The sequence below is a fragment of the Bombella intestini genome (assembly GCF_002003665.1).
Taxonomy (GTDB): Bacteria; Pseudomonadota; Alphaproteobacteria; order Acetobacterales; family Acetobacteraceae; genus Bombella; species Bombella intestini.
On the sequence record NZ_JATM01000002.1, the window covers coordinates 1 to 115343 of the forward strand.

Here is a 115343-nt window from a genome sequence, read left to right on the forward strand (position 1 = left end):
GAAGCATCAGAGTATTTAGCTTAGAGTTGCTTATGGTAGGTTAACTCTCCACCTTGATCGAAGCGGAAAGTTGCCGTGGTTTCCCTACCGATTTGCCTATGGTAGGTTGGAAAAGCCCCCTGAAGGGCTGACACCATGGCCGTGGTTTCCCTACCGATTTGCCTATGGTAGGTTCTCTCTCTGCATGATGGCGTGCAACTCTTTGCCGTGGTTTCCCTACCGATTTGCCTATGGTAGGTTGTCAGGCGATGATAGGCGCAATAGACTATAGCCGTGGTTTCCCTACCGATTTGCCTATGGTAGGTTAGCTCTTGCGTAACAGATTGATGTTGCATGATTTTTCATTGTTTTTACGATCGAAAATCATAGCAACACCATCTGTTTCGTGCCTATTCCTTCGGTTTTTTTTGCAAGGCCGAGCATAATCTCCATCCTTCCATACTGTTTGTCCGTTACTTGCAAAGCTCGGACGCTTCCTTCTTTAGGGAGGGCGGTCCGAACCCGGCGTAAATGTTTATCGAGACTGTCTTGTCCCCGTCCGACACGAACATAGACGGAATATTGTAGCATGATGAATCCATCATCACGTAGGAAATTACGAAACTGCGCTGCCTGCCGCCTTTGAATTTTGGTGCGGACGGGGAGGTCGAAAAAGATTATTAGCCACAAGAATCGGGTCTCCTCTGCTTTCATGAGCTACCCCCAGTGATGCAGACAGGCAGGCGCAGTAAGGCAGCACTGTTATGTTCAAGGGCTTTAACCAGGTTAGAGGCAACAATTTCAGTCGCCGCAAGAATGGTCATGGTTTCTTGGCCTATCAGAACAGATTGTGACAGGATGCCAACCATGAACTGGCGGTCCTCAAGACTGGCTGAAGCAGCGGCTGGCTCCGGATGGTATTGGGCTACCATCTGGTCCACGAAGGGGCGGAAAGGTTCTATGAGATCATCAACAAGATTGAAGGCGTTGGTGCGAGATGCATGATGCACTCCTAGTGAAGGGATAAGTCCTGCAGCAACGCAGGCACGTGCCAAGGCTGCACGAAGGATGGCATAGCCATAATTTAAAAGGCCATTGCGCTTATCAGCTTCGTTGGCGCGAGTGAAGTTGAGAAAAAGCCGGGACCAGTAAAAGCGGGCGGCTTGTGCCTCGATGTTAGCCTTATCGCCTGAGGTCACGAGGTCTATCATGTTTTGCAACCTTTTGGCCTCACCATGCCTTTGCATGTTCAGAACAGCCGCTTGATTGTTGATCTTCGCAGTGACGAGCAGCTGCCAAAGTCGTTTACGGAGTGGCAAAGAAGCGGATATCTGAAACTGTATGATGTCTGCTTGTGCATAGTGCTGGTGGAAGGGGAGGAGAAGCCCGGCTGGGTGGTGTCTGGCATCCGGTACGATCAAGACGATGCCCTGCACGGCAAGAGTGGAAAGCAGGGCACCAGAAAGAGTGATCTGTGGCGTGTCGAGTACGCAGCAGGCTATGTCCTCTAATGGCAGGGTGATGGTGTCATCATCCTGCATAATAAGCATTTGTCCGTCTTTTAGCTTCAATCGTGCTGGTCGGGAGATGTGCACGCAACGCCATGCCATGTCCGTGTCTCCTGTTTAACGGGTGACAATTCGCCGAAGCGATTAACGGAAAATTTTTGGATATGCTCCTGGGTTTTTATACCGATGCCTTGTTGTAATGGTGCAGCACCGGTCGAATCGGCCAGAGCAATGGAAGCTGTGGATCGGTTACAGCCGCAGAAATAGCCTTCTTTGACCGTTCCCTTGTTAAAAAGACGTACATAACTGCGGGGATAGAGACTAAATTGGAACAGAGCTTCTTCCCCCATGATAGGCCAGTCTTCCTCAGATTTGTTTTTGACGATAGCTTTATTAGGGGGAGTTGGCCATTGGGAACGATTCATGATCTGGTGGGGATATATGGGGATCATGTACCATTCTGGCTTCCCCTTTTTCCCGATGACTTTGAAGATATCAACCCGTGTCATGACACCTCTGTTCGCCATGCCTCCCCGGACGGGAACAGCTGGTTTAGTTGTGGTAGCAAGGCGTACTTTGCGTATTTCATGGCCTGCTGCGCTCTGGTGGCACGGGGTTCTTGGTGGTCTGTCCTCTGGTTTCCCCGCTTCAATCCACTGGCGGAGGGAGGCGATAAGACCGGCATTGCGGTCTGGATCTTTGATTTTGGCAAGATCAGCTAAAGTTAAAGCGTTAACGGCTTTGCGTTCATAGATGACCGGGCCTGTTTCTTCTTCCCGGACCTGTTGGATCGTGGCGTCGTGGCCTTTACCACGGGCCCGCTGGCGTTCGGGACGGGCGACGAAAATGGTCTCGTATTTTTCTTTTAACTGATCCCGGAATCCGTCCCATGGTGGGGCAACATCCCGCATGGGGCGGGATAGGCCTTTCTGCTCACATTCCTGAAAAGACTTCGTGAGTTTCTGGATTTCCGCTTCGCTGACAGCAGCCACAATGGCGGCATCCAGTGCATGATGACGGTTATCATGGAGGCGTTCCCCACCGATCTTTTTGAGGGATTCAACACCCCAAGCATGACGGAGAGCAGCTGTTAGAGCCCCAGGACGGGTGAACACCCGCCTTGTTCCCCCTTTTTCGCCGCGCTGTCCGGCGGGATATAACAGGCGTGCCGCCTCGACCATCAGGCGGGCCGCATAGCGTGTATCATTGAGATTGCGGCTACGGAACCGTTCCTCTATCTCTTTGCTGCCCTTAAGAAGGAAATTGCGCTTTTTCAGGCCCTTTGTGTTTTTACGGCTTGCCACATCGGCGACAAATTTGTCCCACTGCTCCTTCTGGGCCGTGGTTCCCTGGCCATGAATCCATTCATAGGGTGTCTTGTTTTTCTTGGCCTGATTTTCTTTTGCGAGGCAAAGCCCTTTATTGCTGTAACTGTCATCCCCAAAACGAGACCAAGGCAGGATATGATCAATTTGAATCCGATTATCCTGTGCCATGAGCATGTCCGGTGCAATGGACTTGCCCGAATAACAACAGCGACCTCCTTGTTCTTTCCAGAGGCGGTACCGTAGGAGGATATCTGAAGAAACCTCCTTCAGATTTAATAGTTCACAGGCTTCCTCACGCTCTCTGGCACGTTGTTTAGTCGTAGTTTTGAGATTACGTTCAATTTCCTTACGCTTTTCAAGGCTGTTACCTACATCACGAGCAAGTTCAATACAGATAGCTCCCGGCAGACCCCAGCGGTTTCGCATGGCCCAGAGCTGTTTCATCCCTTCACTTAAGGCTTTTCTGGCGATGGGGTTGGCAATACTGTCCCGGACCTCAGCCATGAGAGCGTTAAATCTGGCTTTGGTATCAATTGTTGCACGACCACTGAATCGGGATGCAGTGTGATCATATCCCGCCTTTTGGCAGGCTTTGTCGTACGTTAGACCCTGCTGAAGGTAGGGGATGAGAGCCCGTACTGCTTTGTCGGAGAGGGAGGAGGCCCCTTTGAATTTTGCAAATGGATTTTTGTCACTTTTTAAAGCATGGCAGATGAGTTTGTGGGCCTCTTCAGGAAGGCCAATGTCGCCCAGTTTCTTTATGATGGTGTCCGTCAGTTCATGGAAACTGATGATCCATGCAGCGTTATCAAGCCATTCAGGATGTGGCAGTAACTGCCGCCATAACGATTCTCCCAGTACGGAACGGAACGTTGCCGTGCCTGCAAATGTCTCTCCCGTCCGGCTTGTGATGTCTTGTTTTTCTTGCTCTGGTGGTATGGTGGTGAAGTGTTGATCACCCCGTAAACCGATGAGCTTACGGATGGCGGCGGCTGTCAGTTTGCGTGTTTTACCTGCGTGCTCGTAGGCAAGGCGTAGCTCTTCTTCTGTCAGAGGGCGTTCTTCTGGGCCATCGGTAACACGGAGATTGATAAGGCGGCAGAGAAGACGAAACCGCTCGAAGGACGGTGAGAATCGGGATGAACGTTTTTCTTTCGGCTCGAAAGGGCAGGGGGCTACCAGTACGCCGCTATCCTGCATGGGGTTCTGCCAAAAGGCGATGCGGGTAAAAGCTTCCTCAATTTCGGTACTGGCAACGGGGTTGCCTAGCGCACGTTGCCTATTGAAGAGGATTTTTGCCTCATTGATGAGGTCATCCCGGCTTATTGTGCGGTCAAAGAGACCATCCCGGTTGCGCCGCCGCTGTACATAAGCGGAATCACGGGCGAACATTTCGCCGACTGTGCGATATTGGGCTGATAGCTCTTTGGTTTTTGCAAGTGCGGCCAACATTTTACTGTCGTCAGGCGAAGTATTACTTCCGATGCGTTTCGCAGAGGATTTAAAGCCTCGATGTTTGGCAATATGAGCCAAGGCTACGGCAAATTCTTCGGGAGTTAGTTGACGATCAAGACCCTGTCCCCTCATTTCCCATGGGTCAATGGTAGGTTGGCGGAGAGCATCTGGTCGGTCATTATCAATCAGGCTATGCTGAGCAAAGAGACGGCGTATCTCAGTCATCCGGCTGCGGCGACGGCGGATGACACGGCGGAGAAGGCGGCTGGAGCGTCTGATCTGGTTTGTGGGAGTTCGTTCTTTGCTGGTCTCGGGGGCATCAAAGCACCAGCTTCCGAGGGCTTCTATGTGTCCTGTTGTATTTGAGTGCCTGAGTACGGCCCAGCCACATGAGCTTATTCCAACGTCAAGACCGAATAGGAGGGATTCGGAGATAGGTGTCATAAAATGTTTTCCTTCATATCTATTGACATTATTTAAGTATTATTTTTAGTATTGATTCTAGGCAAATTGGTTGGGAAACCACGGTAACATGGTTTTCCATGCGAAGGATTACCTCCCCCTCGTTTACGAGGGGGAGGGATTCCCTTATTACCTATATTTACCAATATATTATGATTATGTTGTGTCTCGCTATTGCCTAGCGGGGGCGATATATGATGGCCCCTCGGCGTTCTTGTAGGTAATGATCAAGGGGCGTGTCCACGACATAGCGATGTTCGGGAAGGGAAGAGGCATTACGGAAAAGCAGGGTTTTTCCATGCCAAATTGCTAGCCCGATATGGAAGACATCCAACCCTGCCAATGGGCTATAAATACCGATAACATCACCCGTTTTTACAATTTTGCGAACGCCACCGGCTTGTAAATCATCAAGAAATGGTCGTGTTGGCAGGTAGGTGATGAGGCGTTTCTTCAGTGGAATACCCGGCACATAACGGTCTTGGGTCTTTTCATGCCCGTTATCTGGATTGTTGGAAGAAGAGAGTTTCAGGTTCAGTGTTTTCTCAACCCGCTGTGCATACGAAAATTTCGGGCTCAGATCACGACAGAGAACGGGTGAGCCATGTAACCAGTCACTCAGAAAATGTCGTCGTTCTGTAAAGCTGACATGATGATGGCTGTATCGTGTGGCAATTAGTGCGTGTATGAACTGCTCCACATTAAAGCTTTGGCTAGCGGCTAGAATGATTTCCACGAAGGTCATGCAATTTACACCCCGCCATGAAAGAATAAGCTCTTCGGCTGTACTCGCTGAGCCAATAAGTGGCTGCGCCAGATAGGGCGTGCCCTTCATGGATTGTGAGATCAGCATGATGCGCTCTTGTCGTGATTTATGAGGAGCTATGCTGACAAGTTGGGTAATCTGCTGACGTGTAGTGTCTGAGAGCGTATCAAGAGCAGGTGCATCAGATGGCGGGGGTGCAGCTGGTGCGTGCTCATGACCGTGGGACAGAGGCTGTTGTTTCGTCCGTACATGATGATGTCCATCTCCTCTTGCTAGAGATGGATCGGAAAAAGCGAGACCTCCCAAACCGAGGCCGGTAAGGAAGGTCCGCCGTTTCATCATACTGTTGTCGTTGTACCCGTCAGACAAGATAGCGTGCGCTTTGCTCTGCCATCATGAAATGAATACCAATATCATTGCCGTCTTGAAGTTCCCGATAAATATGCTGCACCGGGCTGTTGCCTTCATGGAATGTCTCTTTCACATGACTGACAAGAACACGCAGCCCGCGGATATGGTGACGCCCGCCGCAGATATGTCCTAGGTCCCGCAGAGTTTGTAGCAGGTCTTTTGGGCGAAGCTGTCCACAGAGGGCGTTTTCTGGCTGTGCATCCGGATAGGTTACACCCATGATGATGGTGTGTAGCTTTTTCTCTCGCAACAGTGGTGCAATGGCTTTCCAAAGTTTCTGGAGATTCTGTGGTCCATCTGGTTGATCTGCCTGTGTATCACCCAGATAGAGAATAGCCCGGCCATGATGCTGAATGAGGAAGGCTGTAGAAGTCGTGCTGGCATGGCTGAGAGGCCAAGCCGTGACTTCCAGCCCGCTGCCCTCAATGTTCTGGCCTTCCCCCGCTACCATGTCTTTATAGCTGTATTTTTCGATGCGGGGTTCTGGTCCTTTATCCCCCATAGCACCCCAGATACGGCCATTGAAAAGATGTTCAGTCAGAAGGGTGTTTGTTTCTGGCAAGGCATAAATGGGTTTGGGTGTATCTTCGGGAGAGGAGAGAACCAGCCCGGCTACGTGGTCGAGATGGGCATGGCTGATGAGATAAGCCCGAACAGTTTGTTTAAGAACATGGCCTGCTCGGCTAAGTGCGGAATCCGGCATGATGGGAATATCATCTAGAACGCCTCGGGCCTCGGCACGCTTTAGCCCATGCCCCAGAGTTCCGGCGTCACAGATAACAGCCTCATTTGTGCCTAGGGGACGGACCAGATAGGAGGAAAGATTACCATCAGCTACACCGCTCCGTACGCCAAGGGCTACGATCTCGAAAACCGGGTGGCTGTCTGCGAAGGTAACGGGTGTTTCTCTGGTTCTGCCCCGTGTTGTCTTCAGCCGGTCACGGAGTGTTTTCAGGTGATGTAGGGGCATGGTCTTTTCCTCCCTGTCATAAGGTGGTGATGGAGTGCCCGGCCATGAATATGGTTGAGCCGCTAGGGGGACATCCGGTAATGGATGAAAATCATGTCTGGTTGTATCCCAGTAATGATGAAACCCCTCAAGGATACTCCTGCCTCGCCCGTGGGGGAAGGGGGAGGAAAGAGAGATGATATGCGGTTTTTTCATCCGACCATGCTGAGAGCAGGCCTTCTTGCGGCCTTGCTCGGTACTGTAGCGTTAAGCCATCCAGCAGCGGCTGAAGCAACAATGCCAGCCCAGTGTGATAATGCGCAGTTCGTGAAGGATCAGACAGGGTACGCCCAGCAGTTTGCCCATACGCAGGTGCCTTACGGCCAGCATCTGGACTTGCCGGAACATATCTGCGGGAATGTGGTGAAAGTCTATCGAGCCCGCCGGAGCCGGAGCGGTATGCATGGCTATTTTCTGATGTCCGTTGCCGGGGGCCAGCCCATTCGTGTGGTCTCCAACCTTGATGAGATGAAAGCACCATCATGGCCGTGGGTGAAGGTTGGGGATCAGGTCGAGGTGCAGGGGCGGTATTATTATGACGGTCCTAGCCGACAGGGGCTAGATTGGACCCATCACGGCACAAGCCGCCGTTGGCCGTGGGCTGGGTATGTTAGCGTCAATGGCCAGCGTTACGAATAAGATGGCTGTGCCCCGGCATTAAGCCGGGGCCAGTGTTCCAGCCTTTTTGCGCCCCTTTTTGGGAGAGGGGGCGTTTGTGAGGGCAGAGATGGTGAAGGTCAGTTGTCCATCACGTGCACCGATTTTGACTGTCCCGCCTTCCATCAGCTTGCCGAAGAGAATTTCTTCAGCCAGTGGTTTCTTGATGTGATTTTCAATCAGGCGTCCTAGTGGGCGGGCACCGTTGGATTTGTCATAGCCTCGTTCCGCCAACCACGCCTTAGCGGAGGCTGTGAGATGCAGGGAGACGTTCTTAGCTGCCAGTATGGTGGTGAGTTGGGTTAGGAATTTTTCCACAACATGGGCAACGACTGCTGGTGTTAGCGGGGCAAAGGGAATGATGGCATCCAGCCGGTTGCGGAACTCTGGTGAGAAGAGTCGTTTGATCGCTTCTTCATCATCGCCGGACCGTGCTGAACGGGCGAAGCCAATGGCCTCCTTGGAGAGGTCACTGGCCCCGGCATTGCTGGTCATGATGAGAATGACATTGCGGAAATCTACCGTTTTGCCGGTATTGTCCGTCAGCTTGCCGTGGTCCATGACCTGAAGCAGGATGTTGAAGAGGTCTGGATGGGCTTTCTCAATTTCATCCAGTAGTAGGACGGCATGGGGTGTCTGGTCTATGGCACTGGTCAGCAGGCCACCTTGCTCAAACCCTACATAGCCTGGTGGTGTACCGATCAGCCGGGAGATGGAATGAGCTTCCATATATTCCGACATGTCAAAACGTATCAGCTTGATGCCTAGTGACTGGGCCAGCTGTCGGGCTGCTTCTGTCTTGCCAACCCCTGTAGGGCCGGAGAAGAGATAGCTACCGATAGTTTTTTCCACATCCCGCAGTCCAGCCCGAGACAGCATGACAGCTGAAGAGAGCGCATCCAATGCTGCATCCTGACCGAAAACAGCCTTGCGAAGGTCTGTCGGCAGATGACGTATGGAGGTTCGGTCATCCGTGGAGAGATGGCGGGGCGGGATATGGGCAATGCGGGATATTGTGGCCTCGATGTCCCGAGTGCCGACTGTGCGCCGCTTGCGACTATTGGGCAGAAGGCGGCAGGCTGCTCCGGCTTCGTCAATGACATCAATGGCCTTATCAGGGAGCTTGCGGTCGTGAATGTAACGGACGGAAAGCTCCACAGCACTGCGAATAGCCGGGTCGGTGAAGCGGATATTGTGGTGTTCCTCGTAACGCTCCTTCAGGCCTCGCAAAATACGGATCGCATCGGCTTGTGATGGCTCAGTGACATCAATCTTCTGGAAACGCCGGGTTAGGGCGTGATCCTTTTCAAAATGTCGCCGGTACTCCTGATACGTGGTGGAGCCAATGCAATGTAGCTTCCCAGCAGCGAGAGCGGGCTTGAGAAGATTGGAGGCGTCCATGGACCCATTGGTTGTGGCTCCTGCACCGATGAGCATGTGTATTTCATCAATAAAGAGCAGGCTGCCGGGATTCTGCTCTAGCTCGTTCATGATGGCCTTAAGCCGTTCTTCAAAATCGCCACGGTAGCGTGTTCCAGCCAGCAGGGCACCAAGGTCCAGACTGTAGAGCTGGGCATCGGCGAGTACGGCGGGGACCTTGCCCTTCACGATTCTTTGGGCCAGCCCTTCTGCAATGGCCGTCTTGCCTACACCGGGGTCGCCAACCAACAGGGGGTTATTCTTGGTCCGGCGGCATAGGATTTGGACGACACGTTCCACTTCCTTCTCTCGGCCGATGAGCGGGTCGATTTTGTCATGACGAGCTCGCTCGTTGAGGTTCGTGCAGTAGGTCTGTAGGGCGTCTTTTGTATCAGTCTCGGCGGTTTCGCTGGTGTCACTGCCTTCTTTGCGGGTGGTTCTGGCTTTGCGGCTAGTGGAATCTGCCTGATGTGGGCTGGTGGCTACGTCATCATGCTGCATGGCATGAATGGCGTTCAGCCGTGTGAGACCTCGCTGATGGAGGAAGAAAACAGCGTGACTTTCCTTCTCGGCGAACATGGAGATTAGAACATGCGCCCCGGTCATGATGGCCTGCCCGGCACTTTGGATGTGAACAGCCGCCCGTTGGATCACCCTTTGGAAGGCTGCCGTTGGCTGGGGGGCGTCATCAAGTTCCGGGCGGATGATGGCCTGCTGCTCATGAGAAAGGAAATGGTCGACATCTTGCCGGAGCAGCTCAAGGTCGGTTCGGCAGGCTGCAAAAACCGCCATAGCGTCCCGGTCATCGCACAGGGCGAAGAGGAGATGTTCTAGCGTAATGAATTCATGATGATTCTGACCTGCCAGAATGAGCGCACGCTGAAGCGTCTGTTCAAGTGTGGAAGACAACATAGGCGCTCCTTGTGCCATGAAGGAATGTCAGAATGATGAAATGGCAGTATAGAAATCTGTCAATTCATATTAAGTGGCGATGGCTTTAGGCTTTCTCAAGGGTGCACTGAAGGGGGTGTTGGTTCTTCTGGGCAAAGTCCATCACCTGGCCTACCTTGGTTTCGGCAATCTCGTAGGTAAAGACCCCGCACACGCCGCTGCCCCGGTTATGGACCTCCAGCATAATGGCTTGTGCATCGGCCGGGGATTTATCAAAAAACTGTTCCAGCACGAAGACCACGAAATCCATGGGGGTGTAATCATCGTTGAGGAGAACAACCCTGTACATGGAGGGATAGGCGAACTCTGTCTTTTGGGAGGTCAGAGTATCTTCCCGTGCAGCATGGGGAGGGAGGGCGATATCGGTATCGTCCATAATGGAGGCCATGGGGCGCTCATGTGCCATGGCATATGGCCTACGCTGCATAGGGAAATTCTCCTGATTTATTTGCAGACACGACCCTCAGTCTAGCAGGAAAATGTAGAAATCATATGGCGATGATATTGCGTGGTGGTTTCAATTAAAGTGTAGTTTGGGGTGGATATGGCGTTTTTCTGCTGGTTATGCCTCGTTTTGTCAGCCTAATTCGTAACAGTTTTGTGATGGAAATCTTTCCTCCTCCTAAATAGGAGGGGGCGATCTTAGATGTAGAAGATGGAAAATTCTGGACAGGGCCGGGGACAGAAGATTAAGGTCATACGCTTTCTGATTTTTTGTGGATTCCTGCCAACCTGAGGATATTTCCATCTGATGCGCCCGTTTTTTAGTCGTGCCCTGTTTTCGTGTGTGGTCGTTTTGGCTGCCTTCTCCGGTACGGCACGGGCGCAGTTTGCTGGTCATGTCTCGTCTCTAGTCATTGATGCCCGGACAGGCACCGTACTGTCCGAATCGGATGCCGACCTTCAGCGTTATCCTGCCTCCCTCACGAAGATGATGACGCTGTATATGACGTTCCAAGCGTTGGAACGTGGCAGCCTCACTCTTCAGGATAGTATGCCGGTCTCCATTCATGCTTCCACACAGGCACCGTCCAAACTGGGGCTGCGTCCGGGGACGCATTTGGGGGTGGAACAAGCCATTCTGGCCCTTGTAACCAAGTCCGCCAACGATGCCGCTTGCGTGCTGGGTGAGTATTTGGGTGGTGGGGATGAGACCCGTTTTGCTGCACTGATGACCGAGCAGGCACGGCGGCTTGGCATGGCGCACACGACATTCCGCAATGCTTCTGGTCTACCGGACCCTGATCAGGTCACCACAGCCCGGGATCTTTCTGTATTGGCGAGAGCGCTGATGCGGGACTTTCCACAATATTATCATTATTTCGGTGTGCGGGAGTTCCCGTTCCGCCGTCATATGATCCCCAATCATGATCCGCTCCTCGGGGTGTATCAGGGGGCTGATGGTTTCAAGACTGGTTATACCGATCTAGCAGGCCATAATCTCGTTAGCTCGGCCCAGCAGGGGCAGGTGCGGCTTATCGGTGTCGTGCTGGGGGCTTCGAGTAATGAGAGCCGGAATCAGACGATGATCTCTCTGCTGGATGGAGGCTTTTCTGCCTCAGGGCAGGACCCGCTCCCGTTGATCAAGAGGTCGGGCCGTTATTATGCTATGGCCCGTCATGGTGGGAGTGGGCTGCATCGGTCGCATCTGCGCCGGGGGATTATGCTGGTCTCTTACCGCTCACGTGGTGCGCCACGTGGATTGCATCATTCTTGGGCATCACGCCGGGGGCATCACCGCTCTTGATGGCATGACCCAAGGCCCTTCCGTGCATGATGCAGGAAGGGCCTTTTTTGTTTGGCCGTTATTCCCGGTACAGGATGGGCCTGATATCCCGTCTGTGTCGGCGGGGTCTTGCGCTGGAACAGGGCAGGGCGCATTCTGCAGGCAGTTCTGGCATTATGGCCGAGCCGATAGCATTATTATAGACAAGAACAGGGATTACGGTACTTCATGTCTTCTCGAGACGGGCGCAGCATCCAGCATTATACAGCGGACGATTTTAAACATCTTAAGGCAGCCGGGCAGCTTGCTGCTGCCACTCTGGATATGATCACCGAGCATGTCCGCCCCGGCATTACAACGGGCGAGCTGGATAGGATCGTCCATGAATACACATTGGAGCATGGTGCGACACCGGCACCTCTCAACTATCATGGTTTTCCGAAATCCTGCTGTATTTCCCTCAATCATGTTGTCTGCCACGGTATTCCCGGTGACCGCCGCCTGCAGGAAGGTGACATCCTTAACATTGATGTCACGTCCATTCTGAATGGTTGGTACGGCGATACATCTCGTATGTATGTGGTGGGCAAAGCCCCCCGCAAAGCCGAGAAGTTGATCGACCTGACCTACCAGGCCCTCATGTTAGGGATCGAGCAGGTCCGCCCCGGTGCTACGCTGGGCGATATTGGTCATGCCATTCAGAGTTTTGCCGAGAAGAATCGCCTTGGTGTGGTGCGGGACTTCTGCGGGCATGGTATCGGCCGCAACTTCCATGAGGCACCGAGTGTTCTACACTATGGCCGCCCCGGGCAGGGTACTGTGCTGAAGGCAGGCATGGTTTTCACCATCGAGCCAATGCTTAATCTTGGTCGCCCGGATGTGAAGGTGCTGGCCGATGATTGGACCGCCGTAACACGGGATCGCTCCCTGTCTGCTCAGTTCGAGCATCAATTGGGTGTGACGGAAGACGGGTACGAAATCTTCACCTTGTCCCCCCGTGGTTATACGAAGCCTCCTTACTCTCTCTGAAACCAGTCTGCGGAAAGGAAAGGCGCCCATGATGGCACTGCGTAAACTGACTGTTCGGCTAGCGCTGGGGGGGATGCTGCTTGGTAGCGTTTCCCTCTCTCATGCTGAACCATTAAGTGCAGCGCATGACCCTCTGGCCTTCGGGCCGGATACAACCCGCCCCGGCACGCTGGTAAAGGGGGAGAGGGGCATGGTCGTCTCCGCCCAGCATCTGGCTTCCGAGGCTGGTGCCCGTATCCTGCGGGAAGGGGGTAATGCGGCCGATGCTGCCGTAGCTGTGGGTTATGCCTTGGCCGTGGTTTATCCAGCGGCGGGGAATCTTGGTGGTGGTGGGTTTATGACCCTAAGGCCACCACATGGGCCGGCCGTGTTCATAGACTTCCGGGAGCATGCTCCTCTGCGGTCCCTACCCACGATGTATCTGGATGAAACCGGCCATGTAAAACCGGGCCTTTCCACAGTGGGTTGGAAAGCTGTGGCTGTACCGGGGACGGTCGCCGGGCTGGAAGCTGTCCGCAAACGCTGGGGGCGGTTAAGTCGGGCGAAGGATATGGCCCCGGCCATTGCCTTGGCCCGGGATGGTTTCGTGCTGGAAGAGGGTGATGTAGAGCTGCTGCATACATCAACCAGTTATTTTCAGCAGGATGAGTATGCCCGTGGCATCTTCCTGCGGCCTGATGGCAGTGAGCTTACGATAGGGGATCGGCTAGTTCAGCCTGGTTTGGCCCAGTCGTTGGAGCTGATCGCTAAAAATGGTGAGGATGCTTTCTATCGTGGTCCTATCAGCGCAGAAATCCTTCGTGCTGCCCGTCTGGGGGGTGGCTTCCTAACAGAAGCGGATTTCCATACCTATAGGCCCCGGTTCATGAAGCCGATCACCTGCCAATATCGTGGTTATCAGGTGGAAACGGCCCCGCCGCCGAGTGGCGGTGGTGTGGCTGTGTGTGAGGTCCTCAATATCCTGTCTGGCTATGATATGGGCCGCCTTGGCCTGCATAGTGCGTCGGCTGTCCAGCTGGAGCTGGAGGCGATGCGTCATGCTTATTCTGACAGGCGGGACCTAGGAGATCCGGCCTTTGTGGTTAATCCGGTCTCTTGTTTGCTCAATCCAGCCTATGCGGCGCAGATACGGGCTGCACTGCCTAGCAACAGGGCTGTGTCCTCCGATGAGTTACAGGTTGGCCGCCCTGCTCCCGGCATGGTGCAACCAGCTGCTAAACCGGCCATGGAGAAGCATGAAACGACCCATTTCTCCACGATTGATTCTCGTGGCATGGCAGTTTCCACAACTTACACGCTGAATGGCTGGTTTGGTGCGGGTGTCATGGGGGGGCGAACCGGTATCTGGATGAATGATGAGATGGATGATTTTTCCGTCAAGCCGGGGGAGCCGAACATGTTCGGTATTGTCGGTTCTGTGGCGAATGCCATTGCACCGGGTAAGACACCGCTTTCTTCCATGACGCCAACCATCATTAGCCGGGATGGGCGGGTCGTGATGGTCACGGGTAGCCCCGGAGGCTCCCGCATTCCCACTATTGTGCTGTCCAGCTTGCTCGGTGTGGTGGATTATGGGCTTGATCTGGCACAGGCTGTCGATCTGCCTCGCTTGCATGAACAGTGGAAGCCCGATGATGTGGAGATGGAAACAGGGGCCTTGAGTCCAGATGTACAGAAGACGTTGGAGCAAGAGGGCTACCACTTCGTTGCTCATCGTCCTTGGGGTATTACAGAAGCCATTCTGGTGGGCGGTCCCCGGCTGGATAGCAAGGCAGCCCGCTCGAAAACGATAGGGCCGTTCTATGGTGTGGCAGACCCACGCCATCCCGGTGGGGGAGCGGTTGCCCCCTGAGAAGGGGTATATGGGGCCTTGGTGAAAGTAATCCTTGCCTGCCCCCCCTGTTCCTGTGCTAGAAGCCCGCTTGGGAGATCGGCCCTGGGCGGTTGACTTGCAAACCCGGTCAGGCCCGGAAGGGAGCAGCCGTAGTAAGATCGTATCGGGTCGGGTGTCCGGTCTCTCTCCTCTGATTGCCATGCAGGCCTCTGGACGCAGGGAGCAGCAAAGCAGGCCACCGGGCCTCCGGGGCGTCCTTTCCAGACAATGAAAGCTGTGGGAGGCACGTTGCAGCCGTGAGTGAAGAAGATATTCCCCTCCCTCCTGAAGGCGGTGCTGGTTTTTTCTCTGACGAACCCCCGGCAGAGGCGGAGCCTTCAAAGAGTGGAACACCTTACTGCGTCCTTGCTCGGAAATATCGTCCTCGGACATTCGATGATCTGATCGGGCAAGAAGGGTTGGTCCGGATCCTTCGCCGTGCCTTTGCTGTGGGGCGTGTGGCTCATGCCTTCATGCTGACGGGTGTGCGGGGTGTAGGAAAGACCACCACAGCCCGTATTATTGCCCGAGCCCTGAATTGTACTGGGGTCGATGGCAAAGGTGGCCCAACAGCCGACCCATGTGGCGTCTGCCCTAACTGTACGGCGATTCTGGCAGACCGTCACCCGGACGTGCTGGAGATGGATGCCGCCTCCCGTACTGGTGTGGATGACGTTAGGGAGATTATCGAGGCATCCCGTTTCCGGCCTATGCAGGCCCGCATGAAAGTCTTCGTGATTGACGAAGTGCACATGCTGTCCCGTAATGCCTTCAACGCATTGCTGAAAACTCTGGAAGAGCCACCCGCACAGGTTACTTTTATCTTCGCCACGACTGAATTGCGGAAGGTCCCTGTCACGGTACTGTCTCGCTGTCAGCGTTTTGACCTACGGCGTGTGCCGCAAACTATGCTGGCCGAGCATTTTGCCCGTATCGCCCGTAAAGAAGGGGTCGAGCTGGAAGAGGGGGCACTGGCTCTCATCGCTCGGGCGGCGGATGGGTCCGTGCGTGATGGACTGTCTCTGCTGGATCAAGCCATTGCACAAGGTGCTGCCGACACAGCCAGCGTGGCGGACATGCTGGGGCTGGCGGATCGTGGCATGGTGTTCGACCTGTTGGAGGCGGCCCTTCATGGGCAGGTCGCCGCCGTATTGAAGATAGCCGGACAGGCCTATGCTCGTGGTGCAGACTTGGGCGAGCTGTTGATGGACCTGATGGACGTGCTTCATCTCCTCTCCCGCATTAAGGCCTTGCCTGAGTTGCGGGACGGGATGGAACTGCCAGAAATGGAGCGTGTCCGTGGCGGGGCGATTGTAGACCATGTCGGTGTTACGGTTTTGGGGCGGGCATGGCAGCTGCTTCTGAAAGGGGTGGCCGAGGTAGAAATGGCCCCGGACAGGCGTCAGGCTGCTGAGATGGTGCTGATCCGTCTCTGCCATGCCAGTATGTTGCCGACGCCAGATAAGCTGATTCGCCAACTTCAGGAGGCCCCGTCTGGCGGGGATACCCCCTCCACTGGGGGCGGCTCAGCCCTTAGAGGTCCGTCTTTACAGGCACCTATAGCAGGAGGCTCAGAAAGGACGGCCTCTGTGTCGTCCCGGACTGTATCAGCTCCTTCCAGCGTCACTGGTGCGGGGGCTGGGACATCAGCTTCGGCGTCCCTACAGGGAAGCGGGCCGGTCAGGCAAGGAAGCACGGTTCTGAAATCGCAGCCGGAGCCGGTTCAGGAAACACCGCCGCCGCCTAGCCCTCTTCGTCTGGCTACGGAGAATGGGACGCCTGTTGCGCAGAAGTCTGATGAGCAGAATGATACGATCCCGCCTATGCCTCGTAGCTGGCGGGAGCTAGTTGCCCTTGTACGGCAGCAGAAAGCAGCCCGCCTGCATGGGACCTTGCGGCATCTGGGGCATCTCGTGGAGTTTGCTCCACCGAGGCTTGTACTGCGGATTGCCGAGGCGGATGAGGAGCAGAAGCGGCAGACCTTCCGGTCTCTTACAGATCTGCTGGATGGGCTGTATCCCGGTTACTGGCAGGTTATTCCATCTGATGAGCAGGGAGAGCCAACGCTGGATGAGCAGGGAAAGGAGGTTGTTGCCTTACATAAGGACAAGGCAAAGCAGCATCCTCTTGTTCAGGCTATCATGCGGCATTTCCCGAAGGCGCAGATTGGTGAGGTAAGGGATCATACACTGGATGATTACGGCCTCCCGCCGGAAACCGTTGTTCCACTGGGCGAGGATGTTCCCTCTTATTTGGAATTTGCCCCGTTGGATGCTGATTATCCTGATGAGGATGATTTTTACTGACCCTCAGAGGCTGGCCACGGCCCTAGTTTAGCCCTGTAACCAAGGAGTGACATAATGAAGAATCTTGCCGGTATGATGAAGCAGGCCACACAGATGCAGGCCCGCATGAAAGAGGCTCAGGCTGCGCTGGAATCCATGAAGGTTGATGGCGAAGCTGGCAACGGGCTTGTACGGCTGACACTGACGGGCAAGGGCGTGCTGACCGGTATCACCATTGATCCTAAGTTGGCTGATCCAGAGGATATGGAAACTTTGCAGGATTTGATTCTGGCTGCCTTTGCGGATGCCCGCAAAAAGACAGAAGCGATTAGTAAGGAAGAGATGAAGAAAGTCACTGGTGGCCTACAGCTGCCGCCGGGCATGGATATGCCTTTCTGAAGAGGACAAGGAAATAGGGGTCTGACGTGCGCATAAGTCCTGAAATTGAAGCTCTGATGTCTCGTCTGGCCCGCCTGCCTGGTCTTGGTCCTCGTTCGGCCCGCCGGGCAGCTCTGGCTCTGTTGCAGGCCCCGGAAACACGCCTTCAACCCCTGATAAACGCCATGCAGGAGGCGGCAAGGGCGATCCATACCTGCCCGCAGTGCGGCAATCTGGATAGCTGCACACCTTGTTCCCTTTGTGCAGACCCCCAGCGTGATTCCTCTGTCATCTGTGTGGTGGAGAGTGTGGGGGATCTTTGGGCGTTGGAGCGGGCCGGCATGCACCGTGGGCGGTATCAAGTGTTAGGTGGTGTCCTATCCGCTCTTTCTGGTTGCGGACCGGATGATCTCAATCTGACGGGTCTTATGGAGCGTATTCAGGCCGGTGGAGTAGAGGAAGTTATTCTTGCTCTTGGTGCTACGGTGGAGGGTGCGACCACGGCCCATTGGCTACAAGAAAAATTAGCCCCATATGAGGTAGCAGTAAGCCGTCTGGGGCATGGTGTCCCGATGGGGGGTGCGCTGGATGTGCTGGATGAAGGCACATTGGCTGCGGCTCTGTCGTCCAGAAAGGTTCTGTAAGCATGGTTGGTCTGTCGCCTCATATGCCCCGTGTTGCGCTGGTGACAGGCGGGGCACGTCGCCTTGGTCGTGCCATGGTGGAGATGTTAGCCCATGAAGGGTTTGCTGTTGCCATCCATTGCCGCCGTAGCCGTGATGAAGCTGATGCTTTGCTGCAGCACATTGGGGGGCGTGGTTGTGTCGTGCAGGCTGACCTTGCTGAGGAAACGGCTCTGTTGCCTATGCTGGCCGAGGTTGAGGCGCAGCTGGGGCCGGTCGGTGTCCTCATTAATAACGCATCTGTTTTCGAGCGGGACGAGCTGGGTGGCGTGACCCGCCAAAGCTGGGATGCGCATATGGAGCCGAACCTTCGGGCACCGTTCGTTCTCTCTCAGGCTGTGGCCAAATCGCTGCCAGAAGGTGCTGAGGGGCTGATTATCAATATGTTGGATCAGCGTGTCTGGAATCTAACCCCCCATTTCGTCAGCTATACTGTCTCCCGTTCCGCTTTATGGAGCCTGACTCGTAGCATGGCGTTGGGGATGGCTCCGCATATTAGGGTTAATGCTATCGGGCCGGGGCCGGTCCTGCCCGCAGAGGGGCAGTCTCTGGAGCATTTCGAGAGTATGTGCCGGAGTACGCCTCTTCAACGGGGAGCTTCTCCGGATGAGATTGCTGCTATTGCCCGTATGTTCCTGATGCTGCCCTCTATTACGGGCCAGATGCTGGCGCCTGATGGTGGTCAGCATTTGAACTGGTCGCCTGCGGCTTCCTGACATCAAGGGCGGCAGTCGTATAACGTTCAATCAGATAGGCAAAACCCTGTTCATCTGTCCTTCGGCGGAGGATGGCCCGATTTTCTAGGTCAATGCCGGGGGGAAGATTAGTGAAATGGCTACCTAACCTCTGGCGGATAAAGTTCTTTTCTCCAATGGCCTTGCCGAATGGTATGTGTGTGTTGGCCAATAGGTGGCGAGCCTGTGGTGTTAGGCGCTCGGGTAGGTACAGGTTCCATGCCTCCGATCGTACCTGCGATCCGCATAGGAGCTGAACGTGCCGGATTTCCAGCTGTGTCGTAGGAGGTACCTGTAAGGTCTGCCGGGCATCTCGTTGCAGAACAGGTGATGCGTGCCTGTCGAGCAATCTGGCCGTGATGAGCTGGGAGCAATGCTGCTGCAAAGCGGCAGTGGCACTGTCTCGCTGCTCCAGCTCATGAGCAAGGGCTGCCGGTGTGGAGGGGCGAGGCGTGATGCCGTGAGGGTTAGCCTGCCCGCTGTGGGCCTGCGCTGTTGTGCTGGCCAGTAAAAGGCCCGTCATACAGAAAAGCCGCATCCGGGTGGGGATGCGGCTCCTGCGAGGGGAGGAGCCCTGCCGAAAGCGGGGCCACTCCCTGCAAAGGGGGATGCCCTTATGAATCGTCCCGGTCATCTTTGTCGGTCGAGACTTCGATGTCCTGACTGATATCGTCATCATCATCCAGATCATTGTCATCGGAGATGACATCATCGTCATCACCGGTATCAATGTCCATATCGTCCTCATGCTCTTCCTGAGCGAGATTCTTATCTTTCTCGTCAGCGAGCTCGTCCTCTTTCTTCAGACGGGACAGATTGGTTGGCTGGGTTGTCCCACATTTTGGGCAGACAGCCGGTACGCGGTTGAGATCATAGAAGCGTGCATTACAGTCAACGCATGTCCGTTTCAGACCGAGTTCTGGTTTTGCCATAATGTTGGAGCCCATATTGCCACAGAATAGAAGTGTCTGGGCCATGCCACTGAAATGCCCCGCTGTCAAATATTTCTCTGTGTGGTGGCAGTGGGGGGAAGCCCCTCTTCGTGGCTCGTTCCTATCGGCAGAATTGCGACATGAAGGGGACAGACTTTTCCAGATGGATGGGGTAGTCTGGCCTAATTGTATGATCTTACCCTTGATGATGTGAAGCAGGATTATGACAGCACAGCGTCCCTTGACCGTCTCTTCCGCCCCGACTGGGCTGACCGGGCGGGTCCGTGTTCCCGGAGATAAATCTATAAGCCATCGTGCGTTGATGTTTGCTGCCCTTGCAGAGGGGCGGACACATATTTCCGGTCTGCTAGAAGGTGAGGATGTTCTGCGTACGGCAGAGGCTATGCGAGCCCTCGGTGCCAAGGTTGTGCAGAAGGATGGCCGCTGGATTGTGGATGGCTGCGGTGTAAATGGGCTGCAAGAGCCTGCCGATGTGTTGGATATGGGTAATTCTGGCACGGCAGCCCGTCTGCTGAGTGGTGTTCTGGCGACTCATCCTTTTATGAGCATTATGACGGGGGATGCTTCTCTGCGTGGTCGTCCGATGGGGCGGGTCAGTGTACCGTTGAGCGAGACAGGGGCACGATTCGTTACGCGTGCAGGACATAAGTTGCCGATGGCCGTAGAGGGCACGGGTAAGGGCAAGCCGCTGCATTACCGTCTCCCGGTGGCGTCAGCACAGGTTAAGTCTGCCATTCTTTTGGCTGGCCTGAATTGTGAAGGCGAAACGGTAGTAGAAGAACCTGCCCCAACCCGTGATCATACTGAAAATATGCTGCGTCATTTCGGTACAGAGGTGAAGGTTGAGGAGCTGCCCGAGGCTGGGCGTCGCATCACGTTGAAAGGGCCGGCCCGCCTTGTGGCGCAGGATGTGCTGGTACCGGGGGACCCATCATCAGCGGCTTTCCCAGTCGTGGCAGCTCTGCTCGTGCCGGGTTCGGAGATTGTTGTAGAGGCCGTGGGACAGAATCCACTGCGGACGGGTCTTTTCAAGACATTGAAGGAAATGGGGGCTTCTCTCGAGCTGCGTGATGAGCGCACCGAAGGTGGCGAGGTTATCGGAGACTTGCATGTCCGTGCGGGACGGCTGAAGGCTGTGGATGTGCCTGCTGTGCGTGTGCCTTCCATGATTGATGAATATCCGGTTTTGGCCGTTGCTTGTGCTTTTGCAGAAGGAACATCTCGCCTGCGTGGTCTTGCCGAGTTGCGGGTAAAGGAGAGTGACCGTCTGGCCTCTACCGTGGCTTTGCTGGAGGCTAATGGTGCTAAAGTGCATGTCGAAGGAGATGATTTGATTATTGAAGGGCAGAAGAGCTTGCCCGGTGGCGGGAAGGTCCAAACCCATATGGATCACCGTCTGGCCATGAGTGCTACCGTGCTAGGGCTTGCGGCTGAACAGCCGGTCCATATTGACGATACAGCGTTTATCGAGACCAGCTTCCCCGGATTCGTGTCGCTGATGAACACACTTGGAGCGGGGCTGAAGCCATGAGCAAGCGGAGCGCAAAATATCCAGTTATCGCTATTGATGGCCCTGCTGCTGCAGGGAAGGGTACGTTAGCTCGTCAGTTGGCGGAGGTGCTGGAGCTTCCCTATCTGGACACGGGGCTTCTTTATCGGGCTGTTGCCCGTCGGGTACTGGACCGGGGGGGAGACCCAGCTCATGACGGGCCAGAACAAGCCCGCCAGCTTGTGCCAGAAGATATGCGCCGGAATGATTTGCGGGAGCCGGAGGTAGATCAAGCGGCTTCCATTGTGGCCCGTCATCCGGAGGTCCGGGCGGCCTTGTTGGAGCGGCAGCGTCATTTCGGGCGTGCCCGTGGGGCCGTAGTAGATGGTCGTGACATTGGCACAGTTGTGTTCCCGGATGCGCCGGCTAAGTTCTTCATCACGGCCTCACCGGAGGTTCGGGCGCAGCGGCGGTATGAGCAGCGTCATGGGCAGCCATGCACAGACCCAACCAGGTTGGCTGAGGAGGTCGCCGCCATCAATACACGGGATGAACAGGACGCTGCCCGCGCCGCTGCGCCGCTGCGGCCTGCCGAAGATGCCGTGATGGTCGTCACGGACGATCTCGATGCGGCTGGTGTGCTGGAGCATGTCTGCCAAATTCTACAGGAAAAGGGCATCATCCGGCGCTGATTTTCATATCTTCGCTGTTGACAGTTCCCCCTTTATGCGTGTTGGTGAGGGAAGCGTGATGTCGTACAGCCCACGGCATTACGAATTCTCTACCATAGGGTAGGGAATATATGATTTATGATGACTTCCGCTTCGGGCTGTGGGGCTGGGAGGAGACGGCACTTTTTGTTGATCCACCCTAGAGGTTGTGGGTTTAAAAAGTGGCGCATGGCTGGGTGTCGGGCCTATAGGCTGCGGCACTCTGGAATGCTGGAAATACATGGCTTCTGCCACTCAGAATACACCGGAACACGGTAAAGAAGATTTTGCTGCTCTGCTGGATGAAACACTGGGCAGCGACAGTGCGTTTGACGGTACCGTTGTCCGCGGTCGTGTCATCCGCCTGACGGACGATCACGCTATTGTCGATGTTGGCCTGAAGAGCGAGGGCCGCGTGGCTCTGCGTGAGTTCGGTCCTGCTGGCACAACCCCGGATGTGAAGCCGGGTGATGTGTTTGAACTGTTCATCGAGCGTTACGAGGACCGTGACGGTTCCATCGTGCTGTCTCGTGAGAAGGCCCGTCGTGAAGAGGCATGGACCGCTCTGGAGAGCGCCTTTGCACATAACCAGCGTGTCAACGGCACGATCTATGGTCGTGTGAAGGGTGGCTTCACGGTTGATCTGGGTGGCGCTATGGCCTTCCTGCCGGGCAGCCAGGTTGATATCCGCCCCGTGCGTGATGTCGGGCCGCTGATGGGTCAGCCGCAGCCGTTCCAGATCCTGAAGATGGACCGTGCCCGTGGCAACATCGTTGTGTCCCGTCGTGCCGTTCTGGAAGAGACCCGTGCTGAGCAGCGTTCTGAGCTGATCCAGGGCCTGAAGGAAGGTATGATCCTCGACGGCGTCGTCAAGAACATCACCGACTACGGTGCGTTCGTTGACCTCGGCGGCGTTGATGGCCTGCTGCATGTCACCGATATCGCTTGGAAGCGCATCAACCATCCGTCTGAAGCTCTTCAGATCGGCCAGCCTGTCCGCGTGCAGGTGATCCGCTTCAACTCCGATACACAGCGTATCTCTCTGGGCATGAAGCAGCTTGAGGCTGATCCGTGGGAGAACGTGGCCGTTAAGTATCCGGTCAATGCTCGCTTCACGGGCCGCGTGACCAACATTACGGATTACGGTGCATTCGTTGAGCTGGAGCCGGGCGTTGAAGGTCTGGTCCATGTTTCCGAAATGTCCTGGACGAAGAAGAACGTCCATCCGGGCAAGATCGTGGCTACTTCTCAGGAAGTTGAAGTCATGGTTCTGGATGTGGACAGCGCAAAGCGTCGTATTTCTCTGGGTCTGAAGCAGGTTCAGCGCAATCCGTGGGAGCAGTTCGCTGAAGAGCACAAGGTTGGCTCTGTCATCGAAGGCGAGATCCGCAACATCACCGAGTTCGGTCTGTTCATCGGTCTGTCCGCTGACATCGACGGCATGGTTCACATGTCTGACCTGTCTTGGGATGAGTCCGGCGAAGAAGTCATGAAGCGCTACGAGAAGGGTCAGGTTGTTCAGGCCAAGGTTCTCGACGTGGATGCCGAGAAAGAGCGTATCTCTCTGGGTATCAAGCAGCTTCAGGAAGACCCGGCTGCCGATGTGCTGGACCGCATCAACAAGGGTGATGTTGTCACCTGCGTTGTGACGGCTGTTCAGAGCAACGGGATTGAGGTCAAGGTTGATGACGTTCTGACAGGCTTCATCCGCCGTGGTGAGCTGGCCCGTGACAAGAGCGAGCAGCGTCCGGAACGCTTCGCTGTTGGCGAGAAGGTCGATGCCAAGGTTGTCGGTCTGGATCGTTCCTCCCGTAAGCTGTCCCTGACGATTCGTGGCCGTGAGGTCGAGGAAGACAAGCAGGCGATCAGCGAGTACGGTTCTTCCGACTCTGGTGCTTCTCTTGGTGATATTCTGGGTGCGGCTATTCGTCGTCGCACTTCTGAAGATTGAGAGGTGCAGCCTAGATTATGGGGAAAATTTTAATATTTTCTTGATGATTTAGGGTGGTAAAAGGGCGGCCAATGGGTCGCCCTTTTATCGTTTTGTAAGGGCGACCTTAACATTTTGTTGGGGTTGTGTACTGAATGGGTTCGTTTTTTGTAAGTAAGTTGTTATCATGGCCCGTCTGCGCAGTCGGCTGCAAGATGGGTTCTCTCTAAAAGATTTAGGGCTAGCAATGGCGATCATTTACAACACAAATTATACCCATAACCCGAATGCCTACCTGACATTGGCAATACAGCGTGCAGCGGAAGAGCTGTTCGGGAAAGAGAACATCCTTGTTGCTGATAATCTGAGTTTGGCAAGTGCTGCGGCTTCCGGTCAGCACGACACGCTGCTGTGCATTGATGGGCAGCGCATTAATCAGGCTTTGATCCGCCGTGTACGGCCTGCTTTTAAGACCGTGATTCTCTGGACGTTTGAAGACCCCTTCATGCAGGAGGTAAACGCCCAGCTCGCCCCGCTGTTCGACTATATTTTCACTAATGATCCTGCTTCTGTACCGGTTTACCAAGGTAAGGGGCATTATCTGCCACTAGCCGCAAGCCCGAGTCTGCATGAACGGCCTGTGCTGAATGCTGCAGATTGTGAGTATGATCTGTTCTTTGCTGGCACGATGTGGCCTAACCGTGTGCGTACCCTGCGGCGTGTGCTGGCTAGCTTCCCCGATGTGCGGCTGAAGCTTGTCTGCCCGGGGAATGAGTATCTGCCACCTCTGCCGGATGATATTGCTGCACTGGCCCTTCAGAGGCCTGTCAGCCATGAAGCCTTTATTGATTTTGCAAATGTCAGTGCCGTGACGCTGACAATGTTCCGAGACTATGCCAGCCATGGCGATGTCAGCCAGGCCACAGCACCGGGCCCACGCTATTTTGAGCTCGGTTTGGCGGGAACAGCACAGGTTGTTGAAGTCGCTCCGGGTATGGATGTCGAACACTTTAAGAGTGTGGAAGGCGTCCATCTGGCCTATGATGACGATGAAGTCGTGGAGCATATTGCCCGCTTGCTTAATGACCGCAAGCTGCGGCAGGATTCTGCCCGTGCGGCGCAGAAGTCGGTCATCGGGCGGCATCTTTATGCCCATCGTTTGCAGGTCATTCGTAAGATTACGCAGGCGGAGTTCAAACGTCATGCGCCGGCCAATGTGGTGCCAACCCCACGGCGTGACCGCCTGCGGGTGCTGATGTGCACTCACTCCACCATTCATGAGCAGGTCTGGGGTGGGGTCGAGGTTTATCAGCGGGAGCTTTGCTCCTTCCTTGGCCGGGATGTGGAGTTCTTCTTCTGGCTGCGGCGGGGGACAAGCTGCCGTCTTCTCTCCGCCAACGGGCACGAGTTGGAGCGTTTTGACGTTGCCGAACGTAGCTGGGATGATGTTGTCTGCGATGCGCAGGAAGAAACGGTATTCTCCAGTGTGCTGGGCCAGTACAATATCGACATTGTCCACTTCCAGCACCTTGGGCATCATGCCCTGTCACTGCCACTCATTGCCAAGGCAGGCGGGGTGGGCGTCCTATTCTCGGCACATGATTTCTGGCTGGTATCGTCCCGTTATAACCTGTTGAATCAGGAAATGCGTCATGTGGAAGATCAGTTCAAATCTGTTCTAGCCATGGATATCATGCTGAAGCAGGCCGAAGGGGTTGAGTATGGCGGGGAACAGACACGCCGTGCCTTCATCGACCGGATGCTGCATCATGTTGATGCCATTATGTTTGGTACCACTCATTCTCGGGACTTCATGCACCAGATCTACCCTGTCCTAGATAGGAAGATCAGTCTGGTTAACGGGATCCCAAGCCCTGATGTAACGGTGCCGGTCATCCCCAATACGTATGCGCCTCTCGGGGAACGTCCGCTGGGTGTAGCCATTGTTGGCAATTTTGCCCGGACCAAGGGAGCAGATACCATTCTCTCCCTCATCGAGGCGGCCCATCCGGATCACTTCCATTTCCATATTTTGGGTTATGTCCATCCAGACTATCAGCCAGTGCTAAACAACCTGAATCGTGCGAATGTGACGGTTCATGGGCGGTATGACATTGGGAATACGGATGTCATGAAACAGGCCGATGTGGCTCTGTTCTTGTCCATATGGCCCGAGACCTATTGCATCTCCCTGTCTGAGGCATGGCAGTATGGGCTTGTGCCCATCGTCACGGAAATCGGCGCACTGGATGACCGGGTGACGGATAGCGTCAACGGCTTCAAGGTGCCAGTTGGTCGGCCGGATGTCGTGTTGGAACGGCTGGAGCTTCTGCGTTCCTCCGAAGATATTCGTCAGAAGATGATGAAGGCCATTACACCTGACCTCTGGACGCATGAAGGTGAATACGCTGCTGGGCTGTTCAAGCTGTATCAGAGCTTGGCACCGAAGCGTCTGCTTGGCGTGTCCGATCTTATGTTGGATGCTGGACAGCTTGGTATTCTGCCCATAGCGTCTTGGAAGAATCAGGCTCCGCCTCGGCATATTTTCGATCCGCCGCTGGTGCGGGACTTGGCTATCAGCCTGCCGACACATATCAACGACTGGTTCGCCATTCAGGGTGCTAATTGCTACTTGGATGACATCTGCCACCATGTTCTTGTCGAGGGTGCAGAGAAGACATTCAGACCGGCTGATGAGTTCCATCTTCGTGGTTGGTTGTTCCTCCCCAGCATCACGACAGCGGGACAGCTGCATGTTGTGCTGATCAGCGAGGATGAGCAGAATCCGTTGATCTTCTTGAAGAGCGAGCGGGAAAGCCGAGGGGATATTTGTGAGCTGTTTGGTGCCGATGTGCCGCGGCGTTCGGGCTTCTCGGTCAAGGCGGCTCTGCGTGGTAAATGGTGTGAAGGGTGGTACCGGATCGGTATCGTCAACTCCATCAACGGCCGTGGGGCGTTCCAGCTTCTTTCCTATGGTCTGGAGGTTGAAGGTAGCAAGGTCAGGAGCATCCGGTCGTTCAAACCGAGTAATGATACGATCCTGAGCGACTTCTACCGGGTTGTGAATAATGACAACGTGTTGCGTGGTGTGCCGTTGACTCGCTTCCCGCGGGGTCGCCTGTTTGCTCAGGAGCATGGAACGCAGTTTTACTTCTTCGATCGTCTGGAATTGCTGACAGCCGATGAGGGTAAAGATCAGGGTATCTCACCAGAAGATGTAGGTGGCGTTGCTGTTCGAGGCTGGAGCTTCATGGCGGGGCAGGGCCGCTCCGGTACGGTTTATGCTGCCCTCGTTGGGGCAGAGACGGATGAGATCGTCTTGTTTGCCATGTCCCGCTTCGCACGGGATGACGTGCGGACAGCCCATAATGATGCGCCGCTTTGCTCTGGGTTTGAGGGGATGTTGAGACCATGGAAGGGGCGGGTCCGCCCAATGTCTGGTGTCTGGCATCTGGCCTTGGTGAACATCGTTGGGGAGTTGTTCGGCACGGTTGTGACGGATGTCTGCATGGAGATGGAAGGCGGACGCTGTCGGACGCTGTATCGTGAAATGCCAACAGACGAACAGCAGGAGCGTATCCGGCGGTTGGTGCTAGATTTGTCTCACCGTCAATCTAGGCAATGAGTTCCGTCATGACGGAGATGAAAACTGGTTCATCGGGGGATGTATCCCCCCGGTGGCTGGCGTTTCAACCAGAATGGTACTTACTGCGCTATCCTGATGCGCAGGAGCTGATGTTTCAGCATGGTTATGATGATCCGCAGCGTTTTTACGAAGATATAGGCTGCCATAGGGGGCATTCGCCCAACCGGTATTTCGATGAAATCTGGTACAGGCAGGCCTACCCGGAGGTCCGGCGTGGCCTGCTGGAAAAACGCTGGAAGTCCGGCTTCGAGCATTATTGTGCGGAAGGGTATCACCGTCTGTCACCGCACTGGCTGTTTGATGAGGTGGCTTACCGCCGCCGGTATATGGAGCTAACAGACCGGTATTTAGCAGAACGTGGCTTCCGCAATGGGTATGATCATTATCTCTCCTATGGCGAGATGCATGGTTTCCGGGCGGGGCCTTTTGTTGATGTCGTCCTGCTTCAGAAAATGGCAGAGCGCTACGAGGAATGGTTTGGCTCGGAGGGGCTACTAGCCTCGTGGTTGGCTCTGCCTTCTCACATTGTGGATGCTGAACCGATCTCGTGGTACTTTGATGCTTCGTGGTATCTGAAGACGTATCCGCAGGTGCAGGAGGCTATTGATGCCGGCGAGTACGGCAACGCACTGCATCATTATCTGACCAACCCGACACCGGATGCGTTCAGTCCGTCCGCTTGGTTTGATGAAGCCTATTACCGTAGGACATCACCGGATATTCTGCCCTCCGTAGGGGCTAATGGATTGCGGAATGGGTATGAACATTTCGTCCTCTTCGGTGCGCATGAGGGGCGTTCCCCCGCAGAAGGGATTGATCTCGTCTCTTACAAGAGGCATCCGCTTGTTTGGTCGGATTGTGAGGGAGGGGTGTATGATAGTCCCTTCGCTCGTCTGGTAGCGGAAAAGAATGGTCAGGCCGTGCCAGTGGAGCATGAAGAGTCACTGCCTGATGAGGAACAGACACGCCAGCTTTTTCGGGATGATGCGGCCCTGTATCTTCCCGCTCTGGCACGTCGGAAGCTGGACTTCCGTGTGCGTGGCATGGCGGAGGTCAGCGTCATTATGGTCGTGCATGATCAGATCGACCTGACCCTTCAGGCTCTGGCATCTCTGCGGGCTGGGTATGATGGGGCGATCCAGCTGATCCTTGTGGATTCAGGCTCCCGTGATGAGACATCCGGGCTGGAGCAGCTTGTCGAGGGAGCGATCATCCTTCGGCACAAGGTGAATATCGGTTATCTGCTGGGCTGTAACGAGGCATTGGCCCATGTTACGGCGCCGGTCGTCCTCTATCTAAATAACGATGTACGGCTTTACCCTGATGCTCTGCATCATGCTTTGAAGCGTCTGTATCGCCTTGATACAACCGGTGCGGTAGCTGCCCGGTTGGTACGGACTAATCTGTACCTTCAGGAGGCAGGGTCCATCATCTGGCGGGACGGGGCAACTTACGGGTACCGGCGGCAGGATGACCCCAATATTCCGGAGGCTAGTTTCAGCAGGGAGGTCGATTACGGATCGGCGGCTTTCCTGTTGGTTAGGACGGGGCTTCTACGGCGGCTGGGCGGGTATGATACTCGATACTGGCCTGCCTATTTCGAGGATACGGACCTGTGCGTCCGGCTTCAGAAGATTGGGGCACGGATCGTTTATGAACCCCTAGCCATGGTCGAGCACTTAGAGTTTGGCAGTTCTGGGCAGAGTGGGTCTCATCAGCTGATTCAGCGGCACTGGAAGGTCTTTGCCCAGCAGCATCAGGAGTTTCTCCGGCAGCAGCAGCCTCAGCATATCCGTAATGCTCTGCTGGGGCGTGAGCGACGCCGACCAGAGCGCCAGCGTGTCCTACTGATTGAGGACCGGATTCCCTTGCGGGGTCTGGGGTCTGGTTATGTGCGGTCCAATGATATTGTCCGTGCGCTTGTAGCGCTGGATTATCATGTGACGGTCTTCCCCGTTATGCGGGAACAGACGCCGCCCTTCCTGCTTTATCGGGACTTCCCGGAGGAAGTGGAGCTGGTTTTCAATCAGGATATGTCCACCCTGCCGGCATTTTTGGAGGAACGGGCCGGATACTATGACCTGCTCTGGGTGGGGCGGACTCATAACATGGCCCGTCTCTTGCCTTTGTTGAATGAGGCAAGTCGCTTCCTGCCGCATTGCGGGTCTGTTCTGGATACGGAGGTCGTGGCGGCCCCAAGAACCCTTCTTCAGCAGCGTGTGACAGGTCTTATGGCCGATGGTAGCCCGGCACCAGAACTGACAGCGCAGGAGTGGGCGGCGGAGCAGGATAAATTGCTGGCGGAGGAGTTGCGCTGCGCCCATTACTGCCAGCAGATCGTGGCCGTGACCGAGCATGATGCCGATCTGATTCGTCAGGCAGGCTATCCTAATGTGATGGTCCTGGGGCATGGCATGGCGGTTAGACCAACCCCCCGGCCTTATGGGGAGCGGCGAGACATTCTTTTCTTGGGAGCTTTCCATAGTGAGGCATCTCCCAATTATGATAGTATGAAATGGTTTGTTGAGGAGGTATTACCCCTCATCAAGGCTCTACCGGAGGGTGTGTGCCTGCACATTGCGGGCTATGTTCACCCAGCGGTGGATATGACCCCGCTTGGGCAGCATGATCGTGTCGAGATTCTGGGGCCGGTGGATGATTTGGATGCCCTATTTGACCGGTACCGGGTGTTTGTGGCACCGACACGTTTTGCTGGTGGGTTGCCATTTAAGGTCCATGAGGCTGCTGCTCGGGGGCTGCCCATGGTCGTAACAGACCTGCTCCGGGAGGAGGTAGGCTGGCAGGCTGGGGAAAGCCTGTTGAGCGCATCCGGAGCCGATCCGGCAGGTTTTGCCGCAGCTGTGGAGCAGCTGTATGGCGATGAAACACTCTGGCAGAGTATCCGCCAGTCTGCTCTGGAGGCTGTGAAGCGGGATACCGACCTAGAGGATTTCAGACACAAATTGAAACAGATTGTGGATGCCTCCCTGAACTGACATAGGGCAAGGCGTTGTGGGGGGAGTGACAGATGAGCGCAGGTGAAGGGCAGACCGCCGTGAAGAACAATCGGAAAAAAAACAAAGTGAGCAGAAAAGAACAGAAGGTTCTACTTTGCAGTGGTGGCCGTTACGAGAGCCATGCCAATGCTCAGGTGCGCGCAACCATCGTGGAGGGGTTGGAAAACTGCTTTGGCAAAGGGAATGTGATTTCCGTCCATGTGACGGCAGCCGCCTCTGCCATTCAGACGTTGCGCCCGGCCCTTGTTTTTGCCTCAGGGTCCTATTTGCCAGAGAGTACCTATTTTGGTGAGGTATCACGGGCTGCGAAGAAAGTCGGTGCTGTGACGACCTTCTGGGCCACGGAAGACCCTTATGAGCAGGATGCGCATTACCAGATCGCCAACGATTTTGATGTGATCTTCTCCTGCGATCGCTGGGGGCATAATTTCTACCAGCGGGATCGGGTGTTTCATCTGCCGCTGGGTGCCTGCCCGAAGCAGCATTATGTGCCGATCGACCAGCAGGTAGAAAAAACCATTGATGTGCTCTTCTGCGGTGTGGCTTTCAGTTCCCGTAAGGAAGTTGTACGCAACCTTATGCCTGTGCTTCAGCAGCTTAATATCCGTATCATCGGGCCGGGCTGGGGCGAGATGGGTGTGGGTTTCTCCGATGCTCGGATTGAAAAGCAGCAGCTCATCGAACTGTATAGTCGCTCACGCATTGTGCTGAATTTGGGGCGGTCTCTGCATTTTGAAAATAAACGCTTCATGATCTCCCCTTCCACACCGGGGCCACGTACATTTGAGGCTGCTGCGGCTGGGGCGTTTCAGGTCTTCCATGAAGAAACTCACGAATTACGGCGCTACTATAGTGCGGATGAGATTCCGATCTTCTCCAACCGTGATGATTTTGAGCAGATCGTGAATCGTTATCTCCGGGATGATGATTTGCGTTTTGAGATGGCCAAAAAGGCGCAGGAACGGACCATGCGGGAACATCTGTACGGCAACCGTATTGCACAGGCTGTAGACTATCTGATGGAAGAAAAGCTGCTCTGATAGAGCCGTTGTGATGGATGGAAAAAAGGGCACCCTTTTTAGGGTGCCCTTTTTGTTTCAGGGTTTTTATTCCCTGCCATAGCGGCACGGCAGGGAATAAAGTTCATTTTGCAGGTGCAGGGCCCATGATGATGCGGGCCATGTCCGCCGGGCGTATCCATTGGGCAAAGGCCTTCTGCACGTCTGTAGCCGTCATGTCATAGACAGCCTTGGCGGCTCTGTCTGGGTTATCCAAAGGTAGGTCTAGGTCAATGAGGGAGAGCCAGAGTTCTGCAAGGGAATCAAAGCTGGCCCGGCTCATCGGGAAACTGCGGAGCAAGGTGGCTTTGGCGAGGTCTAGCGTCTCGGCAGAAACAGGCTTTGTTCTCAGCCGGTTTAGGTCTTTTATAGCAAGGGCCTGCGCAGCGGGCACCTTGGCGGGGTCTGCTCCGAAAGTAATGGAGAAACTGCTGCGTGTGCGGCTGTAATTCAGGCTGCTGCCAACCCCATAGACATACCCGGTGCGGACACGGAGGTCCTGCATTAGAAGGGAGGAGAAGCCGTCTCCCAGAATGGTATTACCCACTGCCAGAGCGTGACGGTCTGGGTTGGTAATGGTTAGGTTTAGTGTTTCCGTAAGGGTCACTTTGTCCTGAGAGCGTCCTGGGTCGGCAATGACAGCCTTACTAGCCCGGCTGGGCGGAATTGGTGCAAGATCAACCTGTGGCGTAGGGCCTGTGGCCTGCCAGCCCCCGAAGGCGGCTGTGATCTTCTGCGTGGCTTCCTCCGGTGTGATATCGCCTATAATGACGATGGTCGTCAGGTCCGGCCGGTAGGTATTCCGGTAATAGGCATTCACATCGTTGAGTGTAAGGGCACGGATGCTCTCTGGTGTTGCCTCACGTAGGGTAGGGTCCTTCGCCGGGACAAGAGCTTTTTTGATGGCTCGGCCAAAATGATAGGCTGGAGACTGGAGCGTGCCTTTCTGGCTGCGAGCTTCTTGCTCCCGTGTGATGGCGAAGGCGCTAGAGGGGAATGCTGGGTGCAGCTCATGTTCTGCCAGAAGGGATAGGCCGGTACCGAAGGACTCCGTTAGGGTGCTGAGGCTGAAGCTGCTGCCGGCTTCCTCTTCAGCGGAAATGTCATCAAGAGCGCGGGCTAGAGCCAGTCGGTCATGCTGGGTGCTGCCGTAGAGGAAGAGCCGGTCCGTCAGAGAGGCAACGCCTTCCTTCCCCAAGGGCTGTTCCAGCGCAGGGTTCTGGCGGATAGTGCCATATAGTTCGATTGTGTGGCTTACATGTTCGGGCTGGACGATAAGCCGCAGGCCATTGGGAAGTGTTGTTGCATAAGGCTGGGGCGAGGCTGCTGGTAGGGTCAGGCGGGCAAGGGCCTGTTCTGCCCAATCTGGCAGAGTGACATGCTCTTTGGGTGGGTTGGTGAAGGATTCTGCCCCGCCAAAGCCTTTATCAGCCAGTGGCTTGCCCGAGTTGCTAGGCGTTAGTGTTGCGCTGATGGCGTGGCTGGGGTCTAGCCATTCCCGTGCCAGAGCATCGACATCCGCTTTGGTGACCTTTTGGAAGGCGTGGATTATGTCACGAGGGTTGTTCAGATGCTGGATGGCGACAGCCTGAGACCAGCTTTCTGCCTGCCCGCTGATGCTGTTGGCATTGAACTCCAGTGCAGCAATTTCCCTGCGCCGGGCGGCCTCAATGAGGTCTGCCGGGAGGCCGGTGGAACGGTAATGCTCCAGAATGGCTGCCATATTGACCCGGACAGGGGTTGGATTGCCGCCCTGTGGGAACACGGCATAGGCTGTGGCAATACCGCCCTGCGCCTCTGGCGCATACATGAAGCCAGTTTCCAGTGCCTTGCCTTGTGGTACGAGGGCAAATAGATCAGCCCGCTGGCTGGCGAGTACATCCGCCAGAAGGGTTGCAGCCGCATAGCGGGGATCACGCTGGCCGGGCATTTGCCATGCCAGTGTGACCAACCCAGCCGGGAGGTCTGTTGGCAGGGAGAGTTCCCGATGGACAACGGGTTTAGGGGTGACATCTGGGCGAGTTGGAAGAGGCCGAGAGGGCAGGGCACCGAAGGCGGCTTCAACCTTCTTCAGTGTTTCGGTCGGGTCTACATCCCCGGTGATGACCAGCACGGCATTATTAGGGGCATACCAGCTTTCATAGAACTGACGGAGCTGGTCGACTGTCGTGGCATCGAAGGAGGGACGACTACCCAGAGCATCAGCTTCGTAAGGTGTATCCTTGTAGAGCAGCCCCCGCACCTGCGAGAGATAACGGTAGATCGGGCTGGAAAGGTCTCGGGAGACTTCCTGCTCGATGGCACCGCGCTCATGAGCCCATTCGTCCTTGCTGAGGGTCAGACCTTCCATTCGGCCTGCTTCAATACGTAGAAGAATGTCGAGATCACTGGCTGGAGCTGTGAAGTAATATTGTGTGACGTCCGCCGTGGTATCGGCATTGTCGTTATTACCCAGCCGTGCGCTGAGTGTAGCTAGCTGGTCCCGGCTGAGAGTTTTGGAACCATTGAACATCATATGTTCAAGAGCATGGGCCGTGCCGGGGAAGCCCTTGGGCGCATCGACAGACCCGACCTCGTAATTCATCATCGTCTGCACGACCGGGGCCAAATGATTCTGGACGATGATGACACGCAGGCCGTTTTTCAATGTGGCCCGGGTGACGCCTTCCTCATCGGATGTGCTGAGTATGGCAGATGGGGCGGGGGCCGCAGGGCTGGGCGTAGCAGCAGGCTGGGGAGCCGTGTCAGCCAGAGCGGGCAGAGCCGTGAGGCTAGTGGTCAGAAGAGTGACCGCAAGCAGGGCTGGACGGAACAGTGAAGCGGGTAAAGCCATGAGGGCTGCGCATCCTTTCAGCAGAGGAAGGTGTCTGTCGTCTGTTTTCAGTATGCCGGTGACATATCGTCAAGGGGGCGTGTTCTGTTATAGTCCCGGTCAGGGCAGATTGTGCCAAGTGGGCATGATACCAGAGAAAAGGAGACAGGATGAAGGAGGGGTTTCTTCAGGCACTGGATGATTTCATTCTGGACAGGCTGTTCCAGCCCATTGCAGACCGTATGCCTGAACCCATATCGGCTTGGAGTATTGGCATCAATTTTGAGCTTGGTTCCGTCATCCTACAGGTTGCCTGCCTTTTTGCACCATTGTTGATTTATGGAGCCTCCATCAGCGAGAGTGTGCAGTCCGTTCTGGTGCTTCTGTGCAGTATTGTGCTGTTCATTGGGTTCCAGCGGTTCCGCCCTTTGGTGCAGTCCAATACGCTTAACCCTCTGCGCCCATTGATGCGTAGTTTGCGGCTGATTTGTCTGGCTTTTCTTATCTACGAAACCATATCCGTTTTTATATCTCCTTCCTCTCCCACCACATGGCTTTGGAGCCGTCTGGGCCTGCTTTCGCAGCTAGCTTTTGTAACGGGGTTATATTTCATGGCTTGCCAGCCTCGCCCACCAAGAGAAGAGCGCAGGGCTGAGAAACGTCTTGCTGAACTGAGGGGAGTTGCGACTGATGGTATTTGATCGGTTGAAAGTGGTGTCTATGTGTGGGCTGGTATTGGCGGTGGCCTGCTCTGGTGGAGAAAAGGCACAGGCAGAGGAGAGTGCTGCCAGTCAGCCCCAGCAGGCTACGCACGCCCAGCCTGTATCCCCTCGCCAGAAGGCTGCTTCGACACATAAAACAGGTAATCATCTTCTGATTCCCCTTCCGGCTGATGAGATCGTAGGGCGGCAGGATGTTGATTACACATGTAGTCTGGACGAGAAAAAGGCGGGAGATGATGTCCGGTCCCTGCGGACCTCCCTACCTGCGGGTCGCTTTACGGTCACCTATCTGAGTGCGGATATTATGGCTCTGGCCGTCCTGCCCGTGGATGGACGGGTGATGGTCTTTGCTAATGTCGTAGCGGGTGATGGGGCTAAATATGTAGGCGATCGCTACAGCTGGTGGGCTAAGGGTGATGAGGTCACGTTCGCTCGGGAGGACAAAGAAGGCGTGTCCTTTGCCTGCCATGTTGTGCCTACTGCTGGGGCACCTGCGGCTCATTGAACTAACAGATTGAATGGTTAGGGATGATACAGAAAAGGGCTCCCCAGTGAGGGAGCCCTTTTCATGTGGGGGAGACTGTTCTAAATCGCCCCCCGGAACCCGGCTTCATTTGGATGGATCGTGCTAGGTAACGAAGCCGGGTTCCATCTCTTTCAGCCTTCAGCCACGCAGGATTTCAGCAGCCTTGACCATGTTGGTGATGGCCGGGCGGACTTCTTTCCAGTTACGGGTCTTCAGGCCGCAATCCGGGTTCACCCACAGCTGGCGGCGAGGCACCTTCTTCTCAGCGGCACGCAGCAGCTCGACCATCTCCTCGACAGACGGGACGCGGGGGGAGTGAATGTCATACACGCCCGGGCCGATCTCGGCAGGGTATTTGTGGTCGGTGAAGGCTTCCAGCAGTTCCATTTTGGAGCGTGCTGTCTCGATAGAGATCACGTCAGCATCCATGTCGGCGATGGCCTGGATGATGTCGTTGAACTCAGAGTAGCACATATGGGTGTGGATCTGCGTCTTGTCCTGCACACCGCTGGCCGTGACACGGAAGCTTTCCACAGCCCAATCCAGATAATGCTGCCAGTCCTTGCGGCGCAGGGGGAGGCCCTCACGCAGGGCGGCTTCGTCAATCTGGATGACGGGGCAGCCAGCTTTTTCCAGGTCCTGCACTTCGTCACGGATGGCGAAGGCGATCTGACGGCATGTCTCGGAACGTGGCTGATCGTCACGGACGAAGGACCAGTTCAGGATTGTGACCGGGCCTGTCAGCATGCCCTTGACCGGCTTTTGGGAGCAGGACTGTGCATACTGCCACCAGTCGAGCGTCATGGCTGCCGGGCGGGAGACATCACCAAAGATGATGGGCGGGCGGACATAGCGGGAGCCGTAGGACTGCACCCAAGCATGTTTGGTGAAGACGAAGCCTGAAAGCTTCTCACCAAAATATTGCACCATGTCGTTACGCTCGAACTCACCATGCACGAGTACGTCCAGACCAACTTCTTCCTGCCATTTGATGGCGGATTCCGTTTCCTTCTGCAGGAAGGCCACGTAATCTTGCGTGGAAAGTTCCTTCTTGGCGTGGCGGGCACGAGCCTGACGCACTTCCTTCGTCTGCGGGAAGGAGCCGATGGTTGTGGTAGGGAAGAGCGGCAGCTTCAGGGCCTCTTCCTGCGCCTTCTGGCGGATAGGGAAAGCAGACTGACGCTGTGTCAGCTTGGCGTCCTTCTGGGCGGCACGCTTCTTCACATCCTGATTATGAATGCGTGTGGAGGTGCGGCGGCTCTCGGCAGCAGCATCGGAGGCTTCCAGAACGGCCTTCACGCTCTCATGCCCTTCATTGAGGGCCTTGGCGATGGTGGCGAGTTCGGCAATCTTCTGCACGGCAAAGGCCAGCCAGTTCTTTACCTCGGCATCCAGCTGCGTTTCACGCTCCAGATCAATCGGTGTGTGCAGCAGGGAGCAGGATGGAGCTACGATGATGTCACGCTTGGCAGCCACCGGAGCGATGTGCTTCAGAATCTTGGAAAGATCAGCCTTCCAGATGTTCCGGCCATCAATCACACCGAGGGAGAGCAGCAGGTCCGGGCGGGCCTTGGCGACAACGTCTTCTAGCTGCTGCGGTGCACGGACCAGATCAACATGCAGACCATGGACTGGCAGGGAGAGTGCTGTATCCAGATTGTCGCCCAGACCACCAAAATAGGTTGTCAGAAGCAGCTTGATGTCTGGAACGGCACTTGTGAGGCCCTGATAAGCAAAGGCAAAAGCCTTGCGGGCAGCATCATCAAGGTCCAGCACCAATGTCGGCTCATCAATCTGGACCCATTCAGCACCAGCCTGACGCAGCTCACGCAGTACCTCGGTATAGACGGCGAGCAGCCCCGGCAGCAGGTCCAGCTTATTGAAAGCTGAGCCATGCGCCTTGCCCAGCAGCAGGAAGCTTACCGGCCCCAGCAGGACAGGGCGTGTCTCAATACCCTGAGCCTTGGCTTCCTTATACTCATCAATGATCTTGGTGGAGGAGAGGCTGAAGCTCTGGCCTTCTTTGAATTCCGGCACGAGGTAATGATAGTTCGTGTCGAACCATTTTGTCATTTCCGCAGCGGGAACATCGGTGGCTTCATGGTGATGGCAGGAACAGTTTGCATGGCCCTCAGCGACTTCACCACCGGCAACCTGACGACCGCGAGCGATGGCAAAATAAGTGGTGAGGTCCACTTTACCGCCCTTATGGCCATAGATCTCCGGCACAGCACCGACTAGGGCACTGGTATCCAGCACATGGTCATAGAGTGAGAAATCGTTGGAGGGGATGATGTCCGCTCCCTGCTCCTTCTGGCGGGTCCAGTTCTCCTTACGGAGGCTGGCGGCAGTCTGAAGCAATTCGGCTTCGCTGCTGTTACCGGCCCAGAAACTTTCCAGAGCCTTTTTTAGTTCGCGGCGGCCACCGATACGGGGAAAGCCCAATGTTGCGACGCGTACGGTCATGACATGCCTCCTGGCGTTTGGTGGGGGCCGGTCCATTTGCCTTCCACCACCCTGCGGAGAAAAGCCGCTGGGGGGAGAAAGGCAAACGGGCGGGCGGTCTATGCCCCACCGATAGGATCAAGACTGCCTCGGGAGAGGCAGCCGGAGAAGCGTCCTGCTCACCTTTCATGAAAGATGAAAAAGCGAACCGGGATGCGTTGTGAGAACCAGAAGTGGCAGGGCTTTTTAAAAGTGTCAACATATATTGCATATATAATGAAGTCATTATATATAGTTTGCATGGATCGTGCTCTTATAATCTTTCAGGCTCTTGCTGAGCCTACACGTTTGAGAATTTTGCGCTTACTGCGTGAAATGGAGTTGTCAGTTGGCGAGTTGGCCCAGGTTTTGGGCCAGAGCCAGCCGCGGGTCTCCCGGCATGTAAAAGTGCTGGCCGAGGCTGAATTGGTGGAACGGCGCAAGGAAGGAAGTTGGGTTTTTCTCGCCCTTGGGGATGAGAATGATCTGGAACCTATCTTTGCGGCGCTGGACCATTGGCGGCGTTATCACGAAGAGGATGATGATGAGATGGGCCGGGCGGACCGGCAGCGTCTTCAGGCCGTGCGGAATGTTCGCATGGGTGAGGCCGAGGATTGGTTTGAGGTCCATGCAGCGGAGTGGGATGCGATTCGCTCCCTGCATGTTTCGGAGCAGTCTGTCGAATCGGCCATCATAAAACTGGTGGGCGATGGGCCGCTTGGGCGTGTTGTGGATATCGGGACAGGAACAGGGCGTATGCTCGAGCTTCTGGCCCCGCAGTGTGAAAGTGCCATCGGGTTTGACCGTAGCCCCTCTATGCTGAGGTTGGCCCGGGTCAAACTGGAAGAGAATCGGACGGCAGATGGTGAAGAGATCAAGCTGAGGCAGGGGAATTTTTATGCTCTGCCGCTGGCTGCTGGCTCGGCTGATCTAACCATTCTGCATCAGGCGTTGCGTTATGCGCAGCACCCGGCCGCCGTTATTGCCGAGTCGGCTCGGATTCTTAGCCCTGGCGGGCGTCTTCTGGTGGTGGACTTCGCCCTGCACGACCGTGAGGAACTCCGCACACGGGATGCCCACATGTATCTCGGCTTTAGTGATGAACGCATGCAGCAATGGTTTGAGGCGGCAGGGTTGGAAGCAGACCCCCCTGTCTCTCTCGATGGAGAATTGACGGTAAAGCTCTGGATGGGCCGCTTGCCGTTGGATCAGCAATCAAGGGTTACATAGAACCGTATGTAAAAGGAACTGGCATCATGCCTGAGGTCTCATTTGAATTTTTCCCGGCGAAGACGGACGAAAAAGCCGCTTCTCTCCTGCGGGTTGCTCAGCGGCTTACAGCCTACGAGCCTCGCTTCATGTCCGTCACCTATGGGGCTGGCGGTTCTTCCCGGGACCGCACTCTTGAGACCTTGCGGCAGATGTCAGGGAAGGTAGCCACACCATTGGCGGGGCATCTCACCTGTGTGAATGCCTCCCGTGGGGATGTTGATGATGTGGCCAGAGCGTATTGGGATATTGGGGTAAAGCATATTGTGGCTTTGCGGGGCGATCCGCCAGCCGTGAAGGGTGCTTCTCCTGTTCCCTACGCTCCACATCCGGAAGGGTATCACTATGCGGCGAATCTCGTGGCGGGTCTGAAGAAAATAGCCCCGTTTGAGATTTCCGTAGCAGCTTATCCCGAAACTCACCCAGAAGCAGAATCGGCTAGCTCTGATATCGATCATCTGAAAGAGAAATTCGATGCTGGGGCGGATCGGGCTATCACTCAGTTCTTTTTCGACCCGGAAAAATTTCTGCGTTTTCGGGACCGGGCGGTGAAAGCGGGAATTACCAAACCAATCGTACCGGGTATCCTACCGATTGGTCGGGCATCACAGGCATGGCGTTTCGCAAAAATGTGTGGTGCTTCTGTCCCGGATGAGCTGAAAGCCCTTTTTGAGGGAGTAGATGATCTGCCTCCGATCCGCTCTCGCCTGAGTACCGTGGTGGCAGACCGCATCTGTCAGCGTCTGAAGGCAGAAGGGGTGGAGCATTTCCATTTCTATACGTTGAACCAGAGTGCGCCGACCTCAACGCTCTGCACGCTTCTGGGGCGGCAGCGGTCTCATGCGCTGGTGGAGAAGCATGCAGCTTGAAGGGACCATGAGGCCCCGTACGCCTCCCTCTTATGGAGGGGGCGTACAATAAAAATAGAAGAGAGGATAAAAAAAGACCCCGGCTCCTTCTACAGGGCCGGGGTCTTTTTATGTGTTCTTCCGCCGTCTTCAGGACAGGATAGCGTAGAAACTCACTTACTGTCCCGCTGCTTGTTGGGGGCCAGAATCATGATCATCTGGCGATTCTCAAGCCGGGGCATCTGTTCAGCCTTGGCGATATCATCCACCGATTCACGGATACGATGCATCATTTTAGCGCCGAGGTCCTGATGGGCCACTTCACGCCCTTTAAAGCGCAGTGACACCTTGACCTTGTCGCCTTCCTCCAGGAAGGAGCGCACAGCCTTGGCCTTGGTCTGGAAGTCGTGTTCCCCAGTACCGGGACGAACCTTCACTTCCTTGATCTCGATGACCTTCTGCTTCTTACGGGCTTCGTTACGCTTTTTCTGCTGTTCGTATTTGAACTTGCCGTAATCGAGGATCTTCGCAACCGGAGGCTCCGCCGTTGGGCTGATTTCCAGAAGGTCCATCCCTTCAGAAAAAGCGCGGGAAAGGGCCTCACGCGTCGGCATGATGCCGATCATCTCACCTTCGGCGTCAATAACACGTACCTGCGGCACCCGGATCTCTTCATTGACACGCGGCCCATCGCGGTTCGGGGCGGCGTGAAACGGCGGTCTAGCTATGGTCATCTCCTGTTGATACTACGGGCCCGTCACAACGGCAGAAGCAACGGGACTCAAACTACCTGTTCAGATTCATACCCCCCGCACCGGTATGGTGCAAGGGGGCAGAGGCAGTGGTGATTAGGCCGTTTTTGTGGAGGCTGCCCGCAGGATATCCGGCGGTGTGGCTTCTGCGGCCAGTGCGGCGATAATCTCATCGGTAGCGATGACGTTCTGCGCCTGTTCACCGAGGCGGCGGACGCTCACTGTACCTTCTTCAGCTTCACGGCGGCCGACCACAAGCATGACCGGCACACGGGCTAGGCTATGCTCACGCACTTTGGCGTTGATCTTTTCGTTGCGGATGTCCGCCTCGGCGTGGAGACCAGCCTTACGCAGACGTTCGGTAACCTCCAGCGCATAGTCGGCGGCATCAGTCACGATGCTGGCTACCACGACCTGCGTTGGGGCCAGCCAGAGCGGGAACTTGCCTGCATACTGTTCGATCAAGATACCAAGGAATCGTTCGAAACTGCCAAGGATGGCACGATGCAGCATGACAGGGCGGTGGCGGGCACTGTCCTCGCCAATGTAGGAGGCATCCAGCCGCTCTGGCAGAACATAGTCCACTTGGAGCGTACCGCACTGCCAGTCACGCCCGATGGCATCGGTAAGGACGAACTCCAGCTTCGGACCATAGAAGGCCCCTTCACCGGGATTCAGCTCATAGTCCACACCGACCATCTCGCAGGCCCGTTTGAGGGCACCTTCGGCCCGGTCCCACACCTCGTCAGACCCGGCACGGGTTTCGGGGCGGTCGGAGAATTTCACACGGAAGCTCTCGAAGCCAAAATCCTTGTAGACCTCGCCCAGCATGGTGACGAAACGGGCCGTTTCCTCGGCGATCTGGTCATCCGTGCAGAAGATGTGGGCGTCATCCTGCGTGAAGCCACGCACTCGCATGATGCCATGCAGGGAGCCAGACGGTTCATACCGGTGGCAGGCACCGAATTCTGCCATACGCAGGGGCAGCTCACGATAGGAGCGCAGGCCATGACGGAAAATCTGCACATGGCAGGGGCAGTTCATCGGTTTGAGGGCGAGGGTCTTGTCCTCATCCTCCACTGTGGCGATGAACATATGCTCCCGGTACTTATCCCAGTGGCCAGAGGCTTCCCAGAGGGTCCGGTCCACGAGCTGCGGGGTGCGGACTTCCTGATAGTCGTTCCGGTTCTGGGCACGGCGCATGTAATCCTGCACGGCCGTGTAGAGACGCCAGCCTTTCTGGTGCCAGAAAATCTGCCCGACTGCCTCCTCCTGAATATGGAACAGGTCCATATCCCGGCCAATGCGGCGATGATCCCGTTTCTCGGCCTCTTCTAGCCGCAGAAGATAGGCTTTCAGCTCTTTTTTGTCCCGCCATGCTGTGCCGTAGATGCGGGTCAGCATGGGGTTGCGGTGGTCACCACGCCAGTAGGCCCCGGCCACCCGCATTAGCTTGAAGGCATTACCTACATCCGCTGTGCTGCGGAGATGCGGCCCACGGCAGAGGTCCAGCCATTCACCCTGACGGTAGATGGAGATATCTTCACTTTCTGGCAGGTCTCGGATCAGCTCAGCCTTGAACTTTTCCCCACGCTTCTCAAAGAAAGCGATGGCCTCGTCACGGTCCCAGACCTCACGGGTGAAGGCATCACCCCGTGCGATGATCTCGGCCATTTTAGCTTCAATGGCTTCGAAGTCCGCCGGTGTGAAAGGTTTATCCCGGAAGAAGTCGTAATAGAAACCGTCTTTGATGCTCGGGCCAATGGTGACCTGTGTACCCGGCCAGAGTTCCTGCACGGCTTCGGCCATGACATGGGCGGCATCGTGGCGGATCATCTCCAGCACATCATCATCTTTGCGTGTGATGAATCGGACGGTGCTGTCCTCACTGATTGTGAAGCCGAGATCCACGGCTTTTCCATCCACTTCCATGGCCATGGCGGCACGAGCAAGTCCCGGCCCGATGGCCTCGGCGATGGTTGTCCCGGTCACTGCCCCATCGAAGGTGCGAATGCTTCCATCGGGCAGGGTAATGGCGGGCATGGAGGAACTCCTTGGTCATTGAGCAGAAAGGATGCTGCCCTCCCATGGGAGGACAGGGCAGCAGATAGAGATGGGGGCAAAAATGGCCTTTTATGGCTCTGTCCTGCAAGCCCTAATGTGAAGACAGAGGGGGAAGAGTGGTTTTTTTGTTAGTTCTACCCAGTTTTCCCTATGAAATTAGGGGCGTATGTTTCGTTAGTTAGTCTTTGTTGTGAAGACTTATGCGAGCCTGCATGAGCGGGTGCCCCCAGGTCTCCAGCAGTTTTATGACACGCTCCGGTGGTAGGGCGGACAGGTCAGGGCAGTCTAGCACTCGGTTTCGTCTCGGTGTGATGCTAAGAGGGGCACAGCGTCCCGGGTCGCTAGCGGCGGAAAAGAGCGTTAGAGTGGGGCAGTCCATTGCAGCGGCTATGTGGAGTGGCCCGGTATCGTTACCGATGCAGAATGTAGCTCGATGAAGCAGGCCTGCCAGAGCAGGCAGACTTGTCCGGCCTGTTAGGTCCAGAGTCTGCGGGGTTTGTGCATGGATAATCTCTGCCAGTGGACGGTCCATGGCACTGCCAATGATGACGGGTTGATACCCCCATGCTGTGATGGTCTGGGCGAGTGTTGCAAAATAGGAGGCAGGCCAGCGTTTGGCCGGTCGATGTGGGGCAGCACCGGGCACTAGCACGATATAGGGTGAGGGCAGCCGTGGCCCTCGGTCTTTTAGGAACTCGGGAACAGTGCGGGGTTGTAAAGGCACACCGGCAGCCCGAAGCTGGTCGGCCTGCCGTATAAGCGTGTGCATCTGGCGGGCCTGCGGATTGCTGTGAGGCAGGCTAGCCCGGCGGTTCTGGCCAGACCATGCAGTGTCCGGACGTATAAGGTGGAAATAGCGGGCTGTCCGGCCAGAGTTTTGCAGGTCGAACACCATATCCATCTCTCGTAGGAGGCGGCGGATTTTTAACCAGTGGCGTAGATTGGTGATGGGGGGGCGGTCATCCGTGGCGATGGCATCAAACCACGGGCAGCATGATGCCAGCTCGTGATAGGGACTGGCCGTCAGGAGGGTGATATGGGCGTGGGGGAAAGCGTGGCGAATGGAGGCGAAGGCCTCAAACGCCTGAAAGAGGTCTCCCAACGCCCCATGACGGATAATGAGTATCTTATGCGGCATGAGGCTTGGGGCGAACCGTACTAGAAGTATCAGTCCTCTTTAGGGGGCTGCCCTGTGGAGGAGGCGTTGGAGACAACGACCATGGCCGGCTTGAGCAGGCGGTCCTTCAGCATCCATGTCGGCGACCATGCCTGAACGACGTGATTCGGCGGGAGATGATCGACTTCCTGTTCCTGCATGGCCTGATGTAGGTTGGCATCAAACGGCTTATGCGTTGGGTCCAGCCGGGTGATGCCGTGGCGTTCCAGAATGGAGAGGAAGGAGCGTTCTGTTCCTTCAAAGCCCTTGCGCATTTCGGTAATCAGGGCGTCTTCGCCTTCCTTATAGTGTGGCAGGGCAGATAGGCCACGGCGGAGATTATCGGCAGCTTCAACGACATCACGGGCAAATTTCTGAACAGCGTAATGGCGAGTATCTTCGAGTTCCCGCTTGTGGCGTGCCCGGAGATTTTGGTTGTCTGCCTCGGACCGCTTCCAGCGATCTTCCATTTCGCTCAGTTTTTCTTCAAGGGCAGCGATACGCTCCTCGGCACCGCCCGCTGTGGCCTGTTCGTCTTCGGCGTGGCCCTCGTGATGTTCAGCCTGAGACGCTGCATCATGCGGCTGGGCTGTGTGCTGTGTGGCGTCAGTCTGTGGTGTTTCGGTATGCGAAGTCTGCTCTGTCATATCGTGACCCTGTTCTCATCTTCATGGGTTACTTCTTGTTCCTCCCCGACTCACTATATCCCTTCGGGTTTTCATGGTCGTGGCGGTATGGGGAAGCCCCCTTCGTGCCTATAGGAGATAGTGCTGTATGCTGCAAAAGCAAGAGGGAGGGGGACGCTAGGGAGAATGTGACTTCGATACCAGTTTCAAGCGTAAAAAATCATATTTACATAATGTGCTAGCGGAATTACCGAAAAACAATGTATAATGTTGTCAGAATAGTGGCATATGTTGGCAGTATTCTTCCTGTTAATATTTGTCGTAGATAATCTTAACTTTGTGTTGAGATTTTTTATTGCTTGTTACGTTGCCAAGGCACAGGAGTTTGCATGAAGAAGCCCCCTTTCCCTTCCGTGGTTCCGTCTCACACGGAAGAGAAACATGGTTCAAAAACGCAGCAGGTTCCGGTTATTGCTCTTGTAGATGACGATCGGAACATCCTGACTTCTGTTCAGATGACACTAGAGGCTGAGGGTTTCACGGTTCATGTCTACACGGATGGGGAGAGTGCCTTGCAGGGCATTTTGTCTCGTTCGACCTCTCTGGCAGTGCTGGATGTTAAGATGCCCCGCATGGATGGGATGGAGCTGTTGCGGCGGCTGCGTATGCGTTCGAGCAGCCTGCCGGTCATTTTCCTAACCTCCAAAGATGAGGAGATGGACCAGCTCATGGGGCTGCGTCTGGGAGCGGATGATTATATCACTAAGCCGTTCTCTGTTCGTCTTCTAGTGGAACGGATTCGGGCCCTGCTACGGCGGCATGAGGTCAGTCAGGCGGAGATCACAGGGGAAGCAGGAGCCAGTAGCAGTATCCTTGTTCGTGGTGCGTTAGCTTTGGATGAGGCCCGGCATCAGTGCCTTTGGAATGGGCAGGAAGTGGCATTAACGGTTACCGAATTTCTGCTCGTTAAGGCATTGGTAGTACGTCCGGGGCTAGTGAAATCCCGTGATCAGCTCATTGATGCTGCCTATGGGGATAGCATTTATGTGGATGATCGTACGATCGATAGTCACATTAAGCGGGTTCGTAAGAAGTTTCGCCGGGTGGATGAGTGTTTCAACCATATCGAGACTCTTTATGGAGTCGGATACCGGTACCGGGAGTGAGGTGATTATATGGCCTGCTCTGTAAATGCACTTCTCTCCCACCTCGGTGAGGCACTGGCATGGTAGCTGGTGGCGAAGAGCTGATTGGTACTCTGCGGCGCATATGGCTTCGCTTTCGGGCAGTGAGGTTCGGGCAGTGGGTATCACCGCTGACAAACCGCCTGATGCTGGTCAATTTCCTGCCTCTGCTCTTTATGGGGGGGATGTTGCTCTCCATCAATGCGCTGCGGAATACCCTGCTGAATGACAGTGTAGAGGCTTTGCGGGAGCAGGCACGTATCTATGCTTCTGTTCTTCAGCAGGCTCAGCGGATTGGGGAGGATGGTAGCGAGGTCAGTCTTGATAAAGACAAGGTGCATTTCTTTCTGGATAACATGATCCGCTTCAGCCGTAATGCGCAGGTCAGGCTTTATGCGCCTAATGGGTCTGTTTTGACGGAAAGCAGCCAAGGCGATCGCGCAATCAGTGGGGCCCGCTGGCAGCCTAATGTTAGTCTGGCTGATCGTGTTTACGACTGGGTGTTGTCGTTGATTCCCCTCAGTACCCGGGAGGGGGAGGTCCCGCTAGATAACTCCACAACATCGCAGAATTTCGGACAGGACACAGATGAGGATGTTCATCTTAGCGCACAGGAGGAATTACCCCCTTACATCCGGATGACCGCTCAGCACGAGTTGGTCATGACGGTTGTAGAACCTGTCATCGTGCAGGGGGAGACTGTCGGTGTTCTTCAGCTTACCCGGTATAATACAGATATCGACCGGGCTATTATGGAAGTACGCTGGCTCATCGTCATCGTACTATTGTTGAGTATGGGGGCCGCCGTGCTGCTCTCATGGTATTTTGCCCTGACGTTGGCCCGCCCTTTACGTTGCCTTGTCGCCCGGTCGAGGGAGATGCGGGAGCCGGGAAAGGGGCGGGTGGATGGTCTGCCTTATACACTGCTCAGCAGGCGTGATGAAATTGGCGAACTTGCCCGAGCACTGCGTGAAAGTGCTTTGGCCCTGTGGGCCAGAATGGATGATGTGGAGCGTTTTGCAGCAGAGGTCAGCCATGAACTAAAAAACCCGCTTTCTTCCATCCGTTCCGCTCTGGATACTTTGCCTCGCATTGCAGATGCACAGGCACGCGATAGGCTGCTTAGTATTCTGGGGGGGGATGTTCAGCGGTTGGAGCGGCTGATTACCGATATTTCTTTTGCTAGCCGGGTGGAGGGGGAACTCCAGCGGGGTGCACGGGTGGCGGTGGATGTCATCGAACTTCTGGGGCTGTTCGTGGAAGTGAATCGTGCCACAAGTAAGCCGAATTCTGTTCGGCTGATGCTCGCTGTACCTGAAGGGGAAGAAGCTCTTCATGTTTTGGTCGGGCGGGATGGACTTGTTCAGGTTCTGCATAATCTCATCGGCAATGCGAAGTCTTTCTCGCCACCTAATGGTGTCGTTCGGCTTGTTGTCCGGGTTATGAAGGGGCCGCCCAGATTGGCGGAAGATGGCACGATCATCCCCGGTGGCCCGACTGTCGAGATTGCGGTGGAGGATGAAGGCCCCGGTATCCCGCCAGCGAAACTGGATAGCATCTTCGACCGCTTCTATTCAGAACGACCCGCTGGGGAGAATTTCGGCCAACATTCTGGTCTGGGGTTAGCCATAAGTCGGCAGATCATCTTGGCATTTGATGGGACTATTCATGCTGAGAACCGGGAGGAAATGGACCCGTTGACGAAGCAGAGCCGTGTCTGTGGCGCCCGTTTTGTCATACGTCTTCCTCGCTTCATGTCTGTTGGTGTTGCTCCCTCTCCATAGGGTGGGCTGTATGGGGCAGGCGGATGGACGGCCTGTTTCTTATAGGTCGGAGACTGTGTTATGCTGGCGGCATCATGGCAGTTCCGCCAGTGTGGTGCAGGGAAACAGGGCATGGGCATGAGGACACAGGGCCGGTCTTCAGGAAGTATTGTGCTGGTGACGGGGCTTTCCGGTGCTGGGAAAGCTTCCATCCTGCGTATGTTGGAAGACCTTGACCATGAGGTTGTAGATAATCCACCGCTTGATCTGTTCGAGGCCCTTGTTACCCGTTCTGGCCCTCGTCTGGCCATTGGGGTGGATGTGCGCAGCCGTGGCTTTGAGGCCCATCGGATTGTGGATTTTCTGATGCAGGCTCGTCGGGAGCCAGACTGCGTAACTCAGCTGATTTTTGCTACGGCTGATTATGATATCCTGCTGCGCCGGTTCACGGCGACAAGGCGGCGGCATCCTCTGGCTGGGGAGGGTGGCCTCCGCCCTGCGTTGGAGCAGGAAGCGGGATTGCTGGAGCCACTACGGGCTGTTGCTGATTTTGTGATTGATACAAGCGACCTGCCCCTGCCTGCCTTGCGTCAAATGATTGAGGCTCGCTTCAGTGCCGGGGTGGGGACCATGTTGTCCGTGGCTCTGATGTCTTTTGCCTATCCGGCGGGCCTGCCACGGGAGGCGGATATCGTGTTGGATGCCCGTTTCCTCCAGAACCCTCATTATGATGAAGGTCTACGCCCCCACACGGGGTTGGATGCCGATGTGGCGGATTATGTGAAGGCGGATCCGTTCTTTCAGTCCTTTTATGATCATGTGCTGGGGTTGGTGCGGACTGTGCTGCCTCGTTTTGCACAGGAAGGAAAGAAATACGTCACTATTGCCGTCGGGTGCAGCGGGGGGCGGCATCGTTCCGTTACGGTTGTAGAGGCCTTGGCGCAGGATATTGTTGCAGATCCGATGATTGGTGAGTTGCGTGCCCCGGTGATGGTTTTGCATCGGGAGCTTGCTCGCAATGGGCTGGCCGCATGTCGCTGGGCTGCCCCCCCGCCGGGGGATAGAACATGAAAGCAGGGGGCGCAGCAGCAGGAAGCACCAAAGAGGTTGGGGGGGCAGAGTTCAGTGTAGAGGTGGCGACCCGGTTGGAGGAGGTTGCCCACTGGTGCCAGCATCACGGGCAGAGGCTGACGCCCGTTCGCCGTTTGGTGCTGGGGTTGGTTCTGTCCGAAACAAAACCGCTGGGTGCTTATGATATTCTCTCCCTACTGCGTGTCTATCAGCCACGGGCTGTGCCACCTACGGTTTATCGGGCTTTAGATTTCCTGCTGGAACAGGGGCTGATCCATCGGATTGAGCGGCTTAGTGCCTTTGTGGGTTGCCGCCATCGGTTGGATTGTGAAGACTGTTGCACATCCCACAAGGCGTGGGGCGTCCATCGGGCTCAGTTTCTCATCTGCCGTGGTTGTGGTCAGGTGCAGGAGCTGGAGCAGGATGTGGTGGCGGCTGTCTTGTTGCAGTCTGCCCGGGGGCAAGGGTTTCGTGCCGAGGCCGCAACGGTGGAGATTGAGGGAGTCTGCGCCCGTTGTGCTGAGGTGTCGCCGGTAAGGGAAAGTTAGGAATAGAGCTGTTTTTCAGGCCAGAAAGGGCCTACTGATTTTTGGAAAAATGACTAAAAATCAGTATGTTACCTTACCTCTCATAACTGTGATCTGGCAGGAAAATGTAGCTCATAGGTTAAACTGTTTTTTATGATATGGATGATTCCATTCGGGGAGTCTTCCCTCCACTAAAAAGGTCCGATGTTATGAACAGGACAGCTGAATCTCCACAGCATGTTGTTGATCCCGCTGCCAGACGGAGAGTGCTTTTCATCTGCATTCTTGCCTCTCTGGCGGGGCTGATGTGCGGTATGGATATTGGTGTCATCTCCGGTGTGCTGCGTCCGTTTGGTATGGAGTTCCATGCTTCTACGGTTGCTCTGGAGTGGATTGTCGGGGGTATGTTGGTCGGTGCCACGATTGGCGCCCTGACGGGTGGCCAGCTTACCCAGCGTCTGGGGCGCAAGTACACGCTGACGACAGCAGCAGCTTTTTTCTCTATCGGTGCTTTTGGCTGTGCGGCGTCGCAGTCCATCGCCATGATGATCATCTGCCGTGTGCTGGTGGGCATGGGCATGGGGCTTTCCGACTTCTCCACCCCGCTTTATCTCTCCGAGGTCGCGAGGAAGGAGCAGCGTGGTGCTATGGTCTCGCTGTATCAGCTGCTCAAGACGATCGGTATCTTTCTGGCATTCTTCTCCAATAGCTGGTTTGCATCCTCTGGTGCATGGCGTTCCATGCTGATGGTGGAAGCTGTGCCAGCTATCGTGTTTCTGGTGATCTTCCTCTTCCTGCCGCAAAGCCCACGTTGGCTGATGATCAAGGGACGTAAGGAAGAAGCCCTGCAGACGATGACCCGTCTTCGTGATGCACCAGCTCAGGCCCATAAGGAGCTTCAGGCTATTGGTGAGCAGCTGCAGACCAAAGAAGAGGGTTGGAAACTGCTGCGGACCAACAGCAATTACCGCCGCTCTCTTGGGCTTGGTATGCTGCTTCAGATCATGCAGCAGTTCGCTGGCATCAACATCATCATGTACTATGCCCCCCGTATTTTGGAGACAGCCCATTTCAGTCTCGAGGCACAGATGTGGTGCACGGCTCTGATCGGTCTGGTGAATGTGCTGATGACATTCGTTGCTGTTGGTTATTCGGACCGTTGGGGGCGTAAGCCTATCCTGTATGCTGGGTATGTCAGCATGGCAGCAAGTATGGCCATTCTGGCCTTCCTGCTGTGGTACGGTACGACAAGCCTGTCGCTCCAGCTTTTGGCACTGGGCATGATCATCATCTTCGTAGGTGGGTTCGCTATGTCCGCTGGGCCGCTTATGTGGGTGATTTGCTCGGAGATTCAGCCCGCTGCAGGCCGCAGCCTTGGTATCTCCATTTCCACGGGTACCAACATGCTAAGTAACCTGCTGATCGGCACAACGTTCCTTAGTGTTCTGGAGCTGGTCGGTGGCCCAAATACTTTCTGGTTGTTCGCTGGATTCAACGCCATTGGTGTCGTGTTACTTTACCTCTTTGTTCCAGAAACCAAGGATGTTTCTTTGGAAACCATTGAGGAACGCCTCATGAGTGGTGTAAAGCTGCGTGATCTTGGTCGTTGATTAAAGATTAGCTCTGTTCATTTGTTGCCGGGCAGGGAGGACGGTTCGTCTTTTCTGCCCGGTTTCGTATGGGGGTGATCTGTTACAGAGAGGGTATACTCTTTGCATGGTAGATGAAGTTGATTCCCATTCCGTCTCATCCGGAACGGGTGATGATGATGGGTCATTTTTCGACCCTACGAAATTCAAGATTCTTGTCATCGGTATCGTAGCTGCGCTGGGCGGGTTGATGTCCGGTATTGATATCGGTGTGGTTTCCGGCGCGCTGGACCTGTTCTCACGGGAGTTCCATCCATCCACGATTGCCCTTTCATGGGTTGTTAGTGCCATGATGGCGGGGGCTGCTCTGGGTTCTGTTAGTGCGAGTAAACTTGCCCAAAAAGTGGGTCGGAAACGTGCACTTATTTGTGGGGCAGGCGTATTCGTGGTGGGGGCCCTTGGTTGCTCACTGAGCTGGTCTATTCCCTCCATGATCTCGTTTCGTGTGGTGATGGGCTATGCCGTAGGATTGTCCGCTTTTACGGCCCCGCTCTATCTTTCCGAGATTGCTAGCGAGGAATCCCGTGGGGCTATGATCTCCACATATCAGCTGATGCTGACGATCGGGATTTTCGTAGCCTTTTTGGCGGATACCTATTTTTCCTACCGTGGCAGTTGGCGGGGCATGTTCGGTTTTGCGGCGTGTCCGGCAGCACTGTTCTTCATCGGGGTGTTGTTTCTGCCTTACAGCCCGCATTGGCTGGTCATGAAAGGGCGGCATAAGGAGGCCCGCAGGATTCTTATGGACCTGCGTAATGACCCGCTGGAAGCCGCTAAAGAGATTCAGGCCATTCGCCAACAGCTGGAGACTAAACAGGAAGGTTGGTCCCTGCTGAGGCGGAATAGCAATTTCCGTCGCTCTGTGCTTCTGGGGGTTGCTCTTCAGGCCATGCAGCAGCTGGCGGGCATTAATATCGTCATGTTCTATGCGCCCAAGATTCTTCAGGCAGCGCATTTTGATTCACACGCACAGATGTGGTGCACGGCCATTATTGGTCTGGTGAATATGCTCGCCACATTCGTGGCAATTGGTCTGGTGGATCGCTGGGGGCGTAAGCCTATCCTTTACGTTGGGTTCTCTGTCATGGCTCTGGCGATGGGGGTATTGGCTGGCCTGCTGCATGAGGGAATGGCTGAACAGGCCTCCCAGATGATCGCCGTGTTCGTGCTGATGATTTTCTGTGCGGGGCACGCCATGTCAGCCGGGCCGCTTATGTGGGTGCTGTGTGCGGAGATTCAGCCTATTCAGGGGCGTGACTTTGGCATGTCTGTTTCCACATTGACGAACTGGCTGGCCAATATGGGCGTGAGCGTCAGCTTTCTGCCGCTGATGGAGGCTTTTGGTGCTTCTGGTACATTCTGGCTGCTGGCTGTGCTGAACTTCATCTTTATTGGCATGACCTATCTGTATGTGCCGGAGACAAAGGGCATGTCCCTCGCAAAGATTGAGGAACGTCTGATGAGCGGTGTGAAGCTACGCAAGCTGGGACGCTGAAACACTATCAGGCTGGAAGGCACAAAAAAGGCTCACCATCTAAATGGTGAGCCTTTTTTATTGCAGAGAATACAGTCCGTAAAAGGATTGCAGCCTTACAGAATGAATGGCGCCAGAGCACCCAGATAGCTACGCAGCTCTTTATATTGAAGCGTTTCCAGATGGAGTGCCAGAAAAGGAAGCAGCCATACTGTAGCTTCCCGGTCGATGGCTGTTAGGGTGGAGACATTCCCTAGTGTGAAAGAAGATGGCGTTAGAGCCATTTCCAGCATGTTCAGGGCAGGTATATTCAGCCACGAGCCTCCGGAGGGTGTGGTTTCCTGCGGGATGCTGAGGAAGCATTCCCAAAGGCCAGCCTTTAACCTGTCAGGTGTCAGCGGTTCCTTAGGGGGGGAGCATAGAAAATGCCCCTGCCCGCCCCGCTGCCTTAGTGCAATGGCAGATTGCTCGACAACGGGCAGGATATCATAGCGAGGCAAGCCGGTGAGGCGGCCATCACGGAGGATGAAAAAGTCTTGAATCCGATCTGATCCATCCAGACCAAAGAGAAAGGCCGCTTCCCGATGCTTTAAGCTCTGGAGAAGGAAGAGCTGGAAATCATGGCTCTGTTGGTCAGCCTGCCCCGTGTCGTGGAGTATACCCCCGCTGACACCGAGATGGCGGGCATCTTTGGGATGCAGAGAGAAGATGCGGAAGCTGGTTGGCTTCTGGCGGGATGGGGGAGGTGTTAGGCCAGAGATAGGCGGGTGTTGGCGGCGGATTCCCTCCAGCGCAGTCATAGCCCCTGTCATGACGATGGGTTTTACCCAACGTAGGACATCAGCCGTTTTCTCTCGGGGGGAGGGGTCTTCAATCTCATTCCACTGGGTAAGCTGGTGGTCACCCAATGAGAGTTGGAGATCCTTCCGGATGAGGGCACGTTTAACGAACTGTTCTAGGCTGCGGCGTTGAAAATGCATCAGGTAAGCAACAGACCAATCCGGTGCTTCCTCCGTGATGCCGGGTGTAGGCGACCATGTGATAGGCGCACCAGATGCGGTGACGTAGCGGCCTTTTTTCAGCTCGAAATAATGGACATTGACCCACTTACCCTTGTCCCAGCACGCAGGGCGGATGAAACTTTTAACATGCCGGTTTATGGGTTCCTCAGCCGTGCTGTGGCGGCTGAAGCTATGAGAAGGGGGCAGGCTGGGGGTCGAGATGAGATCATTATGGCCGTAAACCTGCCAGTGCAACGCTACGGCGCCGGCATCATCAGGCAATGAGCCGAGGAACTCCGGTAGGCTGGCATGATTATCCAGCCTTATATATTCGTCCGTATCCAGGAAACCGACCCAGTCAAAATGCTGCCCGCTCATGGCGGTAAGGGCATCCAGATAGACTTGTTTCTGGCGGTCCACAAAGCCTTGATTGGTTAGGTCGAGGCTGTGCTCACGAATATGGAAGAGCCGTATATCCCAATGCACGCTGGCGGCGGCGATGAGGTCTCGCGTGCCATCATCAGAATCATCATCAAAGAGAATGAAACTGTCCACACCAAGGAGGGCATGCCAAGCCAACCAGTACAGGATGTCATGTTCTTCGTTTTTTACAATGCCGACCAGAGCCGTTTTCATGGTGCAATATGGGTCCTGCGTTACAGTGGTTCAGCGTTGAAGAGCGGTAAGGCTGCGAATGCCAGAACGGCTCATTTCGTGCAGCAGTTCCTGTTTTAGCCGTGTTAGCACGGCGGGGCCTTCGTAGATGAAGGCCGTGTAGATCTGCACGAGGTTTGCCCCCATCTTCAGGCGCTCGAGAATATCCCGTCCGGTTTCGATGCCACCGGAGGACACAAGGCAGAGGCGGCCTTTGTTCAGCTCGCTTACAAGCTGGAGTACATGGCGTGCTCGGTCTGCCAGAGGCGCACCGGAGAGACCGCCAGTTTCGTCACGGTGTGGGTCTTTCAGGGATGTCGGACGGGCAAGAGTGGTGTTGGTGAGAATGAGACCATCGGCCCCGCCGTCAATTACCGCCTGAAGAATAGGAGCATAGGCCTCATCCTCAAGGTCAGGAGCTAGCTTTACCAGCAGCGGGGGACGGTCTGGATGGGCGGTCTGGATGGCCTCTAGCAGGCGGGCCAGCATATCAGCCGCCTGAAGGTCCCGCAGTCCGGGCGTATTGGGGGAGGAGAGATTGATGGTCAGATAATCGGCGTAAGATTTTGTCCGTCCCACGAGAGCGGGATAGTCTACCAGCGGGTCAGCACCTGTTTTGTTGATGCCTAGATTGATACCGAGCGGCGCATCGGTGGGGCCTACCTGGCCGTGCCTGTTTGGCCGGAAGAGCGGTGCTAGATTCTGACAAAACTTATCAATCCCGCAGCTGTTGAAGCCCATGCGGTTGATGATGGCTCTGTCTTCGACCAGTCGGAATAGGCGGGGGCGGGGATTGCCCGGCTGAGGCCGGGGCGTAACCGTTCCAGTCTCCACAAATCCGAAACCAAGTTTGGTCAGGCCTCGCACAGCACGGGCGTTCTTGTCGAATCCTGCTGCCAGACCGATTGGATTAGGGAAGGAAAGCCCCAGTGCTTCTGTTCGGAGGGCCGAATGATCGGGCTTGCCACGACCAGCGAGCCCATGGGCAATGCTATGAATAGCAAGCTCATGTGCAGTTTCAGGGTTGAGGCGGCGTAGAAGCCATGTGGCTGTTTTTCCGATATCAAGCATTCACTCTTCCCTCACTGACGGTTAGAAAACCTTTCAGAACGCATGACCGGTCTTGTCAAGGGATTTCCTGTCAGCCGTCCTGCATGGTCTAGGCCATATCGGGCAGATTATGGGCCAGTCCACACCCATATCATGCATGGTTAGCAGGGGCGGCAAAAGACACTAATCAGGAAATAGCAGACTTAGGTCTATGCTGGCATTACGGAATGCCAAAGATGCGTTAATTACATGGTCAGCACCCATGAGGAGGACAGGATATCATGAGCTGGGACGAACTGTATCTGGAAACCTGCTGCCGCTCGGCCCTGCACAGGCTGGTACTGAGCGGTGAGACAGGCCGCCCGGTCGGTCCGCCGCCGGAGGGGCGTATGCCCGACTTCCGAGCTCCCTTGAAGGACAGGTCTTGCCTGTTGCGGTTGGCGGGCATGGGGCTGGCTCGGCAGCGGGAGGATGGACGCTTTGAGGTCACCCCGGCTGGTGTGCAACGCCATGACCGGGAGATTCTTTCTATGAGGCGGGCCCGCCGCCGATGGAGGTAACGGGAGTGTTGTTTGCGCTTTGCCGGGGGGAACGGTAAAATCCCGCTCCGATTTACTCCATAAAAACCTGACAGGTATCCGATACCCATGCCAATGCCGATTCCTCTGCCGCCGATCACTCTGGGGCCGGGCTGCGTGATTGATGACCCCGTCATCCTCGCACCTATGTCCGGTGTTACGGATCTGCCGTTCCGCCGACTGACCAGAGAACTGGGGGCAGGGCTTGTCGTGTCGGAGATGATTGCCTCATGGGCGATAGTACGGGAGAATGAGAGAACCCTGAGCATGGCCCGCAGTGCGGGGGCTGGTGGCGTTAATGCCGTTCAATTGGCCGGGTGTGATCCGCAGGCTATGGGTGAGGCAGCAAAGATTGCCGTGGCTGGTGGAGCAGATGTTGTCGACATCAATTTTGGCTGTCCGGTCAAAAAGGTGGCCATTGGCCAGATGGCTGGATCATCCCTCATGAGGGATGAGCTGCTGGCCGCCCGCCTGTTAGAGGCCACCGTTAAGGCTGTGGATGTGCCTGTCACTTTGAAAATGCGGATGGGTTGGGACCATGAACATCTCAATGCCCCCACCTTGGCCCGTATTGCCGAGGATGTGGGTATCCGCCTGATTACGGTTCACGGGCGCACTCGCCAGATGTTCTATAACGGTCATGCAGATTGGAAGTTTGTCCGTAAGGTCAAGGATGCCGTAAAGCTGCCAGTGATTGTTAATGGTGATATTGTCAGCATGGCTACGGCCCGTCAGGCATTAGCAGAGTCAGGGGCAGATGGTGTGATGGTAGGGCGTGGCTGTTACGGGCGGCCTTGGTTCCCAGCCCAGTTGGTCCAGTCCCTGCGGAGTGGTGTGGATGTGCCAGACCCCGATCTCGCCACGGAAAAAGAGATCGTTCTGAAGCATTACCACATGATGATGGATTATTTCGGCGAGCGGCCCGGCCTGCGTCTCGCCCGTAAACATGTCTCTTGGTATTCCGCCGGGCTTCCGGGTTCTGCCGCCTTCCGGGCGGAGGTGAACCGGTTGGATAGTGCTCCGGCTGTCATCACGTTGCTAGAGCGGTTTTATGATGAAGCTATTGCTGCGGGTATCGTGCGTGACCGAGAAGGTGCCCTGGCCCGGCACGCAGCGTGATGGGCGAGCAAACGGCCCGTGAGGTCCGGGCGATGCGGCCTTTATTTCTGTATGGTGCCAGCTCGCAGGAGCGGTTGGATGTAGCGCAGCGGATTCACGCTCATAGTCCATGCTCAGAAGGGGCTTTTGTTGTTGCAGGGCTGACAGCCGTACCCCGAGCTTTGCGGGAAGAGCGGCTATTTGGCACGGCGGGTAATGGGTGGCTGGAGCAGGCCCGTGGTGGCACGTTGCTGCTGGATGAGCTGGATTGCCTATGCCCGGAACTGCAAAAGCGTTTTGCTGCCTTCTTGGCGCATAGGCCACAGGTCAAGCGGGAGGAAGCCGTGCGTATCGTGGTGGCCAGCCGCCATGATCAGGCCACGCTGCTGCGGCATGGCGGGCTGGAGGATGGTCTGAAACACTGGCTGGCCTCTCTCCCCGTGGCGCAATGTCTCGGGCCGGACCGCCTGCGGGCTGTGCGGGCTCTCTCCAGTGATCGGAACGGAGGTCTGGCAGCGATGTTCGAACCTGTCATGCGCAGTTATGTGCGGGCTGGTCTGGAAGCGGGTGGCTGCAATCTGCATGGTAGCGTGGTGGGGGCGGTGGAAAGGCCGCTTATCACTATGGCACTGCATCATACGGGCGGGAATCAGCTTCGGGCAGCTTCCCTTCTGGGGTTGAACCGCAATACGCTGCGTAAACGCATCAAGGAACTTCACATTATCGTTCCCCGCTCCGGATCACGGTCCGGGGAGCGTTGAGAAGGGAAGAGATCGTGACGATCAGACGTCTTGCCGGCAAGATACGGGCCTCCATCGGGCGGTTGACCAGCCCCGATGGTGTGGTGGTGCTGACAGTCATAGCATTGGTCCTTACCTTTGTGACGTTTATCGTTCTTGCGGGAGGGGTCTCTCTGGCCCGGGTGCCGAGGGCGCAGGCTCTTCTTTTTCTGCTGGATTTCATCACGCTTTTGCTTATTGCGGCTGCCGGGGTGCGGCAGATTGGCCGTATGCTCGCCGAGCGGCGCATGGGGCAGGCAGGGGCGCGGCTGCATAGTCAGCTTGTTATGCTCTTTGGTGTGGTGGCTGTAGCCCCAGCACTGATGGTAGGGGCGTTGTCCGCCCTGTTTTTCCATTATGGTGTGGAAATCTGGTTTTCAAACCGGGTCAATACGGCTTTGAGCGAGGCCCGTTCTGTAGCGGCGGGGTATCTGCGGGAGCATAACGAGAATACGAGAACGGAAGCCTTCGCCTTGGCGAATACGCTTCTGACGGTTCAGAATGATGAGATGTTCGCTCATGGAACGGACTTGTTCCATGACCAGCCCCGCCTTCAGGCTCTTTTGGAAGATGAGGTGACGGAACGAGGGTTGAATGATGCGATCATCTTTAATCCGATCACCTACAAGATTATCGCTACGGGGGGGTTGATGGCCATCCGGGCGGGCGACCCGGAAAAAGAACTCCCCCCTCGTTCCGTTGCTGCTATGGCTCGTACGGGTGAGGTCGTGCTGTTGGACCAGCCAGAGGCCCAGCTTGTGAGGGGTGTGGTCTCGTTAGGGGGTAATTCGGGCCTGATGCTGGTCATAACCCGGCCGGTGGACCCAGATATTCTTCATCACATGACACGAACAAACACGTTGGTGCAGGACTACCAGCGTATGCTCAACAACCGTGGCAAGACCCAGCTAACACTTGTCGTTATTCTGGCTTTGATGGGCTTATTAGTGCTGGCGGTGGGGATGCTCAGCGGTTTGTCCCAGGCCAATAGGATTACCCGCCCGCTTAGCCTGTTGATCTGGGCGGCACGCCGTATTTCTACAGGGGACCTGACAGCCCGGGTCCCGGTGGAGGGTCGGGGTAGCCGGGAGGATGAGCTGGTGACTCTGTCCCGCGCCTTCAACCTAATGGCCAGCCAGCTTGCCAGCCAACGCTCGGAGCTGATGTTAGCTTATGATCAGATTGATGAACGCCGCCGCTTTACGGAGACCGTTCTAGCAGGTGTTTCGGCTGGTGTGATCGGGCTAGATCATGACCAGAATCTCGAGCTTCCCAATCGGGCCGCTTCCTTCATTCTTCAGCGGGACCTAGAGGCCGCTAAGGGCCGCCCGCTCGTGGAATGTGTGCCGGAATTTGCTGAGTTGCTTCAGGCTGTTCGGGATTATCCCGGTCGAGAGCATTGTGCTGAAATTCAGATTGATACCGACAGTGCCCGTGCTCCGGGCGGGCCGGGCGGTGGTGGCGGTGCTGGGGCTGGGCGTACTTTGTCTGTATGTGCCGTGTCGGACCAGAACGGACATGAGGACACGGCGGGTTATGTTGTCACGTTTGATGACATTACCCTGTTGCAGGTTGCCCAGCGTAAGGCCGCATGGGCGGATGTGGCCCGCCGTATTGCCCATGAGATTAAGAATCCGCTGACGCCTATTCAGTTGGCTGCGGAGCGGCTACGGCGGCGCTTCCACAAGGAAATTGTGAGTGATCCAGAAATTTACGACCAGCTTATTAGTACGATCGTTCGGCAGGTGGGCGATATTGGGCGTATGGTGGATGAGTTTTCATCTTTTGCCCGTATGCCACGGCCGGAAATGGCCGAGTATGATCTTGTTCGCCTATGCCGGGATGCCATGTTCCTCCAGCAAAACGCCCATCCAGAGATATCTTATCGGTTGGACGTTCCCGCTGGCGGGCCGGTTATGGTGCGGTGCGATCATCGCCTCATTGGTCAGTCCCTTATCAATCTGCTACAGAATGCAGCGGATGCCATCCTGATGACAGAACGGCGTATCGGAGAGGGGCGGTCAATATTGGGTTGGATTGTCCTTAGCTTGACGCTTGAGGATGGAGCGGCAATCATTGGCGTTGCTGATAATGGTGCTGGTCTACCTGCTGGGGAGCATCAACGTCTGACCGAGCCTTATGTTACCCACAAGGAGAAGGGGACGGGGCTTGGGCTGGCTATCGTACATCGGGCGATGGAGGCTCATAAGGGGCGTCTGCATCTGCGGTCCCTGACGGAGGAGGAGCGTCAGGTGCTTGCCGGTACTGGTGAGGTGGGAACAGCTGGTACCCTGGTGGCACTGAGTTTCCCGTTGGCGGAGAAGGAGCTTGCAGCAGAGGGCGCGAGCGGAGCATGAAGGTATCCCATGGAGCATGAAATTCTGATCGTTGATGACGAGCCGGATATCCGTCTCCTGCTGGCCGGGATTCTGGAAGATGATGGTTACGTCACCTGTGGTGCTGCGGACGCAGATGCGGCCATACGGGCGTTTCGTGAGAATCGGCCTTCGTTGGTGATATTGGATATCTGGCTTCAGAATTCCCGTCTTGATGGCATGGCTCTTCTAAGCCTGTTCCGGGAGGAGCGGCCTGATATCCCCATCATCATGATCTCCGGTCATGGAACGATCGAGACAGCCGTCTCCAGCCTGCATCAAGGGGCTTATGATTTTTTGGAGAAGCCCTTCCAGTCGGATCGTCTTCTGGTCATTGTCCGGCGTGCGTTAGAGGCCGCCCGATTGCGTAAAGAGAATGCCGAGCTGCGTTTGCGGGCTGGTGAGCAGAATACGCTCATGGGCAGCAGTGCCTTGGTGAATGCGTTGCGAGGGCAGATTAGCCGGGTGGCACCCACTAATTCCCGTGTGCTGATCAGCGGGCCAGCAGGTGTGGGCAAGGAAGTGGTAGCCCGGTTGATCCATGCTGAATCTAAAAGGGCGGAAGGCCCGTTTGTGGTGCTGAACTGCGCCGCTTTGGCCCCGGAACATCTGGAAGAGGAACTCTTCGGTGTTGAGGGGAGTGGTGACCGTCCGGGGCGTCCGGGTCTTCTGGAGCGTGCCCATAAGGGAACTTTGCTGCTGGATGAAGTGGCGGATATGCCGCTGGAGACGCAGGGCAAGATTGTGCGGGCCTTGCAGGTCAATACGTTCGAGCGTCTCGGGGGCAGCCATAGCGTGAAGGTGGATGTCCGGGTACTGGCTACTACCAGCCGGGACCTTCAGGCTGAAATCGCTCATCGTCGCTTCCGGGAGGACCTGTATTATCGGCTGGCCGTTGTGCCATTGCAGGTTCCGGCCCTTTCGGAGCGGCCGGAGGATATTCCGGTCATGGCACAGCATTTTCTGGAAAGTTGCGCTCGCTCTTCCGGGTTACCGCTTCGGACGCTTGCCGTGGATGCGCTGGCGTGTCTTCAAACCTATGAATGGCCGGGTAATATCCGTGAGTTGAGAAACCTGATGGAGCGGATGCTTATTCTGGCCCCTAGTGGGGATGGTGAGGCGCAAAATGTCATCCGGGCGGACATGCTACCGGAGGTCGTGCGGGAGGGTGCCCCCTCTATGACCTGTTTGACAGCGGATGCTGACGTGATGAGCTTGCCTTTGCGGGAAGCACGAGACCAGTTCGAGACACAATATTTACAGGTCCAGCTGATGCGGTTTGGTGGTAATATCAGCCGGACAGCCAATTTTGTTTGCATGGAGCGGAGCGCCCTGCATCGTAAGCTCAAGCAGCTTGGCGTAACACAGGAAGACCGGTCTGCCGCATCATCGGAACGTGACGGGCAGGATGGGAAATGATGAAGGAATCCATGTCAGAACAGACAAAAGGTGACGTGCAAGAGCAGTTTCTGGCTCATGTGCAGCAGCGGGAAGAGCCGGTAACGGTGTTTCTGGTCAATGGCGTTAAGTTGCAGGGGGTCATTACACGGTTTGATAACCAGAGCGTGTTGCTCCGCCGAGATGGGCATGTGCAGCTTGTCTACAAACATGCGGTGAGTACCATCATGCCTGTGGCGGCTCTTTCAGACCTGCCCTGATCCTATCCCCGCTGAGGGGTTCTCTTGTCCTCGGCACGGCTGCCTCCCATATGAAGCAGGCCTGCATGAAGGCAGATACAGGATTTTGAAGACAGGATATTCCGGATTTGAGACGTCAGCCCCAGGAAACCGCCCGTAAACCCACGCTCGCCGCCGTTGTTCTTCCCGCTGGGAAACAAGATTTTCTGGAAGGCCGTGCAGCAGAAGCCCGGCTGGAGGAAGCAGTAGGGCTGGCAGCATCCATCGGGTTGGAGATTGTCCATACAGCCATCTATCCCCTGCGGGCAAAGCGGCCTGCTACGTTGCTAGGGGTAGGGCAGCTGGAAGAGCTGACAGAGATCGTCAAGGCGGAATCCGTTGGTGTGGTGGTGGTGGACGCCCGCCTTTCGCCCGCTCAGCAGCGCAATCTGGAAAAAGAGATGGGCTGCAAGGTGGTGGATCGTACCGGCCTGATTTTGGATATTTTCGGAGCAAGAGCCGCCACACGGGAGGGTGTGCTTCAGGTCGAGTTGGCGCATCTGGAATATCAGCGGTCCCGCCTTGTCCGACTCTGGACGCACCTTGAGCGTCAGCGTGGTGGCTTTGGCTTCCTCGGTGGGCCAGGTGAAACGCAGATTGAAGCGGATAGACGGATGCTGGATGAGCGTCTCGTCAAGTTACGCAAGGAGCTGGAGCAGGTCCGCCGGACCCGTGGCCTGCATCGTCATGCTCGCCGTAAGGTGCCGTTTCCGGTTGTGGCTTTGGTTGGTTATACCAATGCGGGGAAATCCACTCTGTTTAACCGCATTACCGGGGCGGGTGTCCACGCACAGGACCAGCTTTTTGCCACGCTGGACCCTACGATGCGGAACTTGACCCTGCCTTCTGGCCGCCGGGTGATTCTTTCCGATACGGTGGGCTTTATTAGTGACCTACCCACCGAATTGATTGCTGCCTTCCGGGCAACGCTGGAAGAAGTGGCCGAGGCGGACATCATCTTGCATGTGCGTGATGCGGCCCATCCAGATAGCGCTTCCCAGCGGGAAGATGTGCTGTCTGTTCTGCGTGACATGACAGCGGATGACATGCTGGATGAAGCATGGCCGGAACGGACGATTGAAGTTCTGAACAAGGCGGACCTTCTGGGGGGAACAGATGCCGTGCCCCGGCGTGAGGGGAGTGTGGCTGTCTCCGCCCTGACAGGGGAGGGCCTGCCGGACCTCATGGAGGCTATAGATGCCTTTATGACACGGTCCATGAAGCATTTTGCGGTAAGTCTTTCCGTTACGGATGGTGCCGCATTGGCTTGGCTGTATGAACATGGTGAGGTGATGGAACGGCTGGATGATGAGGAGATGCTGCATCTTCAGGTTCGTCTGTTCCCAGCAGATCAGCAGCGTTTCATGCGGCAGTTTCCAGCTCTCCCCCTCACGCCACAGCTGGCCGACTGATAAGCCATTTTCTCATAAAGAAAGGCCTCCGGGACAGTTGTGCCGGAGGCCTTTTTCATGTCGAACCGTTAAGGCGTTTCAGATAGTAAAGGCCTCTTCATCGGATTGTTCTGTCAGGATGCCATGCTGGGCGTGGTCTAGCCCGCAGACTGTGACCTCCTTGCCGTGTTTGCGGAATTTGCTGACGATCTTTTCTAGGGTCTGTACGGCTGTAATGTCCCAGAACCGGGCATGGGAGAGGTCCAGCGTTACACGGTGGGCGTGGGTCGTGTAGGTCATGGCCTCGGCCATAAGGTCTGCCGAGGCGAAGAAAATCTGCCCCTGTATGTGATAGGTCAGTATGTCATGCTCCTCTGTGGAGCGGACCTGCACCAGCCGGGCTGTATGCCATGCAAAGAACAGGCCAGAGAGCAGCACACCGACCAGTACGCCCGCTGCCAGATTGTGAGTAAGGACAACCACGCCGACAGTAACGAGCATGACAAGGCTGGTTAGTTTTGGGTGATGGAACAGGTCTTTCAAGCTGCCCCATGCAAAGGTGCTGATGGAGACCATGATCATGATGGCGACAAGAGCGGCAACAGGCACACGGGCAACCCACGGATGCAGCACGACCATCAACAGTAGGAGAAAGGCCCCGGCTGTAAAGGTGGAGAGCCGCCCCCGCCCGCCATAACGCAGATTGCCGACCGTCTGGCCAATCATGCCGCATCCGGCAATTCCACCAAACAAACCCACAAAGATGTTGGAAATGCCCAGACCGGTACATTCTCTTTGTGGTGAACCGTGTGTGTCTGTCAGCTCATCAACTACACTTGCCGTCATTAGGGATTCCAGAAGCCCGACAGCCGCCACCGCTAGCGCATAGGGGAAGGTGATGGCGAGTGTTTCTGCATTCAGGGGGAGCTGAGGCAGAGTGAATTGAGGCAGACCAGTCGGCAGCGGCCCGAGGTCAGCAATGGTGCGGACTGGCATTGGGTGAATGGCCGTGATGGCCGTTAACACGATGATGCAGATGAGCGGCGAAGGAATAGCCTTGGAGAGCCGGGGCAGAAGATAGATGATGACCAGCCCAATGATGATGAGCAGATGCGTCTGCCAGCTCACCCCTAGCATCTGTGGTACCTGTGCGGAGAAGATGAGGATGGCCAGCGCATTGACAAAGCCAGTACGGACCTCGCTGGAGACAAACCGCATGAGGGAATGAAGGCGCATCAGGCCGAAGAGGACTTGTAGCCCCCCCGCCATCAGCGTTGCTAGAAGCATATACTGCACGCCATGAGTATGGACGAGCGGTGCTAGCACAAGGGCGACTGATCCGGCAGCACCGGAGATCATTCCCGGTCTGCCACCAAAAATGGCGATGGAAACGGAAATAACGAAGGACGCAAAGAGCGAAACAGCAGGGGACACACCAGCAATATAAGAGAAGGCGATGACCTCGGGGATGAGGGCAAACGTCCCTACCATGCCTGCTAGAATCTCTTTGACCGGTCGCTGGGTCCATTGTTGGATGTAGGAATCAGTGGCCATAAATGCGGCGGGTCCTTTCTCTCTGTTACGGATGAGGATGCAAGGTCAGCCCTGCTGGAAGTGCTACCGTACTGTCAGGCCCGGTATGGCCGATGATGTTGTGACTATAGGCTCCACGAGAAAAGCTGTGAAGCATTGTGGCTGCAAAGTACGGAAAGCCTCGTGCGTTCTGTGGGGCGATGAGAGGGGTAGAGAGTCTATTTTTTAAAAAAAATATGACAAAAATGCTTTTGAGGGCTGGACGAGGCAAGCAGGATTTAATAGATGTCATGTCGCTGTGTGGCGGATGTAGCTCAGTTGGTAGAGCGCCGGTTTGTGGTACCGGTGGTCGCGGGTTCGAATCCCGTCATTCGCCCCAGCCCTCCCCTTAAAAAATTGAGTGACTAACGCAGCTTCTTCTGCAGTGCGTTTATTGGTCTTGTGTTGTGACGCCGATCACATGCAGCCGGTCAAATCGTGCTGTGTCGTTGCTGTCGCTGGAGATGCGGGCTAGCTCCTCAAGGGAAAGCGGGCCGGTTTTAAAGGTAATGGTCCGGCGTTCAGGTGCTAGTAGGAAGTCCAGCACGGGGGCTAGAATAGGTTTCTGAAGGGCCAGCGTATTAAAGCGGGGCGTGACCATATAGCCTTGTTCAGCCATCATGGAGCCTTTTGGAGCATCCAGAACAGGTTTTGCTGCCTCTGGTTTATCAGCCGGTTTACTGGAATCGGACGGAGTATCAGGCTGGTGAATCAGGATGCCGTAATAGGCGAAGATGTCGAGCCCTTGCACGGTCAGCTCCGTTCCCAGACATTGCCCTGCCTGAAGAAAACGGGACACGCTGTTATCGCCCAGATGGAGCGGGTTGATGTCGGGTAGATTGAACTCCACAGTCATCAGGCTGGGGCTGTCTTTGCCGAAGAGGGTGCGGAGCTGAAGAGTCTCCTGCCATTCGCTCATTTTCTTCTGAGAGGTAGAAACGATGTGATAATCCGTTGGCAGGCTGATGGGAGCGGCCTGTAGCGAGGGAGGTGGTGAAAGACGGGTGGTTAGCCCCCGCAGCTCTCCTTCCGTGCGGAGGTCGTTATTTTCTCCTGCCCGTCTTTCCCCTGCCAGATGGTTCAGAATGAGGATGCGGCGTAGATCATGCTGGTTGAACAGAAGGGACAGGCCGTCAATTTCCAGCTTACCCGGCTTTTCCCATAGGGTGGCGGCGGGGTCTTGCCAGAAGGCTTCCGATGGGTTGCCAGAGTGCTGGAAAGGCCGTTTTAGCCATTGGATATAGCCTTCCCGGGCTTCCAGATGCTGAAGTGCTAGATTCATCTCCATGGGAGCATCTATTTGGAAAGGCGCCCCAGTATTGTTGGGGAGGAGAATCTGCCGCAATACAGGGGGAACGATGCTTTCCTTGCCACCTGGTAGGTAAACGGACATGGAAAGACCGTCCATAAGCGTATGAACACGCAGCCCCTGCCCATAACCTTCCACAACAAGACTCTCAGCCGAGAGGGTCCGTATCGTGAAAGGTCGTGATGATGTCACGTTCTCTACAGCCGGTGTCGCTGAAGAGGGATTATCCATCTGCGTGACATGAAGGTGAGTGAGCTGCATATGCTCAAAGCGCAGTGCCGTAACGTCTTCTGGTTCAAAAGACATAATGGCCGCTAGGGAGCGCATACTGTCCGCTTCGCCGCGTCCTTCATGAAGCGTTTCAGCAGATGAGGGGATGTGGAGGTGATGGAAAGAGGCCTCTGTGGCCGTAATCTTGTGGGTATGGTCAGTATAGCTTGGAGAATCCAACAGCAGGCTGGCTAGTCTCAACGTTCCGCTGGAAAGTAGCTTGGGGTAGCCAAAACGAACCCTCCGGGCGTGGAAATCTGTATCTTTATAATGGAAGGAAACATCATACAGCGTTACCCCGCCCAGTAAGAAGGCAGGTCGTACTTTCGTATAATGGAAGTTCGCCTCGGCGGGCAGAGCCGCTCTAAAGCGGTCCAAAGCGTGGGAGAGACGGATTCCTGCCTCGCGGTAGATACCCAGCCCACCCAGAATCAGGATGAGAAAGGCCAAACAGAGGGGAAGCCGTAACCGTTGCATGTTGAACATACCTCACTTGGGCCGTCTTATATGAACCGGCACAATACCCTTTGGCAGGGGCATGAGCAAATGGGGGAGAGGGCTATCTGGAGCAGAAGAGGGGCTAAAAGGCATATTATTTTACGGTATTAAATTACCACATGTAGAAAATGGCTGTTTTCTGCCATCTCTGGCGACATGTTCTAAAATAAAAGGCTTGACCTTTTCCGTCACTCTCGCAATAAGGCCCACATCCTGAATCTGTTTCCGGCTTTCAGGGTGTCTGTCTTGATTATAAGGGTGGGCACTGGTCGGGGGCAGTCCTTTTCCTGATGCCGCAACTGTTGTGGCATCTCAAACTGGAAATGATACGTCATGAAGACCACACTTTCGCTGAAACCCGCGGAGGTGACGAGAAACTGGATCCTGATCGATGCCGAAGGGCTGGTTCTGGGCCGTCTCGCCACCATCATTGCCAACCGTCTGCGCGGCAAGCATAAGCCGCAGTACACACCGCATGTTGATTGCGGTGATGCGGTTGTTGTCATCAACGCTGAGAAGATCGCCCTGACAGGCAACAAGGTCGGTCAGAAGCTCTTCCATTACCACACCGGCCATCCGGGTGGGATCAAAGAGCGCACCATCACGCAGCGTCTTGAGGGCAAGAACCCCGGTCAGGTCGTGGAGAAGGCTGTTGAGCGTATGATCACTCGTGGTCCGCTGCAGCGCGCTCAGATGAAGCACCTGTACGTCTACGCTGGTACGGAGCACCCGCATGAGGGGCAGAAGCCCGTCAAGCTGGATGTTGCTTCCCTGAACCGCAAGAATACCCTGAAACGTCAGTAAGGCCTGCCATTATGTCAGAAACTCAAGAGCGCCCCGCCGCCGAGCTTACCGGCACTTTGCAGGACCTGGCCAATGCGGCTCCTGCTGTTGCTAATGCAGCTCCTGTTTACGAAGCCAAGCGTGATGCGCAGGGCCGTTCCTATGCAACGGGCCGCCGTAAGGACGCTGTGGCTCGTGTATGGATCAAGCCGGGTAAGGGTGAGATCACCGTTAACGGCCGCCCTGTCACGAACTACTTCGCACGCCCTGTGCTGCGTATGCTGATCACACAGCCCTTCTTGCTGACAGATCGCTACAACCAGTTTGACGTGTATTGCACGGTCACTGGTGGTGGTCTTTCCGGTCAGGCTGGTGCGGTCCGTCACGGTATCTCCCGTGCCCTGACTCACTACGAGCCGGAGCTGCGTGGCGTGCTGAAGATGGCCGGCTTCCTGACACGTGATAGCCGTGTTGTTGAGCGTAAGAAGTACGGTAAGGCTAAGGCTCGCCGTTCCTTCCAGTTCTCCAAACGCTGATCTTTTCAGCCTTACGGAAAACTGGCCAACGCCAGGGAAAACCCCCACCTTTACGGGTGGGGGTTTTTTCTTGTCTTCGATTTTGAGCCTATTGGGTACGTGTGAAATAAAGTTTCAAAAATATCTTATTGAGAGATATAGTATTGCACATAATGCCCCCTTGACGACACACCCTATAATCTCTGAAATGTAACCCCTTGGAACTGATCGGGAAGGCAGAAAGTATCATGGTAGAGTTCAAAATCGAACGGACAACCACGCCAACATCCGCAGAGCAACGGCAGGCCTTGATGGCGGATCCGAAATTCGGGCGGGTCTTTACGGACCATATGGCTGTTATTCGCTATACGGATGAAAAAGGCTGGCATGATGCCAAAATTATTCCCCGTCAGCCTTTGCAGATCGATCCGGCTTCTACCGTGCTGCATTATGGTCAGGAGATTTTTGAGGGGTTGAAGGCCTATCGTGGCAAGGGTGGGGCTATCACCTTGTTCCGCCCGGAGGCTAACGCAGCTCGCTTTGCGGCCTCTGCCCGCCGCCTTTCTATGGCAGAACTGCCAGAAGAGCTTTTTCTTGGTGCTATCAAGGAGTTGCTGAAGGTGGATCATGATTGGGTCCCGTCTAACCCGGAGCAGAGCCTGTATCTGCGCCCCTTCACAATCTCCAATGAGGTCTTCTTGGGTGTGAAGCGGGCCAATGAATATTTATTCATTGTGCTGGCAAGCCCTGTTGGTGGTTATTTCAGTGGGAATGGCAGCATCCCGGTTTGGGTGTCCGAGACCTATACTCGTGCAGCACCCGGCGGAACGGGTGAGGCCAAATGTGGCGGCAATTATGCAGCCAGCCTGCTGCCCCAGCAGGAAGCTGCTGATCATGGTTGTAGTCAGGTGCTGTTTCTTGATGCAAAAGAACGCCGCTTCATTGATGAAATGGGCGGTATGAATGTCATGTTTGTACGCAAGGATGGCAGTGTGGTGACCCCACCACTGGGCGGAACGATCCTGCGGGGGATCACGAGGGACAGCATCCTCAAGTTGGGCCGTAAAATGGGTCTGACGATGGTCGAGGAGCCTGTGGCTATTGAAGACGTGTTCAAGGCTGCGGCGGCTGGCGAGATTACGGAGGCTTTTGCCTGCGGTACAGCGGCGGTTATTTCACCGATTGGTGAGTTCCGCCGGGAATCTGGCTCTGTAGCTTTTGGTGATGGCAAGACAGCCGGTCCGGTCACCATGAAGCTGCGTACCGCTCTATGTGGTCTCCAGCGTGGGGAGGAACCGGACCCGTTTGGTTGGGTCCATTCCGTATCTCTCTGAATGTGAGATGAGAGCCGTGCCGGAAGCCGTTAGTCGGTTTTCGGCAGGACGGCTCGTAGTCGGTGCTGGAGCGTTTCCATAAGCTCCGGGTCTTGCGGGGCATCGGGCTGTTCCAGCTCTCGTTGCATAGCTTGAAGAATATCCGGTGTGGCGTCTTTCACGGCCATACGCCAGTAGCGGAGGGCTTCATTCGGTTGCCCCATGCCTAGCAGTGCGGTGGCGTAGTTATGCTGTCCTCGATAATCCCCGCCATCGGCAGAACGTTGATACCATTCCAGCGCAGCGATCGGATTGGCCGGGGTTTCCCATCCTTCCTCAATGAAACGGGCCAGAAGATTCATGGATTTTGCATGGCCCCGCAGTGCTGCACGGCGAAATAGAAGAAAGGCCGTTCGCCGGTCAGTCTCTACCCCCATGCCCCGCATATGGCAGATGCCGAGATTGTAGATACCCCATAAATCGTCCAACTGAGCGGCTTTGCGATAATGGCTGACGGCTTCTGCGAGGTCCAGCGGGCACCCCCAGCCGAATTGTGAGCAGCGACCAAGCATATTGTGGGCAGGGCCATAATTGGCAGAGGCCGCTATGGTGAACCATTCCCGTGCTTTATCGACATCTCTGGGGACGTATTGGCTATCTAGTAGCACTTTTCCCCATAGTACCTGCTCTAACACATGGCCATTTCGGGCCTGACGGTAGATTTCCGCAAGATTGGCCGGCAGTTCAGGCTCTTGCTGGCGAGGGGGGGAAGGTTTGAAAAATCGACGGACTCGGGCGAACACCATGACGTTCCTTACTCTGCTGGACGGAGCAGGTCTGCAAAGAGATTGTGAGATCAATCAGGCACTGGGACCAGACAGATACGCTTTTACAGGAGGATAGGGTGGTGACGAGCAGAAATGCAACGGTATAGGGCTGGAAAAGGAAGCCTGTGGTGCGCGCTGCGGGACTTGAACCCGCACGTTCTAACCGAACTCGAGATTTTAAGTCTCGTGCGTCTACCATTCCGCCAAGCGCGCACAGGGAATGAGGTGTCTATATCATGGCCAATAAATGAGCACCATTCTGTGAGAGCCATTTTTCAGCTTTTTTGCGACCTAGTTGTCCGCCCGGGGCATATTGGTCCACAAGAGCCCAGAAATCTGGCCCGTGATTGAAATGGCTGAGATGGGCGAGCTCATGCACCATCACATAAGTGTATATGTCTGGCGGTGCCATGATGAGCCGCCAGCTGAGCATGATGCGCCCTTGCTTTGTGCAGCTCCCCCAGCGGCTTTTGACATCACGCAGAGTGAGTTTTGCCGGTGAAGCACTCATTCTGAGGCTTTCCTGCTGGAAGAGAGATGGAAAAATTCTTTCAGCCCGACGTTTCAGGAAGATGGAGAGATAGCGTGAGTGTTCTTCCGGTGGGTGGCCGATATGTAGTCCGTTTTCTGTTAGGCGTGTACGTCCATCCAGCGTAGTGGTGGGGAGAATGGAGATGGACTGCCCCTCTAACCATATGTGCCCTTGCTCTACGGCAGAGAGAGGTAGCTCTGATATGGCCTGTGTCAGCCATTGGGACTGGCTTTGCAGGAAGCGCATACCCTGCTGACGGGTTACCCCGGCAGGCAGAGTAACGATGATGGCTCGTTTGCGAATATCCAGACGAAGGATAATTCGCTGTGCTCGTGAAGATACACGCCAGAGAACAGGCGGACTCAGCATGAAGGGTCAGCTATTGTTGTGCCTGTGGTGTACAATGCAGGGAGGTGCATTTTCAGGCCAGTTTCCGGGCCAGTCGGTAATGTGGTCTTCCAGCATTCCAGCGCGCCGCTCGCTGATGCAACGCCCACTGGCCGAGGCCCCCGCCTTTATGACGCTATCGCTTGTTCCGGTACGGAGAGGGTGCCAATCCGGCAGGTCAAATCCATCCCGCAGGAGGCGATATGCGCAGCTTGGTGGGAGCCAGTCGACTTCCTCTAGAATGGCGGGGGTTAGGGAAATGCAGTCCGGGACTTTCCTCTGGCGTCGTTCATAATTGGTGCAGCGGCAGGTCTGTGTGTCGAGCAGGCGGCAGGAGACATCAGTCCAGATGATTTCGTCCGTATCCTCATCACGCAGTTTATTTAGGCAGCAGCGGCCGCAGCCATCACAGAGCGATTCCCACTGGCTGGGTGTCATGTCTTGTAGGGAAGTGGTCCGCCAGAAGGGAAGGGGGTCTGTCATCTTTGGGGCTTCTCCATCATCAATGGCATAGAGGAGGAATGGCACGGGAGCGTGGAATGAGTGAGCCATGCATTAAAGCGTTCACTCAGCATGAGCGCATGTGTTGCCCAGAAATTGTCACTGATTTCAAGTGATTCGGCGGGTAAAGTGTCGGGAAGATAGGGAAGATGAGGCGGATTGTGCAGAAGAATAGCACGTGTCTCATCGGTCTTTTCGGGGGGAAGCGTTGCGGGAATACCCCATACGGCAGGGCTATAAAGGATATGGTTCATGTCCGGCTGATAGGGCCGTGTCAGTGTGTCTTTCGTCTGGGGAGAGAGAATGATGGCACCGGGGATGACCCCCATCAGAACGGTTTGTTTCTGTAGGATGCGTTGGGCATCGGTAGGTGAGTGCCACCAGACGATATAAGGCCTCAGCTGGTTGAGCTTATGGAAGGCACGGTCGATTCCGGCATTGGTGGAAAGCTCGGCATAGATTTTATTAGGGGGAACGTTATCGGCCAAAAGGGCGATTTCCAACGTCATGCGGGGGCCGCGGAAAAAGGTTCGCTGACCGGGGTAGCGGGCAACATCCCACAAGGTTGTCCAATGTGGTGATGATGTGACGCGGGATGTATCCCGGAAGAGGATATTGCGGAAGAAACCAGCCGGTTGGCCGCATCGGTCCAGCGTGTGCAGGGGTTGTAGCCATGAGCGTGCACAGGCGATGGCTGACTCTGTGCTATCGAGCATGATGGCCTGAACAGTTTGCGGGTAAGCGAGAGCCTGTTGTTCTATTTCTTCCAGACCTCGATCTTCACGGCCTAGGAATTTGAGGTCTATGGAACTGGAGCTGCGCAGGACTGGCCCAACGAGTTGCTGCTCTGGGATAGCCCAATAATATGTTTTCCCCTGAGGGAGAGAGTCTGGCTGTGCGTTGGCGGAGGCAGCACCCATCATAGAGGCAAGAATCAGACAGTATGCTGATAAGTGGCAGGCGGAGTGACGACCCTTCCCAAAGAGTGTTTCGATTGGGTGAACTGCCGCCATAATGACGTTGAATAGACGGCGGTTTCTGTAAGAAGACGGGCTCTGGTAGTTCCGGGGGCGGGATATTCTCATAACGTGTGCGGCACCGTACAGACTGTTGAGGTGGCAGTGTGAACCAAGGAAAGATCGGTTTAGGGGACTGGCGGATACGAGAGCTTATTACATAGTGATTCTTGAAACTTCGTTACAGATGGCGATGAGAAACGAAATAAGACATTTTTATGCCTTTTTTTGAGGGTAGAATAAGGAGCTATTATTAGCTTAATTTTATTCAGCGAGAGGCCTTTCCCATTATTGGGGGGTGCTTTGGCTTTTTTTCGTGTGGTGCTATAGATGGAATAATGGCCTGCGAAAGGGTACGTTCTGTTTTCTTTTCCGCATGAGCCTTAGTGTTTCGTAAATTTAGAAGGGCAGCAGTCGTATCATGAATGGTCTACTGGAACTTGGGCAGGCAGTGCTTGCTGCCCAGGGAAAGATTTTCAAGGAATGTGCAAAGCGGCATGGAATCCGGTTGTGCTTTCTTGTTGTAGCACTCGTGTTCCTTGCTTTTGCGGCTGTCACGCTTCATTGGGTGTTCTGGGCGTTTTTCCGGCAGGTCTGTCATCTGGGCCTTCTGCTGTCTGCGACCTGCGTGTTGGGGCTTGATATCCTGTTCGCTGTTATCTTCCTGCTTCTGGCACTGCGTGCTGGTCATACTGGCACCGCAGAGGAGCGTGCCCGTATGGAGCGGGATAGGAAGCTCCATGAACTGAAGCAGAATTTCGCTCTGACATCCCTGCTGGGTCTCGCTAGTGGGCCGGTGGGGCGTAACCTCGGTGGATATGCATGGCGTTTCGCTAAAGGGGCCTTTACACGCCGGAAAAAGTGATTTTACCGGTTTCATTGACGTATGAGAGAAAAGAAGCGGCCTTTAGGGGCCGCTTCTGCCATGGGCTGTTTTTCCAGTGCGATTCTGCTCGGATTGATGGCATTTCATGCTGTCTCTCAGGTGGAAGTCCGGTATGGTACCTTCGATAAAACGAAGAACCGACCTGTCTGGATGAACACCAGACCTTTTGCAGGTGCGATGGGGAGCAATGTGAGCATAGCGTCAGATACATCACCCGCACGGTCCCGGTTTTTCGGGGGATGCGGCGTATGATGCTTTCGGAAGTCAGCCTCTGTGGTGTGTTTGTTTCTCCCATAGCTGTTTATGCGGTTTGCGCTGTGCTGGTGACACTGGCTTTGCGCTACGGGCTTTGGCGTCTTGGTGCGCTGGGCTGGTTCTGGCATGTCGCTTTGTTTGAGATCGCCCTGTATGTCTGTGTTCTCTGTCTGCTGGTTATTTTCGTCTGAGGTGGAGCGGGGGTATGAACTGGTTCCGGCGTCTCTTACGCCCAATACTGACATTGATCATCATCGCACTGGCCATTGGGCTGGGATACGTCGTATGGGACCTATATGTCCTTGACCCTTGGACACGTGATGGCCGGGTGCGTGTCTATGTCGTTACGGCGACTCCTGAAGTGTCTGGTACGGTTGTTTCTGTCCCTGTCGTGGACAATCAGTTTGTTCATAAAGGCGATCCACTTTTCACGATTGATCCGCTGCGTTTCAAACTCAGGATTGATGAGGCAAGAGCCCGTCTGGCTGGCGTTACGGAAGATTATAAGCTGAGTGTCTTGAATGCGAAGCGGCGGCGGGGATTGGGGGGCGTTGTATCCCGGGAGGAACAGGACGTCTTCGACTCCGAGATGGAAGTGCGCCGTGCCCGATTGGAGGAAGCACGGTCCGCTTTGGATACGGCCCTGCTAAACCTTCAGCGTTCTACGGTTTATTCTGCCGTGGATGGATATGTGACTAACCTCAATCTGCGTGTTGGCGATTATGTGACAGCCGGACAGTCCCGCATGGCTGTGATCGATGCCAACAGTTATTGGGTGTATGGTTATTTTGAAGAAACCAAGATGCATGGCGTACACGTTGGGGATAAGGCCCGCATCAAGCTGATGGGTTACCGCCATATACTTAAGGGGCATGTGGTCAGTATCGGCCGAGGCATTAATGATGCGAACGGCGTGTCGGATAGGCTTGGCCTACCGGATGTAAATCCGATCTTCACATGGGTGCGGCTGGCGCAGCGTATTCCTGTACGTATTGAGATTGATGAAATGCCGCCGGAGGTTATCCTTTCCGCTGGCATGACAGCCACCGTGGCCGTAGGGAAGGAAAAAGCCGGAGGCAGGGGCCTGCTAACGACATGGCTGCAGGATCACCTGTGAGATGAAGAAACGGTTTGTTCCCCTTGCTATCAGTAGTTGCCTTTTCCTGACATCTTGTATGGTCGGGCCGGAATATAAGCCGGATAGGATGAAGGTGCCGGGCCATTTTACCAGTGAGCCCCACCCAGCAACGAAGGAAGAAATTGCCGAGACGGAAGCCAATCTTCGGGATTGGTGGGCGCAGTTCCATGACCCGGTGCTGGATAGACTGGTCGAACAGACCATTAGGGGGAATTACGACCTTCAGGTCGCAACCGAACATGTGTTAGCGGAGCAGTCCATCCGCAGGCAAGCGCAGTCCAATTGGTATCCGCAGTTAGATGCTAATGCCGGGGGCGGGGACAGCCGTTACTCCATTAATGTTGATAACTGGCCTTTGCGCCCGGGCAATCCGAATAACCATCCTAATGCTTCCGTGCTGACCTATGGTGCTCGGGCGAGTTGGGAGATTGATGTTTTCGGTCATATCTCTCGGCAGGTGCAGGAGCGTAAAAGGCTGGTAGAGGTGAGCATTGAGGAGCGGCGGGGGCTGCTTCTGTCTTTGTTAAGCCAGCTAGTGACAGATTATATCGAGCTGCGGACCATCCAGACACGGATGAGCGTGACGGAAGACTCCATCCGCACGGCTCGTGATAGCACTAATCTGGTGGAGAGGCTCTTCAACAACGGTGTCGGTAATACTTTGGCGATTGCCCAGTCCCGGACAGAAGAACATGCTGAACTGGCCCGCCTTCCCCCCTTGCGGGCACGGCAGGAGCAGCTCATCCATGCCATCAATGTGTTGATGGGTGAGATGCCCGGTAAGGAACAGCCCGATCTAGAAGAACGGAAACCCATTCCAACCCTACCGCCGTTCCCGGCTATGCTTCCTTCAACCGTGTTGACCAACCGGCCAGATATCCGCTCTGCTGAGCGGCGTTATGCGGCGAGCGTGTCCCGCATTGGGATTACGATTTCTAATCTTTACCCCAATTTCAGTATTCCACTGACATTCAATCCCAATGCCTCAGCCGCTTATCAGGCTTTTCAGCTGGGGGGGATGAGTTGGAATGTGATGATGATGGCGTCTCTGCCTATCTTGCACGGGGGCAAATATAGTGCCCAGATTGCTCAGGCTAGAAGCGAGGCAGAGGCCAGCCGCCTGCAATATCGCCAGACTGTTTTGAATGCCTTCCGGGAGGTAGAAGATAGTCTGGATGACTGGCATCAAGATAATGAGCTCGTGCGAGAAGAGCGGGAGGCCGCCACGCAGGCCGGGCTTGCCTTGTCTCGTGCCCGCAAGCTCTATGCTGCCGGATTGACGGGCTATCTGGATGTTCTGAACTCCCAGCAGACCTACCTGTCCCGCCGGGTGGCCGCAGTGTCGGCAACGGGTAAGCGTATGGATGATGCCATTTCGCTCTATATTTCCTTCGGTGCTGGTTGGCAGGGGCGGGAGCTTTCCAACACCACTCTGCAGGTGGAACAGCATGAAAGTAGAGATATGATCTTGCGGGCCTTCAGCCGGTAAGTCAGGGGGATGTTCTAGCTCAGGTCGGAACGGTTGGCCTGCATCGTGCTGAAGCGCAGATTAAGTGCACGCACCTTTCCCGTTCGGTCAGGGACATCCAGTGTGACGGTCGGGTCCAACCGCATGGCGTCATAGCCGGCAAGATGGACGATACCGACAGGGTTATGAGGGAAGGTAACCTCGCAAAGTAGGCCAGTATGTGGGTCAGTTTGCCACGGTCCTAAGTAGTTGCATCCGGCGGGCATTAGGGCGGTAGTATAGCCTTCGTGATAGCTTGTTAGTGCTATGGCAAGCTGGCCGGAACTGAATATCTTGCCATGACGCAGGGCAACCCCCTGCCAGTGCTGGAGTCGGGGCCAGTGAGAGGCCATGCGGGAGAGGGCGAATACACCGGCATTGAGAGTCGGGCGGACGCCAATACTGCGGCAGATCGCACGGGGTAGCCGTGCCAGACGGGCATTTTTATACAGAATGGAGCGGAGCTGTACGAGGTTGCAAGGTAGCCACCGCAGCCGGAAGAGCGGCTTGTGGAAAAAGATTTCCGGCGTGATGGCCAGAGCGTATGGTGTCTGTTCGGCGGCCTGAAAAAGCAGGATGACGGCTTGACTGTCCTGCACCCAAGCGTCCGCATCAATCCAGACGAGCGTATCGTGGGTTGGGAAGATTTGGTCCAGCCACATTTTAGATAGTTCAATGGCTAGATTGGGCCGTTTGCGAAGTGCTCGGCGTGAGACATGGGGGAAGGCTTTCGGGCTGCGGACAATAAGCCCTTGCTGCTCTAGCTGGAGACGCTGAGACTGTGTCAGCCCGCCATCAATGCAGGCAATGTCTACCTGCTCTAGAGCCGGAAAGCGGCGAATAGAGGCGATGAGTTCTTGGAGCAGTGGGAAATAGCGGCTGTCACTGCCTGTAATGATAAGCCGGCGGGGTGTTCTGGCAGGGGGGAGACTGTCAGTAGGCGGCATGGAGAACTGTCTTCCGGTAAGGTTGGGTAGAGTTGCGGGAAATGCAGAGGCAAAACCCCGTTTTCTATTGACCTTACCTTATAGGCACACCACTTCTTTAGAAAAGAAAGGTTTTCCCATGACAGGTACGCCAGCACAGTCAGCCGCCGATTTTTTGCGCCCTAGGGTGCGGACTCTCATTAAGGAGGCTGAGGCAGAAGGCTACTCAAAAAGCAGGGTTTTAGCCGTGCTGATCGACCTGTTGGATGATACGGATCTGGAGGATGCAGGACAGTAATGGCGACTGACCCATATAAGGTTCTTGGTGTAAGCAATACGGCTTCGGACAAGGAAATCCGCAGTGCCTACCGTCGGCTAGTCAAGCAGTATCACCCTGATCGTAACCCCGGTGATACCAAGGCCGAGGAACGCTTCAAGGAGATTGGCAAGGCGTACGAGATTATTGGAGACGAAGAAAAGCGTGGCCAGTTTGATCGTGGCGAGATCGATGCGGATGGTCAGGTGCGTGGCCCCTTTGGCGGTGGCTTCGGCGGTGGCGCTGGTGCCGGTGGTTTTGGCGGTTTCGGGGGATTCTCTGGCGGTGGCTTCAACCCCGAGGACCTAGGGGATATTTTCGGTGCTTTTGGCGGCGGCGGTGGTTTTCGCTCTTCCCGGCCTCGTCGGGGTGAGGATGTGCATGGTGAATTGCGTATCAGCATGGAGGAATGTGCCCTCGGAACTCGCCGTGAGGTCAGCCTTGGTGGTGGGCGTGAGGTTGCTGTTGCCATTCCGGCCGGTATTGAGGATGGTAAAACCCTCCGGCTGAAGGGCAAAGGTCAGCCGGGGCAGCCCGGTATGGATGGCCGCCCCGGTCCTGCTGGTGATGTGCTGCTGAAGATTCATGTGGCTGAAGACCCTTATTATAAGCGTGAGGGTCGTAATCTGCGTGTCACGCAGGATGTTGACCTTCATACGGCTGTGCTAGGGGGCAAGGTGCATGTCCGCACTCCTGCCGGAACGGTTGCGCTGAAGGTTAAGCCGCACTCTGATAGTGGTACGGTCCTGCGGTTGGGAGGGCGTGGTATTGCTGCGGATAAGAACCATGCAGCGGGTAACCTGCTGGTGACCCTGCGTGTGACGCTGGGGACTATCTCGCCAGAGCTAGAAGCCCTTCTGCGCCGTGAAGCTGATAGGGAAGCGGAAGTAAAAGGCTGATATCAGGCACGGGCGGCCCCACCGGGTGTGGTGTGAAACTATGTGAAGGGGCAGGGCAGGCCATTCCACCGTCTGTGTAAGGTGCGAGTGGCCTGTTTCTGTTATGCTGGCGCCGGCCCCATGCAGGGCGAGGCGAAGCGGGAGAAGAGAGGGCCATGGTCTGGGGAGCGTCTTTCTGGCAGCGTGTCAGGCAGTCCAGCGTTCTGGGTGCATTGGTAGCCATTGTGTTTGTCGTGGCTGTGTGCGTGTTGGGCGTGGTGGGTATTTTGCAGGTTGATGGGTTCCACCTCGCCGGTGGTTGAATTTTGCGCTATGTGAGGGAAGTATCAGTTTCCTTCCCGTAATGGAGTAGCGTGCTTTCATGACCGATCAACAGCACTCTGCGGTGAATTTCCTATCCGCACGGCGGCAAGCTTTTGCTGTCGTCATGGCCATCGAGCTATGGGAGCGTTTCGGTTATTACGGGATGCAGGCTGTTCTGACCGTCTTTATGGTCGTTCAGCTGCATATGCATGACCATGACGTCAACCTCATGCAAGGTGGGTTGGGGTTTCTCATGTACAGTCTCCCAGTGTTGGGGGGGCTGCTTGGGGATCAGTGTTTGGGGTCGCGGTTGACCATGCTCATGGGGGCTGTCGGGCTGACGGCAGGGTATGGGCTGCTAGCTCTCTCTCTTGGCTATCCAGATGTTTTCCTTCCAGCATTGACGCTAATTGCCCTGTCGAATGGGCTGTTTAAACCCAATGCAGGGACATTGGTACGCCGCATCTATGCCGGGGATGGTACGGCACTGGATGCCGCCTTTACGCTCTATTACATGGCCATCAATGTCGGTTCGACTGTTTCCATGCTGCTTATGCCATGGCTTCAGCAGCGTTATGGGGCGGCTGTGGCCTTTCTGGCGTGTTCTGGGGGGCTTCTAGTCGGGCTGGGTTATTATGCTGTGCGTGGCGGGCGGATGCGCCGTTTTCTGGTAGGGCGGGCGGCTGAGGCCTTAAAACAGCATGGGCCTACAGCCCTGCCCATCCCATTGATGGAGCGTTTGTCCGGCCCTGTAAGAAAAGGTGCTCTGGGCGGAGGAATTCTGCTTGTTCTGCTGGCTGTTTGGGCTTTTTGCACATGGGTGCTGCATAGCCCGACCTTGGTCAGGCTCTGCATCATTGTGGCCGGAGGGGGCCTGATCCTGCTCTGGGTCTGGCTTTATGCGCGGGCAAAGGAAAGTGAGAGACCCGGCCTTTTGCTGACTTACATCCTTTGCACCCAGACGATGGCCTATCAGATTTTTTATCAGCAGATGCAAACCTCTCTGACACTCTTTGCTATGCGGGATGTGTCCGGTGTGTATCAACTTGGCCCTTGGCGTCTGTTCACCATGTCTGCCGGGCAGTTTCAGGCATTGAATCCGATAGCCGTCATGCTGTTTAGCCCAGTACTGGCGTGGCTGTACCGGCGTCATGCGAGCAAGGGGCATGATGCCTCTCCAGCGGTGAAAATTCTGTTGGGATATGGTTTGGTGACGCTGGCCTTTTTCATTTGGTGGGTGGCGTCTGGCCATAGTGCGGGGTTGGTGTCGCCGTGGGTGATGGTGGCAGGTTATGGCACCATGTCCCTCGGGGAACTTCTGACCATTGGGCTTGGTCTGGCTATTGTGGCCCGCTATGCCCCAGCCCGTATTAGTGCGGTTCTGATGGGAGCGTTGTTCCTGCTCTGGGGTATCGGCATGTATCTGGGTAGCCTTGTAGCGGACCTTGCGAGTGTCCCGGTGGATGCTAGCGGTAGTTTGGCAGGTTATGTGGCCCTGTTTAGAGGGCTGTTTCTGGGGTGTGGGGGGCTGTGCGTGATCATGGCCCTTTTGCTGCCACTAACCCGTCGTTTGGGGCAGCAGCATCGTGATCAGCAAAAGGGGAAAGTTGTAAAAGAAGTCACATGAAATTGACGCTGTAGATCGGACCGATATGGTACAGACAGATTTCATCTCTGGATGTTAGCGATAAATTTTATTAAAGGGACAGTGTTATCCCTTACGGCAGTGCTGTCTGCAGCCTGTTTTAGCATTGTCGTGCTGAAGGCTGCCATGGTGCGTCTGGCCTTCAGGTCCCTCTCCGATCAACGGCTATAAAGGCTAGTGTATGCGTGGAATGTGGCAGAAGGCGGCTGGTACGGCGGCAATGGGTATTGCTCTGATGCTGGGGAGTCATGCCGTTTTTGCACAGGATTCCGCCTCTGCTTCATCATCTGTCAGACAGGGAGGTGGCTCCGTTGGTGATGTTACACCTGCTCAACGTCAGGAATTGTTGAAGGCAGGGCATTACGGTGTCACTAAAACGGATGAGCAGCGGGCTTTCGGGTCTGTGCCGCTTCCGATCCCGGGAGATTCTTTTTCCCGTGGGGCCTCCGAACAGGCAGCCCCAGCGCAGCAGAAGGGGCTTTTCCCCAATAGTTGGCATGATTTTGTCAATCAGGATGGGTTTTTCGGGGACCCATGGGGCGCACGGAGCTGGCTGGCCGATCACGGTGTGACGGTGGGTGGGCGTTATTTTCAGGATTCGGCAGGCAATCCATTCGGGGGGAAATCCCGTGCGGCTCGCTATGCGGATGAAGAAGCCCTGTCTCTGGATTTTGATCTGAAGAAGCTGACAGGTGTCGCCTTCAATGCTGGTGTACTGCATTTCCTGACCCTAGCCCGTCAGGGGGCTGGGCTGGGGAATACACTGCCTGTCATTGATAGCCCGATGGAGATTTATGGCGCAGGTGAAACCATGCGCCTTGGCCGCCTTAGCTGGGAAATGCACTGGAATAATTATGTCCAGACCGAGGTTGGTGAGATCAATACGGAGAATGACTTCGAGCAGTCTTCCACCTATTGGGGGGCTAACCTGTACTGCCAGTTTCAGAATAACGGCATCTGCGGTATGCCGCAGTCTATCGCCATGAACTCGGGCTACGGCTTCTACCCTACGGCCCATCCGGGGGCGTGGATCAAGCTCTACCCGGCGGGGAATGACCATTATTTGGTGCAGTTTGGGGCTTACAGTGTGGACCCGACTATTTCCGGTGTACGGAATGGTTGGAAGATGAATCTACATGGGGCGACTGGCACCTTCCTGCCATTTCAGCTTGGTTGGCATCAGGGTGGCGGTGATGATTATAGCGGCCCGTTGCAGACGAATATAAAGATTGGTGGTTATTGGGATACGTCCGAAGTTAAGAACGTTTATGGCCAGATGGGAACCTATAATATCCCGGCCTCGGCAGCGCAGGATGCACCAGTCTCCAAGGTGCGGGGACGGTTTGGTGGGTGGTTCCAATTCGACCGCATGTTGCAGCGTGATGGTGCAGACCCTCATCGTGGCACAGCATTTTTTGCTTCCTTCACATGGGGTGATCCCCGTACGGCCATTGCCCCTTATTTCGTGACGGCTGGTATCACCCGTAAAGGTACCTTTGCCAGCCGCCCCGATGATACGATTAGCTTCGGCATGAAAGCTCTTTGGGCTAATCCGAAAGTCACACATTGGATAGAGCACCTCCAGCATACGGGGCGGGGTGCTGGGCTATATGCTCCACATTCGGAAGAAGCTATCGAGCTTAATTACGGATATCGTCCCACACGTTGGCTGCTTTTGCGACCGGGGCTGCAGTATCTTTGGAGTCCGGGAGCTGTGAAGCGGTATAAGGATGCCATGCTGATTGATTTGGAATCTTCCATTTCTTTCTAACTGGGGATGTAAAGACGGATAGAGGGGACTGCCTGATTGTGCGGTCCCCTTTTTTGTGTCTGGTTTTTGGGCGGGAAGGTCGTTTTGCTGTTGTTCCGTTTTTCAGAAGATGGATATACTTACGGAGGCGGAACAATATATGGGATGGATCATGCAGCACTGGCGGTATGTTGTGATGATGATGGGCTTGTGTGGTGGGGTCGATCTGGGGCTGGAGGGCGCACAGGCCGCCCCTAGCGAGCAAGGTGGGTCCGTTCAGGCTACGCAGGTTGGCTCTGCTTCTTCAGGCTCGGTGGGTTCATCCCCGGCCCCGGTACCCAGTGCTGTACAGCCTGCCACAGTGCCTTCAGCAGGGAAAAGTTGGTTCTCCGACATTGATGTTGGCCTGCAGGTAGAAGGTGGGGCGATGGCCAATACGGGCCATCCTGATAATGGCATGAATTTTGGCCAGCTGCTCCAGTCTCATAGCGATACGGGGATGCTCAATCAGGTTGCTCTGACGATCACAAAACCTGTGGATTCGATTGGTGAGGGTTATGGTCTGGGGGCTAATATCCAGATGCTTTATGGCTCCGATGCTAGAGCGTACATTACCACCGGGATTTCTGACCGCTGGCTGGATCATCACCGTTATCAGCTAACGCCCATTCAGGCTAACATCGCCCTGCATATGCCGTGGCTGGCAAAAGACGGGTTGGATATGCAGCTGGGGATTCTTTCGTCTCCCATGGGGGTGGAGGTGCTGAATCCGGCAGGACGTGCTTTTTATACCATGTCTTATACGGCGCAGTATTCCAATCCCTTTGAGCATGTTGGTTTTTATGGGCAATGGCATCTGAATTCTCATTATGCCGTTCTGTTTGGGATGGATGCAGGGAATCAGAAGTCCTTTGGCCGTGGGAATAATAACGGTGAGCCAGCGGGTTATGTAGGGTTTAATGCCAGCCAGTTGGCTGGTGGTGCCCTATCTGTGACTTATCTGCTGCGTGTCGGGCCAGAAGACCCCCGCCGCCTGCTGGGTAGTCATCGGGCACATGAGGCACAGCGTTTTTGGAATGACATCAACGCTACATGGCAGATCAATCCCAAATGGAGCCTGACAGCTGAGGCCACGCAGGTTCATGATGAAGGGTTGGATGCCAATACATGGAGTGGCGTTGTATGGGGAGCCTATGCAGCCACTTCGACCCTGACCTTTAACGCTCGGGCAGAAGTATATCGGGATAGTACGGGCCAATTTGTCGTGCAGTACCCGGAAGATACAGGTTACGGGCGGTCACTGCTGGGCCTGCCTGCACGCACTTATACCGCCCCAGCGACTACCTACGGCGATTTGTCCTTTAACGCCGTCTGGCGGCCGAACATCGGCCATCACATCAAGTTGCTTCAGATCCGCCCAGAAATTCGGTTTGATCGTTCGCTCAACAATACCCGCCCTTTTGCTGACTTCCGGCATCAGAATCGTATCTTGATTGGCGGGGATGTGACGCTCGGTTTCTGAGGGAAGAAATAGGGCACGGTCTGTTCCGTGCCCTTCATGTGGTTTTAGCCACGCCCCCGGTAGCCGGGAACATCCTGTGCGGGAATCCAAACATCAGCCGGGGCGGGGCCTGTTTGCCAGAAGACATCAATCGGCATACCGCCACGGGGATACCAGTAGGCTCCGATACGCAGCCATTCTGGGTCTAGTAGCTCTACAAGGCGTGTGGCGATGGTCACAGAACAATCCTCATGGAAGGCCCCATGATTGCGAAAGCTGGTGAGATAGAGTTTGAGAGACTTGCTCTCTACAATCCAATCCCGCGGGATGTAGTCGATGACGATATGGGCAAAATCCGGCTGGCCTGTCACCGGGCAGAGGGATGTGAATTCTGGTGCGGTGAAGCGGACAACATAACGCCGCCCTTTATGGGGGGCCGGGACACGCTCCAGCTCGGCAACATCGGGCGACTCCGGCTGGATGGTCTGTCGGCCAAGTTGGTTGAGTTTTTCCGTGCCGGGAGCGGTGGGGCCTTTGGGTGTGTGATCGGTCATGAAACTGGTCCTTTGCCGCAGGAATAAAAAAATGAAGGCATAAAATCTGATGCTGTACGGGGTTAATACACGGTTCGGATTTGCAAAAAAATCAGTTTCGGTGCAGTAAGGGCATCATTCTGTCCCAATCTGTCACTTCCTGAAAGATCGTTCATGGACATCCGTAACATTGCCATTATTGCCCATGTCGATCATGGGAAAACAACACTCGTCGATCAGCTACTCCAGCAGTCTGGTACTTTCCGTGAGAATCAGGCCGTCACCGAGCGTGCTATGGATAGCAATGATCTTGAGCGTGAGCGCGGGATTACCATTCTCGCTAAATGTACCTCTGTTGTGTGGAAGAACACCCGCATCAACATCATCGACACACCGGGCCACGCCGACTTCGGCGGTGAGGTGGAGCGCATCCTGAGCATGGTGGATGGTGCCGTGATTCTGGTGGATGCCGCTGAGGGTGCCCTGCCGCAGACAAAATTCGTGCTTGGTAAGGCTCTGGCCCGTGGCCTGCGCCCGATGGTTGTCGTCAATAAGGTGGACCGTGGCGATGCTCGCCCGGACGAGGTGCATGATGAGGTGTTCGACCTCTTCGCTGCCCTTGGTGCCAATGATGAGCAGCTGGACTTCCCCATGCTTTACGCTTCTGGCCGTCAGGGCTGGGCCGATACAGAGCTGGAAGGTCCGCGCGAAAACCTGCATCCGCTGTTCGACCTCGTTCTTAAGCATGTTCCGAGCCCGGGTCTGGACAAGGACAAGCCGTTTGCCATGGTCTCCACCATTCTGGAGAGCGATAACTTCCTTGGTCGTATCCTGACAGGCCGTATCGAGCAGGGTCGTGCCAAGGTGAATATGCCTATTCGTGCGCTGCGTGCCGATGGCAGCGTGGTCGAGGCAGGTCGTATCACCAAGCTGCTGTCCTTCCGTGGTCTGGATCGTGTGCCTGTCGAGGAAGCTGAAGCGGGTGATATTGTCGCCATTGCTGGTCTTTCCGAGGCTACCATTCCTGACACGCTGGCCGAGCCGTCCATCGAGGAGCCGCTGCCCTCCACACCGATCGACCCGCCGACCCTCTCCATGACCTTCCGTATTAATGACGGTCCGCTGGGTGGTCGTGAAGGCAAGAAGGTGACGTCCCGCCAGATCCGTGACCGCCTCTTTAAGGAGACGGAAGGCAACGTGGCCATTAAGGTGACGGACAGCCCGGAAAGCGAGGCTTTCGAGGTGGCTGGTCGTGGTGAGCTTCAGTTGGGCGTTCTGATTGAGAACATGCGCCGTGAAGGCTTCGAGCTGACCATCGGTCGTCCTCGTGTGCTGTTCCGTGAGAACCCGGAAACGGGTGAGCAGGAAGAGCCGTTTGAGGAAGTCGTCATCGATGTGGACGAGCCTTATTCCGGTGTGGTCGTGGAGAAGATGTCTCTGCGTAAGGGCGTGATGCAGGACATGCGTCAGTCCGGCGGTGACAAGGTTCGCCTGACATTCATGATCCCGTCCCGTGGTCTGATCGGCTATCACGGCGAGTTCCTGACCGACACCCGTGGGTCCGGTCTGATGAACCGTCTCTTCCATTCCTACCAGCCGCATGCTGGTGCGATTGAAGGCCGCCGTAACGGCTCCCTGATCTCTGCCGAGGATGGTGCAACAACGCCGTATGCATTGTTCTCTCTTCAGGATCGTGGGACGCTCTTTGTGGATGCAGGTGAGAAAATCTACACCGGCATGATCCTTGGTGAACATTCCCGTGAGAATGATCTGGAAGTGAACGCCGTGCGTGAGAAGAAGCTCACGAACATGCGTGCCTCCGGTAAGGATGATGCTGTTGTGCTGGTTCCGCCCCGCAAGATGAGCCTCGAGCAGGCCATTGCCTACATCGAGGATGATGAGCTGGTGGAAGTTACACCATCTGCCATCCGTCTGCGTAAGCGTTATCTGGACCCGCACGAGCGCAAGCGTGCCGCTCGTGGTGCGAAGGGCTAAGGCTCCGCATCCGTTTCGGGATATATGGAAAGGCCGGGGCATTGCTCCGGCCTTTTTCTATGTCAGGCTGTATCGGGTTCCTGCCCCCTTGTGGCATGATGGTGGGGCTTCACAAGGGAAGAAGGGAAAATGTCATGACCAAGAGCCTCTATGCCACGATGAAAGCACTCCCCGGCCATAGGGAGAAGGTTGCCAGCCTGCTGACAGCCCTAGCCGAGAATGTACGGGCCGAGCCGGGTTGCGTGCGGTTTATTGTCTATACGTTGGAGGATGAGCCGGACCTGTTCCATGTTGAGGAAAGTTACCGGGATGAGGCGGCTTTCAAGGCCCATATGGGGACCGAGCATGGGCGTGTGTTCAATAAGGCTATTGAGACTCTTGTTGAAGGCGGGGCTTCAAAGGTTGTTTTCCTGAAGAAAGTCGCCTGACAGAACCTGTCATCAGGTAGATAAAAGAAAAGCAGGTGACCCAGTCCGGGCACCTGCTTTTTTTATGGGCGGCGAAACCGTATCAGGGCGTGCCCGGTTGGCCCCGGCTCGTGGAATGTTCAAAACGCAGAGCCTTGTCGGGATGGGCGACATGATGCGCCGCATGGGCTGCTACTGCCCCTTCGGAGAAGCCTTGAAGGATTAGCTTCATTTTGCCGGGATATTGGGCCACGTCACCAATGGCAAAGATGCCTTCAAGACTGGTCTGCATAGTGGCTGGGTTCACGGCGATAGTGCTACGCTGTGTTTCCAGCCCCCATGAGGCTACAGGGCCAAGATCGGTTGAAAGCCCATAGAAAGGCAGCAGTACGTCAGCTTCCAGAGAGCGGACTGTCTCATCCATGGCAATGAGGTCTACATGGGTCAGCTGGCCGTTTTCGCCCTTTAGGCCATGCAGCTGGTAGGGAACGACCTTCTCGATAGCCCCGGCGGTAATTTTTGCTTCAATCTGTGCCAGTGTCTCCGGTGCTCCACGGAAGCGGTCCCGCCGGTGGACGAGGTAAACTTTCTCGGCAAGGTCGGAAAGGGAGAGGGCCCAGTCCAGCGCAGAATCTCCGCCGCCTGCTACAACAATGCGCTTGCCGGTGAAGTCGGCCCGTTTCTTCACATAATACTGCACGGCACCGCTGCGTTCATAAGCATCCAGCCCTTCCAGAGGGGGACGGTTTGGTCCGAAGGCACCGGCACCGGCAGCGATGATGATAGCTTTGGCATGGATTGTGTCGCCACGCTCATTCTTCAGGGTGAAGGCCCCGGCCTCACCTTCCAGATGGCTAACCCGGCTGCCAAGCAGGCGGGGCACGTTGAAGGGAGCAATTTGCTCCTCTAGGGCGGCAATAAGGTCTCCGCCGGTGATAGAGGGATGGGCCGGAATGTCATAAATCGGTTTTTCCGGGTATAGGGCGGCACATTGCCCCCCCACACTGTCGAGAACATCCGTCAGGATGCAGTCCAGACGTAGCATCCGACATTCAAAAGCGGCAAAAAGTGCCGTTGGGCCTGCGCCAATAATGGCGACATCTGTCGTGTGGGTAGAAGCTGCATGTGTCATGCTAGTATTCATAAGCATTTTTTCGCCTCACGAGTAGAGGTTTGTTTTTTACATGTCCGGTAGTGTGGCTTCTTTTTTATTCTTCCGACAGAAACGGACGTAGACGGTAGAGGCTTTCTCTTGTGTCTTGATGACGCTTCGGTAATGGTGGCAGACATCATATCAGGTAGCGATACGGGGCATTTTTCCTATGGACGTGCATCTTTCTTCTCCTCAGCAGACGGTTCTTCTGGCACGGCATCTTGCAGGGATGCTCGGCAGCGGGGACTGTCTGGCTCTTCAAGGGGAGATGGGTGCCGGTAAAAGCACATTTGCCCGGGCATTAATCCGCCATCTGGTAGGTGATGAGTCTCTGGAAGTCCCCAGCCCGACTTTTGCACTGGTCCAACCCTATGACACCAAGGCTGGAACGGTGTTCCATTATGATCTCTGGCGTCTATCCGGCCCAGATGAATTGTATGAACTGTCTTGGGATGATGCTTGTGAGAGTATCATGCTGGTGGAATGGCCAGAACGTGCCGAAGAGCTGATGCCTGAGGATGCACTGTATTTCATGTTCGTACATGGGAGGGGTGAGGAGGAACGTGTTGTAACCCTGCGTGGTTGGCCGGAGGAACGACTGAAGGCTCTTTCGGCAACGTTGGTGGAGGGGCTGACGCCATGACACAAGCATCTCCATTGAATATTGCGAGCGTCCCAGCTTCTTGCCCCTTTCTGGATACAGTCGTGCGGAACTGGTTGGACCGTGTGGGAGGTGACGCTCACTCGGCTGGGCGGAGTGGTGGTGATAGCGGTACGATTCTCGTGCCCGGTCGCCGTGTAGCCCGTGCCCTCATGGAGGCTTTCCTACGGGTTTTGGATGGCCAACCGGCTTTGCTTCCGGCCATTGTGTCTTTGGGCGATTTGGAGCAGCAGAGCCTCTTCCCCATGACGTTGGATGAGAGTTTACCGCCTGCTGTAGGGCCGGTTTTTCGGCTGGCTATGCTAGCACGGTTGATTCTGGCAGCACCTTTTTTCACCACCGCATCCGGCCGGGAAGGTGGCACGATTGATCGTGTCTGGCCATTGGCGCAGGCTCTGGCAGAATTAATGGATGATGCTGAGCGGAATGGTGTAAACCTTCACGAGACCCTACCAAAAGCTGTAACGGATGACTTTGCCGGGCACTGGCAAAAGACGTTGGAGTTTCTTCGGATTGTCACGGAAGCATGGCCTGCGATCCTTCAGGAGGAAGGGCGCAGCAATATCATGGCTCGTCAGGTTGCTTTGATTGAGGCACAGGCCCGCCTTTGGGCGGATATGCCACCGGATTATCCGCTCTGGGCTGTGGGATTTGTGGATGGCTCCGCAGGTGTGGCCACAGCATTGGAGGCCGTAGCAGCACTACCGCAAGGTATGGTGGTCTTTCAGGGGCTGGATTGCCATATGGATGAAGAGCTGTGGGAACAGCTTCCTCCAACGCATCCTCAGGCCCTGTTTCATGAGTTTCTATCACGGGCCGGGGTGAAACGGTCGGATATTGCCTTGTGGGGAGATGTGCTGCGCCCGGAACGGGAAAATCTCTTTCAATATGTCATGTTGCCAGAGGCAGGTATTGCCCGCTGGGGGCAGCCTGTGGGGGACGTCACGCCTTCTGGGATCAGCCTGTTACCAGCAGCGGACTCGCAGCAGGAGGCGCAGGCCATTGCGTTGATCCTACGGGATGTGGCTAGCCAGCCGGGGCGGACCGGTGCATTGGTAACGCCGGATCGTGGGCTGGCAGATCGTGTCCGGGCCGAGTTGCTGCGTTTTGGTATTCATGCGGATGATAGTGCTGGGGAGCCGCTGGTCCGTACCTCGACAGCTGTTTTTCTGCGGCTTATCGCTCAGGCAGTAGCGGCCCGGTTCAGCCCGGTTGCGCTACTGTCTGTTCTCAAGCATCCACTGGTGGCTCTGGGGATGAGCCCCGGCCGTGCCCGTGCCAGTGCTCGCCTTCTGGAGAGGCGGCTTCTGCGTGGTCCCGCACCTCAGCCGGGGCTAGAAGGGCTACGCCATGCTCTTGACGTATTGCAGGAAGCGCAGCGGACGGATAACGGCTATCAGGCTGATGCCCCAGATAGTCCAGAACGCCTCGAGCTTTTTCTGGATAAGGTGGAGGAAGCGTTTAGGCCTTTGTTAGGTGTGGCAGAGGCCGCCCCTGTACCAGAACTGCTAGCGGCCCTTCTGGAGACTGCCGAGCGGCTCGCCACAGTGGAGGATGAGGGGCACAAAGCCGACCAGTCCCGCCCCGGTTCCCGGCTCTGGCTGGGAGAAGATGGTGGAGCTTTGTCCCGGCATTTCGTTGAGTTGATGAGCCATACGGGTGATCTTCCTCCTCAGCCTCTGAAAGTGCTGGAAGGTCTGCTGACGGCTAGTATGGCAGGCAAGACACTGACGGGCCTGCGGGGGTATCAGGGGGGTGTAGAACTCGCCCATCCTAGAATTTCCATTTATGGCGTGTTGGAAGCGCGCCTTCTGGCCTTTGATACTGTTATTTTGGGCGGTCTGAATGAAGGTGTCTGGCCCCCCGCGGCGGAATCTGGCCCGTGGATGAGCCGTCCGATGCGTCAGCGTGTCGGTCTGCCTTCGCCAGAGCGGCGCATTGGGGCACAAGCACATGACTTCGTGGCTGCTGTATTAGCGTCGAAGACTGTTATTCTCTCCCATGCAGGGCGGCGGGAAGGGTCTCCAGCGGTTCCCGCTCGGTGGCTGATGCGTCTTTCGGCGTTTCTTGAAGGGCAGCAGATCACGCTTCCCCATCACCCAGCATTGGTATGGCAGACCATGTTGGATATGCCCATCGGGGAGGCGAGGCCAGTGGCCCCGCCAGAACCATGCCCCCCTCTACATCTGCGCCCTCGGCAGTTGAGCATCACCAAGCTTGATCTGCTCAAGCAGGACCCATACGCTATCTATGCTCGTTATGTGCTGGGTCTGCGGGCTTTACCCCCCTTGGAAGAGGGGGCGGAGCATGCTGATTATGGGAATATTGTTCATGCTGCGTTGGAGCGCATGGTCCAGCAGCATCCCAGCACATGGCCGAAGCATGCGGAACAGACGCTACACCGTCATTTTGACGAGGTGCTTGATGAAGCAGTGGTGAATCCGGCTCTTGCCAGTTGGTGGCGGCCCCGTCTGCACCGCATTGCCGATTGGGTGTTAGCGCAGGAGTATTGGCGTCGAGTAGGGCGTTTGAATTGTACGTCCTATACCGAGGTGCCGATGGACTACACGTTGCGGGGCTTGCCGGGTGGTGAGTTTCGTATCATCGGCCGGGCGGATCGTATTGATTTGTGGGATGAGCCGGGCGAGGCCCCAACAGGGTGCATCTTTGATTACAAGACAGGGAAAGCTCCCGAAAACAAAGAGGTAGTTGGGGGGTGGTCATCCCAGTTGGTGCTGGAAGCTGCTTTTCTGGAAAAGGGGGCTTTTGAAGGGTTACCCGCTTTGAAAACGCAAGCGTTAACCTACTGGCAACTGAGCGGAGGGATGACGGTTGGTGAGAAAAAACCCATTCCTGGTCCAAGGTCAGGGGCATCGCTGGATGATCTGGTAAGTCCAGTCCTTGAGCAGTTGCGGACCCTTCTAGCTGATTATGATAACCCATCCCAGCCTTACCGGTCCCAGCCTTGGGCCGGGAAAACGGCTCGTTATAGCGATTACACCCAGCTTGCCCGTGTGGCGGAGTGGCGTCTGGCAGGAGGCAATGAGGAATGACTGCGTTTTCAGTACAAGGTAAGGCTGATCATCAGAAGGCCCTTGATGCCGCCAATCAAGCCCAGAAGCGGGCTTCGAATCCTATGGCTTCTGTGTTCGTTTCGGCCTCGGCAGGGTCAGGAAAGACGAAGCTGCTGATCGACCGGCTCCTTCGCCTCATGTTGCCTTTGGAGCAGATTGGTGAGGATGGCCAACCTATGCTGTTGGAAGGGTCGGAGCCTTCCCGCATTTTGTGTCTGACCTACACGAAGGCCGCCGCTGCCGAAATGGCCCATCGTTTGCAAAGCCATCTCGGACACTGGGTATCCCTTTCGGATGAAAAATTGGGGGATGCGTTGGCGGCGTTGGATGTTCCCAATACGCCTGCCACACGGGAACGTGCCCGTGGCTTGTTTCTGAAAGTGCTGGATGCGCCGGGCGGTTTGCAGATTGAGACCATTCATGCCTTCTGTCAGTCCCTTCTGCGGCGTTTCCCGCTGGAGGCAGAGCTGGACCCGCATTTTGTTCTGATGGAAGGAGCGGATGGCCAGATGATTCTTCGCCGTGCGCTGGAGGATAGTCTGGCGCAGAATCAGGACCCTGTGCAGGTGCTCGCTGCTCTGACGGGGTTTGATAGGCTGATGGGCCTTCTGACGCAGTTTAATGCTCAGTCTGGTTTGCTCCAGCCTTTGCTGCGGCTCTGGGAGATGTGGCCGGATCGGGTGAAGGAAGCTTATCAAGGGCTGTTGGAGGCGGGGAGTGAATCTTTAGCGGCCCTGAAGGCTGAAGCCTGCCGACTGGAAGATGAAGAGGTATGGCGAGCTGAGATTCAGGATGCTTTGCCTCATCTGTCGGATCGCAAAAGGGAGGATTTTGAAACGTTTCTGAGATGGCTGGAGTGTGACAATCCGGCCGAGCGGGATGATACGTTTCTATTGTCGCTCTTATTTATCAAGGAGAATGGCGATATCAGGAATATGAGTCGCTATTTGGGGGCAAAAGCGCGTAATGCCGCTCCTGAGCTGGAGCAGCGTCTCCTTGATGAAGCCAGACGTCAGCAGGAGATGCAGGAGCGTATCCGCACTCAGCGGCTTCTGGAGATCAATATAGCCTTTATGTCCCTTGCGCTGCCGGTCATGGGGCGGTTTGCTGATGAGAAACGGAACCGTGGAGCGGTCGATTATAATGACCTGATCGCCCGGACTCGTGATGTTCTGCGGGAGCCGGGAGCGGCATGGGTTCTGTACAAGTTGGACGGCGGTATTGATCATCTTTTGCTGGATGAAGTGCAGGATAATTCTAGCCTACAATGGGAGATTGCCGGTGCTTTGACAGCGGAATTTTTCTCTGGCGTTGGGAGGCGTGAGGAGACGCCTCGGCCTCGGACTGTCTTTGCGGTGGGGGACTTTAAACAATCCATCTACAGATTCCAAGGAGCAGAGCCGGAGCAGTTCCATAAATGGCGGCATGAATTCGCCCGCCGTGTGAAAGGCGCTGGTTTTCTTTGGGAAGACCCGCAGCTGAACGTTTCTTTCCGGTCTCTTCCGCCTGTTCTTGATTTTGTGGATGCCGTCTTTGCTGGTGATGATAATACCGCATTGGATGGCTTGCGGGAACAGGGAGATGACAGTGCGCTTGCGCATCAGTCGGCCCGTTCTGGCGGCGGTGGGCGTGTGGAGTTGTGGCCTCTAGTCCCCCTTAAGGCAGAGGAAGACATTAATCCGGTTAGAGAAGAAGCCAACCCGTGGCGTGCACCGAAGAAGAATGAGGATAAGCGGAGTGCCTCGCAGCGTCTGGCTGATGCATTAGCTAGACATATTCAGGAGCAGATAGGCCGCCCGCTCCAGCCCGGTACAGCACCGTTACAAGCCGGTGAGGTGATGATTCTGGTGCGTAAACGCTCTGACTTTTTGCGGGCGTTGATCCGGGCTTTGAAGGCACGGGGCTTACCGGTGGCAAGCTTTATCAGAAGCGGGCTGGTGGAACAGGCTGCCGTTCAGGACTTAATGACACTCTGTGATGCACTTTTGCTGCCGCAGGATGACCTCAGTCTGGCTAGTGTGCTGACGTCCCCTCTGGGTGGTTTGAGTGATGATTCTCTCATGGCTCTGGCAACGGCAGACGGACGGCGGCGGGAGCTGGGGCGGGACGGTATGCCGCTTTGGAGCCTTCTAGCCCGGCGACACAAAGAGCGGCCAGAATGGCAGGTGGCGTGGGAGCGGTTACAGGCCCTTTATAAGCGTGTGGATTACGATACGCCTTATGACATCCTCATGCAGGCTTTGGGTGTACAGGGGGGACGTGCCCGTCTTTTAGCCCGTCTTGGTGCTGAAGCCGCCGAACCTGTGGATGAGCTGCTGACAGCCGCCCTGACGTATGAAACCCAGCATCCCCCTTCTCTTCAGGGTTTTTTGCAGTGGCTACGGGCTAGCAATGTGGAAAGTAAGCGAGAGGGCGAAGCCGAGATTGATGCCGTACGGATTATGACGGTGCATGGGGCCAAAGGGTTGCAGGCTCGTTTGGTCATCCTGCCCGACACGACTGGTCAGGCAGAGAGGGTTGATCCTCTTTCTTGGGTAGAGCTAGATGCCGCCATGCCCGACACCAGCCCTGCTGGGGATGAGCTGTATGGTCCTCTTTGGGTGCCGTTGAAGAATATGGAGACGGATCAGATAAAATTATTGAAGGCCCAGCGGCAGGCCCGTCAGGAGGAGGAGGAGAACCGTCTGCTTTATGTAGCGCTGACCCGGGCCAGTGATGCGTTGCTTATCTGTGGTTGGGAGCCTGGCAAAAAACCCAAGGAGAGTACCACGTGGTATGAGTATTGTCTTGCGGGCATGGAGCGTCTGAAGAAAGAAAAAGCAGCCGTCACCGTCACGTCTTTTGAGGATGATTGGGTGGGGGATCGTTTCGTGCTGGAGATGCCCGTTACGGCGGCCCCACCTTTGGGGAAAGGGCGTTCTGGCTCTACACAAGCTCAGCTTATGCTGCCCGTCTGGATGGGACAGGCACCAGAGTGGCAGGTGACGCCTGCGCCGCATGAAGATGCCCTAGCCCGTCCGCTTGCACCGAGTCGGCCGGAGGATGCAGCCTATGGTCCGTTGCCTGCGTCCCGGTCGCCGCTAGAGATTATGCGGGATGGGCTTGTCATTCCCCAACCGGCCCGCCGCCGTCAGGATGCTATGGAGCGTGGAACGCTAGTACACAGGTTGTTACAGTTCTTGCCAGATGTGCCAGCCGCTGAGCAGCAGATGAAGGCCGAAGCGTGGTTGCGGCATACCATGCCAGGGCTGGCGGAAGAGGATGTCGTTAGTCTGGCAGAGCATGTTGTGTCTGTTGTGGGGATGGATGTCCTTGCGCCACTCTTCGGGCCGGGGAGCCGAGCCGAGCAGGGGGTTTCCGGCACTCTGGGTCGTCCGGGGGATGGCACGGGGCGGGTCGTACTGGGGCAAGTGGACCGTTTCTGCTTTGATGGCCAAACTGTATGGCTTTGCGATTATAAGACGGGCCGTTCCCCTTCTCGGGTGGAGCGTGTGCCAGCGGCCTATCTGGGGCAGATGGCCAGTTATCGGCGTGTCATGCAGGGCCTATATCCGGGGCATCCAGTCCGCTGCTTCCTTGTCTGGGTGGATGGTCCTTCTGTGATGGAACTGCCGGAATCTCTGCTGGATGAGCAGAATATGCCCTTGGGTTGAGGAGAATGTTGTTAGAAGTCTGTTACCCTCTGTCTAATATAGAGAAAACATATTACGCTATGCGGCAATACCTGTTTCTCAAGCAGATGTTTCATCTGCAAAGGTAACAGTACTAGAGAGGTACTTGATTAAAAAAGAGTGTGTAAGGCCCCCGTTGCGGCACAGGGGCGACACAGCTGGTTACCTGTCTGATTAGATCAGAGATACCAGGCGTGGATTACAGTGTTTGTGAGGGGAAGGATTATATTATGAGCGAGCATACGGTAGCAGTGACGGATCAGAGCTTCGAGGCAGATGTTCTCAAGGCTGAAGGTTTTGTTCTGGTGGATTTCTGGGCGGAATGGTGTGGCCCATGCCGCATGATCGCTCCGGCGTTGGATGAGATCGGCCGGGATTATAAGGGCCGTGTCACCGTGGCAAAGGTGGATATCGACTCCAACCCTGAAACACCTACGACATTTGGCGTACGTAGCATCCCGACGATGATTCTTTTTAAGGCTGGCAAGCCGGTAGCCCAGCAGATGGGTGCCCTGCCTAAGAGCCAGCTCAAGGCATGGCTGGACTCTCATATCGGATAATACAGTTCTTTTATCCCGAATGAGGTTTGATCATGGCCCGATGGTGGAGTAACCCTCTGCTGTCGGGCTGTTTTTATGGGGATATGCCGGTGGAGGCGATGGTCAGCTTCCAGCAGAGGGTGTAAGATGGCCCTTATGTCAAAAAAGCCTGATTTTCCTGCCCCCGTTATGATTACCACCTCGGCCGGGGTGTTATCTCTTTGTGAGAAGTTGCGTCACGAGCCATTTGTGACGGTTGATACGGAGTTCGTGCGGGAGAAAACCTATTGGCCTCGTCTGTGCCTTGTTCAGCTTGGTGGCGTTGAGGATGTGGCCCTGATTGATGCCTGCGCACCGGGCATTGACCTTTCCCCACTAGCCGCTCTTCTGGCTGAGCCGGATTGCGTGAAGGTTTTTCATGCTGCTCGGCAGGACCTTGAGATTTTCCTACATCTGTTTGATGAACTGCCTGTTAATGTGTTCGATACACAGGTGGCGGCTATGGTGGCTGGCTTTGGTGAGCAGGTTGGGTATGACAATCTTGTTTCTTCCATGACAGGCCAGAGCATTGATAAGTCGCACCGTTTCAGCGACTGGGCGGCTCGTCCACTGTCCAAAGCTCAGATTGCTTATGCCAGTGCAGATGTGACCCATCTGCGGGTCATTTACGAAAAACTGCTTCATCAGCTAGGGGAGCAGGGCCGTCTCCCGTGGGTGAAGGATGAGCTTGCGGCTTTAGGTGAAGTTAGCTTGTTCCGGCCCGATCCTAGAGGCCTCTGGGTGAAGCTGAAACCACGGACTAATAACCGCAAAGTGCTAGCTATTCTGCGGGAGGTTGCCGCATGGCGGGAAGAAGCTGCCCAGCAGGCTGATTTACCTCGCCAGCGCATCATTCGAGATGAAAGCCTGTTGGAGATTGCCGTCTCCCGCCCGCAAGATAGCGGGTCGCTGGCCCGGATACGTGGTGTTACGGCTGATTTCTCCAGAAGTGAGCTAGGGCGTGGGATTTTGGCCGCCGTGCAACGAGGAGAGCAGTGTCCGGAGAGTGAACGGCCAGAGTTGCCGAATAAACGCAGAACGGAACGTCCCCGGGCACCGTCTGGTGTGCTTGCTCTTCTCAAGGTTCTTCTCACGGCACGGAGTGAGGAGGGACGTGTGGCTGCACGGTTGATTGCCTCTTCTGACGAGCTGGAGCGTCTGGCGCAGGGGGAAACGGATCTGCCGGTTCTTAAGGGATGGCGAGCCGAGCTTTTCGGCCATGAGGCACAAGCCCTGTTGAGGGGAGAAAAGGTTCTGTTTGTCAGCAAGGGGCAGTTGCAGGTAGTGGACAGGGCATAACCTTTTCTGTCCGGGGTGCATGAGGGCAGCGGGCCGGTTTTGGGTTGGCCCGGTTTCTGCTAAATATACGGTGCAGGATCGCCACGATACTATGCTGTGGGAATGAGTGGAGAAAACGTGGATGGCTATGGAATGGACAGACGAGCTGATCGCACGGCTCAAGGAGCTTTGGGAGCAGGGCCTCTCAACGGCTGAGATCGGTCGCCAGCTTTCTATTACAAAAAATGCGGTTGTCGGTAAGGCTCATCGTCTTGGCTTGCCGCCTCGTCCTTCACCTATCCGCAATAAGACAGCTGCGGAGGGGGCCGCTAAGCCTGTTCGCTCCCGTGCTAAGAAGGCTGAAGCTGCACCTGTTGCGGCAGAGACAGAGGTAGGGACGCCTGCACCGTCTGCTCAGCCTGTGGAGAAGAAAAAGGCACCGGTTGCCAAAACGGTAAAAGCCTCTGCGGATGGGGCTGCAAAACCGACCAAGAGTAAGGCAAAGGCCGATAAGCCTGCCAGTGAAGGGAAGCCCGTTAAGGCAGCTGCGCCGAAGGAGGATACGATTTCCCCTGTGGTTGTAGAGGCGGCGAAAGAAGCCGAGCCAGCTCCGGCTCCCCGTCCGGCTGCACCGCCTATTCCGCAGCGTAAAGTGGCTCCGCCCCGCCGTGTACGGGGGGCATTGGAGCGTGCCTCACGACAGGGGCCGACCTGCCAGTGGCCCATCGGTGATCCGGGTACGCCAGAGTTTCATTTCTGCGGGGCTACGCCTCTGCCTGGTAAGCCTTACTGTGCCGAACATGCGGCTATTGCCTATGTGAAGATCCGTGACCGCCGCCACTGAGTGATGGGGGCGTGGTAATCTGCCACGAAAAAAGGCTGCCATCCCGATGTGGGGGTGGCAGCCTTTTCTATTTCATGATGCTGAACTGTACGTCAGCCTTTCTGAGTCCCCGTCTGGGCATCAGCCATATCATGGGGCTGAGTATGGACGTGGTCTTTTGTCCCTGGGAGTGGGGAGGTGATCATGCCCAGTTTACCGGTGATCTGTCCGCCTTCTTCCACCTGTAGGCGGCGACATTCTGCATCGCCGATAAGACGCCCACTGGCACGGACAGTGAGTGTATTGCGGACGGTCAGCTCGCCTTCCAGCGTACCAGAAATCTCCGCAGTTCCTGCTTCGGCAGCACCACGGAAAGACCCTTCAGGAGAGATGATAATCTCTTTGACGGTCAGATGCTCCACCTCGAGGGTTCCCTCAATGATGAGACGTTCGATGTTCTCGATGTTCCCACGGATGGTGACGCCACTGTGTACAACAAGCGTGCGAGCATTATCGGCATAGCCGCCATTATCCTGACCATGGAAGCGGCTGGAGGAGGCCCGCTGGCGGGGAGCGGAACCGGGCATGGGGGAAGGAGGCGTAGGTAAAGACATGATTTCCTTTGGTCAGACAGTTGGGTGGGGCTGTATGGGCCACAGGTCTGTTGAAATATGATGCTGGAACCCCGTTCCAGCAGAAGATGTGTAACCGAAATGGAGCCAAAAGGCGTTCCCGGCCAGAGTGACCATCCCAGTAAAGGAGGCTTTTCGCTAGCCTGTCAATGCTGGGTGTCAAAGATGCATTGATATGCCAGCTACGGGCGTTATGGTAGCAGATAGATTGCCTGAAAAATGAAAGAAAGTCGCTGTTTATGTCTTCTACCGCTCCCAGATATGACCTTCTCTGCATCGGTAACGCCATTGTGGATGTACTGGCCACCGTCAGTGCTGAGACGTTGGCCGAATTTGGTGCTGCACCGGGCAGCATGACCTTGATTGACGCCCCCACAATGGCACGGATTGAAGAGTGTATCCGTGTCGAGCAGGTAGCCGGTGGTGGTTCGGCGGCGAATAGTGCAGTCGTAGCCGCACGGATGGGCACGAAGACAGCTTATCTGGGTAAGGTCGCTGCGGATAAGGCCGGTGATGAATTCACCGCTGATATGAAGGCGCAGGGTATTGCTTTTCCTTCAGCCCCACTGTCTGGGAATGAGAATATCCCAACAGCCCGCTGCATTGTGCTGATCACCCCGGATGGTCAGCGTACTATGTTCACTTATCTGGGGGCCTGTGTGGAGTTCACCCCGGAGGATGTCGTGGCGAAGGTTGTGGCAGAATCAGCCATCACTTATCTGGAAGGTTACCTGTTCGATCGTCCGCAGGCGCAGGAGGCTTTCTACCATGCAGCTCGGTTAGCTCATGAGGCTGGGCGTAAAGTGGCTTTGACATTGTCTGATGCGTTCTGCATCCAGCGGCATCAGGCGGCGTTCCGTTCCTTTGTAGCGGAATCAGTTGATATTCTGTTCGCAAATGAGGGAGAGATTCTGGCCCTATATGAGACGGAACATCTCGATGAGGCTCTGAAGGCCCTTTCCGGCGATGTAGCGCTGGGCGTGGTGACACGTGGGGAGAAGGGGGCCGTTGTTCAGGCGGGTGAGACACGTCATGAGGTGCCGACAAAGCCTGTGAAGGTTGTTGATACAACGGGTGCGGGTGATGCTTTTGCAGCTGGTTTTCTGGCTGGCTACAGCCGGAAACGTCCTCTGGTGGAATGTGCTACGCTGGGGAACGAGGCCGCCGGCCATGTTATCACTCGGCTCGGTGGTCGGCCTGATGCAGGTTTCTCCCTGAAGGTCTGATAAATCAGTCAGGTGAAAGAAAAGGCCAGTTTCCTTTCGGGAAGCTGGCCCTTTTTATGGGAGTAATGAGGGATTGTTCAGAGGGCATCCCATGTTGTGGTCTGGATAGCGTTGACCGTTAGAAGGTCTTTTGTCGCGGGGCTGGTCAGTGTGGCGAGTTCTTGTTCTGGCTGATAACCGGGCATGAGAGCTGCCATCTGGTTGTTCTGGCCTTTCGCTGGGTGAAAATAGATTTCACTGACACCGGGTGGCAGTTGCGGGATAAGGTGATGGATGCGCTCTGGCGTCATATGGCCAGACCAACGCAGGCCGAAGCAGGAATCATTTGTCTTCATGCCTGCATTATGAATTTGGTGGCGGAGGATGCGGGTCCATTGTTCCAGAGCACGATCCCCAAGGCTGGGTTTTTCTCCTAGCGGGGCAGCGGGTTCCATGGGCGTGCGGACTGCTTTTAGCCCGTATGCTTTGCCAACATGGAGCATTATATGCCCGATGGTCGGGTGCAAATGCATGTGTTTATGGGCGTTGGCATGGTTCAGCTCCAGCCCCGTGCGGGCGAATTGCTGGAACTGGGCGTGGATTTCCTTCTTCAGGGCGGCGCGTGTGGCGGGGGAAAAGAAATACTGGAAGCCTAGCGCAAGCTGGTTGCTGCCAAACCAGCCTTTCTGATCCGTGATGATGGGCAGATGGAGAAGGGAGTCGCCCTCAATAACAACAAGATGTAGTCCCAGCTTTAGGTTGGGCATTCTTTGTGCCCGTCTTAGAGCGTCCTCAAAAGCGGGGGCAGCGACCATGAGGCTGGCCGTACTAAGAAGGCCATTACGGTGGGCCTCTTCAATAGCTTCATTGACTTCCACACTCATGCCGAAATCATCAGCAGAGAAAATGACACGGCGGTCGGGGGCAACGGTCATGGTCTGGCTCATGGGAGAAAGGGAATGGATACGAGGGCACATCATGTGCGGCGGATAGCTCTCATGATGCCTTAATCAGGCCCGCATGGGAATGTCGGAGCAAGGCATAAAAAAGGCGGCCCGGTGGTGGGGCCGCCTTTTTCTGTTCGACTGTCTCAGACCGTCATCAGGAAGAATGACGCTGACGGAGGAATTGGAAGAACTCCACACCCTCACGCAGGCGCCGTTTGAGCATCTGCGGGTCGGTAACCATTTCCTTGAGGATGGCAAAAATCTTGGAAGGGCGGAAGTAGAACTCCTTGTAGAAGGTCTCCACGCTCTTGAAGATTTCCGTATGGGAGAGGTGCGGGTAATGCAGCGGAGCGATCTGCACGCCGTTATCGTCAATCAGCTCGGCTTCTTCTTCGTTCAGCCAGCCATTTTCAGAAGCCTGCTTGTGCAGGAATGTACCCGGATACGGTGCAGCAAGGGAAACCTGCATGGTGTGCGGGTTGATTTCCTTGGCGTATTCGATGGTCTCACGGATAGTCTCTTTTGTCTCACCCGGCAGGCCAACGATGAAGGTCCCGTGAATCTTGATGCCCAGCTTGTGACAGTTCTTTGTGAACTCACGAGCTGTTTCGATGCGCATGCCCTTCTTGATGTTGTGCAGGATCTGCTGGTTTCCACTCTCATAACCAACGAGCAGCAGACGCAGGCCATTATCCCGCAGAACCTTCAGCGTCTCGTAAGGCACATTGGCTTTAGCGTTGCAGGACCATGTTACACCCAGCTTGCCCAGCTCACGGGCGATGGCCTCGGCACGGGGGAGGTCATCGGTGAAGGTATCATCGTCAAAGAAGAACTCTTTCACCTGCGGGAAGTATTTCATGGCGAGCTTGATCTCGGCTGCCACATGCTCGGGGCTGCGTGTACGGTAACGGTGCCCGCCCACTGTCTGCGGCCACAGGCAGAAGGTGCAGCGAGATTTACAGCCACGGCCCGTATAGATGGAGATGTACGGGTGTTTTAGATAGCCGATGAAGTAATCTTCAATCTTCAGGTCACGTTTGTACACTTCCGTGACGAAGGGGAGGCTGTCCATGTCCTCAATCATGGCGCGGTCTTTATTGGTGATGATCTCACCATTCTCATTGCGCCATGTGATGCCGTCTACTTCAGCAAGGGGTTTACCTTCGGCAATTTCCTTGATGGTGAAGTCGAACTCATTACGGGCCACGAAGTCAATCGGGCTTCCCTGTGCCAGACTCTCATCCGGCTGCACGGCCACCTTGGCACCAACCATCCCGATCTTCAGCTTCGGGTTGGTGTCCTTCAGCATTTGGGCCACGCGGACATCAGACGGGAAGGAGGGGGTGGAGGTGTGCATGATCACCAGATCACGATTTTTCACATCCTCAAGGATCGGCCCCATACCCATCTTGGCCGGAGGGGCGTCAATCAGGCGTGAACCGGGTACCATTGCTGCAGGCTGGGCCAGCCACGTGGGATACCAGAAGGAGCGGATTTCCCGCTTGGCCTGATAACGTGAGCCAGCACCACCATCAAAACCATCAAAAGATGGGGGCTGCAGAAACAGTGTTCTCAACATGAACGGACACTCCTGATAATGTCGGCCTGTCAACGCCGGTATCGTTGACGGGGGAAAGGTGCACTCAAGGTGAATTGAGCTTGTTATAGGGACTTCGGAAGTTTTTTGCCACGGGAGATGTGCAGCGACCGCCCCCGCCACGTTACATGCGTGCCACGAGCGCTACCAACCATAACCAGGGCTGAGAGCCAATCTCGGAAGATGAGATGGGGCAAAAGGCTGGGCATAGCGCAGTTTGTAAGCTGTCCGATGCGGCGTGTCATGGCGTGGCGGCAGAGAAGTCCGCCCCCTAGCAGAGCCCAGGAAAACAAGCGGGCTGGTGCAAAAAGGACACAGAGGCTCCCCCAGAAAAGCGGTAGCTGGAGGGCAGAAAGCCCATAGCCGACCGGCTCCACACTGCGGACAGTCCGCCCCCAGCGGAGTTCGTGGCGGAATAGATCGCCTATATTTGTCTCAGCTACGGTGGTTTGACAGATGGTGTGGGCTAGGGCGATTTTCCCACCGTTGCGGCGGATGCACTGCCCGAGTACGGCATCGTCAGCAACATGCTGGACTAAGGCTTCCAGCCCGCCGATTTCTGCTAGATGTTTCCGCCGCAGGGCCATGGTGGCCCCCAGACAGTCCTGCCGCCCCATAAGGCGGGACATCATGACACCGGGTAGGAAATTGGTGTTGATGCTACAGGCTCCCAGTTTGCGGACAAGCGTTTGGCTGGCTGGCAGCCCCGCATAGAGAGTCGTGGCAAGCTGGACGCCATCTTGCTGAAGTGCCTGCACAATGCTGGTGACATAATCCGTACTGACATGAATGTCGGAATCGGAAATGATGAGTACGTCATGCTTGCAGGCGGGGAACATGTTAATGAGATTGCCCACCTTGCGGTTAGGGCCATGTTCCGTCTGGTCAATGACGATAGCTACATCTTGTTCTGGGTAACGCGTCTGTAGTTTCTGGACGACCTTTATAGCGGGGTCGTTCTCGTCTTGAAGGCCAAAGACGATTTGCCGTGCTGCTGGGTAATCCTGCTGGAAAAACGTTTCCAGTGCCTCTTCCAGAAGTGGCTCGTCCCCGTGTAGGGGCTTCATGATGCTCACACCCGGCAGGGAGTCTTCACGAGGGGCGGATGTTACCTGTTGAGGGGACGGAGACGCATCACCGGGGATATGAACAGTTCGGCGGAAGCGTTCTAATAGGACTGTCCCTATGGCACCCTGTATGTATCCGGCCAGTGAAAAGGCGCCGCTCACGGCAGACGCTATCGTAAGCAGTGAAGGCATCAGCGAGGATGTCCGTTAGAATGATAATGTTGATATGGCAGAATGGCCCCCTGCTGGCGGATAAAGGCCGTCTGCTTGGCTGGCAGGAAAAACCTGCCAGCCCTGCTATGGCGATTCCAGTGGTTAGATATGGTTTTGGAAGGGTCTGAAAAGAGAAAAGCCATGCAGTCCAGTTTTATTCTTGCAGGAAGTCATCTGCTTTCTTTGTCAGCGTACGAGCCAACCCGCTGGCACCACTCTGACTGAAGATGGTCTTAAAGTCGGATCGCTGGGCAGCAACTTGGCTGATATGGCCATCCAGCAGGATGTCCACGATACGCCAGCCATCTGGACCCTGAACCATTACGTAATCAATGGGTGTGGCGGACTCGGGAGAATCGTTCTTGTTGCCAATGGTCGTATGGACGATGGTACGTCCTTCGTCCACGCTGCTCTGGGCAACGGTGAAGGTAGCGTCTGTTCCCGGTTTGAACGTGGACGCATAACGGGCAATGGTAAACCGCTTGAAAGCGGTGATAAGGGCATCGCGCTCACTGGGGGAGAGCTGGTCGTAATGCAGACCAACTGAACGCTTGAGAATAGCATCCATGTTGAAAGCCCGGTCAACTTGCGGGGCAATCATGGCGCTGCGCTTGCCAATGCCAGCCCCAGAATGTTCGGACTGTTCCAGCGCTTTATAAAGGCCGGCAATTGGGGCCTGCGGTGTAGAAGGAGCCGCCGCCGGGGCAGTAGCCGCAGAGCGACTGGCCGCTTGTGCGGAGTAGGGGGCGATGGCGGTGGGGACAGCTGCTAGCAAGGCCATCATGCCAGTGGAAAACATAAGACAACGTTTCATATGCATGCTCTTTCCTCCTATGTGCCTGTTCATGCAAGAGGCCATGGGACTCTTGGCACGGGGTCCCTACGGGATGCTGCGTAACTGTGGTGAATCTGCTACAGTTGGCAGGGTAGTATAGCGCACTATGATTGAATGAACGAGTCTGACGGCGTTATAGCAGTGGCATGGGGCATCAGGGGTGTGCAGAAGGGGAGTAAGGATATCCTCTTGTGCTTGCATTTCCTTGCTGCTTCTGCAAAGGAACCGGCAGGTTTCGTGGTGGGTCCCAGCGATGGAAGGATATTCTGTACGCTAGGCACGGGTGTTCTGATACCGTGATGCAGCCCCCAGTGGAAAGAATGATCAGAGGATTATAATGGCCGTACCATTGATGCAGGCTGTCCGAGTTGGACGGTACGTTCTCAAGCAGCACCTGACCGGACGCAAACGCTATCCGCTGGTGCTGATGCTTGAGCCGCTGTTCCGCTGCAACCTGGCTTGCGCAGGTTGTGGCAAAATTGATTATCCCGCAAAGATTCTCAATCAGCGCATGAGCTATCAAGAGTGCATGGACGCTGATACCGAGGCAGGTGCCCCCGTGATTGCCGTGGCCGGTGGCGAGCCGCTGCTGCATAAGGAAATGCCGCAGATCATCGAAGGGCTGGTCGCACGCAAGAAGTACGTTTACCTCTGCACCAATGCTCTCTTGCTGGAGAAGAAGATTGACGATTACAAACCGTCACCTTTCTTCTCATGGGACATCCATCTGGATGGTGACCAGCAGATGCACGACTCGTCTGTCTGCCAGGAAGGCGTGTATGAGCGGGCAGTTAAGGCCATCAAGCTGGCTAAGTCTAAGGGCTTCCGTGTGTCCATCAACTGCACGCTCTTCGACGGTGTAAAGCCGGAGCGTGTGGCGGCATTCTTTGATGAAGTCATGAAGCTGGGTGTTGATGGTGTTATGACGGCACCGGGTTATGCCTATGAGCGTGCCCCTGATCAGGAACACTTCCTGAACCGCCAGAAGACCAAGACCCTGTTCCGGGATATTTTCCGCCTGGGTAAGGGCCATAAATGGCGCTTTACGCAGTCTCCGTTGTTCCTGAACTTTCTTGCAGGAAATGAGACCTATCACTGCACGCCGTGGGGTAAGCCGCTGCGTACAGTTTTTGGCTGGCAGCGCCCCTGCTATCTGCTCGGTGAAGGCTACGCTAAGACCTTTAAGGAGCTAATGGACGATACGGCGTGGGATCAGTACGGCACGGGTGCTTATGAGAAATGCGCCGATTGCATGGTCCATTCCGGTTATGAGTCCACTGCGGTGATGGATGCGGTCCGCCGCCCTCTGCATTTCATCAAAGTGGCCCTTCAGGGGCCGGAGACTGAAAAGCCTATGGCTCCAGAGATCTCTCTGGCCAATCAGCGTCCGGCTTCTTATGGTTATGATGATGAAGTAGCCCGTCAGCTTGAGCGTATCGAGGGCGAGGAAGCCAAGAGCGGTAAGAAGCCTGCTCGTGGGCCGCGTGTCCGCATCAATGGCCGTACGGAAGGCTCTGCTGCTCCGGCTGCTAAGTAAGGTAAGGGCTGTTTTTCCCTCCTGCCCTGATGAGGGCTTCACTGCGTCTTGTAGCGTGGAGCAGATCAGGGCAGGATAAGTCCTATGATGATTCCCGTTCTGACAATTCTTCTTCTGATCTTCCTCAATGGCATTTTCGCTACGGGAGAGCTGGCTCTTATTTCGGCCAAGAGGGCTCGGCTGTCCAATTTGGCACAGAAGAAAGTAGCAGGCGCAGAACGGGCGCTTAAATTAGCTGAAAATCCTCAGAATTTCCTGCCAACTGTACAGATCGGCATGACTCTCGTTTCCATTCTGGAAGGTGCCTTCGGTGGCAGCCAGTTGGAAGAGGGGGTTCAGCGGCTTATTGAGCATTGGGCGGTTCCGGAACCTTTTGCGGGGGAGCTGTCCATCATCATCGTTGTGGCGTTGATTACATTCGCCATGCTGGTTTTTGGTGAGCTGGTGCCCAAGCAGATTGCTTTGCGGCGTCCGGAAACTATTGCCATCCGTCTCTCCTCTACTTTGGTGGTGTTGGCCTGGTGCACGAGGCCGGTTGTTTGGTTGTTGAGCAAAACAACAGACCTCGTTCTGCGGTTGATCGGTATTGGCTCCATGCCCCGCGTAACCGTGACGGAGGAGGAGCTGAAGGCCGTTCTGCAAGAAGGTATGCAGGCGGGCATATTGGAGACGGAAGAACGGGCGATTATCGAGCGTCTGCTCCGTCTAGCGGATCGTCCCGTTCGGGCCATCATGACGCCTCGTAATGAACTGTTTTGGGTAGACCGCAATGCCGATGCGGAAACGTTGACTAAGAAGCTGCGCCAGTCTTCTTATGGACGCATTGTGGTGTGTGATGGTGATGTAGATCACCCCGTTGGTGTCATGCTGGCTAAAGATGTGATGGATAGGCTTCTTCTGGGCCTGCCTCTCTCCGTAGAAGCTGTCCTGCGGACACCGCCTGCTATCCCAGATAGCCTAACAGCGCAGGGGATGATTGAACGCCTCAAAGGTATTTCTTTAGGGATTGTGTTTGTCTTTGATGAATACGGGTCTTTTGAAGGGATTGTGACACCTTCAGATGTGTTTGAGGCCATTATTGGGGATGAAGCACTGGACGTTTCGGCAAGAAAAGTCACGGAAGCTGACGGGAAAGAAGAATATATCCTCGATGGCACCATGCCGATTGATGATGTGTGCGTGCGTTTGGATATTCCCGTTCCGCCTGAGGATGGTCGCTATCACACACTTGGTGGGGCCGTGATGGCCCTGTTGCGGCGTGTGCCGGCCAAGGGGGATAAGGTCGTTTTCTCTGGTTGGCTTTTTGAGGTGCTGGAGATGGAGCGTCGCCGTGTTCTGCGGGTACGGGCTAGCCGGTGGGGGGCTCTGGCAAAAAATTGACGGCTTCCCACTTCTGGGGCGGTCCATTATGTTAATGGTAAATAAAATACTTGTAGCATTTTTATAAATGAACAATGGAAGTCCCATATAATATATGGGTTATAAAGTGTGATGTTGAAAAAAATGGCACTATTCTCTCCCTGAAATGGAATATTCACCAAAAAAAACGGGTCTCTGTCTTGGAGATTTCTGACCGGACCGATATAAACCGGTCATCAACTTCTCTGTCCGTGTCGCTGTGGAGCGGTGAGGTGGGGGAGGCTCTGCGAGAGGGAGTTCTGAATGATCACGCTTTCACCTGACTACCGTCCTTCAGAAGATGAAGAGTTCATGAATGAACAGCAGCTGACGTATTTTCGGCAGAAGCTTCTTCATTGGCGGATGGACCTTCTCAAGGAAGCCGGGGAGACTTTGGCTAGTCTGTCTGAAGGGGGTATCCGTGAGGCTGATTTGACGGACCGTGCCACCGTGGAAACGGATCGTGCCTTTGAGCTGCGGACTCGTGACCGTGCTCGTAAGTTGATTATCAAGATTGATATGGCTCTGGCCCGGATTGAGGATGGGTCTTATGGCTATTGTGAAGAAACGGGTGAGCCTATCGGCCTTCAGCGGTTGGAAGCTCGCCCGATTGCCACATTGTCGCTGGAGGCGCAGGAGCGTCACGAACGGCATGAAAAGATTTACCGAGACGACTGATTAGGGGTTGCATGGCGGGGACGAACAGGCTAGTTAACCCGCCATAGGACAGCAATGCTGCTGTAGCTCAGTGGTAGAGCACTCCCTTGGTAAGGGAGAGGTCGCGAGTTCAATCCTCGCCAGCAGCACCATTCTTTCAGGCTTCCAGTTTTCTGTTGAGGCCATATATTGTCCCTATATTTCATGAAAAATGAAATAGTCCGTTTCCTTATGGAGAAGCACGTTCAGTATGGTTGATACGGTTGTTCTGTATGGGATTAAGACCTGCTCTACCGTCAAGAAAGCCATGAACTGGCTGGAAGAGCGGGGCATCGCTTTCCGCTATCATGATGTTCGCAAAGATGGGCTGACAGCGTCTCAGCTAGAGGGATGGGCGAAGATTGTAGGGTGGGAGAAGCTCCTCAACCGTTCCAGCCTGACATTTCGCCGTCTTGATGATGCAGCGAAGCAGGACCTGACGGAAACCCGTGCCGTGGCCCTGATGCTGGAACACCCAACCTTGGTGCGCCGCCCTGTCCTTGAGAAAGGAGAGACGGTCATGGTGGGGTTTAAGCCGGAGATTTATGAGGAGCTGTTCAGCCAGAAAGCCTGATGCAGGGCTCTGAATAGAGGGAAAAGGGTCCTCGTTGGCCTGAGTGGGAAATGATAGAAGAGGCTCCAGTCTGGTTCTGGGGCCTTTTGTCATTTGAGGAGGGAGAAGTTTATGGAGGTGTTTTCACGGCGGTCCTCTGTACTTCCTCCACGGCGGTCAGAAGAGACATGTCCTGTCATGGAGCCGGAGCAAGTACAGGCTTTGTTCCGGCGGCGTCTTACGGATATCTGTGCCCGTTTTGCAGAGTGGCAGGTGCCTATCATTGTTAGTGGGGTGATAGGGGACGTGCCACCGGATCGCTGGCGTCGTCGAGAAGGGACGCCTCTGTTAGATGGGCAGACAGGTACATCTCTTTTGCTGGATATGTCCCCCTCTTTGTTGGAGGGGGAAGGGCTGCATGCGGGGGAGCATGTCCGTGTCTGCGGCCTGTTGAGGGCGCATCTGCACCGGGGGCAGATTACTCCTCGCTTTGAAGTTTTGTCCATCATACGGGATGCCGAAGAGGCGGCGGAGAGGCAACGAGAAGAGCTTTTGCAGCTTTTGCGGGAGATGCCCCCGCAACGGCGTAGTTTTCCCGTTCGTGAGGGGGCTAGGATGCTGTTGCTGGGTGTTGGTGTCGGGTTGGAGAGGCTGAAGGCTATTCAGCAGTCGCTCGGCGGTTTCTGGACAGAACGGAATGTAACGGTACGGTCGATACCGGATCATGGTGGCTGTGCAGAGCTTTCTTATCTGCATGGTGTGGAGCAGGATGTTATCTTGCTGGTGATTGCTGGAAGCCGTCTGGCCGAGATGGATTCTTCACCTTTCGTGAAAGGCCTGTTGCAATGTCCAGTCTATCGTGTCTTAGCGTATGATGTTGCAGCTGATAGTAGTGATACGGCTACCACCATCCTACCGCACATGGTGGACTGTTTTTTCCAAACAACGGCGGAGGCAGTCAGTTTTATTAGGCAGCAGAGCGGCGTAGTGCGGCGGCATCAGGAAGAAGAGCGGGCGCATCAGGAAGAGTTGGCCGCCTTACGGGCTAGCCTTGCCGCTCTGGCTGAGCGCCCTCGAGATGGTAGAAGCTCGTCAGCCCTTCTGCTGTTTTCAGTCGGGTTGTGTCTGGGAGGTGGGTTGGTAGCGATGGCCCTGTGGGGGCTGCCTCATCTTTTCTAGGGGGCATTTTAAGCCCCCTATTGAGAGTGCAGTTTAGGGTAGGAAGTCTGGCTTAGGCTGAGATGGTAGAAATTCTGCCAAGATAGGGGCCAGATTATGCAGATGCTGGGCAGATGCCGGGGAAAGCAGCAGCAATGCCCGTGCAAGATCATAGGGCTGGAGGTCGGGATGCCCTGCAAGCCATGTGAGGAGTCCGTGAACACTCAGCCCATCTGGTTCATCAATAGGTGGCAGAGGGGTGTAAAGGAAGGCAGGTACCGCATTGGTTGGTATTATTTCCAGCGGTGTGCTGCCATGACCGGTCTCGTGTGGCAGATGGACAAACTGCTGTTGTGTGCTGGGTGTAATGCTCAGGCTGGCCATGCCAAACGGACAGGGTGCATCCCCGAGGGTGAAGGGTGAACGGTCCTGCCCATAGAGGGTAAGGAGGTGTGGGGTGCTTTCCAGCCGGAATCCGATGAGCGGTTCATGGTGATTCGGTGGATCGCCTTCCAGCAGTCTTCCTTCTGGGAAGCGCAGAAGAACGGTCTGCCCTGTTTCATAACGGGTAGAGAATTGCGGGTTCAGGAGCAGGTCACTGCGGACAGAGGAGCGTATCCGGTCATAGTGGAACGTGTCATGCTGCACGTGGCTTCGGATGGCTAAATCCGTCTCATCTTCCTGATGTTTCAGCTGAGCTTCCTCAAGCTGAGGCTCTACCAGTTTCTGCAAGCGGGAGAGGCCTGCCCGCAAGGCGCTCTCTCTTAGCTGGTTGGCCAGCTGGCGCATGGTTTGCAGGTTCCGCGTTTGCGGTGCCGTCATCTGTTCATTGCGGTTGTAATAGGCCCGCATAGGAGGGGGGAGTTCCTCCTCATTATGGGCCAGCGCGCAGATGTAATGCTGGATGCACCCACCCTCCCACAATTCCGGGTGGAGGGATTCATCGCCGGGTATAAAGGGACGCCCATTGGGGCGGAGTATCTGCTCGGGGGATAGCCCTAGCATGTGCGGGTCGGCCAGTTTAGCTGGGGCAGGTAGGCAGTCTAGCCGGGCTATAAGTCGGACAAACCGATGATCGGCGAAAACAGGCGGGGCGTGCCATGTATGATTGGCAACGACATGGCCCGGTGGAGGCGTAAGCAAGCCAGCATCACCGTAAATCCGCCAGTGCAGAGCAAAGGCGGTAGTTTCGTCCTTGGCCTGATATAGTAGGGAGGTCAGTTCCCGGCTGGGGGCTAGATATTCATCTGCATCCAGAATGATGACCCAGTCATCCACAGGGGTGGTTTCGCCGTTTTCCTCGTCAACCACCTCTTGCGGCATGGCTTGGGTGACGTGGTGCAAATGGGAAATGGCCTGCCGGGTCATCTCCAGACGATGTTCTTCGGGAGTCTGGTTTGGCTCGGCTTCTACCGGGTGCCACGAGAGGGGCCAGTCTTGCCGGAGGCTCTGGACAATCTGCCGGGCATCATCAAAGGCCCCGCTATCCATGATGGCGATATGTTCAATCCCAAGGGCCAGATGCCATGCTAGCCATCCCGACAGATTGCGGTCTGCCTGCTTAAGAAGAACGGCACAGGTAAGACGGGGAAGCCTATCGAACATAAATACGTACCATGTCGCTTTGAAGGGTCGGGTTGGAGCCGACCCGCATCTCGAGCTGGATGGGGCGGGCCCCGGCAGCCAGAATATGGCTGGCAACCGGATTGACGAGAGTCTGCGTTAGATGCTGAAGGGACTGTGCTTCAGCCTCTGGTGTCTTCTGCATGGGAGCCATGCCTTGGACGATAAACAGGATGTTCGTTTTGCGGCTCAGTGCCAGTTTGGTGGCTTTTTCTACCGCTGGGCCGTAGTCCTGCTCCGGTGTGCCGCCAGCGATCTGAAGGAAGGCTGGTTTTTCAGGGGCGGGGGTTGGCAGCGGTGGGGCCGCTGTCTTGGGCGGTCTGCCAGCCTGGGCATCAAATGTGCGCTGATCGATAGGATTACAGGCACAGAGAGGCGCTGCCAGCAGGAGCATAACGGTAAAACGGACTCGCAGGATGGAGCGGGGGACAAAAAGAGCCATCATAAAACAATTAGTTACAGGAAGCGGGGCATGACGCAAGAGGGAAGCAGGGCTGCTTTAAAAACTTCATTTTCCCTCTGTCCCTCTCTGGCAGTGGTGCTATGGATAAGAAGTCCTTTAGCTACCAATTACGGAGGAAGCGACCAATGGCCGTTAAAATTGCAATCAACGGGTTCGGACGTATCGGGCGTCTGGTTCTTCGTGGCATCATCGAAAGCGGACGCACTGACGTCGAGCCGGTTCTGATCAACGATCTCGGCTCTGTGGAAGCCAACGCTCACCTTCTGAAATATGACACTGTCCACGGTCGCCTGCCGGCTGAGGTCGAGGTCGTCAATGGCGATCTGCTCATCAAGACCCATCAGGGCCGCACGATCGGTCCCATCAAGGTGACAGCTCATCGCAACCCGGAAGAGATTCCGCTTCAGGGTGTTGATGTGGCCATGGAATGCACAGGCCTCTTCACGGCCCGTGACAAGGCTTCTGCCCTGCTGACAGCCGGTGCCAAGCACGTGCTGATCTCCGCTCCGGGTAAAGATGCTGACGCTACAATCGTGTACGGCGTGAACAATGATGCCCTGAAGCCGGGCATGACCATTGTTTCCAACGCTTCCTGCACGACCAACTGTCTCTCCCCGGTTGCTTCCGTTCTGGATGAGACATTCGGCATCGAGCGTGGTTACATGGTGACCGTTCACTCCTACACGGGTGACCAGCGCACCATCGACACACTGCACAAAGACCCGCGTCGTGCCCGTGCTGCTGCTGTCAACATCATTCCGACATCCACAGGCGCTGCCCGTGCTGTTGGTCTGGTTCTGCCGCAGCTTAAGGGTAAGCTGGATGGTACAGCCATCCGCGTGCCGACGCCGAACGTGTCCCTCGTGTCTCTGGACTTCGTGCCGAAGCGTAAGCCGTCTTCCGTTGAGGAAGTCAACGAGGCTCTCCGTCAGGCTTCTGAAGGCCGCCTGAAGGGCATCCTCGGCTACAACACGGAGCCGCTGGTGAGCCACGACTTCAACCACGTTCCGTTCTCCTCCACCTTCGATGCTACACAGACAGCACTGGTTGACGGTGGTGAGCTGGTTCGTATCTGCGCATGGTACGATAACGAGTGGGGCTTCTCCAACCGCATGTCTGACACAGCTTCTCTGTTCGGGAAACTCTGATCATGGCTTTTCGCACGCTTGATAAGGCGGAGGTACGTGGCAAACGCGTACTTCTCCGCGCTGACCTGAATGTTCCCATGCATGAGGGTGCCATTACCGATACGACCCGTATCGAGCGTGTGCTGCCGACCATCCGTGAGCTGACTGAGAAGGGGGCTAAGGTCATCCTTCTCAGCCACTTCGACCGCCCCAAGGGCAAGGTCGTTCCTGAGATGTCGCTGGCACCTGTTGGCAAACGTCTGGGTGAGCTTCTGGGTCGCCCGGTTGCTTTCGCTACGGACTGCGTAGGCCCCAAGGCTAAAGAAGCCGTGGATGCGCTGAAGGATGGTGATGTTCTTCTGCTGGAGAACACACGCTTCCACGCTGAGGAAGAGAAGAACGATCCTGAGTTCTCCAAGGCACTGGCTGCCAACGGGGATATCTATGTGGATGATGCCTTCTCTGCTGCTCACCGTGCCCATGCCTCTACAGAGGGCGTGGCCCATCTGCTGCCCGCTTATGCTGGCCGCCTGATGGAAGCCGAGCTGAAGGCTCTTTCTGCTGCGCTGGAAAGTCCGAAGCGTCCCGTTGGTGCTGTGATCGGTGGTTCCAAGATCTCCACGAAATTGGACCTGATCGGCAACGTGCTGGACAAGGTGGACGTTCTGTTCATCGGTGGGGCTATGGCCAACACCTTCCTCGCTGCAGAAGGCGTGAAGGTCGGCAAGTCCCTCCAGGAATCCGACATGCATGAGACAGCCCGCAAGATTGCTGCTCACGCTAAGGAAAAAGGCTGCAAGCTGGTTCTGCCGGTTGATGCTGTCGTGGCTCGTGAGTTCAAGGCGGGTGCTGCCTCTGAGGTTGTGCCGGTGGACAAGGTGCCAGATGACACTATGATCCTTGATGCTGGGCCGAAGACGGCTGAGCTGATCTCCAAACATCTGGCCGACCTGAAGACTCTGGTCTGGAACGGTCCGCTGGGTGCTTTCGAGATTGCACCGTTCGATAAGGCAACTGTGGAAGTGGCTCGTGCCGCTGCCAAGCTGACTGAAGAAGGCAAGCTGCTGACGGTGGCTGGCGGTGGTGACACCGTTTCCGCTCTGCGTCACGCTGGCGTAGCCGACCGTATGAGCTATGTCTCCACGGCTGGCGGTGCCTTCCTCGAATGGCTGGAGGGTAAGACCCTTCCGGGTGTTGAGGTGCTGCGCGCCAAGTAAGATCAGCTTTGCTGGTTGTTACGGAAGAGGCGGTGTCCTTCGGGGCATCGCCTTTTTTTATGTTTGTTGGAGGTTCGCCATATAAAAAACGCAGCAGGAACGAACTCCTTACTGCGTTCTGCCCGGAACATTTACCGGGTTTCAAAAAGGGGAAAAGACTCAGGCTTTGGGGTTGTCTTCCGACTCATCAGAGAATCCCTGTTCTTTGCGCCGTTCCTTGACGGCAGACGCCATGGCTTTTTGGAGTTTCTCCATAGCGCGGGCTTCAATCTGGCGGATGCGTTCACGGGAGACGCCATAATGATGGGAGAGTTCCTCCAGTGTGGAAGGGTCTTCCTTCAGGCGGCGTTCTGTCAGAATGTGGCGTTCACGCTCATTGAGGGTCTGCATGGCTTCGGTTAGAAGGGCCTTGCGACCGGCCATGTCCTCGCTCTCGGCCAGCGTGTCTTCCTGATTTTCGTTCTGGTCTACCAGCCAGTCCTGCCATTCCTGTTCACCATCCACACGCAGCGGGGCATTTAGGCTGTGGTCCGGTGCTGTGAGGCGGCGGTTCATGGAGATGACATCCTGCTCCGGCACGCCAAGGGTCTTGGCGATATGGTCGATCTGCTCCGGCTGGAGGTCGCCTTCCTCGTAAGCCTGCATCTGCCCCTTGAGGCGGCGAAGATTGAAGAAGAGCTTCTTCTGGGCAGCGGTCGTTCCCATCTTCACTAGAGACCAGCTATGGAGGATATATTCCTGAATGGCCGCACGGATCCACCACATGGCATAGGTTGCCAGACGGAAGCCCCGTTCTGGGTCAAAACGGCGGACAGCCTGCATCATGCCGATATTGCCCTCGCTGATCAGCTCGCTAACGGGCAGGCCATAGCCCCGGTAACTCATGGCGATTTTGGCAACGAGACGCAGATGTGACGTGACCAGCTCATGAGCGGCAGTGCTGTCATGCTTGTCGCGCCAGCGGCGGGCAAGGGCTAATTCTTGTTCGGAAGTGAGAAGAGGGAACCGCCGGATTTCCTGAAGATAACGGGAAAGGTTGGTCTCTGGACCGATAGCGGGAAGAGTTGAGGGAGACTTCATACGATTTCGACTCCTTGCACCCGGCTGATGAAAAGGCAGGTAAACCGGACCAGCCCCTTCACCACAGGAACGATGAGACCAGCCCGTCCATCCTAATGCTGGTCTGCTCGTATCTCTATCGCAAATATGGCAATAGAGACATGTTCATTCTTTATGGGACGCTTCTTGTCCTATAATTCTCTAATTGA

General features: G+C 55.6%; 94 protein-coding genes, 3 tRNA genes and 1 other RNA gene. 63 read left to right on the forward strand and 35 right to left on the reverse strand.

Annotation, left to right across the window (positions count from 1 at the left end; all coding sequences use genetic code 11):
• Window positions 1-363: 363 nt before the first annotated feature.
• The 5 genes from cas2 to AL01_RS03180 form a co-directional block, all read right to left on the reverse strand.
• Window positions 364-693 (reverse strand): CRISPR-associated endonuclease Cas2, encoded by a 330-nt coding sequence (gene cas2, locus AL01_RS03160; RefSeq protein WP_043557960.1) that lies wholly within the window; start codon window positions 691-693, stop codon window positions 364-366.
• Window positions 690-1589: a type II CRISPR-associated endonuclease Cas1 gene (gene cas1, locus AL01_RS03165; RefSeq protein ID WP_077395931.1), complete on the reverse strand. Its 900-nt coding sequence runs from the start codon at window positions 1587-1589 to the stop codon at window positions 690-692. Before cas1 ends, cas2 begins: the two co-directional genes overlap by 4 nt.
• Window positions 1547-4714, reverse strand: a complete 3168-nt coding sequence (cas9, locus tag AL01_RS03170) for a type II CRISPR RNA-guided endonuclease Cas9 (RefSeq protein ID WP_077395933.1) — start codon at window positions 4712-4714, stop codon at window positions 1547-1549. The genes cas1 and cas9 overlap by 43 nt, the downstream gene beginning before the upstream one ends.
• Window positions 4715-4910: 196 nt before the next feature.
• Window positions 4911-5867: an N-acetylmuramoyl-L-alanine amidase-like domain-containing protein gene (locus AL01_RS03175; protein ID WP_143280665.1), complete on the reverse strand. Its 957-nt coding sequence runs from the start codon at window positions 5865-5867 to the stop codon at window positions 4911-4913.
• On the reverse strand, window positions 5860-6879 hold the full coding sequence (locus AL01_RS03180; RefSeq protein WP_158075926.1) for an MBL fold metallo-hydrolase: 1020 nt from the start codon (window positions 6877-6879) through the stop codon (window positions 5860-5862). Before AL01_RS03180 ends, AL01_RS03175 begins: the two co-directional genes overlap by 8 nt.
• Before the next feature lie 180 nt (window positions 6880-7059).
• On the opposite strand from AL01_RS03180, the gene AL01_RS03185 reads away from it, so the two are divergent.
• Window positions 7060-7557 (forward strand): DUF3465 domain-containing protein, encoded by a 498-nt coding sequence (locus tag AL01_RS03185; protein WP_077395937.1) that lies wholly within the window; start codon window positions 7060-7062, stop codon window positions 7555-7557.
• An 18-nt stretch (window positions 7558-7575) separates the two neighbouring features.
• Here the strand turns inward: AL01_RS03185 and clpA are convergent, their stop codons facing one another.
• Both clpA and clpS read right to left on the reverse strand, forming a co-directional pair.
• Window positions 7576-9906, reverse strand: a complete 2331-nt coding sequence (gene clpA / locus AL01_RS03190) for an ATP-dependent Clp protease ATP-binding subunit ClpA (RefSeq protein WP_077395939.1) — start codon at window positions 9904-9906, stop codon at window positions 7576-7578.
• An 85-nt stretch (window positions 9907-9991) separates the two neighbouring features.
• Window positions 9992-10351 (reverse strand): ATP-dependent Clp protease adapter ClpS, encoded by a 360-nt coding sequence (gene clpS / locus AL01_RS03195; RefSeq protein ID WP_241502680.1) that lies wholly within the window; start codon window positions 10349-10351, stop codon window positions 9992-9994.
• Between the two features lie 345 nt (window positions 10352-10696).
• Between clpS and AL01_RS03200 the strand changes: the two genes are divergently transcribed.
• The 8 genes from AL01_RS03200 to AL01_RS03235 all read left to right on the forward strand — a co-directional run bounded on the left by AL01_RS03200 (window position 10697) and on the right by AL01_RS03235 (window position 18635).
• Complete coding sequence (locus AL01_RS03200; RefSeq protein WP_077395943.1) at window positions 10697-11692, forward strand: D-alanyl-D-alanine carboxypeptidase family protein; 996 nt, start codon at window positions 10697-10699, stop codon at window positions 11690-11692.
• A gap of 207 nt (window positions 11693-11899) precedes the next feature.
• Window positions 11900-12700: a type I methionyl aminopeptidase gene (map, locus tag AL01_RS03205; RefSeq protein ID WP_077395945.1), complete on the forward strand. Its 801-nt coding sequence runs from the start codon at window positions 11900-11902 to the stop codon at window positions 12698-12700.
• Window positions 12701-12773: 73 nt separating this feature from the next.
• Window positions 12774-14552 carry a gamma-glutamyltransferase gene (gene ggt / locus AL01_RS03210; RefSeq protein ID WP_143280685.1) on the forward strand — a complete coding sequence of 593 codons (1779 nt, stop codon included), beginning with the start codon at window positions 12774-12776 and terminating at the stop codon, window positions 14550-14552.
• Window positions 14553-14625: 73 nt separating this feature from the next.
• Window positions 14626-14722: signal recognition particle sRNA small type (ffs, locus tag AL01_RS03215), an RNA gene on the forward strand.
• Window positions 14723-14830: 108 nt separating this feature from the next.
• Window positions 14831-16879: a DNA polymerase III subunit gamma/tau gene (locus AL01_RS03220; protein WP_077395946.1), complete on the forward strand. Its 2049-nt coding sequence runs from the start codon at window positions 14831-14833 to the stop codon at window positions 16877-16879.
• 54 nt (window positions 16880-16933) lie between these two features.
• Window positions 16934-17257, forward strand: coding sequence for a YbaB/EbfC family nucleoid-associated protein (locus AL01_RS03225; RefSeq protein WP_077395948.1), 324 nt, complete (start codon window positions 16934-16936; stop codon window positions 17255-17257).
• A 26-nt stretch (window positions 17258-17283) separates the two neighbouring features.
• Window positions 17284-17880 (forward strand): recombination mediator RecR, encoded by a 597-nt coding sequence (recR, locus tag AL01_RS03230; RefSeq protein WP_077395949.1) that lies wholly within the window; start codon window positions 17284-17286, stop codon window positions 17878-17880.
• A 2-nt stretch (window positions 17881-17882) separates the two neighbouring features.
• Window positions 17883-18635, forward strand: a complete 753-nt coding sequence (locus tag AL01_RS03235) for an SDR family oxidoreductase (protein WP_077395950.1) — start codon at window positions 17883-17885, stop codon at window positions 18633-18635.
• Here AL01_RS03235 and AL01_RS03240 read toward each other — a convergent pair.
• Both AL01_RS03240 and AL01_RS03245 read right to left on the reverse strand, forming a co-directional pair.
• Complete coding sequence (locus AL01_RS03240; RefSeq protein ID WP_143280666.1) at window positions 18571-19176, reverse strand: hypothetical protein; 606 nt, start codon at window positions 19174-19176, stop codon at window positions 18571-18573. The two genes, AL01_RS03235 and AL01_RS03240, sit on opposite strands and share 65 nt — an antisense overlap.
• Window positions 19177-19267: 91 nt before the next feature.
• Window positions 19268-19585 carry a TIGR02300 family protein gene (locus tag AL01_RS03245; protein ID WP_077396310.1) on the reverse strand — a complete coding sequence of 106 codons (318 nt, stop codon included), beginning with the start codon at window positions 19583-19585 and terminating at the stop codon, window positions 19268-19270.
• A gap of 223 nt (window positions 19586-19808) precedes the next feature.
• On the opposite strand from AL01_RS03245, the gene aroA reads away from it, so the two are divergent.
• From aroA to AL01_RS03275, 6 genes are all read left to right on the forward strand, one after another.
• A complete protein-coding gene (aroA, locus tag AL01_RS03250; RefSeq protein ID WP_077395954.1) occupies window positions 19809-21137 on the forward strand; it encodes a 3-phosphoshikimate 1-carboxyvinyltransferase in 1329 nt (442 codons plus the stop codon).
• Complete coding sequence (gene cmk / locus AL01_RS03255) at window positions 21134-21787, forward strand: (d)CMP kinase (RefSeq protein ID WP_077395956.1); 654 nt, start codon at window positions 21134-21136, stop codon at window positions 21785-21787. The genes aroA and cmk overlap by 4 nt, the downstream gene beginning before the upstream one ends.
• A 259-nt stretch (window positions 21788-22046) precedes the next feature.
• Entirely contained in the window at window positions 22047-23756 is a 1710-nt protein-coding gene (gene rpsA / locus AL01_RS03260; protein WP_077395958.1) for a 30S ribosomal protein S1, read from the forward strand.
• Window positions 23757-23922: 166 nt separating this feature from the next.
• Entirely contained in the window at window positions 23923-27360 is a 3438-nt protein-coding gene (locus tag AL01_RS03265) for a glycosyltransferase (RefSeq protein ID WP_241502681.1), read from the forward strand.
• Window positions 27361-27368: 8 nt separating this feature from the next.
• Window positions 27369-30377, forward strand: coding sequence for a glycosyltransferase (locus tag AL01_RS03270; protein WP_077396312.1), 3009 nt, complete (start codon window positions 27369-27371; stop codon window positions 30375-30377).
• A gap of 32 nt (window positions 30378-30409) precedes the next feature.
• Entirely contained in the window at window positions 30410-31438 is a 1029-nt protein-coding gene (locus AL01_RS03275) for a CgeB family protein (RefSeq protein ID WP_077395960.1), read from the forward strand.
• Between the two features lie 103 nt (window positions 31439-31541).
• On the opposite strand, the gene AL01_RS03280 is transcribed toward AL01_RS03275, so the two are convergent.
• A complete protein-coding gene (locus AL01_RS03280) occupies window positions 31542-34289 on the reverse strand; it encodes a M16 family metallopeptidase (protein WP_077395962.1) in 2748 nt (915 codons plus the stop codon).
• Between the two features lie 149 nt (window positions 34290-34438).
• On the opposite strand from AL01_RS03280, the gene AL01_RS03285 reads away from it, so the two are divergent.
• Both AL01_RS03285 and AL01_RS03290 read left to right on the forward strand, forming a co-directional pair.
• Window positions 34439-34969: a hypothetical protein gene (locus AL01_RS03285; RefSeq protein WP_077395964.1), complete on the forward strand. Its 531-nt coding sequence runs from the start codon at window positions 34439-34441 to the stop codon at window positions 34967-34969.
• On the forward strand, window positions 34959-35495 hold the full coding sequence (locus AL01_RS03290) for an MliC family protein (RefSeq protein WP_077395966.1): 537 nt from the start codon (window positions 34959-34961) through the stop codon (window positions 35493-35495). The genes AL01_RS03285 and AL01_RS03290 overlap by 11 nt, the downstream gene beginning before the upstream one ends.
• Window positions 35496-35654: 159 nt before the next feature.
• On the opposite strand, the gene metE is transcribed toward AL01_RS03290, so the two are convergent.
• Entirely contained in the window at window positions 35655-37982 is a 2328-nt protein-coding gene (metE, locus tag AL01_RS03295; protein WP_077395967.1) for a 5-methyltetrahydropteroyltriglutamate--homocysteine S-methyltransferase, read from the reverse strand.
• A 279-nt stretch (window positions 37983-38261) separates the two neighbouring features.
• Here metE and AL01_RS03300 point away from each other — a divergent pair, with 279 nt between their 5' ends.
• Together AL01_RS03300 and metF are read left to right on the forward strand one after the other, a co-directional pair.
• Window positions 38262-39230: an ArsR/SmtB family transcription factor gene (locus tag AL01_RS03300; protein ID WP_077395968.1), complete on the forward strand. Its 969-nt coding sequence runs from the start codon at window positions 38262-38264 to the stop codon at window positions 39228-39230.
• A 26-nt stretch (window positions 39231-39256) separates the two neighbouring features.
• Complete coding sequence (metF, locus tag AL01_RS03305) at window positions 39257-40138, forward strand: methylenetetrahydrofolate reductase [NAD(P)H] (protein ID WP_077395970.1); 882 nt, start codon at window positions 39257-39259, stop codon at window positions 40136-40138.
• A 152-nt stretch (window positions 40139-40290) separates the two neighbouring features.
• On the opposite strand, the gene infC is transcribed toward metF, so the two are convergent.
• The 4 genes from infC to AL01_RS03325 form a co-directional block, all read right to left on the reverse strand.
• A complete protein-coding gene (gene infC, locus AL01_RS03310) occupies window positions 40291-40851 on the reverse strand; it encodes a translation initiation factor IF-3 (RefSeq protein WP_077395972.1) in 561 nt (186 codons plus the stop codon).
• A gap of 114 nt (window positions 40852-40965) precedes the next feature.
• On the reverse strand, window positions 40966-42912 hold the full coding sequence (gene thrS / locus AL01_RS03315; RefSeq protein ID WP_077395974.1) for a threonine--tRNA ligase: 1947 nt from the start codon (window positions 42910-42912) through the stop codon (window positions 40966-40968).
• A 199-nt stretch (window positions 42913-43111) separates the two neighbouring features.
• Window positions 43112-44071, reverse strand: coding sequence for a glycosyltransferase family 9 protein (locus AL01_RS03320; RefSeq protein WP_077395976.1), 960 nt, complete (start codon window positions 44069-44071; stop codon window positions 43112-43114).
• 29 nt (window positions 44072-44100) lie between these two features.
• The gene (locus AL01_RS03325; protein WP_077395977.1) at window positions 44101-44736 is read right to left on the reverse strand and encodes a nucleotide exchange factor GrpE; all 636 of its coding nucleotides are present in this window, start codon (window positions 44734-44736) and stop codon (window positions 44101-44103) included.
• A gap of 368 nt (window positions 44737-45104) precedes the next feature.
• Between AL01_RS03325 and AL01_RS03330 the strand changes: the two genes are divergently transcribed.
• The 6 genes from AL01_RS03330 (at window position 45105) to AL01_RS03355 (ending at window position 52404) form a co-directional block, all read left to right on the forward strand.
• The gene (locus AL01_RS03330) at window positions 45105-45881 is read left to right on the forward strand and encodes a response regulator transcription factor (RefSeq protein WP_077395978.1); all 777 of its coding nucleotides are present in this window, start codon (window positions 45105-45107) and stop codon (window positions 45879-45881) included.
• 59 nt (window positions 45882-45940) lie between these two features.
• Window positions 45941-47683, forward strand: coding sequence for a HAMP domain-containing histidine kinase (locus tag AL01_RS03335; protein WP_077395980.1), 1743 nt, complete (start codon window positions 45941-45943; stop codon window positions 47681-47683).
• 117 nt (window positions 47684-47800) lie between these two features.
• Window positions 47801-48733, forward strand: a complete 933-nt coding sequence (gene rapZ, locus AL01_RS03340) for an RNase adapter RapZ (protein WP_408735436.1) — start codon at window positions 47801-47803, stop codon at window positions 48731-48733.
• Window positions 48730-49281 (forward strand): transcriptional repressor, encoded by a 552-nt coding sequence (locus AL01_RS03345; protein ID WP_077395982.1) that lies wholly within the window; start codon window positions 48730-48732, stop codon window positions 49279-49281. Before rapZ ends, AL01_RS03345 begins: the two co-directional genes overlap by 4 nt.
• A gap of 188 nt (window positions 49282-49469) precedes the next feature.
• Complete coding sequence (locus tag AL01_RS03350) at window positions 49470-50870, forward strand: sugar porter family MFS transporter (protein ID WP_143280667.1); 1401 nt, start codon at window positions 49470-49472, stop codon at window positions 50868-50870.
• A gap of 106 nt (window positions 50871-50976) precedes the next feature.
• A complete protein-coding gene (locus AL01_RS03355; protein WP_077395986.1) occupies window positions 50977-52404 on the forward strand; it encodes a sugar porter family MFS transporter in 1428 nt (475 codons plus the stop codon).
• A 95-nt stretch (window positions 52405-52499) separates the two neighbouring features.
• Here AL01_RS03355 and AL01_RS03360 read toward each other — a convergent pair whose 3' ends face one another.
• Together AL01_RS03360 and AL01_RS03365 are read right to left on the reverse strand one after the other, a co-directional pair.
• On the reverse strand, window positions 52500-54020 hold the full coding sequence (locus AL01_RS03360; protein ID WP_077395988.1) for a glycosyltransferase family 2 protein: 1521 nt from the start codon (window positions 54018-54020) through the stop codon (window positions 52500-52502).
• A gap of 30 nt (window positions 54021-54050) precedes the next feature.
• Window positions 54051-55109, reverse strand: coding sequence for a quinone-dependent dihydroorotate dehydrogenase (locus AL01_RS03365; RefSeq protein WP_077395990.1), 1059 nt, complete (start codon window positions 55107-55109; stop codon window positions 54051-54053).
• Window positions 55110-55369: 260 nt separating this feature from the next.
• Here AL01_RS03365 and AL01_RS03370 point away from each other — a divergent pair, with 260 nt between their 5' ends.
• The 7 genes from AL01_RS03370 to hflX all read left to right on the forward strand — a co-directional run bounded on the left by AL01_RS03370 (window position 55370) and on the right by hflX (window position 63006).
• Window positions 55370-55648: a hypothetical protein gene (locus AL01_RS03370; RefSeq protein WP_077395992.1), complete on the forward strand. Its 279-nt coding sequence runs from the start codon at window positions 55370-55372 to the stop codon at window positions 55646-55648.
• A gap of 87 nt (window positions 55649-55735) precedes the next feature.
• A complete protein-coding gene (gene dusB, locus AL01_RS03375) occupies window positions 55736-56785 on the forward strand; it encodes a tRNA dihydrouridine synthase DusB (RefSeq protein WP_077395994.1) in 1050 nt (349 codons plus the stop codon).
• Window positions 56785-57525 (forward strand): helix-turn-helix domain-containing protein, encoded by a 741-nt coding sequence (locus AL01_RS03380; RefSeq protein WP_077395996.1) that lies wholly within the window; start codon window positions 56785-56787, stop codon window positions 57523-57525. Before dusB ends, AL01_RS03380 begins: the two co-directional genes overlap by 1 nt.
• A gap of 20 nt (window positions 57526-57545) precedes the next feature.
• Window positions 57546-59900, forward strand: a complete 2355-nt coding sequence (locus tag AL01_RS03385; RefSeq protein ID WP_077396314.1) for a sensor histidine kinase NtrY-like — start codon at window positions 57546-57548, stop codon at window positions 59898-59900.
• A 9-nt stretch (window positions 59901-59909) separates the two neighbouring features.
• Window positions 59910-61337 carry a nitrogen assimilation response regulator NtrX gene (gene ntrX / locus AL01_RS03390; protein ID WP_077395998.1) on the forward strand — a complete coding sequence of 476 codons (1428 nt, stop codon included), beginning with the start codon at window positions 59910-59912 and terminating at the stop codon, window positions 61335-61337.
• An 11-nt stretch (window positions 61338-61348) separates the two neighbouring features.
• Window positions 61349-61576, forward strand: a complete 228-nt coding sequence (hfq, locus tag AL01_RS03395; RefSeq protein ID WP_143280668.1) for an RNA chaperone Hfq — start codon at window positions 61349-61351, stop codon at window positions 61574-61576.
• Window positions 61577-61683: 107 nt separating this feature from the next.
• Window positions 61684-63006 carry a GTPase HflX gene (hflX, locus tag AL01_RS03400; protein WP_077396002.1) on the forward strand — a complete coding sequence of 441 codons (1323 nt, stop codon included), beginning with the start codon at window positions 61684-61686 and terminating at the stop codon, window positions 63004-63006.
• Between the two features lie 78 nt (window positions 63007-63084).
• On the opposite strand, the gene AL01_RS03405 is transcribed toward hflX, so the two are convergent.
• Window positions 63085-64539 carry a SulP family inorganic anion transporter gene (locus tag AL01_RS03405; protein ID WP_077396003.1) on the reverse strand — a complete coding sequence of 485 codons (1455 nt, stop codon included), beginning with the start codon at window positions 64537-64539 and terminating at the stop codon, window positions 63085-63087.
• Window positions 64540-64821: 282 nt separating this feature from the next.
• Between AL01_RS03405 and AL01_RS03410 the strand changes: the two genes are divergently transcribed.
• Window positions 64822-64897 (forward strand) — tRNA-His (locus AL01_RS03410).
• 51 nt (window positions 64898-64948) lie between these two features.
• Here AL01_RS03410 and AL01_RS03415 read toward each other — a convergent pair.
• Complete coding sequence (locus AL01_RS03415) at window positions 64949-66613, reverse strand: hypothetical protein (RefSeq protein WP_143280669.1); 1665 nt, start codon at window positions 66611-66613, stop codon at window positions 64949-64951.
• Between the two features lie 354 nt (window positions 66614-66967).
• On the opposite strand from AL01_RS03415, the gene rplM reads away from it, so the two are divergent.
• The 3 genes from rplM (at window position 66968) to AL01_RS03430 (ending at window position 69266) form a co-directional block, all read left to right on the forward strand.
• Window positions 66968-67438 carry a 50S ribosomal protein L13 gene (gene rplM, locus AL01_RS03420; protein ID WP_043558027.1) on the forward strand — a complete coding sequence of 157 codons (471 nt, stop codon included), beginning with the start codon at window positions 66968-66970 and terminating at the stop codon, window positions 67436-67438.
• 11 nt (window positions 67439-67449) lie between these two features.
• Window positions 67450-67953, forward strand: a complete 504-nt coding sequence (rpsI, locus tag AL01_RS03425; protein ID WP_043558030.1) for a 30S ribosomal protein S9 — start codon at window positions 67450-67452, stop codon at window positions 67951-67953.
• Window positions 67954-68180: 227 nt separating this feature from the next.
• A complete protein-coding gene (locus AL01_RS03430) occupies window positions 68181-69266 on the forward strand; it encodes a branched-chain amino acid aminotransferase (protein WP_077396006.1) in 1086 nt (361 codons plus the stop codon).
• Between the two features lie 29 nt (window positions 69267-69295).
• Here AL01_RS03430 and AL01_RS03435 read toward each other — a convergent pair whose 3' ends face one another.
• The 5 genes from AL01_RS03435 to AL01_RS03455 form a co-directional block, all read right to left on the reverse strand.
• Entirely contained in the window at window positions 69296-70051 is a 756-nt protein-coding gene (locus AL01_RS03435) for a tetratricopeptide repeat protein (RefSeq protein ID WP_077396008.1), read from the reverse strand.
• Between the two features lie 147 nt (window positions 70052-70198).
• Window positions 70199-70285, reverse strand: a tRNA-Leu gene (locus AL01_RS03440).
• A 16-nt stretch (window positions 70286-70301) separates the two neighbouring features.
• On the reverse strand, window positions 70302-70973 hold the full coding sequence (locus AL01_RS03445; RefSeq protein ID WP_077396010.1) for a M48 family metallopeptidase: 672 nt from the start codon (window positions 70971-70973) through the stop codon (window positions 70302-70304).
• Window positions 70974-70979: 6 nt separating this feature from the next.
• A complete protein-coding gene (locus AL01_RS03450) occupies window positions 70980-71474 on the reverse strand; it encodes a YcgN family cysteine cluster protein (RefSeq protein WP_077396012.1) in 495 nt (164 codons plus the stop codon).
• Complete coding sequence (locus AL01_RS03455) at window positions 71471-72505, reverse strand: extracellular solute-binding protein (RefSeq protein ID WP_143280670.1); 1035 nt, start codon at window positions 72503-72505, stop codon at window positions 71471-71473. The genes AL01_RS03450 and AL01_RS03455 overlap by 4 nt, the downstream gene beginning before the upstream one ends.
• A 424-nt stretch (window positions 72506-72929) precedes the next feature.
• Between AL01_RS03455 and AL01_RS03460 the strand changes: the two genes are divergently transcribed.
• From AL01_RS03460 to AL01_RS03475, 4 genes are all read left to right on the forward strand, one after another.
• On the forward strand, window positions 72930-73373 hold the full coding sequence (locus tag AL01_RS03460; RefSeq protein WP_077396016.1) for a hypothetical protein: 444 nt from the start codon (window positions 72930-72932) through the stop codon (window positions 73371-73373).
• 272 nt (window positions 73374-73645) lie between these two features.
• The gene (locus AL01_RS03465) at window positions 73646-73840 is read left to right on the forward strand and encodes a DUF1656 domain-containing protein (RefSeq protein WP_077396315.1); all 195 of its coding nucleotides are present in this window, start codon (window positions 73646-73648) and stop codon (window positions 73838-73840) included.
• Window positions 73841-73854: 14 nt separating this feature from the next.
• The gene (locus AL01_RS03470; RefSeq protein WP_077396018.1) at window positions 73855-74766 is read left to right on the forward strand and encodes an HlyD family efflux transporter periplasmic adaptor subunit; all 912 of its coding nucleotides are present in this window, start codon (window positions 73855-73857) and stop codon (window positions 74764-74766) included.
• A gap of 1 nt (window position 74767) precedes the next feature.
• Window positions 74768-76276 (forward strand): efflux transporter outer membrane subunit, encoded by a 1509-nt coding sequence (locus AL01_RS03475; protein ID WP_077396020.1) that lies wholly within the window; start codon window positions 74768-74770, stop codon window positions 76274-76276.
• A gap of 14 nt (window positions 76277-76290) precedes the next feature.
• On the opposite strand, the gene AL01_RS03480 is transcribed toward AL01_RS03475, so the two are convergent.
• On the reverse strand, window positions 76291-77241 hold the full coding sequence (locus tag AL01_RS03480) for a hypothetical protein (protein WP_077396022.1): 951 nt from the start codon (window positions 77239-77241) through the stop codon (window positions 76291-76293).
• A gap of 118 nt (window positions 77242-77359) precedes the next feature.
• Between AL01_RS03480 and AL01_RS09420 the strand changes: the two genes are divergently transcribed.
• The 6 genes from AL01_RS09420 (at window position 77360) to AL01_RS03500 (ending at window position 83655) form a co-directional block, all read left to right on the forward strand.
• Window positions 77360-77518, forward strand: coding sequence for a hypothetical protein (locus AL01_RS09420; protein WP_164468757.1), 159 nt, complete (start codon window positions 77360-77362; stop codon window positions 77516-77518).
• Window positions 77518-78435: a DnaJ C-terminal domain-containing protein gene (locus tag AL01_RS03485; RefSeq protein WP_077396024.1), complete on the forward strand. Its 918-nt coding sequence runs from the start codon at window positions 77518-77520 to the stop codon at window positions 78433-78435. Before AL01_RS09420 ends, AL01_RS03485 begins: the two co-directional genes overlap by 1 nt.
• 155 nt (window positions 78436-78590) lie before the next feature.
• On the forward strand, window positions 78591-78737 hold the full coding sequence (locus AL01_RS09370; protein WP_158075927.1) for a hypothetical protein: 147 nt from the start codon (window positions 78591-78593) through the stop codon (window positions 78735-78737).
• A gap of 59 nt (window positions 78738-78796) precedes the next feature.
• Complete coding sequence (locus AL01_RS03490; RefSeq protein WP_077396026.1) at window positions 78797-80365, forward strand: peptide MFS transporter; 1569 nt, start codon at window positions 78797-78799, stop codon at window positions 80363-80365.
• Window positions 80366-80564: 199 nt separating this feature from the next.
• A complete protein-coding gene (locus tag AL01_RS03495) occupies window positions 80565-82154 on the forward strand; it encodes a carbohydrate porin (RefSeq protein WP_241502682.1) in 1590 nt (529 codons plus the stop codon).
• Window positions 82155-82263: 109 nt separating this feature from the next.
• Window positions 82264-83655 (forward strand): outer membrane beta-barrel protein, encoded by a 1392-nt coding sequence (locus AL01_RS03500; protein WP_241502683.1) that lies wholly within the window; start codon window positions 82264-82266, stop codon window positions 83653-83655.
• A gap of 44 nt (window positions 83656-83699) precedes the next feature.
• Here the strand turns inward: AL01_RS03500 and queF are convergent, their stop codons facing one another.
• The gene (gene queF, locus AL01_RS03505) at window positions 83700-84188 is read right to left on the reverse strand and encodes a preQ(1) synthase (RefSeq protein ID WP_077396028.1); all 489 of its coding nucleotides are present in this window, start codon (window positions 84186-84188) and stop codon (window positions 83700-83702) included.
• 153 nt (window positions 84189-84341) lie between these two features.
• Between queF and typA the strand changes: the two genes are divergently transcribed.
• Window positions 84342-86162: a translational GTPase TypA gene (typA, locus tag AL01_RS03510; RefSeq protein ID WP_077396030.1), complete on the forward strand. Its 1821-nt coding sequence runs from the start codon at window positions 84342-84344 to the stop codon at window positions 86160-86162.
• A gap of 134 nt (window positions 86163-86296) precedes the next feature.
• Window positions 86297-86590 carry a putative quinol monooxygenase gene (locus AL01_RS03515; protein ID WP_164468758.1) on the forward strand — a complete coding sequence of 98 codons (294 nt, stop codon included), beginning with the start codon at window positions 86297-86299 and terminating at the stop codon, window positions 86588-86590.
• A gap of 82 nt (window positions 86591-86672) precedes the next feature.
• Here AL01_RS03515 and AL01_RS03520 read toward each other — a convergent pair whose 3' ends face one another.
• The gene (locus AL01_RS03520) at window positions 86673-87701 is read right to left on the reverse strand and encodes an NAD(P)/FAD-dependent oxidoreductase (RefSeq protein WP_077396319.1); all 1029 of its coding nucleotides are present in this window, start codon (window positions 87699-87701) and stop codon (window positions 86673-86675) included.
• Window positions 87702-87891: 190 nt separating this feature from the next.
• Between AL01_RS03520 and tsaE the strand changes: the two genes are divergently transcribed.
• The 6 genes from tsaE (at window position 87892) to AL01_RS03550 (ending at window position 97828) form a co-directional block, all read left to right on the forward strand.
• Window positions 87892-88365: a tRNA (adenosine(37)-N6)-threonylcarbamoyltransferase complex ATPase subunit type 1 TsaE gene (tsaE, locus tag AL01_RS03525; RefSeq protein ID WP_077396032.1), complete on the forward strand. Its 474-nt coding sequence runs from the start codon at window positions 87892-87894 to the stop codon at window positions 88363-88365.
• Window positions 88362-91436: a double-strand break repair protein AddB gene (gene addB / locus AL01_RS03530; RefSeq protein ID WP_164468759.1), complete on the forward strand. Its 3075-nt coding sequence runs from the start codon at window positions 88362-88364 to the stop codon at window positions 91434-91436. The genes tsaE and addB overlap by 4 nt, the downstream gene beginning before the upstream one ends.
• Entirely contained in the window at window positions 91433-95110 is a 3678-nt protein-coding gene (gene addA / locus AL01_RS03535; RefSeq protein WP_077396034.1) for a double-strand break repair helicase AddA, read from the forward strand. Before addB ends, addA begins: the two co-directional genes overlap by 4 nt.
• A 248-nt stretch (window positions 95111-95358) precedes the next feature.
• Window positions 95359-95688 carry a thioredoxin TrxA gene (trxA, locus tag AL01_RS03540; protein ID WP_077396035.1) on the forward strand — a complete coding sequence of 110 codons (330 nt, stop codon included), beginning with the start codon at window positions 95359-95361 and terminating at the stop codon, window positions 95686-95688.
• Window positions 95689-95823: 135 nt separating this feature from the next.
• Window positions 95824-97005: a ribonuclease D gene (gene rnd / locus AL01_RS03545; protein ID WP_408735437.1), complete on the forward strand. Its 1182-nt coding sequence runs from the start codon at window positions 95824-95826 to the stop codon at window positions 97003-97005.
• Window positions 97006-97132: 127 nt separating this feature from the next.
• Window positions 97133-97828 (forward strand): GcrA family cell cycle regulator, encoded by a 696-nt coding sequence (locus AL01_RS03550; RefSeq protein ID WP_193791532.1) that lies wholly within the window; start codon window positions 97133-97135, stop codon window positions 97826-97828.
• A 92-nt stretch (window positions 97829-97920) separates the two neighbouring features.
• On the opposite strand, the gene AL01_RS03555 is transcribed toward AL01_RS03550, so the two are convergent.
• The gene (locus AL01_RS03555; RefSeq protein WP_077396040.1) at window positions 97921-98421 is read right to left on the reverse strand and encodes a bactofilin family protein; all 501 of its coding nucleotides are present in this window, start codon (window positions 98419-98421) and stop codon (window positions 97921-97923) included.
• Window positions 98422-98678: 257 nt separating this feature from the next.
• Between AL01_RS03555 and AL01_RS03560 the strand changes: the two genes are divergently transcribed.
• Entirely contained in the window at window positions 98679-99665 is a 987-nt protein-coding gene (locus AL01_RS03560; RefSeq protein WP_077396042.1) for an adenosine kinase, read from the forward strand.
• A gap of 77 nt (window positions 99666-99742) precedes the next feature.
• Here AL01_RS03560 and hpnK read toward each other — a convergent pair whose 3' ends face one another.
• The 4 genes from hpnK to AL01_RS03580 form a co-directional block, all read right to left on the reverse strand.
• Window positions 99743-100621 carry a hopanoid biosynthesis-associated protein HpnK gene (gene hpnK / locus AL01_RS03565; RefSeq protein ID WP_408735438.1) on the reverse strand — a complete coding sequence of 293 codons (879 nt, stop codon included), beginning with the start codon at window positions 100619-100621 and terminating at the stop codon, window positions 99743-99745.
• A 124-nt stretch (window positions 100622-100745) separates the two neighbouring features.
• The gene (gene hpnJ / locus AL01_RS03570; RefSeq protein WP_077396043.1) at window positions 100746-102170 is read right to left on the reverse strand and encodes a hopanoid biosynthesis associated radical SAM protein HpnJ; all 1425 of its coding nucleotides are present in this window, start codon (window positions 102168-102170) and stop codon (window positions 100746-100748) included.
• Between the two features lie 83 nt (window positions 102171-102253).
• Complete coding sequence (gene hpnI / locus AL01_RS03575) at window positions 102254-103447, reverse strand: bacteriohopanetetrol glucosamine biosynthesis glycosyltransferase HpnI (protein ID WP_077396044.1); 1194 nt, start codon at window positions 103445-103447, stop codon at window positions 102254-102256.
• Window positions 103448-103622: 175 nt separating this feature from the next.
• Entirely contained in the window at window positions 103623-104282 is a 660-nt protein-coding gene (locus AL01_RS03580; RefSeq protein ID WP_077396322.1) for an ABC transporter substrate-binding protein, read from the reverse strand.
• A gap of 358 nt (window positions 104283-104640) precedes the next feature.
• On the opposite strand from AL01_RS03580, the gene hpnH reads away from it, so the two are divergent.
• The 6 genes from hpnH to AL01_RS03615 all read left to right on the forward strand — a co-directional run bounded on the left by hpnH (window position 104641) and on the right by AL01_RS03615 (window position 109666).
• Complete coding sequence (gene hpnH, locus AL01_RS03590; RefSeq protein ID WP_077396048.1) at window positions 104641-105840, forward strand: adenosyl-hopene transferase HpnH; 1200 nt, start codon at window positions 104641-104643, stop codon at window positions 105838-105840.
• A gap of 84 nt (window positions 105841-105924) precedes the next feature.
• Entirely contained in the window at window positions 105925-107220 is a 1296-nt protein-coding gene (locus tag AL01_RS03595) for a hemolysin family protein (RefSeq protein WP_077396049.1), read from the forward strand.
• A gap of 282 nt (window positions 107221-107502) precedes the next feature.
• Window positions 107503-107916, forward strand: a complete 414-nt coding sequence (dksA, locus tag AL01_RS03600) for an RNA polymerase-binding protein DksA (RefSeq protein ID WP_077396051.1) — start codon at window positions 107503-107505, stop codon at window positions 107914-107916.
• Window positions 107917-107972: 56 nt separating this feature from the next.
• A tRNA-Thr gene (locus AL01_RS03605) sits at window positions 107973-108047 on the forward strand.
• A gap of 98 nt (window positions 108048-108145) precedes the next feature.
• Window positions 108146-108508, forward strand: a complete 363-nt coding sequence (locus AL01_RS03610; protein WP_077396053.1) for an arsenate reductase — start codon at window positions 108146-108148, stop codon at window positions 108506-108508.
• Window positions 108509-108619: 111 nt separating this feature from the next.
• Complete coding sequence (locus tag AL01_RS03615) at window positions 108620-109666, forward strand: hypothetical protein (protein WP_077396055.1); 1047 nt, start codon at window positions 108620-108622, stop codon at window positions 109664-109666.
• A gap of 33 nt (window positions 109667-109699) precedes the next feature.
• On the opposite strand, the gene AL01_RS03620 is transcribed toward AL01_RS03615, so the two are convergent.
• Window positions 109700-111250, reverse strand: coding sequence for a glycosyltransferase family 2 protein (locus AL01_RS03620; protein ID WP_077396056.1), 1551 nt, complete (start codon window positions 111248-111250; stop codon window positions 109700-109702).
• Entirely contained in the window at window positions 111240-111713 is a 474-nt protein-coding gene (locus AL01_RS03625) for a hypothetical protein (protein WP_241502684.1), read from the reverse strand. Before AL01_RS03625 ends, AL01_RS03620 begins: the two co-directional genes overlap by 11 nt.
• A gap of 143 nt (window positions 111714-111856) precedes the next feature.
• On the opposite strand from AL01_RS03625, the gene gap reads away from it, so the two are divergent.
• A complete protein-coding gene (gene gap, locus AL01_RS03630) occupies window positions 111857-112879 on the forward strand; it encodes a type I glyceraldehyde-3-phosphate dehydrogenase (protein WP_077396058.1) in 1023 nt (340 codons plus the stop codon).
• Window positions 112880-112881: 2 nt separating this feature from the next.
• Window positions 112882-114075, forward strand: a complete 1194-nt coding sequence (locus AL01_RS03635; protein ID WP_077396060.1) for a phosphoglycerate kinase — start codon at window positions 112882-112884, stop codon at window positions 114073-114075.
• A 159-nt stretch (window positions 114076-114234) separates the two neighbouring features.
• Here the strand turns inward: AL01_RS03635 and rpoH are convergent, their stop codons facing one another.
• Window positions 114235-115155 carry an RNA polymerase sigma factor RpoH gene (gene rpoH, locus AL01_RS03640; protein WP_077396061.1) on the reverse strand — a complete coding sequence of 307 codons (921 nt, stop codon included), beginning with the start codon at window positions 115153-115155 and terminating at the stop codon, window positions 114235-114237.
• Between the last annotated feature and the right edge of the window lie 188 nt (window positions 115156-115343).

Coding starts and splice junctions, on each gene's coding strand:
- cas2 (WP_043557960.1), bottom strand. CDS start 693: ATGAAAGCAGAGGAGACCCGATTCTTGTGGCTAATAATCTTTTTCGAC.
- cas1 (WP_077395931.1), bottom strand. CDS start 1,589: ATGGCATGGCGTTGCGTGCACATCTCCCGACCAGCACGATTGAAGCTA.
- cas9 (WP_077395933.1), bottom strand. CDS start 4,714: ATGACACCTATCTCCGAATCCCTCCTATTCGGTCTTGACGTTGGAATA.
- AL01_RS03180 (WP_158075926.1), bottom strand. CDS start 6,879: ATGCCCCTACATCACCTGAAAACACTCCGTGACCGGCTGAAGACAACA.
- AL01_RS03185 (WP_077395937.1), top strand. CDS start 7,060: ATGCGGTTTTTTCATCCGACCATGCTGAGAGCAGGCCTTCTTGCGGCC.
- clpA (WP_077395939.1), bottom strand. CDS start 9,906: ATGTTGTCTTCCACACTTGAACAGACGCTTCAGCGTGCGCTCATTCTG.
- clpS (WP_241502680.1), bottom strand. CDS start 10,351: ATGGCACATGAGCGCCCCATGGCCTCCATTATGGACGATACCGATATC.
- AL01_RS03200 (WP_077395943.1), top strand. CDS start 10,697: ATGCGCCCGTTTTTTAGTCGTGCCCTGTTTTCGTGTGTGGTCGTTTTG.
- map (WP_077395945.1), top strand. CDS start 11,900: ATGTCTTCTCGAGACGGGCGCAGCATCCAGCATTATACAGCGGACGAT.
- ggt (WP_143280685.1), top strand. CDS start 12,774: ATGCTGCTTGGTAGCGTTTCCCTCTCTCATGCTGAACCATTAAGTGCA.
- AL01_RS03225 (WP_077395948.1), top strand. CDS start 16,934: ATGAAGAATCTTGCCGGTATGATGAAGCAGGCCACACAGATGCAGGCC.
- AL01_RS03235 (WP_077395950.1), top strand. CDS start 17,883: ATGGTTGGTCTGTCGCCTCATATGCCCCGTGTTGCGCTGGTGACAGGC.
- AL01_RS03240 (WP_143280666.1), bottom strand. CDS start 19,176: ATGACGGGCCTTTTACTGGCCAGCACAACAGCGCAGGCCCACAGCGGG.
- AL01_RS03245 (WP_077396310.1), bottom strand. CDS start 19,585: ATGGCAAAACCAGAACTCGGTCTGAAACGGACATGCGTTGACTGTAAT.
- aroA (WP_077395954.1), top strand. CDS start 19,809: ATGACAGCACAGCGTCCCTTGACCGTCTCTTCCGCCCCGACTGGGCTG.
- cmk (WP_077395956.1), top strand. CDS start 21,134: ATGAGCAAGCGGAGCGCAAAATATCCAGTTATCGCTATTGATGGCCCT.
- rpsA (WP_077395958.1), top strand. CDS start 22,047: ATGGCTTCTGCCACTCAGAATACACCGGAACACGGTAAAGAAGATTTT.
- AL01_RS03265 (WP_241502681.1), top strand. CDS start 23,923: ATGGCCCGTCTGCGCAGTCGGCTGCAAGATGGGTTCTCTCTAAAAGAT.
- AL01_RS03270 (WP_077396312.1), top strand. CDS start 27,369: ATGACGGAGATGAAAACTGGTTCATCGGGGGATGTATCCCCCCGGTGG.
- AL01_RS03275 (WP_077395960.1), top strand. CDS start 30,410: ATGAGCGCAGGTGAAGGGCAGACCGCCGTGAAGAACAATCGGAAAAAA.
- AL01_RS03280 (WP_077395962.1), bottom strand. CDS start 34,289: ATGGCTTTACCCGCTTCACTGTTCCGTCCAGCCCTGCTTGCGGTCACT.
- AL01_RS03285 (WP_077395964.1), top strand. CDS start 34,439: ATGAAGGAGGGGTTTCTTCAGGCACTGGATGATTTCATTCTGGACAGG.
- AL01_RS03290 (WP_077395966.1), top strand. CDS start 34,959: ATGGTATTTGATCGGTTGAAAGTGGTGTCTATGTGTGGGCTGGTATTG.
- metE (WP_077395967.1), bottom strand. CDS start 37,982: ATGACCGTACGCGTCGCAACATTGGGCTTTCCCCGTATCGGTGGCCGC.
- AL01_RS03300 (WP_077395968.1), top strand. CDS start 38,262: ATGGATCGTGCTCTTATAATCTTTCAGGCTCTTGCTGAGCCTACACGT.
- metF (WP_077395970.1), top strand. CDS start 39,257: ATGCCTGAGGTCTCATTTGAATTTTTCCCGGCGAAGACGGACGAAAAA.
- infC (WP_077395972.1), bottom strand. CDS start 40,851: ATGACCATAGCTAGACCGCCGTTTCACGCCGCCCCGAACCGCGATGGG.
- thrS (WP_077395974.1), bottom strand. CDS start 42,912: ATGCCCGCCATTACCCTGCCCGATGGAAGCATTCGCACCTTCGATGGG.
- AL01_RS03320 (WP_077395976.1), bottom strand. CDS start 44,071: ATGCCGCATAAGATACTCATTATCCGTCATGGGGCGTTGGGAGACCTC.
- AL01_RS03325 (WP_077395977.1), bottom strand. CDS start 44,736: ATGACAGAGCAGACTTCGCATACCGAAACACCACAGACTGACGCCACA.
- AL01_RS03330 (WP_077395978.1), top strand. CDS start 45,105: ATGAAGAAGCCCCCTTTCCCTTCCGTGGTTCCGTCTCACACGGAAGAG.
- AL01_RS03335 (WP_077395980.1), top strand. CDS start 45,941: ATGGTAGCTGGTGGCGAAGAGCTGATTGGTACTCTGCGGCGCATATGG.
- rapZ (WP_408735436.1), top strand. CDS start 47,801: ATGAGGACACAGGGCCGGTCTTCAGGAAGTATTGTGCTGGTGACGGGG.
- AL01_RS03345 (WP_077395982.1), top strand. CDS start 48,730: ATGAAAGCAGGGGGCGCAGCAGCAGGAAGCACCAAAGAGGTTGGGGGG.
- AL01_RS03350 (WP_143280667.1), top strand. CDS start 49,470: ATGAACAGGACAGCTGAATCTCCACAGCATGTTGTTGATCCCGCTGCC.
- AL01_RS03355 (WP_077395986.1), top strand. CDS start 50,977: ATGGTAGATGAAGTTGATTCCCATTCCGTCTCATCCGGAACGGGTGAT.
- AL01_RS03360 (WP_077395988.1), bottom strand. CDS start 54,020: ATGAAAACGGCTCTGGTCGGCATTGTAAAAAACGAAGAACATGACATC.
- AL01_RS03365 (WP_077395990.1), bottom strand. CDS start 55,109: ATGCTTGATATCGGAAAAACAGCCACATGGCTTCTACGCCGCCTCAAC.
- AL01_RS03370 (WP_077395992.1), top strand. CDS start 55,370: ATGAGCTGGGACGAACTGTATCTGGAAACCTGCTGCCGCTCGGCCCTG.
- dusB (WP_077395994.1), top strand. CDS start 55,736: ATGCCAATGCCGATTCCTCTGCCGCCGATCACTCTGGGGCCGGGCTGC.
- AL01_RS03380 (WP_077395996.1), top strand. CDS start 56,785: ATGGGCGAGCAAACGGCCCGTGAGGTCCGGGCGATGCGGCCTTTATTT.
- ntrX (WP_077395998.1), top strand. CDS start 59,910: ATGGAGCATGAAATTCTGATCGTTGATGACGAGCCGGATATCCGTCTC.
- hfq (WP_143280668.1), top strand. CDS start 61,349: ATGTCAGAACAGACAAAAGGTGACGTGCAAGAGCAGTTTCTGGCTCAT.
- AL01_RS03405 (WP_077396003.1), bottom strand. CDS start 64,539: ATGGCCACTGATTCCTACATCCAACAATGGACCCAGCGACCGGTCAAA.
- AL01_RS03415 (WP_143280669.1), bottom strand. CDS start 66,613: ATGCAACGGTTACGGCTTCCCCTCTGTTTGGCCTTTCTCATCCTGATT.
- rplM (WP_043558027.1), top strand. CDS start 66,968: ATGAAGACCACACTTTCGCTGAAACCCGCGGAGGTGACGAGAAACTGG.
- rpsI (WP_043558030.1), top strand. CDS start 67,450: ATGTCAGAAACTCAAGAGCGCCCCGCCGCCGAGCTTACCGGCACTTTG.
- AL01_RS03430 (WP_077396006.1), top strand. CDS start 68,181: ATGGTAGAGTTCAAAATCGAACGGACAACCACGCCAACATCCGCAGAG.
- AL01_RS03435 (WP_077396008.1), bottom strand. CDS start 70,051: ATGGTGTTCGCCCGAGTCCGTCGATTTTTCAAACCTTCCCCCCCTCGC.
- AL01_RS03445 (WP_077396010.1), bottom strand. CDS start 70,973: ATGCTGAGTCCGCCTGTTCTCTGGCGTGTATCTTCACGAGCACAGCGA.
- AL01_RS03450 (WP_077396012.1), bottom strand. CDS start 71,474: ATGACAGACCCCCTTCCCTTCTGGCGGACCACTTCCCTACAAGACATG.
- AL01_RS03455 (WP_143280670.1), bottom strand. CDS start 72,505: ATGGCGGCAGTTCACCCAATCGAAACACTCTTTGGGAAGGGTCGTCAC.
- AL01_RS03460 (WP_077396016.1), top strand. CDS start 72,930: ATGAATGGTCTACTGGAACTTGGGCAGGCAGTGCTTGCTGCCCAGGGA.
- AL01_RS03465 (WP_077396315.1), top strand. CDS start 73,646: ATGCTTTCGGAAGTCAGCCTCTGTGGTGTGTTTGTTTCTCCCATAGCT.
- AL01_RS03470 (WP_077396018.1), top strand. CDS start 73,855: ATGAACTGGTTCCGGCGTCTCTTACGCCCAATACTGACATTGATCATC.
- AL01_RS03475 (WP_077396020.1), top strand. CDS start 74,768: ATGAAGAAACGGTTTGTTCCCCTTGCTATCAGTAGTTGCCTTTTCCTG.
- AL01_RS03480 (WP_077396022.1), bottom strand. CDS start 77,241: ATGCCGCCTACTGACAGTCTCCCCCCTGCCAGAACACCCCGCCGGCTT.
- AL01_RS09420 (WP_164468757.1), top strand. CDS start 77,360: ATGACAGGTACGCCAGCACAGTCAGCCGCCGATTTTTTGCGCCCTAGG.
- AL01_RS03485 (WP_077396024.1), top strand. CDS start 77,518: ATGGCGACTGACCCATATAAGGTTCTTGGTGTAAGCAATACGGCTTCG.
- AL01_RS09370 (WP_158075927.1), top strand. CDS start 78,591: ATGGTCTGGGGAGCGTCTTTCTGGCAGCGTGTCAGGCAGTCCAGCGTT.
- AL01_RS03490 (WP_077396026.1), top strand. CDS start 78,797: ATGACCGATCAACAGCACTCTGCGGTGAATTTCCTATCCGCACGGCGG.
- AL01_RS03495 (WP_241502682.1), top strand. CDS start 80,565: ATGCGTGGAATGTGGCAGAAGGCGGCTGGTACGGCGGCAATGGGTATT.
- AL01_RS03500 (WP_241502683.1), top strand. CDS start 82,264: ATGGATATACTTACGGAGGCGGAACAATATATGGGATGGATCATGCAG.
- queF (WP_077396028.1), bottom strand. CDS start 84,188: ATGACCGATCACACACCCAAAGGCCCCACCGCTCCCGGCACGGAAAAA.
- typA (WP_077396030.1), top strand. CDS start 84,342: ATGGACATCCGTAACATTGCCATTATTGCCCATGTCGATCATGGGAAA.
- AL01_RS03515 (WP_164468758.1), top strand. CDS start 86,297: ATGACCAAGAGCCTCTATGCCACGATGAAAGCACTCCCCGGCCATAGG.
- AL01_RS03520 (WP_077396319.1), bottom strand. CDS start 87,701: ATGACACATGCAGCTTCTACCCACACGACAGATGTCGCCATTATTGGC.
- tsaE (WP_077396032.1), top strand. CDS start 87,892: ATGGACGTGCATCTTTCTTCTCCTCAGCAGACGGTTCTTCTGGCACGG.
- addB (WP_164468759.1), top strand. CDS start 88,362: ATGACACAAGCATCTCCATTGAATATTGCGAGCGTCCCAGCTTCTTGC.
- addA (WP_077396034.1), top strand. CDS start 91,433: ATGACTGCGTTTTCAGTACAAGGTAAGGCTGATCATCAGAAGGCCCTT.
- trxA (WP_077396035.1), top strand. CDS start 95,359: ATGAGCGAGCATACGGTAGCAGTGACGGATCAGAGCTTCGAGGCAGAT.
- rnd (WP_408735437.1), top strand. CDS start 95,824: ATGTCAAAAAAGCCTGATTTTCCTGCCCCCGTTATGATTACCACCTCG.
- AL01_RS03550 (WP_193791532.1), top strand. CDS start 97,133: ATGGAATGGACAGACGAGCTGATCGCACGGCTCAAGGAGCTTTGGGAG.
- AL01_RS03555 (WP_077396040.1), bottom strand. CDS start 98,421: ATGTCTTTACCTACGCCTCCTTCCCCCATGCCCGGTTCCGCTCCCCGC.
- AL01_RS03560 (WP_077396042.1), top strand. CDS start 98,679: ATGTCTTCTACCGCTCCCAGATATGACCTTCTCTGCATCGGTAACGCC.
- hpnK (WP_408735438.1), bottom strand. CDS start 100,621: ATGTGCCCTCGTATCCATTCCCTTTCTCCCATGAGCCAGACCATGACC.
- hpnJ (WP_077396043.1), bottom strand. CDS start 102,170: ATGTTGAGAACACTGTTTCTGCAGCCCCCATCTTTTGATGGTTTTGAT.
- hpnI (WP_077396044.1), bottom strand. CDS start 103,447: ATGCCTTCACTGCTTACGATAGCGTCTGCCGTGAGCGGCGCCTTTTCA.
- AL01_RS03580 (WP_077396322.1), bottom strand. CDS start 104,282: ATGAAACGTTGTCTTATGTTTTCCACTGGCATGATGGCCTTGCTAGCA.
- hpnH (WP_077396048.1), top strand. CDS start 104,641: ATGGCCGTACCATTGATGCAGGCTGTCCGAGTTGGACGGTACGTTCTC.
- AL01_RS03595 (WP_077396049.1), top strand. CDS start 105,925: ATGATGATTCCCGTTCTGACAATTCTTCTTCTGATCTTCCTCAATGGC.
- dksA (WP_077396051.1), top strand. CDS start 107,503: ATGATCACGCTTTCACCTGACTACCGTCCTTCAGAAGATGAAGAGTTC.
- AL01_RS03610 (WP_077396053.1), top strand. CDS start 108,146: ATGGTTGATACGGTTGTTCTGTATGGGATTAAGACCTGCTCTACCGTC.
- AL01_RS03615 (WP_077396055.1), top strand. CDS start 108,620: ATGGAGGTGTTTTCACGGCGGTCCTCTGTACTTCCTCCACGGCGGTCA.
- AL01_RS03620 (WP_077396056.1), bottom strand. CDS start 111,250: ATGTTCGATAGGCTTCCCCGTCTTACCTGTGCCGTTCTTCTTAAGCAG.
- AL01_RS03625 (WP_241502684.1), bottom strand. CDS start 111,713: ATGATGGCTCTTTTTGTCCCCCGCTCCATCCTGCGAGTCCGTTTTACC.
- gap (WP_077396058.1), top strand. CDS start 111,857: ATGGCCGTTAAAATTGCAATCAACGGGTTCGGACGTATCGGGCGTCTG.
- AL01_RS03635 (WP_077396060.1), top strand. CDS start 112,882: ATGGCTTTTCGCACGCTTGATAAGGCGGAGGTACGTGGCAAACGCGTA.
- rpoH (WP_077396061.1), bottom strand. CDS start 115,155: ATGAAGTCTCCCTCAACTCTTCCCGCTATCGGTCCAGAGACCAACCTT.